Source organism: Mesorhizobium sp. FG116 (assembly GCF_057809835.1).
On record NZ_JBMDKS010000024.1, the window covers coordinates 1 to 82,539 of the forward strand.

73 protein-coding genes are annotated in these 82,539 nt (G+C 60.8%); 37 read left to right on the plus strand and 36 right to left on the minus strand.

Annotated elements, in window-relative coordinates; all coding sequences use genetic code 11:
* The first annotated feature begins 201 nt into the window (after positions 1 to 201).
* Positions 202 to 870: a tetratricopeptide repeat protein gene (locus tag ACODTY_RS17685; protein WP_488995522.1), complete on the plus strand. Its 669-nt coding sequence runs from the start codon at positions 202 to 204 to the stop codon at positions 868 to 870.
* 3 nt (positions 871 to 873) lie between these two features.
* The gene (der, locus tag ACODTY_RS17690; protein ID WP_488995523.1) at positions 874 to 2,307 is read left to right on the plus strand and encodes a ribosome biogenesis GTPase Der; all 1,434 of its coding nucleotides are present in this window, start codon (positions 874 to 876) and stop codon (positions 2,305 to 2,307) included.
* Positions 2,308 to 2,399: 92 nt separating this feature from the next.
* Here der and ACODTY_RS17695 read toward each other — a convergent pair whose 3' ends face one another.
* From ACODTY_RS17695 to ACODTY_RS17705, 3 genes are read right to left on the minus strand one after another with little or no spacing between them, the layout of a single operon-like run.
* Positions 2,400 to 4,775: an aldehyde dehydrogenase family protein gene (locus ACODTY_RS17695; RefSeq protein ID WP_488995524.1), complete on the minus strand. Its 2,376-nt coding sequence runs from the start codon at positions 4,773 to 4,775 to the stop codon at positions 2,400 to 2,402.
* A gap of 13 nt (positions 4,776 to 4,788) precedes the next feature.
* Positions 4,789 to 5,766 carry a deoxyribose-phosphate aldolase gene (gene deoC, locus ACODTY_RS17700; RefSeq protein WP_488995588.1) on the minus strand — a complete coding sequence of 326 codons (978 nt, stop codon included), beginning with the start codon at positions 5,764 to 5,766 and terminating at the stop codon, positions 4,789 to 4,791.
* 58 nt (positions 5,767 to 5,824) lie between these two features.
* Positions 5,825 to 7,252 carry an aldehyde dehydrogenase family protein gene (locus ACODTY_RS17705; protein ID WP_488995525.1) on the minus strand — a complete coding sequence of 476 codons (1,428 nt, stop codon included), beginning with the start codon at positions 7,250 to 7,252 and terminating at the stop codon, positions 5,825 to 5,827.
* Between the two features lie 265 nt (positions 7,253 to 7,517).
* On the opposite strand from ACODTY_RS17705, the gene ACODTY_RS17710 reads away from it, so the two are divergent.
* The 3 genes from ACODTY_RS17710 to ACODTY_RS17720 all read left to right on the plus strand — a co-directional run bounded on the left by ACODTY_RS17710 (position 7,518) and on the right by ACODTY_RS17720 (position 11,282).
* Entirely contained in the window at positions 7,518 to 8,666 is a 1,149-nt protein-coding gene (locus ACODTY_RS17710; RefSeq protein WP_488995526.1) for an amidohydrolase, read from the plus strand.
* 91 nt (positions 8,667 to 8,757) lie between these two features.
* The gene (locus tag ACODTY_RS17715; protein ID WP_488995589.1) at positions 8,758 to 9,546 is read left to right on the plus strand and encodes a dienelactone hydrolase family protein; all 789 of its coding nucleotides are present in this window, start codon (positions 8,758 to 8,760) and stop codon (positions 9,544 to 9,546) included.
* Positions 9,547 to 9,923: 377 nt separating this feature from the next.
* A complete protein-coding gene (locus ACODTY_RS17720) occupies positions 9,924 to 11,282 on the plus strand; it encodes a glutamine synthetase family protein (protein ID WP_488995527.1) in 1,359 nt (452 codons plus the stop codon).
* A 56-nt stretch (positions 11,283 to 11,338) separates the two neighbouring features.
* Here ACODTY_RS17720 and ACODTY_RS17725 read toward each other — a convergent pair whose 3' ends face one another.
* Positions 11,339 to 12,091 (minus strand): helix-turn-helix transcriptional regulator, encoded by a 753-nt coding sequence (locus tag ACODTY_RS17725; protein ID WP_488995528.1) that lies wholly within the window; start codon positions 12,089 to 12,091, stop codon positions 11,339 to 11,341.
* Positions 12,092 to 12,731: 640 nt separating this feature from the next.
* Here ACODTY_RS17725 and ACODTY_RS17730 point away from each other — a divergent pair.
* Both ACODTY_RS17730 and ACODTY_RS17735 read left to right on the plus strand, forming a co-directional pair.
* Positions 12,732 to 14,039 carry a polysaccharide biosynthesis/export family protein gene (locus ACODTY_RS17730; RefSeq protein ID WP_488995529.1) on the plus strand — a complete coding sequence of 436 codons (1,308 nt, stop codon included), beginning with the start codon at positions 12,732 to 12,734 and terminating at the stop codon, positions 14,037 to 14,039.
* Between the two features lie 99 nt (positions 14,040 to 14,138).
* Positions 14,139 to 15,638, plus strand: coding sequence for an O-antigen translocase (locus ACODTY_RS17735; RefSeq protein ID WP_488995590.1), 1,500 nt, complete (start codon positions 14,139 to 14,141; stop codon positions 15,636 to 15,638).
* A gap of 14 nt (positions 15,639 to 15,652) precedes the next feature.
* On the opposite strand, the gene ACODTY_RS17740 is transcribed toward ACODTY_RS17735, so the two are convergent.
* The 6 genes from ACODTY_RS17740 to ACODTY_RS17765 are packed head-to-tail and all read right to left on the minus strand — an operon-like array spanning position 15,653 to position 21,182.
* Positions 15,653 to 16,837 (minus strand): DegT/DnrJ/EryC1/StrS family aminotransferase, encoded by a 1,185-nt coding sequence (locus tag ACODTY_RS17740; protein WP_488995530.1) that lies wholly within the window; start codon positions 16,835 to 16,837, stop codon positions 15,653 to 15,655.
* Positions 16,834 to 17,808 (minus strand): NAD-dependent epimerase/dehydratase family protein, encoded by a 975-nt coding sequence (locus tag ACODTY_RS17745; protein WP_488995531.1) that lies wholly within the window; start codon positions 17,806 to 17,808, stop codon positions 16,834 to 16,836. Before ACODTY_RS17745 ends, ACODTY_RS17740 begins: the two co-directional genes overlap by 4 nt.
* A 3-nt stretch (positions 17,809 to 17,811) precedes the next feature.
* Entirely contained in the window at positions 17,812 to 18,522 is a 711-nt protein-coding gene (locus tag ACODTY_RS17750; RefSeq protein WP_488995532.1) for an acyltransferase, read from the minus strand.
* The gene (locus ACODTY_RS17755) at positions 18,512 to 19,645 is read right to left on the minus strand and encodes a DegT/DnrJ/EryC1/StrS family aminotransferase (RefSeq protein WP_488995533.1); all 1,134 of its coding nucleotides are present in this window, start codon (positions 19,643 to 19,645) and stop codon (positions 18,512 to 18,514) included. The genes ACODTY_RS17750 and ACODTY_RS17755 overlap by 11 nt, the downstream gene beginning before the upstream one ends.
* Positions 19,642 to 20,679: a Gfo/Idh/MocA family protein gene (locus ACODTY_RS17760; protein WP_488995534.1), complete on the minus strand. Its 1,038-nt coding sequence runs from the start codon at positions 20,677 to 20,679 to the stop codon at positions 19,642 to 19,644. Before ACODTY_RS17760 ends, ACODTY_RS17755 begins: the two co-directional genes overlap by 4 nt.
* Positions 20,676 to 21,182: an acyltransferase gene (locus tag ACODTY_RS17765; RefSeq protein WP_488995535.1), complete on the minus strand. Its 507-nt coding sequence runs from the start codon at positions 21,180 to 21,182 to the stop codon at positions 20,676 to 20,678. The genes ACODTY_RS17760 and ACODTY_RS17765 overlap by 4 nt, the downstream gene beginning before the upstream one ends.
* 293 nt (positions 21,183 to 21,475) lie before the next feature.
* Between ACODTY_RS17765 and ACODTY_RS17770 the strand changes: the two genes are divergently transcribed.
* A complete protein-coding gene (locus tag ACODTY_RS17770) occupies positions 21,476 to 22,657 on the plus strand; it encodes a glycosyltransferase family 4 protein (RefSeq protein WP_488995536.1) in 1,182 nt (393 codons plus the stop codon).
* 169 nt (positions 22,658 to 22,826) lie between these two features.
* Here the strand turns inward: ACODTY_RS17770 and ACODTY_RS17775 are convergent, their stop codons facing one another.
* Together ACODTY_RS17775 and ACODTY_RS17780 are read right to left on the minus strand one after the other, a co-directional pair.
* The gene (locus ACODTY_RS17775) at positions 22,827 to 23,840 is read right to left on the minus strand and encodes a glycosyltransferase family 2 protein (protein ID WP_488995537.1); all 1,014 of its coding nucleotides are present in this window, start codon (positions 23,838 to 23,840) and stop codon (positions 22,827 to 22,829) included.
* 156 nt (positions 23,841 to 23,996) lie between these two features.
* Positions 23,997 to 25,310 carry an O-antigen ligase family protein gene (locus ACODTY_RS17780; protein ID WP_488995538.1) on the minus strand — a complete coding sequence of 438 codons (1,314 nt, stop codon included), beginning with the start codon at positions 25,308 to 25,310 and terminating at the stop codon, positions 23,997 to 23,999.
* A gap of 270 nt (positions 25,311 to 25,580) precedes the next feature.
* Between ACODTY_RS17780 and ACODTY_RS17785 the strand changes: the two genes are divergently transcribed.
* Positions 25,581 to 26,564: a right-handed parallel beta-helix repeat-containing protein gene (locus tag ACODTY_RS17785; RefSeq protein WP_488995539.1), complete on the plus strand. Its 984-nt coding sequence runs from the start codon at positions 25,581 to 25,583 to the stop codon at positions 26,562 to 26,564.
* Here the strand turns inward: ACODTY_RS17785 and ACODTY_RS17790 are convergent.
* Positions 26,557 to 27,783: a GNAT family N-acetyltransferase gene (locus tag ACODTY_RS17790; RefSeq protein WP_488995540.1), complete on the minus strand. Its 1,227-nt coding sequence runs from the start codon at positions 27,781 to 27,783 to the stop codon at positions 26,557 to 26,559. The two genes, ACODTY_RS17785 and ACODTY_RS17790, sit on opposite strands and share 8 nt — an antisense overlap.
* Before the next feature lie 84 nt (positions 27,784 to 27,867).
* Positions 27,868 to 28,791 (minus strand): glycosyltransferase, encoded by a 924-nt coding sequence (locus ACODTY_RS17795; protein ID WP_488995591.1) that lies wholly within the window; start codon positions 28,789 to 28,791, stop codon positions 27,868 to 27,870.
* Between the two features lie 400 nt (positions 28,792 to 29,191).
* On the opposite strand from ACODTY_RS17795, the gene ACODTY_RS17800 reads away from it, so the two are divergent.
* Positions 29,192 to 30,433, plus strand: a complete 1,242-nt coding sequence (locus tag ACODTY_RS17800) for a hypothetical protein (protein ID WP_488995541.1) — start codon at positions 29,192 to 29,194, stop codon at positions 30,431 to 30,433.
* Position 30,434: 1 nt separating this feature from the next.
* Positions 30,435 to 31,238 (plus strand): WecB/TagA/CpsF family glycosyltransferase, encoded by an 804-nt coding sequence (locus tag ACODTY_RS17805; protein ID WP_488995542.1) that lies wholly within the window; start codon positions 30,435 to 30,437, stop codon positions 31,236 to 31,238.
* 38 nt (positions 31,239 to 31,276) lie between these two features.
* Here ACODTY_RS17805 and ACODTY_RS17810 read toward each other — a convergent pair whose 3' ends face one another.
* The 4 genes from ACODTY_RS17810 to ACODTY_RS17825 form a co-directional block, all read right to left on the minus strand.
* Positions 31,277 to 32,209, minus strand: a complete 933-nt coding sequence (locus tag ACODTY_RS17810) for an ExeA family protein (protein ID WP_488995543.1) — start codon at positions 32,207 to 32,209, stop codon at positions 31,277 to 31,279.
* Between the two features lie 14 nt (positions 32,210 to 32,223).
* Entirely contained in the window at positions 32,224 to 33,198 is a 975-nt protein-coding gene (locus ACODTY_RS17815) for a CpsD/CapB family tyrosine-protein kinase (protein ID WP_488995544.1), read from the minus strand.
* A 31-nt stretch (positions 33,199 to 33,229) separates the two neighbouring features.
* Positions 33,230 to 34,777 (minus strand): GumC family protein, encoded by a 1,548-nt coding sequence (locus tag ACODTY_RS17820; RefSeq protein ID WP_488995545.1) that lies wholly within the window; start codon positions 34,775 to 34,777, stop codon positions 33,230 to 33,232.
* A gap of 177 nt (positions 34,778 to 34,954) precedes the next feature.
* Entirely contained in the window at positions 34,955 to 35,344 is a 390-nt protein-coding gene (locus tag ACODTY_RS17825) for a hypothetical protein (RefSeq protein WP_488995546.1), read from the minus strand.
* A gap of 230 nt (positions 35,345 to 35,574) precedes the next feature.
* Between ACODTY_RS17825 and ACODTY_RS17830 the strand changes: the two genes are divergently transcribed.
* Positions 35,575 to 36,498: a glycosyltransferase family 2 protein gene (locus ACODTY_RS17830; protein ID WP_488995547.1), complete on the plus strand. Its 924-nt coding sequence runs from the start codon at positions 35,575 to 35,577 to the stop codon at positions 36,496 to 36,498.
* A 496-nt stretch (positions 36,499 to 36,994) separates the two neighbouring features.
* A complete protein-coding gene (locus ACODTY_RS17835) occupies positions 36,995 to 37,678 on the plus strand; it encodes a sugar transferase (protein WP_488995548.1) in 684 nt (227 codons plus the stop codon).
* Positions 37,679 to 37,785: 107 nt separating this feature from the next.
* On the opposite strand, the gene ACODTY_RS17840 is transcribed toward ACODTY_RS17835, so the two are convergent.
* A complete protein-coding gene (locus tag ACODTY_RS17840) occupies positions 37,786 to 38,592 on the minus strand; it encodes a LuxR C-terminal-related transcriptional regulator (protein WP_488995592.1) in 807 nt (268 codons plus the stop codon).
* Positions 38,593 to 39,511: 919 nt separating this feature from the next.
* Here ACODTY_RS17840 and ACODTY_RS17845 point away from each other — a divergent pair.
* Positions 39,512 to 40,237 carry a Crp/Fnr family transcriptional regulator gene (locus ACODTY_RS17845; RefSeq protein ID WP_488995549.1) on the plus strand — a complete coding sequence of 242 codons (726 nt, stop codon included), beginning with the start codon at positions 39,512 to 39,514 and terminating at the stop codon, positions 40,235 to 40,237.
* A 26-nt stretch (positions 40,238 to 40,263) separates the two neighbouring features.
* Here ACODTY_RS17845 and ACODTY_RS17850 read toward each other — a convergent pair whose 3' ends face one another.
* Positions 40,264 to 41,019, minus strand: coding sequence for an IclR family transcriptional regulator (locus ACODTY_RS17850; protein ID WP_488995550.1), 756 nt, complete (start codon positions 41,017 to 41,019; stop codon positions 40,264 to 40,266).
* Between the two features lie 486 nt (positions 41,020 to 41,505).
* Here ACODTY_RS17850 and ACODTY_RS17855 point away from each other — a divergent pair, with 486 nt between their 5' ends.
* The 5 genes from ACODTY_RS17855 (at position 41,506) to ACODTY_RS17875 (ending at position 45,746) form a co-directional block, all read left to right on the plus strand.
* On the plus strand, positions 41,506 to 41,886 hold the full coding sequence (locus ACODTY_RS17855; RefSeq protein ID WP_488995593.1) for a Rieske (2Fe-2S) protein: 381 nt from the start codon (positions 41,506 to 41,508) through the stop codon (positions 41,884 to 41,886).
* 74 nt (positions 41,887 to 41,960) lie between these two features.
* Positions 41,961 to 42,581, plus strand: coding sequence for a cupin domain-containing protein (locus ACODTY_RS17860; protein WP_488995551.1), 621 nt, complete (start codon positions 41,961 to 41,963; stop codon positions 42,579 to 42,581).
* 59 nt (positions 42,582 to 42,640) lie between these two features.
* Positions 42,641 to 43,354: a dienelactone hydrolase family protein gene (locus ACODTY_RS17865; protein WP_488995552.1), complete on the plus strand. Its 714-nt coding sequence runs from the start codon at positions 42,641 to 42,643 to the stop codon at positions 43,352 to 43,354.
* Positions 43,355 to 43,526: 172 nt separating this feature from the next.
* Positions 43,527 to 44,846: an MFS transporter gene (locus tag ACODTY_RS17870; protein ID WP_488995553.1), complete on the plus strand. Its 1,320-nt coding sequence runs from the start codon at positions 43,527 to 43,529 to the stop codon at positions 44,844 to 44,846.
* A gap of 15 nt (positions 44,847 to 44,861) precedes the next feature.
* Positions 44,862 to 45,746, plus strand: coding sequence for a fumarylacetoacetate hydrolase family protein (locus ACODTY_RS17875; protein ID WP_488995554.1), 885 nt, complete (start codon positions 44,862 to 44,864; stop codon positions 45,744 to 45,746).
* Between the two features lie 87 nt (positions 45,747 to 45,833).
* Here ACODTY_RS17875 and guaA read toward each other — a convergent pair whose 3' ends face one another.
* From guaA to ACODTY_RS17890, 3 genes are all read right to left on the minus strand, one after another.
* Positions 45,834 to 47,396: a glutamine-hydrolyzing GMP synthase gene (gene guaA, locus ACODTY_RS17880; protein WP_488995555.1), complete on the minus strand. Its 1,563-nt coding sequence runs from the start codon at positions 47,394 to 47,396 to the stop codon at positions 45,834 to 45,836.
* Positions 47,397 to 47,537: 141 nt separating this feature from the next.
* On the minus strand, positions 47,538 to 48,173 hold the full coding sequence (locus ACODTY_RS17885) for a 5'-methylthioadenosine/S-adenosylhomocysteine nucleosidase (RefSeq protein WP_488995556.1): 636 nt from the start codon (positions 48,171 to 48,173) through the stop codon (positions 47,538 to 47,540).
* 1 nt (position 48,174) lies between these two features.
* A complete protein-coding gene (locus ACODTY_RS17890) occupies positions 48,175 to 48,633 on the minus strand; it encodes a PaaI family thioesterase (RefSeq protein ID WP_488995557.1) in 459 nt (152 codons plus the stop codon).
* A 184-nt stretch (positions 48,634 to 48,817) separates the two neighbouring features.
* Between ACODTY_RS17890 and ACODTY_RS17895 the strand changes: the two genes are divergently transcribed.
* Positions 48,818 to 49,585 (plus strand): class II aldolase and adducin N-terminal domain-containing protein, encoded by a 768-nt coding sequence (locus ACODTY_RS17895; protein WP_488995558.1) that lies wholly within the window; start codon positions 48,818 to 48,820, stop codon positions 49,583 to 49,585.
* A 19-nt stretch (positions 49,586 to 49,604) separates the two neighbouring features.
* Here ACODTY_RS17895 and ACODTY_RS17900 read toward each other — a convergent pair whose 3' ends face one another.
* Positions 49,605 to 50,237 carry an HAD family hydrolase gene (locus tag ACODTY_RS17900; RefSeq protein WP_488995559.1) on the minus strand — a complete coding sequence of 211 codons (633 nt, stop codon included), beginning with the start codon at positions 50,235 to 50,237 and terminating at the stop codon, positions 49,605 to 49,607.
* Between the two features lie 266 nt (positions 50,238 to 50,503).
* Here ACODTY_RS17900 and ACODTY_RS17905 point away from each other — a divergent pair, with 266 nt between their 5' ends.
* Positions 50,504 to 50,791: a GIY-YIG nuclease family protein gene (locus ACODTY_RS17905; RefSeq protein WP_488995560.1), complete on the plus strand. Its 288-nt coding sequence runs from the start codon at positions 50,504 to 50,506 to the stop codon at positions 50,789 to 50,791.
* 787 nt (positions 50,792 to 51,578) lie between these two features.
* On the opposite strand, the gene ACODTY_RS17910 is transcribed toward ACODTY_RS17905, so the two are convergent.
* Positions 51,579 to 52,250 carry a hypothetical protein gene (locus tag ACODTY_RS17910; RefSeq protein ID WP_488995561.1) on the minus strand — a complete coding sequence of 224 codons (672 nt, stop codon included), beginning with the start codon at positions 52,248 to 52,250 and terminating at the stop codon, positions 51,579 to 51,581.
* Between the two features lie 9 nt (positions 52,251 to 52,259).
* Positions 52,260 to 52,922: a hypothetical protein gene (locus ACODTY_RS17915; protein ID WP_488995562.1), complete on the minus strand. Its 663-nt coding sequence runs from the start codon at positions 52,920 to 52,922 to the stop codon at positions 52,260 to 52,262.
* A gap of 282 nt (positions 52,923 to 53,204) precedes the next feature.
* On the opposite strand from ACODTY_RS17915, the gene ACODTY_RS17920 reads away from it, so the two are divergent.
* Positions 53,205 to 54,611 (plus strand): MATE family efflux transporter, encoded by a 1,407-nt coding sequence (locus ACODTY_RS17920; protein WP_488995563.1) that lies wholly within the window; start codon positions 53,205 to 53,207, stop codon positions 54,609 to 54,611.
* Here the strand turns inward: ACODTY_RS17920 and ACODTY_RS17925 are convergent.
* From ACODTY_RS17925 to speB, 6 genes are all read right to left on the minus strand, one after another.
* Positions 54,598 to 55,374, minus strand: coding sequence for a carbon-nitrogen hydrolase family protein (locus tag ACODTY_RS17925; protein ID WP_488995564.1), 777 nt, complete (start codon positions 55,372 to 55,374; stop codon positions 54,598 to 54,600). The two genes, ACODTY_RS17920 and ACODTY_RS17925, sit on opposite strands and share 14 nt — an antisense overlap.
* Complete coding sequence (locus ACODTY_RS17930; RefSeq protein ID WP_488995565.1) at positions 55,374 to 56,171, minus strand: ABC transporter permease; 798 nt, start codon at positions 56,169 to 56,171, stop codon at positions 55,374 to 55,376. Before ACODTY_RS17930 ends, ACODTY_RS17925 begins: the two co-directional genes overlap by 1 nt.
* Positions 56,168 to 57,022 carry an ABC transporter permease gene (locus ACODTY_RS17935; protein WP_488995566.1) on the minus strand — a complete coding sequence of 285 codons (855 nt, stop codon included), beginning with the start codon at positions 57,020 to 57,022 and terminating at the stop codon, positions 56,168 to 56,170. The genes ACODTY_RS17930 and ACODTY_RS17935 overlap by 4 nt, the downstream gene beginning before the upstream one ends.
* On the minus strand, positions 57,019 to 58,056 hold the full coding sequence (locus ACODTY_RS17940; protein WP_488995567.1) for an ABC transporter ATP-binding protein: 1,038 nt from the start codon (positions 58,054 to 58,056) through the stop codon (positions 57,019 to 57,021). Before ACODTY_RS17940 ends, ACODTY_RS17935 begins: the two co-directional genes overlap by 4 nt.
* Before the next feature lie 120 nt (positions 58,057 to 58,176).
* Positions 58,177 to 59,265, minus strand: a complete 1,089-nt coding sequence (locus ACODTY_RS17945; RefSeq protein WP_488995568.1) for an ABC transporter substrate-binding protein — start codon at positions 59,263 to 59,265, stop codon at positions 58,177 to 58,179.
* Between the two features lie 77 nt (positions 59,266 to 59,342).
* Positions 59,343 to 60,401, minus strand: coding sequence for an agmatinase (speB, locus tag ACODTY_RS17950; RefSeq protein ID WP_488995569.1), 1,059 nt, complete (start codon positions 60,399 to 60,401; stop codon positions 59,343 to 59,345).
* Between the two features lie 169 nt (positions 60,402 to 60,570).
* Here speB and gcvA point away from each other — a divergent pair, with 169 nt between their 5' ends.
* From gcvA to ACODTY_RS17990, 8 genes are all read left to right on the plus strand, one after another.
* On the plus strand, positions 60,571 to 61,539 hold the full coding sequence (gcvA, locus tag ACODTY_RS17955) for a transcriptional regulator GcvA (RefSeq protein WP_488995570.1): 969 nt from the start codon (positions 60,571 to 60,573) through the stop codon (positions 61,537 to 61,539).
* A 124-nt stretch (positions 61,540 to 61,663) separates the two neighbouring features.
* Positions 61,664 to 62,968, plus strand: coding sequence for a nicotinate phosphoribosyltransferase (gene pncB / locus ACODTY_RS17960; protein WP_488995571.1), 1,305 nt, complete (start codon positions 61,664 to 61,666; stop codon positions 62,966 to 62,968).
* Positions 62,969 to 63,026: 58 nt separating this feature from the next.
* Positions 63,027 to 64,418, plus strand: a complete 1,392-nt coding sequence (locus ACODTY_RS17965; protein ID WP_488995572.1) for a hypothetical protein — start codon at positions 63,027 to 63,029, stop codon at positions 64,416 to 64,418.
* Positions 64,419 to 64,571: 153 nt separating this feature from the next.
* Complete coding sequence (locus ACODTY_RS17970; protein WP_488995573.1) at positions 64,572 to 65,876, plus strand: ABC transporter substrate-binding protein; 1,305 nt, start codon at positions 64,572 to 64,574, stop codon at positions 65,874 to 65,876.
* 38 nt (positions 65,877 to 65,914) lie between these two features.
* Entirely contained in the window at positions 65,915 to 66,796 is an 882-nt protein-coding gene (locus ACODTY_RS17975) for a branched-chain amino acid ABC transporter permease (protein ID WP_488995574.1), read from the plus strand.
* The gene (locus ACODTY_RS17980) at positions 66,793 to 67,758 is read left to right on the plus strand and encodes a branched-chain amino acid ABC transporter permease (protein WP_488995575.1); all 966 of its coding nucleotides are present in this window, start codon (positions 66,793 to 66,795) and stop codon (positions 67,756 to 67,758) included. The genes ACODTY_RS17975 and ACODTY_RS17980 overlap by 4 nt, the downstream gene beginning before the upstream one ends.
* The gene (locus ACODTY_RS17985) at positions 67,755 to 68,483 is read left to right on the plus strand and encodes an ABC transporter ATP-binding protein (protein ID WP_488995576.1); all 729 of its coding nucleotides are present in this window, start codon (positions 67,755 to 67,757) and stop codon (positions 68,481 to 68,483) included. The genes ACODTY_RS17980 and ACODTY_RS17985 overlap by 4 nt, the downstream gene beginning before the upstream one ends.
* Positions 68,476 to 69,183, plus strand: coding sequence for an ABC transporter ATP-binding protein (locus ACODTY_RS17990; protein WP_488995577.1), 708 nt, complete (start codon positions 68,476 to 68,478; stop codon positions 69,181 to 69,183). The genes ACODTY_RS17985 and ACODTY_RS17990 overlap by 8 nt, the downstream gene beginning before the upstream one ends.
* Before the next feature lie 12 nt (positions 69,184 to 69,195).
* Here the strand turns inward: ACODTY_RS17990 and ACODTY_RS17995 are convergent, their stop codons facing one another.
* Together ACODTY_RS17995 and pncA are read right to left on the minus strand one after the other, a co-directional pair.
* Positions 69,196 to 70,521 (minus strand): sodium:proton antiporter, encoded by a 1,326-nt coding sequence (locus ACODTY_RS17995; protein WP_488995594.1) that lies wholly within the window; start codon positions 70,519 to 70,521, stop codon positions 69,196 to 69,198.
* 167 nt (positions 70,522 to 70,688) lie between these two features.
* Positions 70,689 to 71,288: a bifunctional nicotinamidase/pyrazinamidase gene (gene pncA, locus ACODTY_RS18000; protein WP_488995578.1), complete on the minus strand. Its 600-nt coding sequence runs from the start codon at positions 71,286 to 71,288 to the stop codon at positions 70,689 to 70,691.
* A gap of 214 nt (positions 71,289 to 71,502) precedes the next feature.
* Between pncA and ACODTY_RS18005 the strand changes: the two genes are divergently transcribed.
* From ACODTY_RS18005 to ACODTY_RS18030, 6 genes are read left to right on the plus strand one after another with little or no spacing between them, the layout of a single operon-like run.
* On the plus strand, positions 71,503 to 72,360 hold the full coding sequence (locus tag ACODTY_RS18005; protein WP_488995579.1) for an FAD binding domain-containing protein: 858 nt from the start codon (positions 71,503 to 71,505) through the stop codon (positions 72,358 to 72,360).
* Complete coding sequence (locus ACODTY_RS18010) at positions 72,357 to 75,116, plus strand: molybdopterin-dependent oxidoreductase (protein WP_488995580.1); 2,760 nt, start codon at positions 72,357 to 72,359, stop codon at positions 75,114 to 75,116. The genes ACODTY_RS18005 and ACODTY_RS18010 overlap by 4 nt, the downstream gene beginning before the upstream one ends.
* Complete coding sequence (locus tag ACODTY_RS18015) at positions 75,113 to 76,651, plus strand: 6-hydroxynicotinate reductase (RefSeq protein WP_488995581.1); 1,539 nt, start codon at positions 75,113 to 75,115, stop codon at positions 76,649 to 76,651. Before ACODTY_RS18010 ends, ACODTY_RS18015 begins: the two co-directional genes overlap by 4 nt.
* Positions 76,648 to 77,526 carry a UPF0280 family protein gene (locus tag ACODTY_RS18020; RefSeq protein WP_488995582.1) on the plus strand — a complete coding sequence of 293 codons (879 nt, stop codon included), beginning with the start codon at positions 76,648 to 76,650 and terminating at the stop codon, positions 77,524 to 77,526. The genes ACODTY_RS18015 and ACODTY_RS18020 overlap by 4 nt, the downstream gene beginning before the upstream one ends.
* The gene (locus tag ACODTY_RS18025) at positions 77,519 to 78,103 is read left to right on the plus strand and encodes an amino acid synthesis family protein (protein WP_488995583.1); all 585 of its coding nucleotides are present in this window, start codon (positions 77,519 to 77,521) and stop codon (positions 78,101 to 78,103) included. The genes ACODTY_RS18020 and ACODTY_RS18025 overlap by 8 nt, the downstream gene beginning before the upstream one ends.
* A gap of 2 nt (positions 78,104 to 78,105) precedes the next feature.
* Positions 78,106 to 78,561, plus strand: coding sequence for a MarR family winged helix-turn-helix transcriptional regulator (locus tag ACODTY_RS18030; RefSeq protein ID WP_488995584.1), 456 nt, complete (start codon positions 78,106 to 78,108; stop codon positions 78,559 to 78,561).
* Here ACODTY_RS18030 and ACODTY_RS18035 read toward each other — a convergent pair.
* Together ACODTY_RS18035 and galE are read right to left on the minus strand one after the other, a co-directional pair.
* Positions 78,558 to 79,808, minus strand: coding sequence for a D-amino acid dehydrogenase (locus tag ACODTY_RS18035; protein ID WP_488995585.1), 1,251 nt, complete (start codon positions 79,806 to 79,808; stop codon positions 78,558 to 78,560). The genes ACODTY_RS18030 and ACODTY_RS18035 overlap by 4 nt on opposite strands.
* A 103-nt stretch (positions 79,809 to 79,911) precedes the next feature.
* A complete protein-coding gene (galE, locus tag ACODTY_RS18040) occupies positions 79,912 to 80,907 on the minus strand; it encodes a UDP-glucose 4-epimerase GalE (protein WP_488995586.1) in 996 nt (331 codons plus the stop codon).
* A 237-nt stretch (positions 80,908 to 81,144) separates the two neighbouring features.
* Between galE and hemA the strand changes: the two genes are divergently transcribed.
* Positions 81,145 to 82,422, plus strand: coding sequence for a 5-aminolevulinate synthase (gene hemA, locus ACODTY_RS18045; protein WP_488995587.1), 1,278 nt, complete (start codon positions 81,145 to 81,147; stop codon positions 82,420 to 82,422).
* Positions 82,423 to 82,539 lie beyond the last annotated feature (117 nt).

Sequence of the window (82,539 nt, forward strand, 5' to 3'; positions counted from 1 at the left end):
TCAGATGAGGTCAGTTCTTTGACAATGGCCAGACGGCTTTAGCCGGGCGTGGCGACGAAGGAACTCGCCGGAATGCCAAGGCTCCGCCCTATTCCAAGTCTATGGTACGGCGAATTTAGGGGATCGCCCCTTCCATGCTGGCGAATTTCCGCTAAAACGCGGGCTCACAAGCCGCCCCGCGGCACAGAAACGGTTTGAGTGATGGCCGACGACGATACCTTTATCCGCGAAGTCAACGAAGAGATCCGCAAGGAACAGGCCAAGGCCATCTGGGACCGCTATGGCCCCATCCTGATCGGCCTGGCGCTGCTCGTCGTGCTCGCGACATCAGCCTATGTCGGCTACCGCTATTGGGATGAAAGCCGCGCCAACACCTCGGGCGATGCCTATTCGCAGGCGCTGCGCCTTGCCAACGAAGGCAAGGAAGACGATGCGCTGGCGGCACTCGCCGATATCGAAAAGAGCGGCTACGGCGCCTATCCGGTGCTGGCCCGCATGCGCTCGGCAACCGTCAAGGCCGACAAGGGCGACGTCGCTGCTGCGGTTTCCGAACTCGATGCGGTTGCCGCCGACGGCTCGATCCCACAAAGCCTGCGCGACATGGCGCGGTTGCGTGCAGCGCTGCTTCTGGTCGATACCGGCTCCTATGCCGATGTCTCCAGCCGCGTCGAAGCGCTGGCCGCTGACGGCAATGCGCTGCGCCATTCGGCGCGCGAGGCGCTCGGCCTTTCCGCATGGAAAGAAGGCAAGGCTGCGGACGCGCTGAAGCTGTTCGAACAGATCGTGGCCGATCAGGCTGCGCCGCAAAACGTGCGCCAGCGCGCCACCTTGATGTCCGAACTGATCCGCGGTTCGGGCGGCGCGTCGTGACGCATGACGTTCAAAGTCGCCATAATCGGTCGGCCTAACGTCGGCAAATCGACGCTTTTCAACCGCCTTGCCGGCCGCAAGCTGGCGCTAGTGGACGACACCCCCGGCGTCACCCGCGACCGCCGGGTTCACCCCGCCAAGCTCTACGATCTTACCTTCGACGTGATCGACACCGCCGGGTTCGAGGACGCGCCGGCCAGCACCTTGCCTGGGCGCATGCGCGCCCAGACCGAGATCGCCATCACCGAAGCCGACCTGATCTTCTTCCTGATCGACGCCAAGGCCGGCCTGATGCCGGACGACAAAACCTTTGCCGAAGTGGTGCGCAAATCCGGCAAGCCGGTTGTGCTGGTCGCCAACAAGGCCGAGGCGCGCGGCGCGCAAGGCGGCATGCTGGAAGGCTGGGAACTGGGGCTCGGCGAGCCGATCCCCGTCTCGGCCGAGCACGGCCAGGGCCTGCCCGACCTGCGCGATGCCGTTATCGAGGCGCTTGGCGAGGAACGCGCATTCGGCGAAGACGAGGAAGACGACGACGAAATCGCCGCCAGCGAAGTGCTGATCGGCGAAGACATCGCCGATCCGGACGCCGAAGACGTACCGGCCTATGACGAAACCAAGCCGTTGCGCATTGCAGTTGTCGGACGGCCCAACGCCGGCAAATCGACGCTCATCAACGCGCTGATCGGCGAGGAGCGGCTTTTGACCGGGCCGGAAGCCGGCATTACCCGAGATTCCATCTCGGTCGACTGGGATTGGCGCGGACGCCGGATGAAACTGTTCGACACCGCAGGCATGCGACGCAAGGCCAAGGTGCAGGAAAAGCTGGAAAAGCTGTCCGTCGCCGACGGGTTGCGGGCGATCCGCTTCGCGGAAGTCGTCGTCATCGTCTTCGATGCGACGATCCCGTTCGAGAAGCAGGATTTGCAGATCGCCGACCTCATCATCCGCGAGGGCCGCGCGCCGGTCATCGCCTTCAATAAATGGGACCTGATCGACCAACCGCAGCAGGTGTTGGCCGAACTGCGCGAAAAGACCGAACGGCTGTTGCCGCAGGCGCGCGGCATCCAAGCGGTGACGGTTTCGGCCGAGACCGGGCGCGGGCTCGACAAGCTGATGGACGCGGTCATCAAGACGCACAAGGTGTGGAACAGCCGCATTTCCACCGGCAAGCTCAACCGCTGGCTGGAAGGCATCCTCGCCCACCATCCGCCGCCCGCCGTCGCCGGACGCCGCCTCAAGGTCAAGTACGTAACGCAGGCCAAGACCCGTCCGCCGGGCTTCGTGGTGTCGTGCTCACGGCCGGACGCGATGCCGCAATCCTATGTGCGCTACCTGGTCAACAATCTGCGCGAGGCTTTCGACATTCCGGGCGTGCCGATCCGCATGGCGCTGCGCACCTCCGACAATCCGTTCGCTGGTCGCGCCAAGAAGCGCTGAGCGGTTGAGCGGATCATGGCGCGCGATCCGCTCAAGCATTGTTTCGCGCAATTCCGGACGGAAAACCGGTTCCCACTTTTCCTGGAATTGCTTTACTCCCCGTAAGGCACCCAGATGTTCTTGACCTGAACGGCGCGAGACAGGAACTCCCTGCCCTCGCCGAGGCGCGGATCGAGCCAGTCACGCTGCACCGTTTCCGCCCACACCTGCTTGAGATTGCCAGCCGAAGCCTTCTCAATGCGCGCGGCGGCTTCCTTCGGGCCGAAGTACCAGACGCCGTCAACCTCCTCGTGCTTGGCCAATTCAAGCGCGAGTGCATCCCGGTCGCCGGTAACGATGTTGACGACGCCATCCGGCACATCGGAGGTTTCGAGCACCTGATAGAAATCGGTCGCCGCCAACGCCAGCCGCGACGACGGCACCACCACGACACGGTTGCCGGTGGCAATCGCCGGTGCAAAGGTCGAGACGAAGCCGAGCAGGCCGAACTCTTCCGGACAGGCGATGCCGACAATGCCAAGCGGCTCATTCATGGCCAGCGCCACGCCCCGCAGCGGCGGCTTGTGCACCGTGCCTTCAAATTTGTCGGCCCACGCACCGTAAGAGAACAGCCGCGAAACGGAAGCCGCGACTTCCCTCGCCGCCTCCGGCTTGCGCTTGCCGGTCATGGCTATGAGGCGCTCAGTGAACTCTGTGCTGCGGGCTTCAAGGTTTTCCGCGATATAGTAGAGAATCTGGGCGCGGTTGTGCTCGCTGGCAGTGCCCCAACTGGTCGCCTTGCGGGCTGCTTCAACCGCGTTGCGGATGTCCTTGCGGTTGCCTTCGCCGACCTCACCGACCAGCGCACCGGAAGGCGACAGGATGGGCCGCGAATAGCCTCCATCCGGGCGGGCCTGCTTGCCGCCGACATAAAGTTTTGCCGTGCGGTCGATGAAGGAGGCATCGGTTGCTTCGTCGCCCGGCTGAGGTGCCGATTGCGCAACGATTGCCTTGGCCTTGGCAAGCCATTTCGGCTTGCAATAGGCGGCAAGCCCCTCGCGGCCGCCCTCACGGCCGAAGCCGGATTCCTTGTAGCCGCCGAAACCGACGCCGGCATCGAACATGTTGGTGCCGTTGACCCAGACCACGCCGCATTTCAGCTTCGGCGCGATGTCGAGCGCGAGCGACAACGTTTCGCTCCAGATGGTGGCGGCAAGGCCGTATTCGGTGTTGTTGGCAAGTTCGACCGCTTCGGCCGGCGTGCGGAACGTGCTGGCAACCATGACCGGGCCGAAAATCTCGACGCGCGAAACGGTCGAGGCCGGATGGACGCCGGTAAGCAGCGTAGGCGGATAGAAGCAGCCGGCGGCCGGTACCGCAGCCTTGGGTTGGTGCAATTCAGCGCCTTCCTTCACCCCCGTTTCGACCAGCGCCTTGATGCGCTGCAACTGCACCGGATGGACGATCGCGCCGATGTCGATCGCCTTGTCCAGCGGATCGCCGACGCGCAGGCTTTCCATGCGGGCGGTGAGTTTCGAAACAAATCGGTTGTGGACGCTTTCCTGCAGCAAAAGCCGCGACCCTGCGCAGCAGACCTGCCCTTGGTTGAACCAGATCGCATCGACGACGCCTTCAACCGCTGCATCGAGATCGGCGTCGTCGAAGACGATGAACGGCGACTTGCCGCCGAGTTCCAACGTCAGGCCCTTGCCAGAGCCCGCAGTCGCCTCGCGGATGATCCGGCCGACCTCGGTCGAACCGGTAAAGGCGATCTTGGCGATGCCGGGATGATTGACGATGGCCGCGCCAGTATCGCCCGCGCCGGTGACGATGTTGACGACGCCCTCCGGCAGGCCGGCCTTCTGGCACATCTCCGCAAACAACAGCGCGGTCAGCGATGTGTATTCAGCCGGCTTCAGCACCACCGTGTTGCCGAGCGCGATGGCCGGCGCGATCTTCCACGCCAGCATCAACAGCGGGAAGTTCCACGGAATTATCTGGCCGCAGACGCCGAGCGGCTCCTTGTCGGCAAGCTCCGTGTCCATCAACTGCGCCCAGCCGGCATGATGATAGAAATGGCGGGCAACGAGCGGAATGTCGATGTCGCGCGTTTCGCGGATCGGCTTGCCATTGTCGAGCGATTCGACCACCGCAAAAAGGCGGCTGTGGCGCTGGATCAGGCGGGCAAGCGCATAGAGGTAGCGGGCGCGCTGGTGGCCGGAAAGGGCTGCCCATGCCGGCTGCGCCTTGGCTGCTGCCTTGACGGCTGCATCCACATCGGCGGCATTGGCATCGGCGATGCGGGTCAGCACCTCGCCGCTGGCGGGCGCGGCAGTGTCGAAGCTTTGGCCGGATTTCGCCTTCTTCCACTGGCCGCCAATGAACAACTTGGTTTCACCGCCCAGTCCCTTGATCCAGGCGCGTGCTTCCTTGTCGCTCTCTGGCGCCGGGCCGTATTCCATGGTGTCGAGAATTTCTGCAATCGACATTTTTTCTTCCATCTCAAGCCATGGCGTGGTGGCTGAAAGCCGCATAGCGGCCGGTCACATGATGTTCGAGCTGGCGCTCGATGTCGGCCAGCAGCGAGGAGGCGCCGAAGCGAAACAGGTTCGGCTGCAGCCAGTCGTTGCCGAGTTCTTCCTTGACCAGGGCCAGATAGGCCAGCGCATCCTTGGCAGTCGAGATCCCGCCTGCCGGCTTGTAGCCGACGACGTGGCCTGTCATCTCGCGATACTCGCGAATGGCGCGCAGCATGGTGAGCGTCACCGGCAGCGTCGCATTGGTCGACTCCTTGCCGGTCGATGTCTTGATGAAATCGGAACCGGCCATCATCGCCACCCAGGAGGCGCGGGCGACATTGCGCAATGTCTGCAGGTCGCCTGTGGCGAGGATGGTCTTCATGTGGGCCTTGCCGCAAGCTTCCTTGCAAGCCCTCACCTCATCGTAGAGCGCCTGCCAGTTGGCGGTGAGCACATGCTCGCGGGTGATGACGATGTCGATTTCCGAAGCACCGTCGGCAACCGAAGCCTCGATCTCCTTCAACCGCGTGGGAAGCGGCGACAGGCCGGCTGGAAAGCCGGTGGAGACAGCGGCAACCGGTATGCCGGAACCGTCCAACGCTTCAACTGCGGTGCCGACGAAACGGTGGTAGACGCAGACAGCGCCGGTGGTGATGTTGCGGTCGCCAAGGCCCAACGCCTGTTTCAGGTCTTCGCGCAATGGCTGCCGCGCCTTGGCGCAAAGCCGCTGGACACGCCCGGCGGTGTCGTCGCCGTTAAGCGTGGTCAGATCGATGCATTGCAGCGCACGAACCAGCCACGCCGCCTGCCACTCCTTCTTGACCGTGCGGCGGCCCCCAAGAGAGGCGGTGCGGCGCTCGGCGGCCGACAGATTGACGCGCACGCTGTCAATTGGATCGAGCGACAGCGGCACCGCCGGATTGTAAGGATGCGGCTGGTTGGCGAAGGCTGACGGAACCATACCCGCATCCCCCCGCTTTTCGATATTCATTTTCAACTCCACTCCCAGTCCAGCGAGTTTATTCGCCGTAACCGATGATGCCCTTGACCTCGAGGAAGTCATGGATTGCCCAGTCGGCATATTCGCGCCCATTGCCGGACTGCTTGTAGCCGCCGAACGGCGCGAAAGTGTCCCAGTCAGGATAGTTCAGGTTGACCTGCCCGGCACGCAGGCGCGATGCGACGGCCCGCGCGTGCTTGATGTCCTTTGACTGCACATAGGCGGCAAGGCCGTAGACGGTGTCGTTGGCGATCTTCACCGCGTCGTCGTCGTCGTCATAGGAAATGACCGACAGCACCGGACCGAAGATTTCTTCCTTCTCGATGGTCATGCCTGGCTTGACGTGGCCGAACACGGTCGGGCGCACATAGTAGCCACGGTTGAGATGTTCGGGCCTGCCGGGACCGCCGGTGACCAGCGTCGCGCCGTCCTTGATGCCGGCTTCGATCAACCTCTGGATTTTGTCGTACTGCAACTGGCTGACGACGGGACCAAGCTGGCTATCCTCGGCGCGCGGATCGCCAACCTTGTGGGCTTCCGCCGCATCCTTTGCAATCGCAAGCGCCTCGTCGTGGCGAGCAGCCGGCACCAGCATGCGAGTTGGCGCATCGCAGGACTGGCCGCTATTGCCGAAGCAGCCTTCGACGCCCTTCTTGACCGCAGTTTCGAAGTCGGCGTCGGGCAGAATGATGTTGGCCGACTTGCCACCTAGCTCCTGAGCCACGCGCTTGACCGTATCGGCGGCGGTCTTGGCAACGATGATGCCGGCCCGGGTGGAGCCGGTGAAGGAAACCATATCGACGTCCGGATGCCCCGCCATAACCTGGCCGACATCGGGGCCGGTGCCGTTGACCATGTTGTAGACGCCTTTGGGCGTGCCTGCGGCTTCCATGATTTCGGAGAAGACGATGCCGCTGATCGGGGCGATCTCGGAGGGCTTCAATACCACCGTGCAACCGGCGGCGATGGCAGGTGCTACCTTGCAGACAATCTGGTTGAGCGGCCAGTTCCACGGCGTGATCAGTGCGCAGACGCCAATCGGCTCCTTCACAACCATTGTTGCGCCGCGCTTTTCGGAAAACTCGTAGTCTTCAAGCGCCTTGATGGTGGCTTCCATATGGGCGCGGCCAGCCCATGCCTGTGCCTCGCGCGCCCAGGTGATCGGCGCACCCATTTCGTAGCTGACGGCCTGGGCGATGTCCTCGTAGCGTTCGTTGTAGATTTCGAGGATGCGGTTGAGCAGCTTGAGACGGTCAGCCCTGCTGGTTTGCGAAAACGTCGGGAACGCCGCCTTTGCAGCCGCAACGGCCTTGTCCACGTCGGCCTTCGAGCCCACTGAAATCTTCGTATAGGCTTCCTCCGTGGAAGGGTCGATCACGTCCAGCGTTGCCGGAACGACCGGCGCAACCCATTTGCCATCGATGAAGAAATTCAAGTGGTTGTTCATCTGACCGCCTTGTCCTTGCTCGGAAACCGTTCGCCGCACGTTATCGGCAGAACCAGCGATACGCCACCGCGAACTTGCTCCCTGCCGGAACACGATCACGCGACCGGCATGGCTCGCGACGATTTCGAAACGTGACCAAGCAGGCGTCTTTGTCGCCCCGCGCTGCGGAACGCGGCCTTCGCGAAATTACTGCCAGTTACCCGGCTTCTTACGCATCGGCGCCACGCATGGTACCAAGGGCGGCGCTGCAGGCGGAGACGGAAAAGTGACCCTTACCAATCGAGACATCGTCGAGATCACGGCATGGCGGCGCAAGCTCCACCAGCATCCCGAAATCTCGAACGAAGAGCAAGCGACCGCCAGCGAGGTTGCCGGTTTCATCGGCGAGACAAAGCCGGACAGCATATTGACCAGACTGGGCGGACACGGCGTGGCAGCCGTCTACGAAAGCGGCAAGCCGGGACCAACGGTGATGTTCCGTTCGGAACTCGATGCGCTGCCGATCCAGGAAATTTCAGGGGTACCCCATGCCTCCCTGGTGCCGGGCAAATCGCATATGTGCGGACATGACGGGCATACGGCGATCCTTGGCGCGCTTGGCCGTCAATTTGGACGCCAAAAGCCGGCCCGGGGCCGCATAGTCCTGATGTTCCAGCCGGCGGAAGAAACCGGCAACGGTGCAGCCGGGGTTGTCGCCGACCCTCGCTTCAGCGAGGTCGCGCCGGATTTCGCCTTCTCACTGCACAATCTGCCCGGCGTGCCGTTCGGCGAGGTGCGGCTCAGGACTGGCGTGGTCAATTGCGCCTCCCGCGGCATGCGCATCGTGCTGGAGGGAAAGACAGCCCATTCGTCCATGCCGGAAACCGGCTTTTCGCCCATGTTGGCAATCAGCGAACTCATGCCGTCACTTCCAAAGCTTGGCGGCGGCACTTTCGCCGACGACGAATTCAGCATGGTAACGGTTACGCATGCCGCCATGGGCGAGGCCGTATTCGGCATCGCGCCCGGGTATGGCGAGGTCTGGGCTACACTTCGGACACGGCGCGACGACCGCATGGCGAGACTGTGCGCCGCCGCCGAAGCCCTGGCTGCGAAAATCGCCGAAAGCCACCGGCTGTCTGTACGCCACGACTATCACGAAATTTTCGTCGCCAGCGTGAACGCTTCGGATGCCGTAGCGCATTTGCAGCGCGCGCTTGATGAAGAAGGCATCCAGCACGCGGAAGACGGGCTGCCGATGCGCGCTTCGGAAGACTTCGGCGTGTTCGGACACAACGCCTCGTCGGCGATGTTCTTCCTTGGCGCCGGCGAGCAGCACCCCGCCCTGCACAATCCGGATTACGATTTTCCCGACGACCTGATCGCAATCGGGTCTAAAATTTTCATGCGTACGGCGCGAAACATCCTGGGATAGCTTCGCCAACAGTCCTGATGGGGTCGCTTTGGCCATGAAAGCCCGCCTTAGAACCTGGGGCCTTTTGCTGGCAGCTTGGCTTTGTGCGGGCATGGCGGGCACCACGGCCGCGAAGGCGGTCGAAATCGTTCACTTCGAGAGTGCCACCTATCCGCCGACGCCATATCAAACCAGGCAGGCACTTCAGCAAGGCAGGAAGCCGGAGCCTCTACCTGGCCTGCCCCTCATTGGCCGCCTGCAGAGACCCCATGGCGAAGGCCCGTTCCCTGCAGTCGTTCTTATGCATGGGTGCGGCGGCATCTGGCGCTGGAACGACGTCTGGTCGGACAGGCTGGCGGGTTGGGGATATGTCGTGCTGGACGTCGACAGTTTCAGGCCTCGCGGCAAAACTTCCATCTGCGAAAACGGCGGCTCGATCACCGGCGAAATGAGGGCGCTCGATGCCTATGGCGCTAAGACATTCCTGACGGGCTTGCCCTTTGTAGATCCCGCACGCATCGCGGTACTCGGCATGTCCCACGGTGGCTGGGCGGTGCTCAATGCAGCGCGCCGGGCAACCTTTTCGGATCTGGAATTGAAACCTTTTCAGGCGGCAATTGCTCTTTACCCGTGGTGCGACGATCCGACAGAAGTCGGGATGCCGCTGCTCATCCTGAGCAGCGAAGCGGACGATTGGTCACCGGTTGAGCGCTGCCGGACATTTGTCGCCGGAGCGGGCTCGTCCAGCGAAGTTGTTTTGAAAGTCTATCCCGGCGCTCATCACCTGTTCGACCTCAAGGGCATCGATGAACGACAGGACGGCCACGTCCTGCGCTACGACCAGCAGGCAGCGGACGATGCGATTGAACAAATTACGGCGTTCCTGGCCAAGCATCTTTGATGAGCGTCAAAACGGCCATCGTCGGGCAACAAATGCTGGCCAAGGCGCCTGAGCTTGGCTTTTCGCCAACTCGCCGGTAAGGTGTGACGAAGACGATGGCCCGCTCCATACGGGCCGCATGAAAGGCTGTTCAAGAAAAAGCCAAGCCGCATCGGCTTCCGCTTTTGCCTTTCAACCGGGTGAACGGGGTAGAAGAAACAAAATTCCGGGATCGAGACAAAACGATCGATCGAGCCCGCAGCGCGATGCGCTGCACGGGCGGGCATTGCCGTGGCTTGCGCGCGGCAAGGAACATCCCGGCGCCGAGCTTCCATATGAGGCGCAGCCAGCGCCAGCTACGATTTCGCACATATGTTCAACCAGACCGGAGGTAGCAATTGAGTGATACGATAGATGGCGTTTTGGACTGGCTTTCAAGCAGACCCGACATTCAGAGCCTGAGGGCCGCGGTCTGCGATCTCAACGGCATCATGCGCGGCAAGCGCATCCCTGTCGAACAGGCGCGCAAGGCACTCGAGGGCAAGCTGCGCATGCCCTACTCGATCAGCGGCGTCGATGTCTGGGGCGAAGACATCGAGGGCAACAAGCAGGTGTTCTCCACCGGCGACGCCGATGGCATCTGCCACTGGACCGGGCGCGGCATCCTGCCGATGGACTGGACCGCCTACCCCACCGCGCTCATCCCGCTATGGCTCAGCGATGAAACCGGCGCACCCTTTCTCGGCGACCCGCGACGTGCACTCGCCCGCATTCTCGACCGCTACAAGACGCTTGGCCTGACGCCGGTGGCGGCAACGGAACTTGAATTTTACCTGGTCGATCCGAAATCGGCGCGTCCGCGCGGCCCGGTATCGCCGGTCACGGGGCGGCGGCTCGATTCCGACGCCGCGCTTTCCATCGACGAGATCGACGATTTCGAAGCGTTCATGCACGACGTCTATGAAGCCTGCCGCCTGCAGGACATTCCGGTCGACACCGCGATTGCGGAAAACGGCGTCGGCCAGTTCGAGATCAACCTCAACCATGTCGCTGACGCCTTGCGGGCCGCCGACGATGCCGTGCTGTTCAAGCGCACCGTGAAAGGCATCGCGCGCAAGCATGGCTTCATCGCCTCGTTCATGGCCAAGCCCTACGGCAAGCGTGCCGGCAATGGCTTCCACGTCCATTTCAGCCTCATCGACGGCGATGGACGCAACGTGTTCGACGACGGCACCGAGCAAGGCTCGGAACTTATGCGCCATGCGGTTGCCGGCCTGCTCGCAGCGATGGCGGAAAGCACGCTGGTGTTTGCGCCGCACTTCAATTCCTACCGGCGGCTGCGGCCGAAATCCTATGCACCGACGGCGGTCGCGTGGGGGTACGAAAACCGCATGGTGGCGATCCGCATTCCGGGCGGACCGGCCGCTGCGCGACGTATCGAGCATCGCGTTTCGGGCGCTGACGCCAATCCCTATCTGGTGCTTGCCGCCATTCTTGGCGCAGCTCTGGTCGGCATAGAGCGACAGATGTCGCCAGGTGAGCCGATCGCCACCGATGCCTACGACCGCAGCGACCTTGCCAAGCTGCCGCCGGACTGGGCATCTGCGATCGCCAGCTTCGAACATGGCAAGCTTGTTGCCGAGATTTTCCCCGACGCGCTACGCGGCTCGCTGGTCGCCTGCAAGAAGCAGGAGCTCGAAACCTTCGCGCTCAGGGTGAACAATTTCGAATTCGAAACCTATCTGGAAGCCGTTTGACGGCAAGAAAAGGCCCCGGCACGAGTGCCGGGCCTCTATCCTTCCGATGTGGCCGTTCAGCCCTCGGTCGCGCTGTTACCGGTGATGCGGATGCGTCCGGCCTGGTGGTCGCGGTAGCGGGCCGCGGCCTCGGTGCGGTTATGGATGCCGAGCTTGCTGATGATGTTGTGAAGATGGATCTTGACCGTGTGCTCGGACAGATTGAACTCGGCGGCAATCGCCTTGTTCTGAAGCCCGCGCGAGACCATTTCCAGTATCTGCATTTCGCGTGGCGTAAGATCGGCGACGCGGTCCGCCCTGCCTGACCTTTGCACAGGCAGCTCGACGAAGGTCGATGTCGGTTGTGGTGCGGAGGCAATCTTCTGCGCGTAGGAATGCAGCATGCCGACGGGGAAGTATTCGCCGCCGCGCAGCATCAGCCGCACGACCGACAGCCACACGTCGAGCCTGAGGTTCATGGGCAAAACGCCACGAACCAGTTGCGATTCACAAATTTCAGGGAAGATCAGCGGCGAGTTCTGGCTGTCGGAATCGATCAGCGCGATCATCGCGTGCGGATGCCGCCGCGTCAGCTCCTCCGACAGGCGCTGTGCCGCCGGCAACAGCATCGGATCGATCAGGATCAACGCCACCGGGAAGGCAAAGGCCGCACATGCCGCCTCCACCCTATCCATCTGCTTGATGTCGAGCCACGGGAACTCGTGGTCGAGCGCATAGACCAAGCTGCCCGATATCGCACCGGGTGCCGTCACAAAAAGAACGGTCTTTCGCGATTCGAACGCCCCAACTGCGGCTCGCTTTCCATTCATGGCCGCTTCGCTTGTTGCTTCCATTGGCTCCGACTTCTTCCTGGATCGCCCAATCCAATCCACCCCTGCCAACCGCCCCATGCAGGCGCAACTGATGCGCCAGGCAAGTTCGGCCGATAACGACGATATTGCAGGAACTTAAACGCCGCGATGGGGCAATAGGGTTGAGGCTCAACCCAAACGTGGGATGTCCGGAGGGTCGGCAGGATCATCGGCCTCCTCCAAATGGACTAGCCGGCTCAATCGAGCGTTCTCAATCGTTTGGACAGCCTGCTCCGACCGGAGTGGCCCAATGCAAGCTGAGAGACCTTGAAACCGTGAAACGGCTACCCGGATGGCCTCAGCACCCGCAGCAACGCCCGGCGAGGTAAAGCATCTTTGCCAGTAACGCCCAAATTAAGGCTGGCTCGCCACGAAAGGCCGAAAATATCCTGTTTGGCGGAGCCTTGGATACGCCTCACACCAGAATGGATGAGCCATCCTCCCCGATCTAAACCTTAGCAAGGGAGATATAAATTGGCACATTGCCAAGGCCCGGAAACGGTTCGGGCGCATGCGGAATGCCGTCGCAAAATGCCTGAGCAGCGATGGCGCCCCGAACGGGGTTCCCGCCTTCGAACAAGCGAGCCTGGGGCGAGCAATGAATATCTTTCGCGTGACACCGACCGGCCGGTCATTTGGGGCAATGCTCGCCAGTGCGGTAGTGATGGCAAGCGCCTTTCTCCCGGCGCAAGGCAATGCCGGTGAACTGGTCGCGCAGACCAAGGTACGCATCACCGTATTGCAATGGATGCCGATAAAGGGCGCCTATGAGCAGTGGGCGGCACTCGGCGGCGACTATGTCGTCACGGAGGAAGGCACGCTGGAACTGCCGGTGATCGGGTCGGTCAAGATCGGCGACCTGGGACCGAACAAGCTGGCGGCGGAGATTGCCAAGCGCATCCAGGCCAAGACCGGGCTCGTCGACAAGCCGGACACGACAGTCTCGGTGGTCGAGTATCCGCCGGTCTATGTGGTGGGCGACGTCGCCAAGCCGGGCGAATACAAATTCCGCGAGGGCATGACGATTTTGCAGGCGCTGGCGCTGGGCGGCGGCGAGCGGCGCGGTACGCTTGGCGCAGGCAAGACCGAGGTTGGACTGGTCGGCGAACTGCGTGGGCTGGACGCCCAGATCTTGCGCAGCATGGCCAAGACCGCGCGGTTGCGCGCCGAGGCCGCAGGTGCCGAAACCATCGATTTTCCGGCCATCGCACCGGGAACGGAAAGCAATCTGGCGCAAGACATCTTCAACCAGGAGCAAACGATTTTCGGCACGCGCGCCAAGGAACTGGCCCGGCAGACGAAATCGCTGTCGGAATTGCAGGACCTGTTCACGGCGGAGATCGGCGCTCTCGAACAGAAGACCGCAACGGCAGATGAGGGCATCGCCGCAGCCGAACGGGACCTCAACGCGGTCAAAGGCCTGGTCAGCAAGGGATTTGCCGTCATGTCGCGGCAATCGGAGCTGGAGCGCGTCGTTGCAGGCTACAGGGGCGAGCGCCTCGACCAGGTAACCGCGATCATGCGTGCAAGGCAGAACCTTGCCGAAGCTAAGCGCAACATGGAAGGCATCGAAGACAGGCGCCAGACCGAGGTCGCCAGCGAGATACAGGCCGAGCAGGCCAATCTCGAACAACTCAGGTTGAAGCGGGACGTGTCGCAGAAAATGCTGTTGGACGCACTGTCTTCTTCAAGCGTCTCGGCAAGCGGCGAGCAAGCAGCCATCAGCTACTCCATCACCCGTACGCATGACGGCAAGGAAGTCTCCGTTCCAGCCGCCGAATCCACCGCCCTGCTACCTGGCGACGTGGTCAAAGTCAGTTCATCGCTGGCGCTGGCGCAAGGCGGCGAAGCTTCACCGGACGCTGCTTCCGCCGACCCGGCCCAGCCCGGAGAAGCCAGCCAGTGAAACCGGAAGGCAGATCGGCTGCGGCGCGACGGCCCCGGTGCGCGATGACGGTGCATCCACTGTCCGCCAAGCGGCACGGCGCGTGATGCCATGACCGAGATGGCGATGAACGAGCCGGTTTCGCCGAAATCGAACAGCTACACGCAGATCCTGAAATCGACGGCGATGATCGGCGGATCGTCGATCGTCAATATCGGTTTCGCCATCATCCGCAACAAGGCGATGGCGCTTTTGCTTGGACCTTCCGGCGTCGGCCTGATGGGTCTCTACAGTTCGATCATCGACCTAACCCAGACACTGGCAGGTCTTGGCATCTCGCCGAGCGGCGTGCGCCAGATTGCCGAGGCAACCGCAACGCAGGATGAAGAGCGGATCGCGCGAACCACCCTGATGCTGCGGCGGGTGTCCATCGTGCTCGGCCTGCTCGGCGCGGCCCTGCTTGGACTGCTGGCCCTGCCGGTGGCTCGTTTCACCTTTGGCGACGACACGCATGTTGTGGCGGTCGCGCTGCTCGGCATCGCCGTCTGCCTCCAGCTCATATCCGCCGCGCAGATGGCACTGGTGCAAGGCATGCGGCGCATCTCACATCTGGCCCAGATAACCATGCTAGGCGCGTTCTTCAGCACCGCCATCGGCATACCTATGGTCTATTTCTTCGGCGAAGCCGGCATCGTGCCGGCGTTCATCGCCATGGCGCTGGCGTCGCTGGCGACATCATGGTGGTACGCGAGACAAATCAAGATCAAGCCGATAAAGCTCTCGACGCGAGAGGTGAGCCAGGAAGCCGCAGCCCTGCTCAAGCTTGGCGTGGTCTTCATGGCAAGCGCCTTCCTGACCACGGGCGCTGCCTACGCAATCCGCCTCATCGTGCTCAAGCATGCCAGCTTCGAAGCTGCGGGGCTTTACCAAGCTGCTTGGGCGCTCGGCGGGCTTTACGCGGGCTTCATCCTGCAGGCCATGGGAACAGACTTCTTCCCGCGCCTGACCGCAGTTGCCAGCGACAACCGGGAGTGCAATCGCCTCGTCAACGAACAGGCGCAGATCAGCATTCTTCTGGCAGGCCCCGGACTGCTTGCAACGCTCACGGTAGCGCCGGTGGTAATGGCCATTTTCTATTCGCGGGAATTCCTGCCGGCAGTAGACCTGCTGCGCTGGATTTGCCTTGGCATGATGCTGCGCATCGTCGCCTGGCCAATGGGCTTTATTGTCCTGGCCAAGGGCGACCGCAAGGTTTTCTTCTGGACGGAAGTGGCGGCGACCACCATTCATGTCGGACTTGCCTGGCTGCTGGTGCCGCAGATCGGCTTGAAAGGCGCCGGCATTGCCTTCTTCGGCCTCTATGTCTGGCATAGCTGCCTTATCTACGTGATCGTGCGCCGCATGAGCGGGTTTCGCTGGTCAACCGAAAACCTCAGGCTCGGCGCAATTTTCCTGCCCGCGGCAGCCGTTGCGTTTGCCGCCTTGATGTTCTTGCCGTTCTGGCCAGCGACAGTGATCGGCGTCACCTTGACGGCCGTCACGGGGCTTTATTCGCTGAGGCTGTTGCTGAGGCTGTTCCCGGCAGAAAAGCTGCCGGGATTTGTCAGGCGCTGGACGTAGACGTTTTAGAGAACCTAAGCGGCGGCTGAGTTTGCTGCGCCAAGAACCTGCTCGAGGCCATCGGCAACGTGCGAAATTTCCGCCTCGGTCATCTGCGTGAAGAGCGGCAGGATGATCGACCCGCCCTGCGCGGCAACACTGTGCTGCAGGCTCGAACCCTGGCGATAAGCGCCCGGATGCTGATAGGCAGGCTCCAGATGGCTGTTCATGATGCCGCGCCGGGTGGAAATGCCCAGATCAAGCAACGCCTGCATCACGGCGCGCTGGTCGGCCCCACGCGGCAGCGTCACGCAGTAACTTTGCCAGTTGGTACGACCCCACTCAGGCTCCACCGGTATGCCAAGGCCGCGGATATGGCCAAGGCGCTCGGCATAATCCGCCGCGATCTCGCGGCGGCGTTCGACGATCCCCGGCAGCTTGCGCAACTGCTCGCGGCCGATGGCTGCCTGCACGTCGGTCATGCGGTAGTTGTAGCCGACCTCCGGATAGGTCTCGTAGATCACTGAATTCGATGAGTGACGCACGGTGTCCGCCACGCTCATCGAGTGCTGGCGCCAGAGCCGGAACTTGCGGTCATATTCGGGATTGGCAGTCGTCAGCATGCCGCCGTCGCCGGTGGTGACGACCTTGCGCGGATGGAAGGAAAAGCAGGCGATATCGCCATGCGGCTTGCCGATCTTTTCCCATTGCCCGTTCCACAGGATTTCCGAACCGATTGCGCAGGCCGCATCCTCGATGACGGGAATGCCGTGGCTCTTGCCAACCTTGACGATGGTGGCGAGATCGCAGGGCATGCCAAGCTGATGCACACACAGGATGGCCTTGGTGCGCGGCGTGATGGCCGGCTCGATCAGGCTCGCATCGATGTTGTAGCCGGAAGCCGAAATATCGACGAACACCGGCACGGCGCCGCAATAGACGATGGCGTTCGCCGTCGCGATGAAGGAGTGGCTGACGGTGATGACCTCGTCGCCCGGACCGGCGCCGACCGCCTTCAACGCCAGATGCAGCGCCGTGGTGCAGTTCGACACCGCAACGGCGTGCGGCGTGCCGACCGTTTCAGCGAACTCGCGCTCGAAGGCTGCGACTTCCGGACCTTGCGTGACCCAGCCGGAGAGGATGACACGGCGGGCAGCGTCGGCTTCTTCTTCGCCGAGAACCGGCTTGGCGACAGCGATCTGGGCGAGCGGCTTGTTCATTCTGCAGCGACCTGTGTTGCCTCGCGCTCCTGCCGCCACCAGGCGACGAGATCGCGCAATCCGTCATCGATCCTTGTCGTCGCCTCAAAGCCGAGCATGGTCTTGGCCTTGCTGGTGTCGGCCAGACGGCGGGTGACGCCGTTGACCGTGCGGGCCGGCATATGGACCGGAGCTGCTGTTGAGCCCATGACCGCGCTCAGGCGCTGCGCCAATTCAAGCAGGCTGATTTCGGTGCCGCTGGCAACGTTGAAGACTTCATCCGTGACATCCGACTTGGCAGCAAGGACGTTGACGCGGGCAATGTCGTGGACATGGACGAAATCCATGGTCTGCGAGCCGTCGCCGTAGATGAGCGGCGCTTCGCCGGCAGCGATGCGCTCCATCCAGCGGATCAGCACTTCGGTGTAAGCGCCATAGACGTCCATGCGCGGGCCGTAGACGTTGAAATAGCGCAAGGCGACGTAGCGCAAGCCATACATCTCGGCGAAAGACCGCAGCAGGCCTTCGTTGAAGGTTTTCGCGGCGCCATAGATGGTGCGGTTGTTGTAGGGGTGATGCGCTTCCGTGGTCGGGAAGCTCTCGGCCAAGCCAAGCACTGATGCCGACGATGCGGCGACCACCTTCGATACCTTGGCAGCGACGGCCGCCTCAAGCACGTTGAAGGTGCCACCGGCCAAAACGTCGAAGGCAAGCCGGGGTTCCTCGGCGCATTGGGTGATGCGGATCGCCGCCTGGTGGAAGACGACATCGACGCCCTGGAACAGGCGCGCCAAAAGATCGCGGTCCTGGATATCGCCATCAACGATGGTCAGCGGGAAATCCGCCATGGCCTGGCGCAGGTTCTCGCGCCGGCCGCGGACGAAATTATCGAGAATGATGATTTCGCGCGGGCGCTCCCGTGCCACGATGTCGGCGATGTGGGAACCGATCAGACCGGCTCCGCCTGTTATCAATACACGCTTGTTTTTCATCGCCTATTTCCCCTCTGCACTGCGCACGGCTTCCGATTCCGGACGCCAGCGCAGGAATTTCGCAGGCACGCCCGCCACGATGGCGAAGGGCGGCACGTCTTCTGTGACCACAGCGCCAGCGCCAATGATCGCGCCCTTGCCGATGGTGACACCCGGAAGAATGGTGGCGTTGGTGCCGATATCGACCCAATCGCCAATGCGCACCGGCCTGATTTCCAGATCGGTGCGGATGATCGGCACGTCTGCCGGAATGCCGTTGTGTTCCGAACCCAGCACCTTCGATCCGGGGCCGAAGCCGACGCATTCGCCGATCACCAGATCGCGTGCGTCGAGGAATACCTGCGGCCCGATCCAGGTGTTGTCGCCGATGATGCAGGTGCCGTCGAAACGGCCCTGCACGATGGCTTGCGAACCGATAAACACGCCTGCGCCGATGTCGAAGGTCTCGATATGCTTGAAACCGGCATTGACGCCGATCTGCAAGCCGGGTCCACAACGCAGCGCCAAGGCCCGCCAGATGGTGCGGCGCATGGTGGCATCGATGAAGCCGTCGCCTGCGGAAAAGCGCTGGTAAAGCTCGACCAGACCCTTGATGTCATAGGCCTCGCGCAGCGCATCGGCGAGGCCGGGCACGAATTCGAGCTCGGGCGCCAAGGTCTTGCGCCCGTGAACCGCCGCCACGACGCGGCTGGCCTGTTTCGATTTAGCCGACACGGAGGGCAGCCCTCGCCGGCTTGGCAGTGGTCGCCTCGGCAATCGCGTCGACGACCGTTGCAATCTGCTCGGACGTCAGTTCCGGATAGAGCGGAACCGACAGAACTTCAGATGCCAACTGCTCCGAAACCGGGAAATCGCCCTTGTGGTGTCCGAGGTCGGCATGGGCCTTCTGCAGATGCACCGGGATCGGATAGTGCAGGCCAGTGGCGATGCCGGCGGCATCCAGGCTCTGGCGCAGAGCCTCGCGGTCGTCGCAGCGAACGGCATAGATGTGATAGACGTGACGCCGGCCGGCCGCTTCGGTTGGAGCCGCCACCGCTTCGACGTTTTTCAGCAAGGTCGTGTAAAGGCGCGCATTGGTGCGGCGCGCCTCGGTCCACTTCTCCAGATGGCGCAGCTTGACACGCAGGATCGCGCCCTGGATGCCATCCATGCGATAGTTGAAGCCTTTCAGCGTGTGGTGGTAGCGCTGCTCCTGGCCCCAGTCGCGCAGCATGCGGATTTTCATGGCGGTCGCATCGTCGTTGGTGACAACCAGTCCGCCCTCGCCGCAAGCGCCGAGGTTCTTGCCGGGGTAGAAGCTGAAACAGCCGGAAATGCCTATGCTGCCGGCGCGCTTGCCGCCATATTCAGCGCCGTGGGCCTGGCAGGCATCCTCGATGACCGGGATGCCGTGGCGGGCGGCGATTTCCATGATCGGGGTCATGTCCGCCATCTGGCCATAGAGATGGACCGGCATGATCGCCTTGGTGCGGCTGGTGATTGCTGCTTCGAGCTTGGCCGGGTCCATCGTGTAGGTGGTCGGCTCAATATCGACGAACACCGGCTTGGCGCCCGTATAGCAAACGGCCGACACGCTGGCGACGAAAGTGAAAGGCACGGTGATGACCTCATCGCCGGGACCGATGCCAGCGGCGAGCAGAGCCAGATGCAAGGCGCTGGTGCCGGTATTCACCGCAATGGCATGGCGAGCATGGCTATAGGTGGCGAATTCCTTTTCAAACGCCGCCACTTCCTCGCCGAGCACATATTGGGTCGAGGCGAGGACGCGCAACGCGGCGGCATCAACCTCTTCCTTGATGCTTGCGTATTGCGCCTTGAGATCGAGAAAAGGGATCATGCCACCCGCCTAATCTTTTCCAGTTCGATGACCCGGCCGCGTTGTGCGAGCGACTGGGTTGCAGCTTCGAGGACGCGCACCACGCGCAGGCCCGCCCTGCCATCGGCGATCGGCGTGCTGCTCTGTTCGATGCACTGTGCGAATTCGCGCAATTCCGTGCTCAAGGCTTCCTTGACGTCGAGATGCGGAGCCCACATGTCGCCGCTGCGGTAGCCGACCAGCGCCTGGTAGACCTTTTCGCCATTTGCCTTCTTCTCGCCGTTGAGCGTGATGCCCTTGTCGTAGACCTTGATCTTTTCGCTGGGCTCGAGATCGTCATAGACGATCATCTTGTTGCTGCCGCCGACCAGCGTGCGGCGCACCTTGACCGGCGCCAGCCAGTTGACGTGGATGTGGGCGATCAGGTTGGTTTCGAAGAACAGGGTGAGATAGGCGATGTTTTCCGGCTCGCCGGGAACATGGCTGATGCCCGTCGCCGAAACCGCGACCGGCTTGTGCTGGATGACGTAATCCATGATCGAAAGGTCATGGACGGCAAGGTCCCAGATGACGCTGACATCGTGCTGGAACAGACCGAGATTCACGCGCACCGAGTCGTAGTAGTACATCTCGCCCAGGCCGTTATCGACCAGTTCGCGCATTTTGCGCACGGCACCTGTGTGGACGAAAGTGTGGTCGACCGCGAGCACCAGGCCACGACGTGCGGCCTCCTCGACAAGACGCTCGGCTTCTTCTGCAGACGATGCAATCGGCTTTTCAACGAAGACGTGCTTGCCGGCCATCAGCGCGGCCATGGCCAGCTTGAAATGGCTCGAGACGGGCGTTGCGATAGCGACGGCGGAGATGCTCGGATCGCTCAGGATTTCGTCATAATTGTCGGTGATCGCAACGGACGGATACCGCGCCTTGACGGGTGCGAGGCGTTCCTTGTTGAGATCGCATACGGCGACCAGCCGGACGCCCGGCACCTCGGCGAAATTGCGAACGAGGTTCGGCCCCCAATAGCCGTAACCGATGACAGCGACGCCGATCATCGTGCACCTCCTGCAACGCGCGCAACAGGCGGCGCATCCTTGACCCGTCCGGTCACGACTGCCGGCACGCCGGCGACAATTGCGTAGTCGGGGACATCGCGGGTAACGACGGCACCTGCTCCGACAAGCGCGCCCATTCCGATGGTGATGCCAGCGAGGATCGTCGCGTTCGAGCCGATCGACGCGCCAGCCCTGACCAGCGTCGGAACGACCGTCCAATCCGCCTCGGTCTGCAGGCCGCCATCGGCCGCGACTGCGCGCGGATGGATGTCGTTGGTGAACATGACGCCGTGACCGACGAAGACACCGTCTTCGATGGTGACGCCTTCGCAGACGAAACTGTGACTGGAGATCTTGCAGTTGCGGCCGATCACGGCGTTTTTCTGGATTTCGACAAAGGTGCCGACACGCGAACCGTCGCCAACCGTGCAGCCATAGAGATTGACGAGGTCGGGGTGATGGATGACCACTCCCTCGCCAAGAACAACACTTGCTGCGATCATGTCTCGGAGCCCTTCATTTTACTCTACGATGCACCGACGCACCCAACGGATTTTCGCCAATCAACGCTCTTGGATCGGTGCGGCATGCGATACTTGGATGCTGACAGAGCAATGCTTTTCGCGTTTCGAGTAAAGGAAACAAATCGCCGTAGCATCGTCTCCGAAAGGCGTACTGCAGTCGTCCCAAATTGCGGGTAGTTCTCGGGAAGCAACCTAACTAGGCTCAGAGTATCGGCCATAGACACCCCTGTCTGAGCCGATAGCAGGCAACGAAATGCAACAATGGTCGCGATATGAAGATCCTGGTCCTGGCGCATCGGCTTGAAGTCGGGGGCACCCAAGTCAATGCGATAGAACTAAGCGCTTACCTTCGGAACAGATATGGACATGAGATCAGCTATCTCGCCACTCCCGGACCGATGAATGCCCTGCTTGAGGAGAACGGCCTTCGTTTTCTCACTTTGCCAGATGCCAGCTCTCACCCATCGTATCGGCGCATTCGAGCGATCGACGAGGCAATAAATTCCGAGCATCCGGATGTCGTACATATCTGGGACTGGCCGCAATGGCTGGATGCTTTTCTAGGTGTCCATCTGTATCGACGCGTTCCTACGGTGGTAACGTGCATGTCGATGGTCGTCCCAAGCGTCCTGCCGCGGTGGAGCAAAACCACATTCGGCACACCGGACATCGTCGAGCAGGCGCAATCCATGGGGTACAGGGATAGTCATCTTTTGATGCCGCCTGTCGATACGGTGCTAAATGCCGCTGATCCGGCAGCTTCACGACAATTCCGAGACGAACATGGCGTTGCGGACAACGATATACTCATCGTCACGGTGAGCAGGCTGGTCGACTGGATGAAGGCAGAAAGTCTGCGCCTGACAATGGAAGCAATCCAAGCCCTCCGCCACGACGAGAGGTTGAAATTCGCGGTTATCGGCGACGGTAGCTCGCGTGGAGAACTCGAAGAGCTGGCAAACCGCATAAACAGTGAAATTGGCAGGAAGGCGATTTTTTTCACCGGCGCCATGCTGGACCCGCGTCCAGGATATGCCGCCGCGGATATCGTGGTCGGCATGGGTGGTTCGGGCCTGCGTGGGATGGCGTTCGCAAAGCCGGTAATCGTCGTAGGCGAACAAGGTTTCTCGGCACCCTTCACTCCACAAACCGAGCCATTCTTCTACCACTACGGAATCTATGGCCAAGGAACTGACAACCAAATATGCGAACCTATCGCTAAAAGCATCACGCGCCTTGTCGAAACGCCTGGGGAGATGCAACGTAACGGACAGGCTGGCAGAAACTTTATCGAGAAGCACTATTCGATAGAGGCGATTGGAGACATCCTGAATGACCTTCTGGTCAACGCAGCAAGCACTCCGTCTGGCTTTTCTGAAACTGTCCGCGATACCTTCAGGACTGCATTCCGAGCCACCTCGCGCAATCTGCATCAGTATCTATTTGCCAGATGAATCGGCGCGTGGGTCGCTTGTACCGAGGTCTACTTTCGGGAGGCATGACCCAGGACGCGTCTGACACCCCCGGTTCGCCCTGCAACTCGAAATACATAACCATGCTCCGCGCCGAAAGCGCGCCAGCAAGGCACTGCAAGAGTCGATCCTGGCTGCGGGCAATTCGGGCTCATGGCCGTCGGCCAACCTGCCCCTCTCGGTACAGCGGCACGGGCGAAGGCGATGCACGCTTCGTTCGCAGCCCACGCCAATAACTGAGCAACATTCTTTTCGCCTTGCCTGTCGCGATATCCAGCAGGAGAAATGCATTCACTGGCCGGTCGCTGATGCTTTTCCCGATAAAACCAAGGGCGCGCCTTGTTTTTCCCTGCCTCACCAACTCTATGGCGACATCCATGACCAGTATCGATCGCTGCTTCCTGTAGCTCGCAAGCAAGGCACGATTCTTCTTCATAATGCGCAGAACGCCTATCATCTGCTTCCTGCGGTTCGATGAAATACTGTCCGGAGACATGAAACCGACCACAACCGGTTCAATATCTTCATACATCTTTGTGCGTTGAACTAGGCGAATGGCAAAATCCCAATCTTCGTTGGCGCACGCGATGGGATCGAACCAAGCCGTGTCCGGAACATGGCTCCGCTTGAATAGCGCATTTTGCAAACTCAACCGGTTTTCCGTCAGAAGATGCCCAACCTGGTCCTCATCAAGCCTCAGGATGGTTTCCGGCGCCGGCGCGTAGGCGACCTTGCCATGGCCGAAATTGAAGTTTGCGTCGCGGCCATAGAGCAACTTGCCACCGGTCACCACGCCGACGTCGTCCGGCAACCGTTCCAGCAGCATCATTTGCCGCTCAAGTTTGTTTGGCAGCCAGAGGTCGTCGCTATCCTGAAAGGCAATAAACTCGCCAGTGGCCACGGCAAGGCCAGAGTTGCGGGCAGCAGCGGCGCCACCGTTCGTTGGCCGCCTGACATAGCGAATGCGAGGATCTCCGACACCGCGGACAAGCCCCTCGATATCCTCCGAAGAGGCATCGTCGACCACGATCAGTTCCAGATCGGTGTAAGACTGTCCGAGCACACTGTCGATCGCCGCACGCAAGCTACGAGATCGGTTGTACGTCGGCAAAATTACAGAAACCTGGGCAGTCGAGGCTTTGCCCATCGTGTTCCGGCGTTCCATCGATGACCTTCCAAGACAACAGTTCAAAGCTTGCGCTGCACTCAAGCGGAGCGGCAGATCGCCAGCTTCTTTGTGCGTTCAATTCAGACCGATACGAACGGGCTGACAAGGGGTAGCACCCTCACTCAAAGGGACAACAGGGAACGATTTCTCGTTTCAGATCGTCGTCCGCGCACGAACCCCTCTGTTATGCCTCTGAGCAGGACCGGCACGAGACAAGCGCCTCGAGGCGTTTTTCGTCTCCTGGTCTTTGACAGGCTCGGCTTCGAGCATCCAGATGCCGCTCGCCAGCAGGAACAGAAATAGCACATACGTCGCGTTCCAAAAATGTACGGTCCATCCAACGAGAAAAAAGCCGCACATCGCGATCACATAGGCAATCCTGTACTGGTCGAGCCGGCCATCCGATATTTTGAGGAACCCAATGGAGAAGAAGGGTATGATCAAGGTCAGCAACATCAAAATTGCTGCTGGTATTCCGTAGTAGACGGCGTGAATGAGCCAGAACATATCGATGCTGGGCGGCATCCAGACAGGCCGTTCCCATCTGTTCAAACCTACGCCGAAGAACGGATTGTCAAGCGCCGAGCGCGTTCCAAATATCCATATGAGAATGCGGTAATACGCCGACTCCCCGTCGAATGAAAACATGCTGAGGAACAGATTCGGCACCGATCGATTGGAAACCATCGAAAGGCTGATCCAGGCCGTGGCCAGCAAGCCGCACAGCAAGCGCCATCTATATACGTAGCCCGACAACAGCCAATTCCAGGACAAAAGCATGCCTTGAGCGATCAAGGCAGTGAGTGGACCGGCCGAAAGGCTGAAAAATGCGGTCGCGAAGACACTCCCCGGCCTCATCCAACGTTTGACCCCTTTTTCGCTATATCCAAGCACAAGAAACGACAGGCCGAACACGCTGCTAGCTACCACACCAAACAGGATCGGATGTTCGAATACGGCTTGGACACGCCTCAGACCTAGGCGCGCATCATTCTCTGCCGTAGTTGGAACCGGCAGCACAGCCGAGAATGCCTGCAAAAGGACATCACGGTGGGTGACCGCTTCCAGTATCGCAAACGGGAGCAGGGCGACAACGAGCCAGAACAATAGATGTACTGTGCGCCGGAAATCGTCAGCATTGCGAATGTAACATCTTGCGATGAAATAGGAGCCGGCAGTTTCGATGAACAATATGCCTGCCGGTTGGATGCTCCCGTCAAAGCCTTGGTTGACCATCAGACTGACCGAGGCCCAAAGACAGTAGAGTAGGAGAGTGATATCCGAAGCGCGAATTCGACCCGCCTTGCCTGAAATCCAGGCTACGAGACAAGGCACCACCATGATCAGCAGCACAGTGCGGTGCATTGAAAGGGCGAGCGGGCCCAGGTGCCAAGTCCAAGGTATAAAGAGCGAGATAAGTAGCAATCGTACCGGCCACGCCAATCGTTGGTGAGCGACGGGGCTCAATCGTGTTCCTCTTGATCTTGCGCGGCGCGGTGTTCGCGACTTTCCAGGTGCGCCGATTGCAGTCCTTTCCATCGTATGCTCCGACCTCGCCGCGTAGTCGCTCAACGCCAAACAGGTCGCCAACCCAAACGTCAGCCGAACCTACCACACGCCAATCTCCGCGTAAGTCAGCCTTCCGCCGACTATCTGCGCATATACCCTTGCCGGAATTGATCCGCGGCGAAGGCAGATACGCCCCGCTTCATCCCATCGGATTATTCGTGTGACTGATTGCTCAAATTGACCGTTGCCTGCAAAGCCCGGACGCTAACGAACTTTGCAGAAAGCTGTAACGGTATATCAAAAGCCTTGCCAAGCGACGTTCGTCCCTACGCCAATCAAAAATGGCCCAATCTGGTGCAGGTATTCTTCGCGCTCGTCCTGCCTTTCATGGTCCTCTGGACGACAACCACAACTGTTGCGGGCGAAGAACGCTACCCTGATAAATCCAACACAGGCGTACCGGCATCGACCGTCCTGACTCGCTATGAAGGCACTCTTCACATCACAACGGACAACCAGGTTGTCGAAGGGCTGGAGGTCATCGGAAATGTTGTGATCGAAGCGAGCAACGTTACGGTAAAGAACTCCAGGATTATCTCCGGAACGCCTTGGCACGCGGTAATGATCGTCGACAATGCTCCCGGCTTCACGTTGATGGACTGCGAGATCGACGGCCAAAGCACCACCGACAACGGTTTCTATGGGCACGGAACCATTCTGCGAAGCAATATTCACGGCGTAGAAAACGGCATGACCATATGGGGGCCGTCCGTCATAAAGGACAATTTCATTCATAGCCTGGCGGCGACTGATGAGGACCCTCATTTCGACGGCATACAGATCAACGGAGCGAATGACGTATCGATCATTCACAACACCGTAATCAACGAACACGAGCAGACTGCCGCAATCATCATGGGGAACACCTTCAGTGGGCTGTCAAATATCGTTGTCGACAACAATCTGCTGATCGGTGGCGGATATACGGTCTATGTCGACGGCAGAAAGGGTGGCGGGCCTGTCGATGACGCTTCAATTCGCATTACTGACAATCGGATTGGCGGTGGCCACTGGGGCAGCTTCGCGCTCTACGACCAGAAGCCTATCCTCTCGGGCAATGTATTGATCAAGCCGCCACTTCCGTCCGCGCAAGACAGCCCCATGCGTCCTCGAGCGGAAGCTGTCTCCCCCTACCTGAACGCGTTCAGGTGAGGTCGGTTCGGTCCGCCGACGACGCTCCCGCCTTCCTATTGCGCCACATCGACCTTAGCGAGCGTGTCCAACCCAGATGGCCGACGAGCCTGCGCCCTTGATCATTAAGCGCAGCCAGCGATGAATAGGCTGCCATCCTCAGCAAGGCGCCGGCCCTGGGCGCTATCAACAACAACTCCCGTTCACGCCGGGCACAGCGGCCGAAGGCGGACTTGTATTCTGCTTCGCCCTGACCAAAATCAAGCAGGGAGATCGCAGGATCGGCACACAAATCCTCAAGCATTCTCAGCATCGTGAAGCGACCGACCGATTGCTTTGAGAACTCCGGATCAAAACCGGGTGTTCCTATGTAGAAGGTGTTTCCGTAAGCCATTCCTGTCCAGAACGACACCGGTCGACCTTCCAGATACAGCACCCATGTGCGGGCCCAGCCTTTCTTCAGACCAAGGCTGATCAAGGCCATCTGAAGCGGCGAACCGGAAAAGGCGACGCCCAATCCTTGCTGGTAAGATCGAGATCCAACCATGCGCATCGCTTCACACATTTCATCCATCTGATGCCACTGGTCAAAACGGCGTAGCTCGATCTTACCTTCGTAGTGAGCACGCAACGCCTTGTCATGGCGGCGCAACGTATTGCGCGTTTTAGATGAGCGACCGGAAAGGAACTCATCAAACGAGCCTGGAATATCTGCGACCCAACGCCGTGAAGGTGGTGGGCTGAAGCCTCGCAGAAGCCTGAGCGTGGACGAGACACCCGCGGAATATCTGTCCGAAGCAACGTCAATGTTGCGCATAATGACAATGTCCGCCTCACCTTTCGAAAGCGCGCTTTGCAGATGAGCAAAGGCGACATCCTCATCGGCGCGGCCCCGACTTCCCAATATGCCGTCGAACGACACAATCAGAGCGAGCAGCTTGACATGACCGAGCACACTGTAACCCACCCGCAACGGCAGGCTTATCGGTTGAATTCGTGCGACGACGAGCAGGTCATGCCCGTCCTCCAACCGGATATGCGATACGTAAGGTCTTGCGCCAAGGTCAGCACTAGCGACCACCGCCGTGAAATAGTCGATGTCTGAATCGATGTCGGACACTTTGAAACTGCCCCAAAGTGGCCGCAACGCCTCGATGCCGGCAAGGCTCGTCACCTCCACGGCACGTGCCTCGACACCCTGATCAACACGGGAGTTCGGTAGAGGTATCGTGGCGAGCATAGGATCACATCCAAACCGTTGTGGGTCCGAGCGCTAGAGCTCTAGTGTCAGGACCTATCAATCTTGAGAGTCATGCCGATCTCTTCAGTTCTGATTCGTCATCGCCGGTGCTGCCGGCAGATTCCGGCCATTCGAACGAAACGCGGCAAGAAGGGCCGCTCTGTGCGCTGGGCTTCGCCAAACTCTCAACGTCTCGCCCATGATCATCGCGAGTCGAAACGTGGCAGTGGCTAGCTTGCCGTGCCTGCGGCGGTAGTCTTCAATACGATTGACCATCATCAGGCCCGACAGGAAGGGGCTGCTCTCATAGTCGCCGCCGAAGTGCACAGCCGTTGCCTGCGGCACATAATTGACGGACAAGCCCCGTTCACGAACACGGCGCAAATAATCCACTTCCTCGCTGTACAGGAAGAAGGACTCGTCCCAATCACCAGCGGCGAGACGGGCGCGCGCCGAAATCATCAGCGCCGCACCGGTCGCCCATTCGATGGACCCGCCGTCCCTGTAGAGGGCCGGATCGTGGACGATCTCGCCGAGGCCGCATCTGGCAGCGAGCGTGCCGCCAAGCAATGCCTCGCCCCACGCAGTAATCAACGAAGGTTCGCGTCGGATCGAAGGCGCGAGATGCCCGTCCTCCGAGAGCATTTGCGGCACGGTGATACCGATCGCCAGATCCGACAGTTCTTCGCACAATATGCGGGCGGAACCCGGCATAAGGCGGATGTCGGGGTTGAGCACCAGGACATCGCAATGCTTGCCAATGGTGGCGGTTGCGGCATTGATAGCGGCTGCATAGCCGGCGTTCCTGCCGGTTTCGATCACGCGCACGCCAACCGGATGGTTGCGCGCAATCTCGACCGAGCGGTCACGCGAATCGTTGTCCACCACAATGACATCGAGCTCATCGATGCCCGCGCAGCCGGCGGGAAGCGAGTCCAGCAAGCCAGGCAGCACCTCGGCGCTGTTGTAAGTGACGATAACCGCCGCCAGCGACAGTGGATCGCGGATGGCTTCACGCCTTGCCGTTCTTCGCAATTCGCCGGATGCCTGTTCCAAGTCCCGTCCAATCTCGCGCTGCTGCGCGCCCACGCAGGGATGCGCGCCAATTTCGTGCAAGACTATCGCCGATACGAAAGGCCAGTTGCAACGCGGCCCAGCGGCGTAGTGCGGCCTGCCTCTTCAGCCAGACAAGGCGTGCGCGTCGTAGAACCCCTAGTCCTATCGGCGTAACCCATCGTAAGCGCACCACGCCCGCGCATCGCCCAGTAAGCCTTTCAGGCCAATGGCAAAACCGGCCAGATTTTCTAGCATCAGGGAGAGTTGGGGCGTGCGCTCCCGACAGCAGCACATGATGCAAGTCCTTGCCCACACCGACAAGGCAGGCCGAACACGGACCAGGAGCGTTCCCTTGGGCATAGTACAACAGCCAGTGCCGATCGCCGCCGACCGAAGCGATATCTTCCCCCTCGACCGGTTGCGGGCGCTTGGCGCCGTTGCGCCGGCAACCCGCGCCCGTATGGACCAACTGGTCGAACTGGCCAAGAACGGGCTGCCGCGCATGTACCGCAAGGGATCGTTCGCGCACACCGTCAGGGGCGTGAATACAGCCAAGGGAAAGGCCGTTCGGGCGGAAGGCGATAGCCTGCGCTATGCGATCGATGTCGCGCTAGGCTTGTCGTTCACCAGCATCGAGGAGCAGCGCCGCATCCTGAAGGGCGTCACGGCGGCTGATCTCATCAGCACCACCGCCACGCGTGCGGAATTTTCCAGCGACCCCGGCGCCGTTGCACTCGCTGCCTGGACGTCGGCGGAAGCTGCCGGAATATATGCCGCGCCCCTCTTCAACCGCCTGACCGCTTGGCTGGAGTCGGGCGACCCGGTGAACACGGTCGATTGCGCCTGGGCGCTTCTCGCAGCGGTGGCGGCGCGTCATCTGGGCGACACCGCCCGATTGACCACCATGGCCCGCAACAGGCTGATCGAGGCACAGGGCCCGTTCGGCCTGTTTCCACATGGGCTGCCCGCCTCGTCCAACGGCCGCTGGCGGGCCCATGTCGGCTGCTTTGCCGACCAGGTCTATACGATCCAGGCGCTGGCCCGGCTTCATGTCGCCTCGCCGGATGAAGAAGCACTAGCAGCTGCCGAAGCATGTGCCGCCCGCATCTGCGCCCTGCAAGGTCCGGCAGGTCAATGGTGGTGGCACTATGACGTCCGCGACGGCAGCGTCGTCGAAGGCTATCCGGTCTACAGCGTCCACCAGCATGCGATGGCGCCGATGGCCCTTCTCGATCTCCGCGAAGCCGGCGGCACCGACCATCTGGCTGCGGTCGTCAAAGGCGTGCAGTGGCTGGACACACATCCCGAAATCGACACGCCGCTGGTCAGCGAAGAGCATGGCGTGATCTGGCGCAAAGTAGCCCGGCGCGAGCCGAAGAAGGCCGCCCGCGCCATTGCAGCCGTGACGACGGCGATCCGGCCCGGCCTGCACCTGCCCGGCCTCAATCTTCTCTTTCCCACCACCTATGTCGACTACGAATGCCGGCCCTATGAATTCGGCTGGCTGCTCTACGCCTGGCTGTGCGGCGGCACGGTCGCGGGCCTGAGCGGGCGTGATCCGAAACAGGCCGTTTCCAGAACCTGGGGAGCGTAGCATGCGCACGCAGCGGCAGCTTTTGTTCGGCGTCTACATGGATGCGATAAGCATGGAGGACGTGATCAACCGCTGCCGCACGGCGCTGGTGACACGCAACCGCCTGCTGCTTGGCGTTCTCAACGCGGCCAAGGTCGTCAACCTGCGCAAGGACTCGCTGTTGCGGAACTCGCTCATCGAGTGCGACATGCTGCTTGCCGACGGACAATCGGTGGTGTGGGCGAGCAAGATGCTTCGCCGCCCGCTGCCGGAACGCATCGCCGGCATCGACATATTCGAGCAATTGCTGACGCTGGCCCATCACGACGCCCGTTCGGTTTATCTTCTCGGCGCACGCCCGGACGTTCTGGCGCGCATGGAGGAAAAGATCGCTGAGCGCTTCCCCGGCCTGCGCATTGCCGGCAGCCATCACGGCTATTTCGAAGTTGCCGACAGCGAGGGCATTGCCGAAGACATCCGGCGGTCGGGCGCCGACATGCTGTTTTTGGGCATGACCTCCCCCAAGAAGGAAATCTTCCTCGGCACCTATGGCCGCTCGCTCAATGTGCCGATCCTGCACGGCGTCGGTGGCTCGTTCGACATCATGGCCGGCATCACCAAGCGCGCGCCCCGTGTCTGGCAACGCGCGGGCATGGAGTGGGCTTACCGGGTGGTGCAGGAGCCGCGCCGCCTGTGGTGGCGCTACTTCTCGACCAACGCCACCTTCCTCGTCCTGACCGCGCGCGAACTGATCGCTCCGGCGCGCGCCTTCAAGGCCGGCAAGGAAACACCGCCCGACCACATTTTCAGCGGCGTGCGGCGCTAACATTCAGGAAATCTCTACTGGAAGCTTTTCCGCCGCCGTCAGGCGATCGGCGTAGCCGCACCGCTTAGCGACTGGATTTTCCTGTCGGCGATGACCTGCCGGATAACGTCGGCATCGACGGTCTTCTCATCCTCGGCGAAGGCATAGACCAGCGCATAGTCGCAGATCTGGTTGATGACGCGCGGCAGGCCGTTGCTGGCCGCGGCGATCAACTCGCAGGCCCCGCGCGTGAAGATCTTGCGCTTGGCGCCGGCCACATAGAGGCGGTGCGCGATATAAGGGGCCACGGCTTCAGCCGGCATACCCGACAAGTGGAACTGCGCCGACACGCGCTGCGCAAACTGCAGCATTCGTGGCCTGGCAATGATTTCATTGAGCTCGGGCTGTCCAACCAGCACAATCTGCAGGATTTCGTCGTTCTCGTCGTTGAGGTTCGACAGGCAGCGCAGTTCCTCCAGCATCTTGGCCGAGAGGTTCTGGGCTTCGTCGAAAATCAGCACGGTATGACGGCCCTGGGCGCGCTCGCCTCTCAGAAACTCCTCAAGCTGGCTGAAGCGCTGGACATAGGACAAGCCGCGGCCGAGCGGCTGCCCCAGCGAATCCAGCACCCAGTGCAGAAGCTGCCCCCTGTCGCCGTGCGCGTTGGACACCAACCCGATGCGCAGGTCGGGTGCAGCGGCACTGAGCAGATGACGGATCAGCGTCGTCTTTCCAGCACCAATCTCGCCGGTGATGACGCTGATCGGCGCAAATGTCGCCAGCGCATATTCGAGCATCGAATAGGCCCGGCTGTGATTGGTCGACCAGAACAGGAAGCCCGGATCTGGAACGAGACTGAACGGCCGTCCGCTAATCCCGAAATGGTTCGAGTAAATCAGGAAGCTGCTCGAACCGCCGGCTGGCCGGGGCTGAGGTGCTTGCTGCTCCGACGCATCATCGTATTTGGGCGCGAACTGCTTTCGATTATGCAACACGGTCACTCCACTCAGTACCCGTACTTTTCAGGCGCGTAGCGACACTTGTTGAGCACGGTGCCGAGCAGGTTGGTCTTTTCGGAAAGCTCGCGTTCGCAAAGATCGACCTCCGAGACCGTGCTCTCCTCGGCCGCGACAACGAGGATGGCGCAATCTACATTGGGCAGGAATCCCATGACGTCGTCGTTGGCCAGCATCGGCGGCAGGTCGAAGATGACGATGTCGGCTGCAAGTTTCTGGCGTACCGACGATACGGCGCGCGCGGCCTCGGGGCTTTGCAGCAGTTCCGCGGCCATGCGCACGGGACGGTTGTTGGCGGCAACGGCAAGGTTTTCGCCATAGCGCGAAAACATGTTCTCGACCGCGATATTACCCTTCAGGAATTCCTCCATGGAAGGCGGCGACTTGACGCCCAGCACCTCGGCCACCTGCGGGCGGCGCAGGTCGAGATCCACCAGCGCCGTGCGGCAGTCCTTCTGGTTGGCAAGCGAAAAGGCCAGGTTCAGCCCGACGACGGTCTTGCCGCAGCGTGCCGTCGGCGACGTGATCATCAGGGACTTCCAGTCGTTCTCGCGCATCACATGCATGACCTTGGTGCGCAGGATGTCGAACGCGACATGGGCAGGATCGGTGCGGCCAACGGTGACCAGTCTGCCCTGCTCGATCCGCCAGGGGTCCGGCCTTCCGATTTGCAAGCCGTCCCAAACCGATTGCGGAGATGCGGCAGGCAAGAGCGCCGGGCGCGCCAGCGCTTCAACTGGCGCAGGAGCAGCAGGCATTGGATGCGCCTTGCCGTTGGTCTTGTGCTTTTTTGCCGGCTTCTTTTGCGGAGGCGCGGAAATCTGCTGGGGTACGGGCGCGAATGGAACGGCCACCCGCCTGTCTGCCTTCTGCTTCGCGGGCGCGGGCATCTGCTGCTCGGCCCTTGCCTTGACCAGCGCGGCCTGGATCAGCTCCATACCTTCAGCTTTTGTACCTTCCAGCACGGCCCTTTTACCTTCCTGCTTTCGTGTCACGTCAGAGAGCCCCATCGGCAGAAAGGCCGAGGGCCGTATTTTGAGGGACGGGAGCGACGATGCCGGAAGCCCCGGCACCAAGGAGCGCTGCAACGGCGATACTGCCGGTCAGAGCCATACCCAATCGCAACCGCCGGAATTTCGACCGCTTCTCCTCGGGGCTGAGAATATAGGGAATGGTGGCGAGCGGCTGGGTCTCCAGGAGTTCTGCGAGTTCGGTCGGACGACGCACGGTCTTATTGAGCAATTCAAGCATCACTATGAGGCCGAGGCCGCCGGCTATTCCCGCTAGGATGCTTGCGGCCACGATGCGAAGCTTATTTGGCTGGATCGGCTTTTCCGGCGCGACGGCGGGTTCCACAACCGAAAAACGGCCGCCCTTGGAGCGGGCCTCGATCTGCTCGCCTGTCGACGCCTGCGCCTGAAGGGCAGTCGCGGAATTATACTGTGCCTGAATGTTGTTTCGCGTGCGCTCGAGTGCACTGAGCTTGGTGTCGTTGCCCGGCGTGGCGGCAATGGTTTTCGTCAGCTTGGCAAGGTTGTCCGATATGGACGCCCTTTCCTCGGCAATGTAGCGCAGCCGCTCGTCGATATCCGAAAGTTGCAGGTCGAGTTCGGTCGGGCCTGCCTTCTTGTTTGCGCCGCCCGAATTGGTGATCTGCTCCTGAAGGGCTGCGATACGCTTGCGCAGCGTCACGATGTTCGGGCTGGTCTCCGAAAAGATGCTGAGCTGATCGGCCAGCGCCCTGTTCATGTCCTGCAGCATCTGCTGCTCAGGGCTTAGCGGCCCGGTAGTCGCCAACTGCCCGGTGTTCTGGAACATCTGGACGAGATTGTTTCGCCGGCTGCGCAAGCCTGCTTCTTCCCGTTCCAACTGGGAGAGCCTGTCCTGCAGGCCGCTTTGCTGGCTGCGCCGAAAATCCAGGCTGTCGGGAAGTGAATCCTTGTTGGCATTCTTGAACTGCAGGATTTCTGCCTCCAGTCCGCTCAACTCCTTGCCCAGCCTGTCGACCTCCTGGTCGAAGAACTTCATCGTTTCGCCAGCCCGGCCGGTGCGCAGGCTGAGGTTCTTGTCAACGACACGGTCGACCAGATCGTTGACCACTGCTGCGGCAAGCTTAGGGTCCTTGGCGTCGAAGGAAACGGCAAAGACAGTGGCGCCTTCGCCGCGCCCTTGAGTTTCCAGCTGGACCTGTTCGAAATGGAGCCTGTCGCGCATGTCGTCGGCAATATCGGTCGCCGACATCTTGGCGATATCGCTGCCATAGACATCGAGCCGCTTTGCCAGATCCTGCAGCTTGCCCTGGGTGGTGACTTCCTGCTGAATAACCTCGAACTGTTCCACGGCGCTGATCGGCACAGTGGAACGCGCCATCTCCGTGGGGATCTGTGGAGCCTCGACGAGGATCTTCGCGCTTGCGCGATAAAGCGGCGGTACCAGCAGTGCAACCGCTATGCCGCCGACCGTGCATGCCGCGATGATCGCCGCCACGTGTGGCAGTCGCCGCAACAGCAGCGATAGATAGAAACGGATATCGACATCACCCATGGCAGGCCCAACAACTGTAAGCCGGTACTGATTCCAGCCTGTGCATTTTCGAGTTTCAGCCTAGCCGGCGATAGATCGCTGATAGGTGCTAAGGGTGTCAGCAACGGCCAACAGGCCTAATCCTTTTGCGTGACAGCCTGTCACCTTGGGCTATACGAAAGGGTCTAGTTCGCAGGCTCAATAGCCACTTCCGGTGCGATGCATTGCGGCCGCCGGTCCCTGAATCGCGATGCCGTATTCGCGTGTGAAGAGCGCAATGTCCTCCAGCAATCCCTCGACAAATTCGGCCTGTGCCTGCAGCACGGCGATGCGTTCGGAATATCTGGACATCGAACTGGTCAGGCCGTCCACCTTGCCCGACAAGTGATCGGCCCCGTCGTCCTCGAGCGCCGCCATCGAGAAGGCAGCGTTTTCAGCAGCCTGTTCGCGTCTTGACCGAAGCCCGGACCGCTCGTGTTCGATCTCGGCGGCAAGCGTCGACAGCGTGTCGGCAAGACGCTGCATGCGTGCGGCGTCCCCGGCACTGTCCCGGTCAGCGCTGCGAATCCTGAATCCGAACAAGGCCATGATCTTCTCCGTTGTTGACGCGCCTCGCGCATCAGCTTGAAGACAATACTGGCCTATCCCGGCGGCTTTTCCATCTGGTCATTCGGCTGTCGCAGCGCCGGTTACATGTGATTTATCTTACTCCATAAAGCTTATGCGTAAGCTTGGCCGATGCTTGCTATCAAAAGTCTTCATGCGCGTGACGTTTGCCAAAGTTGCGCGATCGCGCCGACATGCCGACAGGAAATGCCATGGATTCGCCTCCTCGATTGAGCGTCGTCATCCCGCATCTCAACGAACCGGGTGACCTGCGCCGCTGCCTGCTTTCGCTCGTCGAACAACGTCGGGACGGGATCGACTTCGAAATCATCGTCGTGGACAACGGCTCCGCGCAACTGCCCACGCAAGCGTGCGCCGGCCTGCCAAATGTGCATCTGCACCGGGAGGCGACACCGGGACCTGGACCAGCGCGGAACTTCGGCGCAAGCGTGTCGCGCTCGGAGCTCATCGCTTTCATCGACGCCGACTGCGTCGCGTGCCCCGGTTGGGCGCGCTCCATCATCGAGCGCATGGAGCAACATCCCGAAACCGGCTTTCTGGGCGGCGATATCGGCATCTTGCCGGCCGATCCGGCAAGGCTGACGGGCGTCGAGGCCTATGAAAGCATCTACAGTTACCGCGCCCGCGACTATGTCGAGAAATACGGATTTGCCGCGACTGGCAACATGGCGGTGCGCGCATCGGTGTTTCGCGCCGTCGGGCCATTTGGCGGCATCGCCACCATGGAAGACACCGAGTGGGGGCAACGTGCAAGCGCAATGGGCTTCAAGATCGCCTATCTGTCGCAAGCCAAGGTGCTTACCAACTCGTGCAAGTCATTCGGGGAACTGGCAAGGCGGTGGGACAGGCATGTCGCGCACGAATTCCGCCATGTCGGCGGCAGCAGCAAGGCGATGGCGCGATGGCTCGCCACTGCCGCGGCACTGGCGGTATCGCCGCTGCCCGGAGCCATCTCAATCTTACGATCTAGCCGTATCAGCGGCCTGCGCGCCAGATGGCTGGCGCTGGTCTGCCTGACCCGCATCCGGCTCTACCGGGCCAGGCGCATGTTCGGTCTTGCGCTCAAAGACAACAGCGCCGCCGTTGTCGGAACCTGGAACAGGGAAAAGTCCTGACGGCTTTGCACCCGATGGGCAATTGCGCCTCATTCGGCCTACGCCTTGTGTCTAGCCTACACCAAAAGCCTCATCCTTTTTGATGTGTGCTGCATCGCAACAGCCTCCGTTCGCATAGGTTATTGAACCATCGGAGATACCACCTGCGCACTTTGAACAAGTGCAGTTGGCGAGAAGGTTGGTCATTCAGCTTCGTGAGAAAACAAAAACCCGCCGAAGATTCCCTTATCGGCTTAGAAAAAAGCTGAGATTTCCGACGTTACCCCTGCCGAATCACGGATTGCTCCAAAAGCATTTTGCAAGTGCCTGAAGACTACTTTCCGTATCTAGATCAAACTGTCTAAAGTCGATGAATTGCTGCCAAAAATCATAACTGGTTAAGCTTTTATTAATGTGAACTACTCTGTGACGGACTTGCTCCCTCCTGAAGACGTTCACTTGGGCTTGGCTTTGGCGTTCGGACGCTGGAAGCACGTATCATTGGGCGGGGCAGTCTATGCTGGAAGAATATTCCAGAACGCACATCCATGGCCTGCCGTTCGACTTGCCGGAAGGCAATCGAAAGCCATGGTCTCGGCAAATCTATTTCGGCTTCAAGCGTTGCTTCGATGTCGCGGCGACCGTAGCCGTGGCGCCCGTTGCGCTTGGCCTGGTCGGTTCCATGGCGCTTCTGGTCAAGCTTGACGGCGGCAAGGCGTTCTACGCCCAGCCCCGCGTCGGCCGCAACGGCAAGGCTTTCAAGCTGTGGAAGCTGCGCACCATGGTGCCCGACGCAGAGGCCAAGCTGGAGCAGTATCTGAAGGACAATCCGGCGGCTCGGATCGAATGGGACCTCAACCAGAAGCTCAGGCAGGACCCCCGCATTACCAGGGTCGGCCAGTTTCTGCGCAAGTACTCGCTGGATGAGCTGCCGCAGCTTTTCAACGTGTTCCTCGGGCAGATGTCGCTTGTCGGCCCGCGGCCGATGTGCCTCGACCAGCGCTCGCAATATCCGGGCACGGCCTATTTCGAGCTTCGGCCGGGCCTGACCGGCCTTTGGCAGGTCAGCGACCGCAACAATTGCACCTTCACGGAACGCGCCCTGCACGACACGCGCTACGCGCGCATCATGTCTTTTGGAACGGATATGCAGATCATCTTCCAGACCGTCGGCGTGGTGTTTCGCGGAACCGGTCTGTGATATCCGGGATTTTGGCGCCTCACAAACAACAGAGCAATAAAAACGGGCCGCCAATGCTAAGCATGGCGACCCGGCCTCGGTCAGAAATGAGGCTTAAGCTCTCTTGGTCACGAATGAATGACAGGCATGCGCGCGCCAGCATGGATGCTGTGCGAGGGCACAACGAAATCGCCCGGGAACAAATCGTTGATCTTGAAGGCAACTTCGGTCCTGTTGGTGGCCTTGAGCTTCTTCATGATGTTGCGGATATGAACCTTGACCGTGCTTTCGCGAAGGTTGAGTTCATAAGCGATGATCTTGTTGGCCTTGCCACGCCGCAGCGCTTCGACCACTTCGGTCTGCCGCGAGGTGAACATGCCGGCCATCGGACGTGCAGGCTCGGCGCCGGATTCCAACATCTGACGCATCGCCATCACGCTGCTTGCCGGGACGAACACGCCGCCGGCAAGCGCCAGCCCGATCGCCTCGATGCAAACCTGGATGTTTACCGACGACGGAATGTAGCCGCGCGCACCGCATTCCAATGCCTTGACGATTTGCGGCAGCTCGTCGCCGTCAGCAAGCACGATGACCGGTACGCCCTCGAGCTCAGCCGACAGGTTCCTGATTTCCTCGGCAACGGACGGCTCCGTGATCTTGCGGCTGCCGACATTGACAAGGATCGCGGAGGCCGACGGGTGGTGCAGCCTCTGCATCTTCCATTCTTCGATCGACGCAAAGGCAAGCACATTCATGCCCGACTTCTGGGCCGCCACGCTTTGCACGAAGCATTCACGGCCGAGCGCCCTGGAATCGATCATCACCACGAACTTTGCAGGCAGTGCCGACAAATCCGCAACGCTGTCGCCATCGTCAGGTCTGACAGACTGCTGCTGAAAGTCGAACTGGGTATGATTGACGTTCATTTCTCCCATAAGTGTCATGACACGTAGCTCCTTTCCCTACGGCACCAAGGCCGCAGGCCGCCTTCCCCACCGCTTCCCCGAACACCAGCCGCCCTTGGCATCTACCAATGGCGCCACCCTGTCCCACAGGGATCCCAACTCGGTTTCGCGGACTATTGCACCAGATTGGAATAGATAAAAAGATTGTACTAGTCATTAATTTAGGTTAACGAAGCTTTAAATTTATGATCTTTTTCCCCAATATCTCACGCCCAATCGGCTTAGTTGGTTAATTTGTAAACTTTACACATATTATTCTAATAAAATGCCAGCTAAATTACCAAGATCAATCATTCCCTGACTAACAACTTGAAACGTAGACGAATATTTCTGCCGCTCCGGCCACGACATAATCTCAAAAATGCAAGATTACGTCTTGTGCCGACCGCCTTGCCAGACCCGTCGAGCCCGCAGGAAATCGCGCTGACCTTGATTCCTGCCGCGAATCGCGAATCAGGCGAACGACGGTCTTCAAGTCTCCTTCCGAATATATCGGATTTTTAAAATTGCCTGCGCCGATCTTTCTTTTCCGAATAGTTTCGGGATTGGCAATTGCGCGCGCACCTACTGCAATTTTGGAAATAAAAGTCGAGTCGTTTCCTACACAAAACCCCTACACATTTCGATGTAGGGTACCTATTCAACGTGGTTCGAGGTAACCCGACGCCAGGCTCGCGTGTAATCCACCACGCAAAGAATTTTCGCCTGCAACCTTCGGCAATCGATCTACGAAGCTTACGCAAGACTTGCACGGATATTGAATAGCTTGAATTTCAACGCCAATTGCACATCAGGCACTAACTTAAATTAGTGCTTCATGCTTAATTAGGGTACTATAATCCAGATTGCAGCTAGTGATCACAACCAGAGATTGGAGCCTGCCTGCAACATGGTAGCTCGCACGGATGCCATATTCCGCAAGTTGGGGGCGTATACGACGCTTGGTCCCCAGGAGGCGGCTATGCTCGAAACGCTGCAAGGCGCGCGCACTTTCGTCGCTGCGGGCAAGGAACTCATCTACGAGGGGCAACAGCAGCACGCGGCCTATATCCTGCACGATGGATGGACCTGTGCCTATAAACGATTGCGTGATGGCGCGCGGCAGATCGTCGAAATCGAGATCCCCGGCGACTTCATCGGCCTGCGCAGCCTGTTGTTGCGAAATTCCGACCAGAGCGTCGTGGCGCTGACCAACGTCGAGGTCAGCAAGATCAATACCGACCGGCTTTGGGAAGCGTTTCGCCTCACGCCCCGACTTATCATGACGCTGCTATGGGCCGCGTCCCGCGACGAAGCGATGGTGACCGAGCACCTGGTCTGCGTCGGCAAGCGCGACGCCATGGCGCGCACCGCGCACTTCCTGCTCGAACTCGGCGCGCGCATGGAACTGATCGGCCTCGGCTCGTCCACCACCTACCGATGTCCGCTGTCGCAAAGCATCGTCGCCGACGCCGTCGGCATCACCGCCATACATCTCAACCGCGTGCTGCGGCACCTTCGCGAATCCGATCTCCTGCTTTTCCGCGACGGCGTGGTCACATTCCTCGATCGGGACCGGCTCGCCCAGCTCACCGATTTCGACTTCACCTACATGGACCACTACAAGCCGGGCTGAACCTCGTCCGCCCTGCGAGCTTTGCCCTACCCGCCAAGGCCCTGCGTGATCATCTGGGCGGTTGCCCGCACCTTTTCGCCGAGAAGCGGCATATCCTCCACCGGCACCTGCGAAGTAAAGCCAATCAGGCAAATGCCACGGCATACATCGTCGTTCGGCGAAAAAACCGGAGCGACGGCAACCGTGTTTCCGGCATAGTACTCGCCCACGCTGAGCGAATATCCGTTCTCGCGAACCTGCTCGATTTCCTCGAGGATCGTCTTGCGGTCGGTCCTGGTCAGGGCCGTGAACTTCGTCTGGCAGTGCGCCGCGATGTAGTCGTCGACATCGGCCGGGGTCATGGCCGCCATTGCCACGCGCGAGAGTGCGGGCGTTCCGGGGGCAAAATACTTGCCGATGTCGATCGTGACCTTGATTTCGCGCGGGCTGTCCGTCTTTGCGATGATGAGGAAGCTCTTGTTGGCCAATTGGGTGAAGGTCAGGCAGGTCAGGCCCGTTTCCTGCACCAGCGCCTCGATCGGTCTTTGTCCGATCATCAGGATATCGCGCCGCTGGGCTGCGGTGGCCCCCAGCACAATCAACGACGAGCCCAACGAGTAAGCCTTCGTCGTGGGGTCGTACTCGACCAGATTGGAGAACTCCAGGGTTCGCAGAATATAGCTGCAACTGCTTTTATGGACATCGATCGCCTTGGCGATCTTGGTAACCGTGCACTGCGTTGGGACCGAGTTCTCCTGCAGATACTGCAAAATTGCGGCCGCGCGCTCAACTGCGGGAACCAATGAAACGGGTCCCTTTGCGTCGGTCTTTTCACCAGACTGAGGTTTTCCGGTCTGCATTGCTTTTTGTCTTTCGATGATTTGCCTGCACTCGTGGACTTTCGGTGACGCCTAAGTCAAGCGGCGCACCAGCAGACGCTCCTGTGGGATTTACCGGATAGCAGCGTGAGAAACGTCGGCGGGTTCGCGATTCCCCGAGGTGCCGAGGCCGACTTCCGGCACGATGCCCGCTCGGGCCTGCCCTGCGTTCGGCATGCAGAGACCAGCACGCTATCGCGCAAACCACGCCCACTCCCGGCCGCTGCCTTGAGACCTTGGGTCCCGGCAGATCCAGCCGCTGCACACGAAAATCGAATCACCCGCTTGTGCACCAAAAAATTCCATGTTACGCATTGTTCAACATACAGATCATTGTTCAATATATAGAACAATTGAAATCTGTCAAGAAGAGCTCGTTTCGAGCCTGTCGGTTTTTGGGAGGACCGCGTGATGGAAACAGCCTCGTCATTCGATGAGCAGGATGGCTTCGTTGCCGTTACCCAGACCGATGAATTGGTCCCGGGAGAAATGAGGCGGTTCGTCGTTTCGGACCGCGCCCTGGTGCTGGCCAATATCAACGGCTCTTTTCACGCTTTCGAAGACCGCTGCCTGCACTGGGGCGTGAAGCTCTCGAACGGATGCCTTGAGGGCAACGCCGTTCGTTGCCGGGCGCATGGCTGGAAACACGACGTGGTGCGCGGTGAGATCGTCGCCTCGGAGCCTCCGGGCGATGAAGGCCGGCCGGTCCGCACCTTCAAGGTCAAGATCAGGGACAAAACGGTGTTCGTCGGCGGGAGCGTTGCTTCGCCGAAGGCAAACACCGCGAGGTAATTCGATGTCCGCCAATCACCGATGGGCATCCGAATAAGTAGACAAACATAGATTTTGGTGAGGAGAGAACTGCCATGGATATGGATATCGAAAAGAAGAAACCGGACCTCAGCAACTCAGAGGTGATGGACATCGACACTTACTTCAAAAGGTTGGTGCAGCCTGAAACACCGCCCGCAATCTGGCGCTGGGACGACATCGTCAAGGTGATGGACGGGATGGAAGCGGACCCCAAGCGCTATCCGAGCTATCGCCGCGCTGTATGTCTCGTAAACAATTCATGGGCCGGGGCGCCGGGCGCATCGCCTGCCTTGTTCGCGGGCTTCCAGCGCTTTCGTCCGGGCGAACATCTGCCGCCGCACAAGCACAATTCGGTCGCGCTTTACTACTGGGTGCAGGGCAAGGGCCGGGCGATCGTCAACGGCACCGAGATCGAATTCAAGGCCGGCGACGTGCTGACCTGCCCGGCCTGGAACGAACACCAGTTCTTCAATACCGGCGACGAAGACCTGATCATGCTCTCGATCCACGACCTGCCGATCCTTGCACAGATGCGCGCTCTGTTCTGGGAAGAGCCGATGGGCCAGGAAAACATCCAGCACATCGTCAAGTCAGAGGCAGCTTCGTGGAACGCGGACGAGCAGGAAGAAGACGTCGCCAACCTCAAGTCGATCCTTATCAAAACGGCTAATTGACGGCCGGTTCGCAACTTAGCCCACTGCCAGCATCCACCTTCTTCGCAAGGGAGATTATCTTGAGTTCCACGACGACCTCTTTGCAAGGTGGCTCTGCTGGCAGTTTCTTCAAGCGTGGCGCGGGCAGTTCATCTCCCGCAGTCATCATCCTGCCGGCAGTTGCCGGCCTGAATTCCTACATAGATCGCATGTCGGATGCGCTGGCCGAGCAGGGATATGCCAGTGTCGCGATGGACTATTACGCAAGATCCGGAGGCGTTCCGGATCTCAGTGACCGCGCGAAGATCATGGCTGCCGTCGCATCCCTGTCGGATCGCGACGTGTTGGCCGACGTCGCAGCCAATGTCGAGTTCCTGAAATCTCGCCCGGATATCGACGGCAAGCGGATCTCGGTGATGGGATTTTGCGTCGGCGGAAGTTTTGCAATCCTGGCGGCCTCGGAAATCGAGGGCCTTGCTTGTGCGGTCGGGTTCTATGGAACGATCCGGTACGGCCAGACAACCGACCGCAAGCCGGTATCACCGCTTGACGCAGCCCAGCACCTGAAATGCCCGTTGCTGGCTCACTATGGCGAGCAGGACCCGCTGATCCCGCAAAGCGACGTCGAAGCGTTGAGATCAACTCTCAAGTCGCACCCCGCGGAAATCTACAGCTATCCGGGCGCCGGTCATGCGTTCCACGAAGACTACCGCCCGGAAGTCTACCGGCCCATCGCCGCGCAGGAGGCATGGCGGCGGTCGCTGGCTTATCTGGACTGGTATCGAGCGAAGTAACGGGTGCGAGGCGTGTTGCCTCACAAAATTGCGCCCTGAAGCCATCAAGCGAGGAGGACAAGGACCGACGGGGATTTGACTGAGGGATTTGCCAAGCCACACGGCCAACGAAAACAAAATATTTCGGCCTTGGCGCAGCCAGGCGCCGAAGGTTTCCAAGGGAGGGGAACCAATGTCACGCATCGTCAATGTGGAAGACACCATCGACAATTTGAAGATTGGTCGATTTAACATCAGTCTGCTGTTCTGGCTGTTCATCGTGATGATGCTGGACGGATATGACATAACTGCCGCAGCTTTTTCCGGCCCGCATCTTGTTTCCGACTGGGGTATCGATCGCGCTGAACTCGGGCCAATGCTGGGCGCAAGCCTGTTTGGCATCCTGATCGGGTCGCTTGCCCTCGGCAATGTCGGCGACCGCTATGGGCGCAAGATCGGCACCATTATTTCCTGCATGATTTTCGGCGTTTTCACGCTTGCAGCCGCCTGGTCATCCTCGCTCGGCGAGCTTTCTATCCTGCGCTTCCTTGCCGGCATCGGCATTGGCGGTGTGTTTCCAAACGCCGTTGCACTGAGCGCCGAATACGCGCCGAAGCGTTTGCGCGCCACCATGGTCATCCTGATGTTCACCGGCAATACCTTTGGCGCCTCGCTGCCCGGCCTCGTATCCATGTGGCTGGTCCCGACGCACGGTTTCCAGATCCTGTTTTCACTCGGCGGGGCGGTCATGATCGCGGTCGCTGTCTGCCTCTGCTTCACGCTGCCCGAGTCCGTCAGGTACCTTGCGTTGCGCGGCAACAAGCAACGCACCGTCGAAATGCTGCAGCGGCTGGACCCTGCAATCGACATCAGTGAAAGCGACCAGTTCGTCACCCACGAAGCGGCAGGCAGCAAATTCCATCTCAGGCAGTTGTTCGAAGGAAAATTCGCGCTGGCTACACCCCTGTTGTGGCTGGTCTTCGCCATCAACCTGATGATCTTCTATTTCATCAACAGCTGGATGCCGACGCTCGTTTCCACCGTGGACGGCACGGCAACGCGCGGCGTTCTCGCTTTGACGATCTTCCAGCTTGGTGGCACATGCGGTGGCCTTGCGCTCAGCCGGCTGGTGGACAAGCAGGGCCTGAAGCCCATCACCATCATGTTCTGCATTGCAGTGCCGGTGGTCGCCTCGCTCGGCTATCTGGCAACGTCGTGGCCTAGCCTGATGCTCTTTGCAGCATTTCTCGGCGGCTTCTGCGTTCTTGGCCTGCAGTTTGGCCTGAACGCCACGCCCGGCATGCTTTACCCGACGTCGTGCCGCGCCAACGGTGCAGGCTTCGCCTTCGGCATCGGCCGTGTCGGCGCCGTGCTCGGCCCGGTCGTCGGCGGCATTCTCGTCGGCATGCAACTGCCGATCAGCGCGCTCTACGTCTATGCGGCTGTCCCGCTCATTATCGGAGCCGTGGCCTGCTTTGCGCTGACGAAAATCTTGAAGCCGGCAGCGGCGTAACAGGGGACTAGCAAAATGAAGCTCTGTCGTTTCAACGACAATCGTCTGGGTGTTGTCGATGGCCGGGAGGTCATCGACGTCACCGAGGCGCTGGATGTCATCCCGCGATCCGGTTATCCGCTGCCGGCGTTCGACCCGCTGATCGCAAATCTCGAAGCGGTAACGCAGCGGATCGGCGCGCTTCGCGGACAAGCGAAGCGGCTGCGGCTGGAGGATCTGCGCCTTCTCAGCCCGGTGGCGAATCCGGGCAAGGTCGTCGCGGCACCGGTCAACTACCGCAAGCACCTGGAAGAAGTGCTGGCCAACGCCGACCTGCACCACGACGTCAAGATCAACCACATCGAAAAGGCCGGCCTGTTCCTGAAGGCCCCCAGCTCGCTGGTCGGCGCGGGACAGGGCATCCAGTTGCGAAAGCTGGATCGCCGCAACGATCACGAGGTCGAGCTGGCGGTGGTGATCGGGCGTACCGCCGACCGCGTATCGCGCGCGCAGGCCCTGCAACATGTCGCGGGCTATTGCATCGGCCTCGACATTACGATCCGCGGACCGGAGGAGCGCAGTTTTAGGAAGTCGCCCGACAGCTACACCGTGCTCGGCCCCTGGCTCACGACTGCCGACGACGTTCAAGATCCGGGTCGTCTCGACCTGCAAATATCGGTCAACGGCGAGAGGCGGCAGAAGTCCAACACCGCCGACCTTATCCTCGGCGTGGCGGAACTGATCGAGTTCGCGTCGTCGTTCTACACGCTCCAGCCGGGTGACGTGATCCTGACCGGAACGCCCGAGGGCGTCAGCCCCATCAGGCCGGGCGATGTAATACTGGCCGAGATCAGCGATCTGGGCACGATGACCGTGCATGTCTCAGCGAAAGCCGAGGCGCTCGATCAAAAGGTTGCGTAGTCGGCTGTTGGCTCCGACAGGTAAGCGCAAACGCTAGAAAAGCGGAACCACCGGGTCGGCGGCAATAGTGCTATTGCCGCCGATTCACTATTCCCACTCAATCGTTCCGGGCGGCTTGGACGTAACGTCATAGACGACCCGGTTGATGCCCTTGACCTCGTTGATGATACGGGTCGCGGCGCGGCCGAGGAATTCCATGTCGTAGTGGTAGAAGTCGGCCGTCATGCCATCGACCGAAGTCACGGCGCGCAGTGCGCAGACGAACTCGTAGGTGCGCCCGTCGCCCATCACGCCCACCGTCTGCACCGGCAACAGCACAGCGAAGGCCTGCCAGATGGCGTCGTAGAGGCCGGCCTTGCGGATCTCGTCGAGATAGACCGCGTCGGCCTCGCGCAATATGTCGAGCTTCTCGCGCGTGATGCCGCCCGGGCAACGAATGGCAAGGCCCGGACCCGGGAAAGGATGGCGGCCGATGAAGCTTTCCGGCAGGCCCAGTTCCTTGCCGAGCAGGCGCACCTCGTCCTTGAACAATTCGCGCAGCGGCTCGACCAGTTGCATGTTCATGCGCGCAGGCAAGCCGCCGACATTGTGGTGCGACTTGATCGTCACCGACGGCCCGCCGGTGAAGGACACGCTTTCGATGACGTCCGGATAGAGCGTACCCTGGGCAAGAAAATCTGCGCCACCCAGCTTCTTCGCCTCTTCCTCGAACACTTCGATGAACAGGCGGCCGATGGTCTTGCGTTTCTTCTCCGGATCGCTCTCGCCCTCCAGCGCCGAGATGAAGCGCTCGGAAGCATCGACCAGGATCAGCGGCAGATTGTAGTGCTCGCGGAACATCGCCACCACGCTGGCGGCTTCGTTCTTGCGCATCAAACCATGGTCGACGAGGATGCAGGTGAGCTGGTCGCCGACGGCCTCATGGATGAGCAGCGCCGCCACGGAAGAGTCGACGCCGCCCGACAGCGCGCAGATCACCTTGCCCTTGCCGACCTGCTTGCGGATCGCCTCGACCGCGTGCTCGCGGTAGGCGGCCATGGTCCACTCGCCCTTCAGGCCAACGATGTTGTTGACGAAGTTGGCAAGCAGCCTCGCACCGTCCGGCGTGTGCACCACTTCGGGGTGGAACTGCACTGCATAGAAGTGCCGCTTCTCGTCGGCAATGGCCGCGAAGGGCGCGCCGTTCGACGTGCCCACCACCTTGAAGCTCGGCGGGATGGCGGTAACGCGGTCGCCGTGGCTCATCCAGACCTGGTGCCTGGTTCCCTTGGCCCAGACGCCGTCGAACAGGGCGCAGTCGTCTTCGATCTCGATGAAGGCGCGGCCGAACTCGCGCTCATGGCCGGCCTCGACCTTGCCGCCGAGTTGCGCGCACATCGTCTGCTCGCCATAGCAGATGCCGAGCACAGGAACGCCAGCGGCGAAGATCGCGTCGGGTGCGCGCGGGCTGCCGATATCGACGGTGGAGTGTGGACTGCCGGAGAGGATGACGCCCTTCGGCCGGATCCGCTTGAACGCCTCGTCCGCCGATTGGAACGGCACGATTTCGCAGTAAACGCCGGCCTCGCGCACGCGCCGGGCGATGAGCTGCGTCACCTGGCTGCCGAAGTCGATGATGAGGATGGTGTCGGAGTGATTGGTCGTCGTCATGGCGGGCGTTTAAAGAAGAACTTGAGTCGGCGCAATGGGTTAGTGGTTGAAGCTGACAATCCGATTCCGCCGCCTCATGCAATGAGTCACGCGCACCGCTCCCGTTCATCCATCGAGTCAAGTGCAGCCGCTAAGCCCGGCCTATGGAATCCGAAGCGAGCCCGCCTGAAGTGCGGTTTCCAGCGAGCCGATCGCGGCCGCCAGTTTGCCATCGATGACGTGAAGGTATTCGGTCCAGTCGTCGATATGCTTCAGCTCCGCCGCGCCGTCGGAGATGCCGCGCAGCGCGATCAGCGGCAGGCCGAACAACTGGCAGGCCCGCAGGCAGGCATAGGTTTCCATGTCCACCATGTCTTCGGCAATGGCGTCGTAAGCGCTGCCCGAGACGATCGACGCGCCGGTGGAAAGCGTCGCCTGCTTCACGCCGGGGACAAGATGCGGCAACGCCATTGTCACCGGCAGGCCGAGAAAGGGCGTCTCGCCCTTCGCAAATCCGAGCGGTGAAGCATCCATGTCGCGATAGGAAACCGACACCGCCTGATAGACTTCCGTCTGCTCAAGCGTCCGCGATCCGGCCGATCCGAGCGAGACGACAAGATCGGGCAGCGCGCCGGCAGCATCCAGCCGCGCCAGTTCGGCGCCCAGCTTCACGCCGGCTTCGACCGGCCCGACCCCTGTCATCAATGGCGTGAACAGCTTGCGCAACGCCGGGCCGTACTCGGCGTCGAGCGCCATGACGAACAGCACGCGCTTGCCGGCGATGGTGACCGTGGCCATCTCAGCCGGCGATGCCGTCGCGGCCGGCAACCGTCATCATCGTGCCAGTCATGGTGGCGATGAGCCTCGCCTCGCCGTCAGATCCAAAGGCATACGCCTGGCCGTCGGCAACGATGATCGTCCGGCCGGGCTTGGTCACCGAGCCGCGAAACAGGAAGCGATCGCCCTTGCCCGGAGCCAGCAGATTGACCTTGAACTCGATGGTCAGCACGCTGGCGTTTTCGGGCATCATGGAAAACGCTGCATAACCGCAGGCCGAATCGAGTGCGGTGGAAATAACCCCCGCATGCAGGAAGCCGTGCTGCTGGGTGAGCGTGGTGGAAAAGGGCATCTCGATCTCCACGATGCCGGGCGTCACCAGCGTCAATTCCGCGCCAATGGTGACCATGGCCTGCTGGCGCGCAAAGGAAGCCCTCACGCGCTCTTCATAATCGGGAGCCGGTACGATCTTCGCCGCCATCGTCAATCCCCTAGCCTGATCTGGGCCCTCGCCTGATCTGGGCCCTCGTCCAAAGTGGAAGCGCTTATTGCAGAGCAATCCACCCTGCACAATCGCATCGCCGCCGTTTTGCTCACTGGCCCAAGAATTTACAGTTGTTCCCGCAGCCGGTGCGCTGCATCCTCGGCCAACGGAGGACATCGCCATGAGCATCGCAAGGCTGCAGAAGGAAACCCTGACCAATCTTCCCTTCTATGAAGAGCGCGTCGATCTGGCCTGTGCGTTCCGCTGGACGGCGCGCCTCAACATGCATGAGGCGGTGGCCAACCACTTCTCGCTGGCGGTGAACGAGGATGGCACCCGCTTCCTGATGAACCCCAACCAGGCGCATTTTTCCCGCATCAAGGCGAGCGACCTTTTGTTGATCGACGCCAACGATCCCGAAACGCTCAAAGGTCCGAACGCACCCGATCCGACCGCATGGGGCCTGCACGGGGCCATCCATCGCAACGTCGCCCATGCGCGCTGCGTCATGCACGTCCATTCCATCCACGCCACGGTGCTTGCCTCATTGGCGGACTCGCGCCTTCCGCCCATCGACCAGAACTGCGCCACCTTCTTCAACCGCCATGTCGTTGACGAAAACTACGGCGGACTTGCCTTCGAGGAAGAGGGCGAGCGCTGCTCGGCCTTACTGGCCGACCCGAAGAACAAGGTGATGGTGATGGGCAATCACGGCGTGCTGGTGGTGGGCGACAGCGTCGCGGACGCCTTCAACCGCATGTTCTATTTCGAGCGCGCCGCCGAGACCTACATCAAGGCGTTGTGGACCGGGCAGCCGCTCCGGGTTCTTTCAGACGAGATCGCCGAAAAGACCGCGCGCGAACTGGACGACTATCCGGGACAGGCCGAACGTCACCTTGGCGAGCTCAAAGCCATTCTGGACGAACAAGAGCCGGTCTACCGCAACTGAGCGCGCGTTTCGGCCCCGATCAAAGGCCCAGCACCTGCCGCAACTCCTGAGGCGAGTTGACGTTGATCGCACCTGCCGGGCCGGCCATCGGCCGTTCCGGCCAGAACACCGTCTTCATGCCGGCCGCCAGGCCAGAGTTGACGCCTGTCCAACTGTCGTCGATCGCAACCGCATCCGCAGGATCGACACCGGCAAGATACGCCGCGCGCAGGAACGGCTCGGCATGGGGCTTTCCCTCGCGCACATCATTGCGGCTGACAGACTTCATGCCGGCATAGGACAGGCCGACGGCCCGCAAATTGACATCGACCACGATGCGGTCCGAATTCGACACCACCGCCTGGTGAACGCCCCTCGCCTTCAGTTCGCGAAAGATCTCGAGCGCGCCCGGCCGCGGTACAAGCTTCTCGACCAGCGGCAGGTAATGCCCGTACTTGCGCGCTATCCATTCGTCATAGGGAACACGCAGGCCATATTGCTCGCGAAACATCTGGTAGACGACGCTGGCGGCGATGCCGACCACCTGCTCGGCCAGATCGGCGGGCGGCACGATGCCCTCTTCCTCAAGGGCTTTGCGCAATGCGATTTCGTGCAACGGCTCGCTGTCGACCAGCGTGCCGTCCATGTCCCAGAAAACCGCCTTCGGCGTCATGCAAGGCTTCCTTTGCCCCGAACTTCGTCATGTTGTTCATAAACGGTGCAGCGCAAGAGATAAACCGGCAACTGGCACGGGCGTGGCATCCTGGGCGAAGCCGCCCCCACTTCGTCATCCCGGAATTCGCTTTCGAGCGCAGCCGAGAAAGGAATGTCCGGACCCGTTCCGTGACACCGCGGCAGCGCTTCAATCGCCCAAGCCAAAGCTGGCTTGGGGTGCCGAAACATGACACTGTGGGGCGGTCCTGCCTGTTGCCAAGAGCCATGTCCGGCTACGTTTACATTCTCGCATCGAAGAAAGACGGTACTCTCTACACCGGCGTTACTGCCGATCTTGGACGGCGCGCGCACGAACACAAGCAGCACATCTCTTCCGGCTTTACCGACCGATATGGAGCAATCCGGCTTGTCTGGTATCAGGAGTACCAGGATATCGGCGAAGCCATAGTCTTCGAAAAGCGCATCAAGCGGTGGCGCCGTGCATGGAAAGTCCGGTTGATCGAGGAGATGAACCCCGACTGGCGAGAATTATACGGCGGCATGGGCTGGTAGTGCAGCGTGTGTGGCACGTTTTGCGCATCCGGTTTCATCGTCACGGAATGGATCCCGGACAGCATCGCCATCGCTTCGCTCGGCTCGCTTCCGGGATGACGCGGTAGGTGGGTTTCGCCTCGACGGATGCAAGGCTGGCTAGTCGGGCGTGATCCCGAATCATGTTGAGGCGTATTCCCATCCACTTCGTCATCCCGGAATTCGCTTTCGAGCGAAGCGAGGAAGGAATGTCCGGGATCCATTCCGTGACAGTGCGGCAGTGCGAAAGCACTTCAGAATGTGGATTGTAGACGCCCCCTCTTCATGCCAACCCATTGTTCCCGCTCAGTTCCCGAAAAATCTTCCACCTCACTTATCCCCGCCCTTCCCACTTCCCGCATACTCTGCCCCATCGCTCTTGCGGGAACCGGCTGCGCACCGGGCAACGGTTAGGGCGGCGGTGACCTCCCCCCATTGGTTCGGCGCCAATGGACCCGAGGGCATCCGACAGGCCGGCGTCCTGCGGCGGGCTTTCCATGACAAAGGAAAGAGAACCCGTGGCGGCAGGAGGCGCATTTCGCCTGATCGTCGCGACAGGGTGAGACCCATCGGACGATCTTGGGACCGGTCGACTGGATGACAGACACCGGACGGGCGGCCGCAAGGCCGCATACTTTATCTAAACGAGCGACCGAACGGCCGCCCGTCCTCCCGACCTGCGCTACACAAGCAAAGGTCAGTTCTTTGACAATGGCCAGACGGCAAAAGCCGGGCGTGGCGATGAATAAGTGTGTCTACGGCAGGTGCGTCAGTAAAGCTTGCAGCGCGTCTTCGACGTGACTTGGTAGGTCATCGTGTCCTCGCTCCTGCTCGCATAGTGGCGCGAGGTTTCGGGACTGCTGGAGGACGCTTTGCCCTTTAGCGAAAAGGACTTCAGCGTGCACTTTTTCCCGGAGATGACCACGACGACGCTTTGGTCGTTGGTCACCACATAGCTCGTAGGACTGTCGGTCGCGATGTTCAGCGTGTAGGTGCCGCGCTGGGTGACCTTGCCGGACAGTTTCAAGACGCCGCCCGAATAGCTGCCGGTGCCCTTGATGGTGGTCTTGAAAGAACCGCGCTGCGACTCGTCCTTGATCTTGCAGTTGAAGTTCTCGTTCTGGGTGCCATCCACCTTGTAGGCAAAACTTGGGGTCTGCAGCGCCCCGTCGATCTTGCACATCTTGGTCTGGAAGGTCGTCGTCGTGATCAGCGAGCCGCCCTCGAAGACCTGAAACCCGATCGACGAATTGTCATATTTGTTCTTTGTCCTCGACGCGCCGACATTCGGATTGCCGGACGTATAGTTGTCATAGACGACGGACAGGTTCTCGATCATCAGCCAGCTGAAATTCGCCGGTTCCGCGACAGACGGCGACGAAGCGAGGCCAAGCAGCATGGCCGAAAAACATGCTGCGCCAAAAGACTTCCGGTTCGACATCTCTTCCCCTTACTGGCAGCGCAGGACGCCGTTGACATTGGCGCATTGGGAGCCGGTCGGAATGGTCTCCTTGCCTTTGCCAGCCTTCTTCGCCTTACGCACGAGGTCGTCGTTATGGCGTTGCAACTGCTGGACAAGGTCGTTGTCGCCAATGGTTTGGGCCGCAACGATCGCCGCGTGATAGGACTTGCTGGCGGCACGCACATCGCCCTTGGTTTCCGCCTTGACCGCCGCCTGAAGATGGCCGTGGGCAACAGCTATCGACCAGTTCTTGTCGTTTTGCGTCGCCTCATCCCAGTTCTGGGCTTTGCGGGCACTTTCGGCCGCCAGCTTGAACGCAGTCGCCGCGCGGCTGAAATTGCCCTTCTGCATGTTCAGGAAGCCGCTCCTGTTCATCATGCGGCTCGCATTGCCGGCGTCTTTGGTGTCGAGGGAAGCCTGACCGACATTGTCTGTCGGCGTAAGCTGTCCGGCCAGCGCACCGACGATGCCGAGAATGCCCGCAGCCGCACCAATCGCGGCAGCCGTGTTGTTCGACGAATTGCTTCGGGAGACGGACGTTTCGGGAATGCAGGCCCAGGCATTCGAGGCCAACTGCTTGCCCGGTCCGCAAATGCTGTCGGCCGCTGCCGGAGCCGACCAAGCGGCAACAAGAGAAATCGCAAGCGCCATGCCGGCGCCTCTCACCGCTTGCCTTTTCAAAATATCCCCCCGCAATAGAACAGGCCAGACATATTGCTGGACCGCAGTATAAGACTGACTGAGCCGACGACAAGATAGCTGCCGGCGAGTGCGCCGGTAGGGCGCTTGGCTCAATCGCTCGTCCGTTGCAGGCCTTGCCAAAATGTCGCGGGTCAGCCACAAGCGACGCTCCACGCCGCAAGAATGAAATTCCGCGGTCTTGACTACGGCTTCCGGCTTCATGCCGACGTGCCGCCCGAAAGTTGGATACCAATGTCTGCGATCGAAGCCAGTGCGAGAGCACCGGAAAATCTCTGGCGTGACGAGATCAAGGCGACACTCGCGCTGTCGTGGCCGATGGTGCTTACCAACCTCGCCCAGACGGCGATGACCGTTACCGACGTCATGATCCTCGGGCGCGTCAGTGCCGGCACGCTGGCCGCCGGCGCGCTCGGCAGCAACCTCTATTTTGCGCCGATGGTGTTCGGCCTTGGCCTTATGCTGGCGACCGTGCCGATGATGGCTCATTCGGTCGGCCGCAACCGCCATTCCGTGCGCGAGTTGCGTCGCACCGTGCGCCAGGGCTTGTGGGCCGCCGTGCTGATCAGCCTGCCGATCTGGCTTCTATTGTGGAACGGCGAGACCATCCTGCTTGCCATGGGCCAGGAGCCGGCGCTGGCAGCAGAGGCCGGAGCCTACCTGCGGGCCCTGCAATGGGGCCTGCTGCCGTTCTACTTCTACATCGTGCTGCGCTCCTTCATCACCACGCTTGAACGGCCGGGATGGGCAACGGTCGTTGCGTTCGTGGCGGTCGGCGTCAACCTGCTCGGCAACTGGGCGCTGGTGTTCGGCCATCTCGGCTCACCGGCGCTGGGCATCGTCGGCTCGGGCATCGCCACCAGCATTGCCAGCCTGATGATGTTCGTCGGCATGTTCCTGGTCGTGTCGCTGGATCGCCGTTTCAAGCGCTACCGCCTGTTCGGCCGCTTCTGGCGAGCCGACTGGCCCCGCTTCCGGCAGTTGATGCGTCTCGGCATCCCCATTGCCGCGATGATGGCGTTCGAGACGACGCTATTCAACGCGGCGGCCTTTTTGATGGGCATCATCGGGGCGGCGTCGCTCGCGGCCTATGCGATCGTCATCCAGCTCTGCTCGATCAGCTTCATGGTGCCGCTTGGCGTCAACCAGGCCGCCACCGTTCGCGTGGGCATAGCTTACGGCGCAGGCGATGCAGCCGGCGTCAGCCGTGCCGGCTGGGCCGCCTATGGTGTTGGCGTCGGCTTCATGGGGCTGTCGGCGCTGGTCATGATTACTGTACCGCACCTGCTCATCGGCCTCTTCATCGATGTCCACAACATCGCCAATGCCGAAGTGGTCGCTATCGCTGCGACATTCCTGATCTTCGCGGCGCTGTTCCAGATCGTAGACGGCGCACAGGCCGTCGGTGCCGGCATGTTGCGCGGCCTGCACGATACGGGCGTGCCGATGGTCATCGCCGCAATCGGATACTGGGGCGTCGGCATGCCGCTCGGCGCGCTTTTGGCATTCCACTACGAGATGGCCGGCGTGGGTATCTGGATCGGCCTTTCAGCCGGGCTTGCCGTGGTCGCAGTGCTTCTTCTCTGGCGGTGGATGAAGCGCGACCTGCTCGCGCCGGTGCCGAGATTCAGCCCAACCTGAGATCGGCCAGATACGGGTTCTGCTCAGCTGTTTGCCGGAACGCCGAAGGGTCGAGGTCGGCGATCAGGAGTTCCTCGCTCCTATCCCCGGCGGCGGCGAGAAGCGTGCCGTCGGGCGCGGCCACGCCGGAAAGGCCGGCATAGGCGAAGCGATCGTCGGCGCCGCAATGATTGACGTAGGCGACAAACACCTGGTTCTCGAAGGCACGTACCGGGATCATCTTGCGGGCGATGAAATCGGCATGATCGCTTGCCGGCAAGGCTGTCGGAACCAACACGGCCTGCGCACCTGCCTGGGCAAGCCTGCGCACATTTTCTGGAAACTCGACATCATAGCAGATCAGCATGCCGAACCTGATGCCGGCATGTTCGATGATATGCGCTGAAGGCGTCTCGGCGGCAAAAAGACCCCGCTCATAGGGACCGTAGAGATGCGATTTGCGGTAGACGACCGGCGGCTTGTCGCCGTCCACGAAAAGCGCGCTGTTGTAGACAGTCTCGCCATCCCTCTCGGCAAAGCCGGCAAGTATGGCAACGCCGGTTGCGCGCGAGACTGCGGCAAGGTGCCTCCAACTCGCGCCGTCCGGAGCCTCTGCCAATGCCGCCATGGCCGGGCCAGCGCCGTAGCCCGGCAGGGCAAGCTCGGGCGCGACGAAAAAGTTAGCGCCTTGCGCAGCGGCCTTGCGGACAGCCGCCTCGATACTGCTGAGATTGGCGGTGACGTCGCCAGCCTTCGCCTGCATCTGGTAAATCGCCAGCCGCATCAGTTGCCATCCGATCCCATGGCGCCAAGCAAGCGCCTGATGTCGCCAAAGCGGGCGATGGAGCCGAAAACCAGGGCTGCTACCGCAACGAAGAATACCGAAACCGAGGCCATAGTCGGCGTGTAGCCGTAACGCAAGGCGTTGAAAATCTTGATCGGCAGCGTCTCGGTGGTGAAGCCGATGGTCATGTAGGCAACGATGTACTCATTGAGCGAAAGCACGAAAGCGAAGGCGTAGCCCGAAACCAGATAAGGCAGGATGAGCGGCAGGACCACGGTCTTCAACACCGTGCGATCATCCGCGCCCATTGTTGCGGCTGCCTCGACAAGCGAACGGTCGATGGAGGCAAACCCGAGCGACAGGGTCACCAGCGGCAGCGTCACGAAGAAAATGGCATGGCTGATGATTGCCGTGAAGAACTGGCCGAAGAGGCCGACGGTTGCCCAGAAGGTGAGAAAGCCGAGTGCAGTGATGACTGGCGGCAAGATGAACGGAGCGAGGCCGAGAACCTGGAATATGTTGGCCCAGGGCGCAATCCGCCGCCACAGGAACCAAGCCAGAGGCAGCGCGATTGCAACCGCGATTGCCGCAGAACAGACGGCAAGCGTGACCGAATGGATCAGCGCCAGACGCCATTCCGGATCGGTAAAAATCTGACCGTACCACGACAGCGAAAAGCCGCGCGGCGGGAAGGTCAGTTCCTGCTTTTCATTGATCGAGACGCCGGCGACCACGATGAGCGGGGCGGCCAGAAACAGCGCTACAAGCGTGAAATAGAGGCGGCGCAAGGCGATCACAGCGCATTCTCCTTGCGACCGACGAGAAGCGTCATACCAACCAGCGCCAGCGAGATCAGCACCAGGAACACCGCCATCGCTGCAGCAAACGGCATGTTCGACTGGTAGATGGCTTGGTCGGTGATCAGCACCGAAAGCGTCCAGTGCTGCGGGCGACCAAGTATCTGCGGCAACAGGTAGGAGCCGAGCGCAAAGACGAAGACCATGATCAGCGTTGCCACTATGGTGTTGCGCAAGGCCGGCGTTACGACATTGAAGAAGGCGCGCAGCGGCGATGCGCCAAGTGTGCGCGCAGCTTCCAGCAAGGTCGGGTCAAGACGGACAAGCGCCGGATAGAGCACTAGGATGGTGTAGGGCAGCGCCTGGTAGACCATGCCCGTCAAAACCGCCCAGAAACTGGGCAGCAGCGCGACCGGTTCCTCCATCAGACCCAACGTGACGAACAGATTGGTGATGCCGGCCGTGCGTGAAAACAGCGTCGACCATGCAAAACCGATGATGACTTCGGACAGCGAGAGAACCGACAGCAGGCCTACCAGCCACAACGTCTGCACGCGCCTCGAACATCTGGTCAGAAGGTAGGTGAATGGAAACGCGATGGCCACGCAACAGATCGCGACCATGACTGCCAGCATCAGGGAAAAGCCCAGCACCGATCCGAAGAAGACAGACAGGAAGCGGGCGTAGTTGTCGATGACGAAATCGGGGGTGTAGAAGCCGGCGGGATCGCGTTTGAAGAAGCTGACAACGATCATCGTGGAAAACGGCACGACGAAGAACACCACCAGCATCAGGCCGGGAAAGAAAAGCGGCGTGTAGTCGGTTATCGTCTTGGGGGCTTCGCGCCTCATTGCTTCAGCACCACGCAACTTTCAGGCGGCAGGACGACCCCGACGCTCTGGCCGACGCTGACGTTGGGCCGCTCGCGCGGCGTCGCAACGGCGATAATGGTTGTGCCGCCCGCATCGACAAAGGTCTCGATGGTGCCGCCGAGGTCCCGCACAAAACTGACGGTACCGACAAGCGCGCCCTCTCGGGGCGCCGTAATACTGACGTCCTCGGGACGAATGGAAAGCGAAGCCTTGTTCATGCCGGCGGGTAGCGCAAGACCAGGAACGGCAGTGCCAAGCACGGTAGCGCGACCGGCGCTATCGGCTTCGATCGGCAATAGATTGGTGATGCCAATGAAGTCGGCAACGAAAGCATCAGCCGGCTTGCGATAGATCTCGATCGGCGGCGCGGCCTGCAGGATCTTGCCCTTGCCCATGACCACGACAAGATCGGCCATGGTCATCGCCTCGCGCTGGTCGTGGGTGACGACGATTGTCGTGATGCCAAGCCGCTGCTGCAACTGGCGCAGTTCCACCTGCATGTCCTCGCGCAACTTGGCGTCGAGCGCCGAAAGCGGCTCATCAAGCAGGAACAGCTTGGGCGAAAGGGCGAGCGCGCGCGCAATGGCCACGCGTTGGCGCTGGCCGCCGGACAGCTTTGCGACCGGCCTGTCGGCAAAGCCAGGCAGATGGATCAGCGCCAGCAATTCCTCGACCCGTTTGCGCTGCTCTTCCTTGGCCCGGCCGCGAATGCGAAGGGCGTAGGCGATGTTTTCGCCGACGGACAAGTGTGGGAAGAGCGCCAAAGACTGGAACACCATGCCGAGATTGCGCTTGTGCGTCGGCAAAGAGGTGATGTTCTCGCCATCGAGAATGATGGCGCCACCAGTTGGCTCCTCAAGCCCGGCGATCATCCTCAGCAACGTCGTCTTACCGCAACCCGACGGGCCAAGCAGGCAGACGAAGGTGCCGTGGGGAACCGATAGGCTGACATTATCTACAGCGGCAAAATCACCAAAATTCTTGGTAATGTCGTTGATGGCAAGACCGGACATGGGACCCTGTTCAATACGTTACCGTGAAGGATGTGAAATGCACCAGTCTCCCCGAAAACGGGGAGACTGTACCGACAGGCCTGATCAACTATTCCTGTCGCGCGCAGCTAAACTAGCCGCTCAGCCGACGATCAGCTCGGTCCACTTCTGGTTGATCCAGTCCGACTTCGATGTGTAGAGATCGTAGCGCGGGATGATCGGTTCGATCTCCGACGACACGGCCGCGAATTCCTCCGGCTTGAGGTCAAGAACTTCTCTCTTGAGAGTTGGAGCCGTGCCGACCTTGCGCGACATCAGACCCTGGATCGCAGGCTGGCTCATATAGTCGATGAAAGCATGTGCCTCTTCCACCTTGGTCGACGCGCGCGACAGAACCCAGTTGCCGGAGTCCTGAATACCTCCCTCTTTCGGGAAGGTCGAGCGGACATGGAAGCCGTCAGCGGCAGCAAGGCCGGTCACGTCATGGTAATACTGGCCCATCGGAATTTCGCCCGATTTCAGCGCCTGCTCGAACTGAGCCTCGTCGCGATACCACAGACGCACATTCGGCTTCACTTCCGCGAGCTTTGCGAAGGCTTTTTCCAATCCCTCATCGGTGTCCAGCGCATTGGTGCCGCCCATGAAAGTCTTTGCCGTTACTTCGAGCAGGAAAGAGTTGGAGGCCAGCGCGAGCAGGCCGAGCTTGTCCTTGTTCGCCGGATCCCAAAGCGCATCCCATGAGGTTGGCGCGTCCTTGTAAGTATCGGTGTTGGTGACCAGAGTGATGTACCATGCCACTGCGCCAATGCCGGCAACGCGGCCATCCGGGTATTTGTTGACGAAGCGGTCGAGCAAGTCGCCATAGTGCTTGAATTTCGACGTATCGAGCGGCTGCCACAATTCCGTCGACTGGCCCTTCAATGTAGACGTCTGCGACATCATCGAAAGATCGGCTGGCGCCTGCCCCGCCTTGGCTGCCTGTTCAAGTTGCACCAACCATGCTTCGCCGGTCGGCTCAGCCACGGATTCAACGGCAATCCCTGTCGCCTTCGTGAACTCAGGGAAGATGTGTTCATCGAACGACTTCTTGAAGTAACCGCCGTAAACGCCGACTTTCAGAGACTTGTCCTGTGCGCGCAGCACAGCCGGCATTGCGAGCATGCCCGCTGCCGCAATGCCCGCGCCAAGCACGGTGCGGCGGCTGAATTTGTTGTTTGCGAAGTCAGTCATCGTTGTCTCCCTTGTTCCGGCTTGGCCGGGTTCCCTTGTTATACGAATTCTATGCCTTTTCGTTCACGCTGTCTTTTTCAGCGGTGGCCCTTCACAGCCGGACTGAACACCATCAGGCTCAGTATCTCGAACAGCACCTGAGCACCCGCATGCGCCGTGTTCGTGGTCGCATCGTATTGCGGCGCCACTTCGACGACATCGCCGCCGACAAGGTTTACTCCCTTCAAGCCACGCAGGATTTCCAGAACCTCGCGCGTGGTGAGCCCACCCACTTCCGGAGTGCCTGTTCCCGGAGCAAACGCCGGGTCGAGACTATCAACGTCGAAGGAAAGATAGGTCGGACCGTCTCCGACAATCTTCCTCGCCCGCTCGATAATCGCCGGGATGCCAAGGCCGGTGACTTCCTCCGCATGGATGACTGTCATGCCGGATTCGTAGGTGAATTCCCAAAGATATTCCGATGAACCACGTATGCCGATCTGAATGGTGCGGGTCGGATCCAACACGCCGTCCAGCACTGCATTGCGGAACGGGCCGCCATGATGGAACTTGGTGAGATCGTAGGCGCCTCCGGTATCGCAATGGGCATCGATGTGGATCATGCCTACGGGGCGGTTCTTGCCCACAGCCTTCAGGATCGGGTGGCTGATCGAATGGTCGCCGCCAACCGATAGTGGGATCACGCCGGCGTCGACAATCTGGTTGAGACGGTTCTCGATGTCTTCATGGCTGAGTTCGAGGCGGTAACGGCTGCGGAACGGCACATCGCCGATATCGGCAACCTTGAGTTCGTAGGTCGGTGCGCAGTCGAGCACGTGGTTGTAGGGGCCGATGCGTTCGATGGAACGCAGCGCGCGCGGGCCGAAGCGCGAGCCCGTGCGGTTGGTCACGCCCAAATCCATCGGCACGCCGATCATCGCCACCTGCAGGTCGCCGAAATCGGGAGTTTCAACAGAAATTTCGCGATGCGGCGCGGCGAGGAACGTGGGCATTCCGGCGTAAGGCGCAACGCGCGTGCCGCTCTTTGAAAATATCTTGTCGGCGACGCGGCGGAACTTCGGATCGAACAATTCGCCGCCGTGAGCCTCGCCATACTTGGCGCGCAGCGCATCCAGCTTGGTCTGGTTGAAGCCCATCTTCGCATCTCCTCCCTGAGATACGGCATGCACGAACCCGCGCAGAAGGCATTGGCAGCCCTCGATGCCGTGTTGTCCGATGATCGGCGCGGATTGTCCGGGAGGACGAATGGAAAATCAATTGATATTGTTATAGGTGATATTGTGAGAAAAACTAACAAGCGAATAAATGGCCAAACGGTTGCCGCCACTTAATCCGCTGCGTGCTTTCGAGGCGACGGCGCGTCATGCCTCGCTGACCAAGGCGGCGGGTGAACTGAACGTGACGCATGGGGCGATCAGCCACCAGATCAGGGCGCTCGAGCAATCGCTCGGCGTCAAGATGTTCGAGCGCAGCGGACAACGCCTCAAGCTTACTCCGCATGGAGCGGAGCTTTTGCCGGCGGTGTCGAACGCATTCGATGGTATCGCCGCGGCGACGCAACGCCTGACGCGCCCAGCCAGCACCGGAACGCTGTCGCTTTCCTGCGTGCCGGCCCTGCTTTCGCTATGGGTCATCCCGCGTCTCGGCAGCTTCACCGCACAATATCCAGACGTTCGCCTGAAGCTGACCGGCTCCAATGACGAACAGGACATCCGTTCGCCCGATATCGACCTTTGCCTGCATTATGGCGATGGCGGGTGGAGCGATTGCTGGCTGCGCAAATGGTCGGGACTTGAGCTGTTTCCGGTTGTCAGTCCAACATTGATCAACACGCGCTCGCTACGCACCATTCGCGACCTTGCCAACCACGTCATACTGCATGGCGATGATGGCCGCGAGTGGCACACCTGGTTCGCCGCCGCCGACGCACTCGACCTGGAACGCGGACGGCGGCAATATTTCAGCGACGCCCATCTTTCCATCGGCGCCGCCTTACACGGACATGGCGTGGCGCTCGGCGACACGGTGACGGCAAGCGACCTTCTGGCGCGAGGGCAACTGGTTGCGCCTTTCGGGCTATCAGTCCCGGCAGTCGACGATTTTTATGTCATCTGCCGCAACGAAATGCGCTCCGCTCCGATCGTGCAGGTCTTCATCGACTGGCTGTTTGCCGAAAAGGGAGAGGCCGACGACCGCCCAACCGGTTCGATTGCCTCCCGCATCGGCATGCGCCGCAAACGGCAAGCCCCGAAAGGCGGCCACGAAATGCCCTAAGTCGTTGCGGTTGCAGGGCGTTCTTTTTATCGTGCCAAGGCGAAAGCGGGCAGCGCTTTGAAAAAATCGATGCTATGAGGCATGGTGCGGACATGGTTCCGAGCAGCGAAGGCAACCTTGACTCATGGCCAAGACTGACATTGCGCGGCGCGTCTACAACCACACCTGGAAGCTCGATCCGATCGTGCGCAGCTTGCTCGACACGGATTTCTACAAGCTTTTGATGCTGCAGATGATCTGGGGCATGTACCCCAAGGTCGACGCCACCTTCTCGCTCATCAACCGGACGACTTCGGTTCGACTGGCCGACGAACTCGATGAAGGCGAATTGCGCGAACAACTCGACCATGCGCGCACCTTGCGTTTCAGCAAGAAGGAAATGATCTGGCTGGGCGGTAACACCTTCTACGGCCGAAAGCAGATTTTCGAGCCGGAGTTCCTTGCCTGGCTGGAAGATTTCCAGCTTCCTGAATACCACTTGTCAAAACGGGACGGCCAATACGAACTGACCTTTCCCGGTCCTTGGATGTACACCACGCTTTGGGAGATCCCGGCGCTGGCCATCATCAACGAACTGCGTTCACGCTCTGCCATGAAGGAGTTCGGGCCGTTTGCGCTCGACGTTCTCTATGCGCGCGCCAAGTCCAAGATGTGGGCGAAGACCGAGCAGCTCAAGAAGCTGCCGGGCATCAATATTTCGGATTTCGGTACCAGGCGGCGTCATTCCTTCCTGTGGCAACGCTGGTGCGTCGAAGCGCTGAAAGAAGGCATCCGTGATTCCTTTACCGGCACATCGAACGTGCTGCTCGCCATGGACAACGACCTCGAGGCTGTCGGTACCAACGCGCACGAATTGCCCATGGTTCTGGCCGCGCTCTCCAACAGCGAGGCGGAACTCAAGGAAGCACCCTACAAGGTGCTGCAGGATTGGCAGCGCTACTATGGCGGCAACCTGCTTATCGTATTGCCGGATGCGTTCGGGACAGCCGCCTTCCTGCGCGACGCGCCGGACTGGGTGGCCGACTGGACCGGCTTCCGGCCCGATAGCGCGCCCCCAATCGAAGGCGGCGAAAAGATCATCTCGTGGTGGCGCGAGAAGGGGAAGGATCCCCGCAACAAGATCCTGATCTTTTCCGACGGATTGGAGGTCGAGACCATCGTCGAGGCTTATCGGCATTTCAACGGCAAGGTGCGCATGGCCTTCGGCTGGGGAACAAACCTCACCAACGATTTCGAGGATTGCGCGCCTGTGCCGACAGATCGGCTGAACGCGATCTCGCTGGTGTGCAAGGTGACGGAAGCCAACGGGCGGCCCGCGGTGAAACTGTCCGACAATCCGGAGAAAGCCACCGGCGACAAGACCGAGATAGCGCGTTACCTGCGCATTTTCGGCGAGAAGGATCGAGTCAAGCAACTGGTGAAGGTTTGAGGCAGCGGTGCGCAATCCGGCTGCGGTGATTTGTGGCTTGCGGGCTTGGCCGTCAACGTTGCTCGCAACCCTTCTGCTTCTGTCCGTTGCGTCGGCACCCACTTCTGCTTTCGCCCATGCATCCGATCGCGGCCATGTGTTGCTCTTGCCAACCGGCTACTATGTCGTAGGCGGGGCATTCGCGGTCGGGGCATCGTTTCTGGTCTTGGCTCTATTGCCGCCGGACATGCTGGAACGACTTTGGCGCAAGCGCCTGACGTTGTTTCACTGGCCGGAAAAGCTGCGTCCCCTCGTCAGCCTACTTTCTTTCTTCGCACTTGCGGTTCTCGTCGCTGCTGGTCTGTTCGGCAGCCGCGATCCGCTGTCCAACCCATTGCCGCTCACCATCTGGACGTTGTTGTGGATTGGATTGACGCTGCTGCACGGCTTGTTCGGCAACCTGTGGTCATGGCTGAACCCTTGGTACGGCCCGCATATGCTGGTCATGCGACTAACTGGCGGCCCGCTAGCAAGAATTCGGATTTCATCAAAACTCGGCTGTTGGCCGGCAGTCATCTTGCTTTTCGCCTTCGCCTGGTTCGAGCTTGTCGATCCGGCACCGGATGATCCCGCACGACTGGCTTTTGCAGTCGGCTTCTACTGGCTCGCAACTTTCGTCGCCATGCTGGTGTTCGGCTACGATGAATGGAGCCGCCGCGGGGAATTCTTGTCGGTTTTCTTCGCTATTGTCGCACGCTTCGCCCCGCTGGAGCGAAGTGCTGACAATCACTTGAGACTCTGCCTGCCCGGTGCACGACTTCTGGATGCGGAAACATTGCACCCAAGCGGCACCGCTTTCATCTTGCTGGCGCTGTCGTCGGTATCCTTCGACGGTCTGTCGAAGACGTTTTTCTGGCTCGACCTCAACGGCATAAATCCGTTGGAATTTCCCGGCCGCACCGCCCTGATTGGCATCAGCACCGTAGGCCTTTTGCTCAGCTTCTTCGTACTCGCCGCGATATTCCTGATCGCCGTTGGCGCGGGGCAAAAGATGTCGCGAGATGCGTCACCTATCATGTCAACTGCCGGACTATTGGTCTGGTCGATCGTTCCGATTGCCCTTGCCTATCACATTGCCCACTACCTGACTTCGCTTCTTGTAGACGGCCAATATGCCATCGCCGCTCTGTCAGACCCGTTCGGGCGAGGTTGGAACCTGTTCGGCACCGCGGCCATGCAGATCGAGGCCGGAATCGTTGCGGGCGCGCAATCGGCGTGGGTCCTATGGAATGTACAGGCCGGCGCGATTATCGCGGGCCACCTATTGGCGGTTCTGGTTGCGCACGGACTTGCGTTTCGACTGCACCCCGAACCGGCAAAGGCTGCGATCAGCCAGTTTCCTCTTACCTTGCTCATGATCGGCTACACGATTTTCGGACTTTCGCTGCTGGCGACGCCTACCGCCGGATAGGTTGGGTGAACACGCAAAAAGCTTCGCGCAATGGTTTCTTGCCATGGTCCGGCTTTGATGGTTTAGCTTCTGGCCATATGTTTTTGACCGGTTGCAACAAATGCAGTTTCGCATTTCACTCAATGGCCACAGCTGAAAACAGGGATTGATGCCATGACTGATCGGCAGGGATTTTTCGATCTTAGCAAGACAGGCATTTCACGCCGGACCGCGCTCAAAGGTCTTGTTGCTACAGGTACCGGTCTCGTCGCTCCCGGATTTGTCCGCTACTCTCAGGCGCAAAGCTCAGCGCCGATCAAGATCGGCTTCCAATGCCACCGCACCGGTATCGGCGCCGCCTATGGCCGCTGGTATGAAAAAACCACCAATGCGGCGATCAAGCTGATCAATGACGCCGGCGGCATCAATGGACGCCAGGTTGAAGTCGTCATCGAAGACGACGGCACAGATGCCGGCCGTGGTGCCGAGGTGGTCGGCAAGTTCGCCAACCAACACAAGACCGACATTGTCTATGGGACGCTGTTTTCCAACGTGGTGATCGGCTCTGCACCAACCGCGGGCGAGCTCAAGATCCCCTACTATGTGGTGAGCGAAGGCTATCACGTCGCCTCCGGCAAGCTGAACCGCTATTGCCTGCAACCAGGCATAACCGATGTGCGCGCCCAGGTGACGTCCGTTGCACCGTGGATCGCGGCCAATGCAGGCAAAAAGGTCACCATGGTGTTCCCGGACTATGCCTTCGGCTACGACCACCGCGACTACCTGCCGCCGGCGCTCAAGAACGCCGGTGCCGAAGTCATCGCCCAGATCGCCATTCCGCCGACGGAAAGCTCTTTCACCAAATATTTTCCGCAGATCCCAGCCGAAACCGACGTCATCTATCACGTCATGGTTGGACCGGCCGTGCTCACCTTCGTCAAGGAACTTGGTGAGTTCTATGGCTCGAACGGGCCCAAGCTGTTCGGCTTCATCGATTCGCTCGAAGCCGTGGACGTCAACAGCCCCGGCCTCGAATATCTCGACGGCAGCCATTTCTGGGAAGGCGCGCCGCGCTATTCCCAGACCGACGACAGCGACGCGATGAAAGCCTATCGCGCAGCCGTTGGCATCGACGACAATGGCGCTTCGACAAGCGACGCCAAGGACGTCTCCACCGCTGCCCACATGTTCGGTTGCTGGGAAACGCTCTACGTCATCAAGAAGGCGATGGAAGACAGCGGCTACAAGGGGCCGGAAGACCGCGCCAAGCTGATCGAGGCAACCGAGGCGATGACCGAATTCGCCGAAGGGCCTGAGCATCCGCAAGGCAAGAAGGTCTTCAACGGCAAGATCCATCAGGTCTTCGGCAGCCAGAACATTTCCAAGCTCGAAGGCGGCAAGCTTACCGTGGTTCACAAGACGTCGATTGAAGACGGGCAATACGAACCCGAGGCCGACTACACGACGCAGGCTCTGTGATCGGAAAGTGACAGGGTTCGATCGGGCAGCCTGACTGAATGGCCTTTGGACCTCACCTGCTGCTGGCGGTTCTGGAAGGGCTGGTCACCTCAGCCGTGCTCGCCCTGACTGCGCTTGGTCTCTCGCTGGTGTTTGGTGTCATGCGCGTCGTCAACGTCGCGCATGGCGAATTGTTCATGCTGGGGGCCGTGCTGGCGTGGGCGATTGCCACCAGCATCGGCGGTAGCCCGGCGGTCGGGTTCATGGCGGCGCTCGTAGTGGCGCCGCTGATCGTTGGCGCGGTTGCGCTGGCGGCCGAGCGACTGGTGTTGCGCAAGGTGAACTACGATCCGGAAGCCACGATAGTGGCAACTATCGGCCTGCTCTACATCATTCAGCAACTGGCGCTGACCTTCTACGGCGCTGACGCACGGCCAGTGCCGCCGCCGTTCAATGTGCGCATCTCGCTGCCCTGGTTTGGCTATTCCGGCTACAAGCTTTCCATCATCGCGGCCTCCGCGCTGCTGCTTGTCGTATCGTGGCTGGTCATGACGAAGACAAAGGCAGGGCTGATCATGCGCGCTACGCAGTATGATCGTGAAACCGCACAGGCTTTCGGTATTCCGGTCGATCGTGTCTATGCCGGCGTGTTCGCGCTCGGCGCCATGCTGGCCGCCGTCGCTGCGGTGCTGATCGTGCCGATCAGCCAGGCACACTACCTGATGGGACAGGACCCCCTGCTCTTGTCCTTCATAGTCGTGATTATCGGTGGCCTCGGCTCGCTCCGCGGCACCGTCGTGGCGGCAGTTCTGATCGGCGTTTCTGATGGCGTCATCTCGATGTTCTTTTCGCCAACGCTGGCCAAGATGATCGCCACCCTGCTCGTCGCCATGGTGTTGGTGTTTCGCCCGCAAGGACTGTTCGGCAGGGCAGTCCGATGACGGAAGGTTCGTCACCGGTCCGAGCTTACGTGCTGCATCTGGCCGTCATCGCCATCCTGGTCGTCCTCAATTTCATCCTGCCTGCATATCATCACGGGCTGTTGGCGCGCATTCTCGTGCTGGCAACATTCGCCATGGGCTACAATCTCTTGTTCGGCTATGTCGGGCTGCTCAGCCTCGGCCACGCCATGTTCTTTGCCGCCGGCCTCTATGGCGCGGGCCTCGGAGTTCACCATTTCTATCTGTCGGTTCCCGTCGCCTTCATTGCCGCGCTTGCTTGCGGGGCGGTGCTTTCCCTCGTTATCGGGCTATTGGCGCTTCGCACCTCAGGCGTAGCCTTCATGATCGTCACCATGATGTTTGCCCAGGTGCTCGCCCTGGCCATCCTCTATTTCGCCCCGCTGACCGGCGGCGATCAGGGGCTCGTATTGCAGCAACAGGAACGGGTGGTTCATCTCGGCGATACCGTGCTGGACCTTACAAATCCCACGACGCGCTACATGGTTGCACTCACACTGTTTTCGATTGTGCTTCTGTTGACACTAGGTGTCGTGAGGTCGCGCTTCGGTCGCGTTCTGATCGCCATTCGTGAGAACGAAGAACGTACCCGCATGTTAGGCTACGATACGTTCGCCAACAAACTAGCGGCGGTCGTGGTTTCCGGCGTCATCTGTGCCGCCGCGGGTAGCGCCTATGCGCTGTTGTTCGGCTATGTCGGCGCCAATTTCGCCTCGGTACAGTATTCCATCCTGCCGTTGCTGTGGGTGCTACTGGGGGGAGCGGCGACGACGCTCGGGCCGCTGATCGGCACGCTCTTCATGTACTATGTCGTCGATATCACAAGCGGCTATACGTCTGCCTATCTCCTGATCGTTGGCATTGCGCTGATCCTGCTCGTGCTGTTCTTCCCGAAGGGCATTCTAGGCACGCTCAGGCAACGCTGGGTGCGGTGGCTGCCATGATGCCGCTGATGACAACGAAAGGCCTGTCGCGTCATTTCGGCGGTCTGCGCGCCGTGGACGATGTCGACTTCGCCCTGATGCCGGGAGAGATCAGGGCCGTGATCGGCCCGAACGGCGCCGGCAAGACCACCTTCGTCAGCCTTGTGTGCGGCCGCATCGAACCGACGGCCGGCATGATCGTGTTCGACGGCTCCGACATCACCAACCTGCCTGCACACAAGCGGGTGCGCCTGGGCATTGCCTACACCTTCCAGATCACCAGCATTTTCGCAAACCTCAGCGCTTATGAAAATGTTGCCCTGCCCGTGCAGCGCACGCTAACCGACGGCCGCTCGAAGGGGCAGGTTCATGCCGATGTGACGGAGGCCCTTGAGCGCGTCGGGCTGGCCAATCGCGCCCATATACCCGCCGGTCAACTTGCCTATGGCCACCAGCGCCTGCTCGAGGTGGCGATGGGGCTGGCGCTGAAACCCCGCCTTCTGGTGCTGGATGAACCGACACAAGGATTGGCGGACAGCGAGATCGAGAACTTCACCGGGCTTGTCCGCGAGATTGCCCGCGATGCTACAGTGCTCATCATCGAGCACAACATGCCTGTGGTGATGGAACTGGCCGACCGCATAACGGTGTTCGAAGCCGGTCGGATCCTGGCTGAGGGAACACCGGAAGCTATCCGCGCCAACGCCGCCGTCCAACGCGCCTATCTGGGAGGCGGCGATGACTGACGCCTTGACCATCTCCGGGCTCGACTGCTTCTACGACGAAGTCCAGGTGCTGCATGGTCTCGAATTCAGCTTACGCCAGGGCGAAGTCCTGTGCCTGCTTGGCCGCAACGGCGCCGGCAAGACGACGACACTGAAAGCTATCATGGGCCTGGTGCCGGCCCGCCAAGGCTCGATAAAGCTCGACGGCATGGAAATGACCGGCCTGCCGGCACATGAAGTGCCGAAAGCCGGCATTGCCTACGTGCCGCAAGGCCGCCGCCTGTTCGCTGAAATGACCGTGGCGGAAAATCTGGAGATCGGGCTCAACACACGCCACAAAGGCCGGGCCACGCGCGAGACCGTACTGGAGATGTTTCCTTTGCTCCGCGAGAGGCTGAAACAGCGCTCGGGCACCTTGTCCGGCGGCGAACAGCAGATGCTGGCCATGGCGCGGGCGCTGTGCGTGGAGCCAAAGGTGCTGCTGCTCGACGAACCCACCGAAGGCCTGATGCCCTCAATGATCCAGAAGATTCGCGAGGCCGTTTCGCAGCTGCGCCAACGGGGTGTTTCGACGATACTGGTCGAGCAGCGGGTCGACGCGGTCCTGTCCGTCGCCGACCGGGTCTCGTTCATCGAAAATGGGCGCAACCGCGAAACGGTCGATATCGAGCAATTGCGGGCCAACCCCTCAGCGGTGAAGCGCTATGTCGGGGTTGGCTGAGTTACATCGTTCTCAGCCAAAGAAGATTACGCTCGACACGATAAAGACCGGGATCAACACCAGTCCGGACCAAAGCATGTAGCCGAAGAAGCTTGGCATCTTGACGCCATTGTCCTTGGCAATGGCGTAGACCATGAAATTGGGCGCATTGCCGATATAGGTGTTGGCCCCCATGAAGACGGCACCCGCGGATATGGCCGCCAGCGTCGAGGCATATTCGTTCATCAGATGCTGCGGGTCACCGCCGGCCATCTCGAAGAACACAAGATAGGTCGGTGCATTGTCGAGGAACGACGACAACACGCCAGTCAGCCAGAAATAAGCAAGATCGTTCGGTTCGCCCGATTGCAGTGTCACCAGCGATACGAGCGGACCCAACGCTCCACCGAGACCCGCCCGCAGGATGGCGACCACCGGCACGATGCAGATGAAGATGCCGGCGAACAGCTTGGCGACCTCGGCAATCGGACCCCAATTGAAGCCATTTGCCGCGCGGTATTCCTTACGCGACACGGCGAGCGAGACGAAGGCGAGCGCCAGGATGATGACATCGCGAACGAGGTTCTGCAATTCGACCGTGACGCCTTGAATGGTGAAGGCAATGCCGGGCTGCCACGAAGCCGACATCAGGATTGCGGCGATGACGCCTGCCAGCAGCGGCAGATTTGGCAATCCGCGGATGCGTACCTTGGAATCCGGTGTTGGGTCCTTGATCTTCGGCTCGCCCTGTTCACGCCTGTGAAGGATTACGTCGAGGACGACAAATGCCGCCAGCACCAGCCCGCCAACGAATAGTGTGTCGGGCAGGATATGCACTGTGGTCCAGAAGAAATCGACGCCGCGAAGGAAACCGACGAACAGGGGCGGATCGCCAAGCGGCGTCAACGAACCGCCGATATTGGAAACCAGAAAAATGAAGAACACGACGACATGAGCGTTGAACGGCCGGTTGTCGTTGGCGCGGATGATCGGCCGGATCATGACCATCGATGCTCCCGTTGTGCCGATCACGGAAGCGAGGATGGCGCCGATGAGCAGGAGACCTGCATTGACCAGCGGCGTGCCATGTATGTTGCCGGCAACCAGAATGCCGCCCGAAATGGTGAACAGAGCAAAAAGCAGGATAATGAACGACATGTATTCCAGAAGCACCGCGTGCAGAACGGCTTCGGTCGCAGTCGGCATGCCGTAGCCGGCGACCAGCGGTACAACGACAAGGGCCGACCAGAACGCGGCGATCTTGCCGTAGTGATGTTCCCACACGTGCGGAAACAGAAGCGGCCCAGTGGCGATAGACAACAAAAGCCCGGCAAACGGCAACGCCCACCAGAGCGACATTTCACTGCCCGGCAAGCCATGTGCTTCAGCGCCAAGGGCGGGTGTTGCAGCAACTCCCGCCAGCGCGAGAACAGCCGCAAGAATTTTAAGAATACGCACCTCTACCCCGCCCATTTCTCAATCTGCGGCTGCCGCGCAATCGTCGCAGCAACGATTTCCCACCGCACCTAGGCCAGCTTGACGCCCGCCTCGCGCATACGCTTGACCATCGCCTCGACGGACCCGTTCAGGTTGATGCCTCGACAGGCATCCAGTCGCACGGACGTTTCGAGCCCCTGCCTCACCGCATCCAGCGCGGAATACGCGACGCAAAAATCGGTGGCAAGACCGACCAGAGTGATCGCGCCAATGCCACGTTCCTTCAGATAGCCTGCCAATCCGGTCGGGGTCTTGTGGTCATTTTCGAAGAAGGCCGAGTAGCTGTCGATTGCGGCGCGAAAGCCCTTGCGCACGACCAGTTCGGCCTTGGTCCAGGCAAGGCCGGAATGAAAGTCCGCGCCGAGGCTGCCCTGAATGCAGTGATCGGGCCACAGCGTCTGCTCGCCATATGGCATGGTGATCGCTTCGAACGGCTTGCTGCCCTGATGGCTGGAAGCAAAGCTCGAGTGGCCTGCGGGATGCCAGTCCTGGGTCAGTACGACATGCTCGGTGTTCCGGATCATGTCGTTGACCAATGGTACGATCTCGTCGCCGCCGGTGACCGCCAGCGCGCCGCCGGGACAGAAATCGTTCTGCAGGTCGATGACGACGAGTGCTTCGCCAGCCATGAAGCCTCCTTGTGAACCGATTGCACAGCGCCCTTGCGGGCCGCAGTAACTTGACCAGATGCGCGCCTGCGTCAACCTCAAAGCAACATCCCAAAAGCCGCTTTGACAATCCAAGGTGGCTTGATATCATTTGCATACGAATGAATTTGACCGGCGCCGAAAGCCGGCTGGGCCAAGGGAAAGGCCCCTGCCGCGCGGCAAAGGAAGGCAAGGCGTGATCCGTTACGCGAAACCCACCACGGTCGCCGAGGCGCTATCGCTGCTCGGAGAAGATAGCTGGCGCATCCTGGCCGGAGGCACCGACTTCTACCCCGCACAAGGAACCAAGCCGTTGCGTGAGAATATTCTCGACATCAACGGGTTGGCAGAACTTCGCGGCATTGCCGAGACCGGTTCCCATTGGACGATAGGCGCGCGCACGAGTTGGACGCAGGTTGCAAGCGCTCCGTTGCCGGCATGTTTCGAAGCGTTGAGGCAAGCAGCGCGCGAGGTGGGTTCACGCCAGATCCAGAACGTTGCAACGGTGGCCGGCAATCTCTGCAATGCCTCGCCCGCTGCCGACGGCGTGCCGGCGCTGCTCATTCTCAACGCGGATGTCGAATTGAGTTCTACGCAAGGAAACCGCCATCTGCCGCTTGGCGATTTCATTCTGGGCAACAGGCGTACCGCCTTGCGGTCGGACGAAATCGTCACCGCCATCCGCATTCCGAAATCGGCTGCAGTCGGGCGGTCCGCATTCCATAAACTCGGCGCACGCCGCTATCTCGTCATCTCGATTGCGATGGCGGCAGTTAGGCTGGTCATCACGGACGGCATCGTTAGCGACGCGGCTGTCGCGGTCGGGGCCTGTGCGGCAACTGCGAAACGGCTTCATGGCGTCGAAACGGCGATCATCGGACGCAAGGCGGACCGGTCGATTGTTGACGCGATCATGTCCGCACAAATCGAGGAATTGACACCCATCGACGACGTGCGCGGCACGGCAGGCTACCGGCAGGATGCGGCCCGCGAGATCGTGGCGCGCGCAGCGCTCGCGATCGTCGACGAAAGCCTCGACAAGGCGGCGGCATGAACCCCCGCCTGCCGTTCACCGCGCTCGAGGTCAACGGCTCGTCCGTGTCTTTGCCGGTTTCGCCGGTGCGGCGGCTAAGCTCGGTGCTGCGCGACGACCTGCACCTGACCGGCGTCAAGGTTGGCTGCGACGCCGGCGATTGCGGTGCCTGCACTGTACTTGTCGACGGCGAGCCTGTCTGCGCCTGCCTGATGCCGGTTGCCTCGGCCACGGGCACGAAGATCACGACCGTCGAAGGCTTGGGCAACGGCCGTCTGTCGGCGCTGCAAGCTTCGTTCCTCGAACACGGCGCAGCGCAATGCGGTATCTGCACCCCCGCATTGCTTGTGGCTGCCTCGGCCTTGCTGGAGCGGAACGCAAAACCCGATGAGGCCGCCGTACAAGACGCGCTGGGCGGCATTTTGTGCCGCTGTACCGGCTACCGAAAGATCATCACCGCCGTGATGGCGGCGTCACGCAAACACCCAGCAACCGACATCGATTTCCGCCTGCCCGAAGCCGGCTGCGCCATCGGCGCATCCCCGGTCAGACTGGACGGAATTGCCAAGGTAACCGGCGAAGAAAAATATGGGGCGGATTCCTTTCCGGAAGATGCGCTGGCTGTGCTGGCGGTTCGCTCGCCGCACTATCATGCAAAATTTTCGATAGGCGACCTTGAAGCCTGGAAGAAAATAAACCCAGGCATAGTTGCCGTTTTCACTGCAGCCGATATCCCCGGCATCAACCGCTTCGGCGTCATCCCGCCCTTTGCCGACCAGCCGGCATTGGCGGAACAGGAGGTGCGTTTCCGTGGCGAAGCCGTAGCGGTGATCGCTGGCGAACGCGACGCCATCGCCAACCTCGACCTCGCCTCGTTTCCGGTTAGCTGGGCCGAACTGCCGCACGTCTTGCAACCCGGCCAAGCATGCGCGGAAGGCGCGCAACTCGTCCATGAAAGCAGGGCCGGCAACATTCTGACCAAGGGTTTCGTCGAGCAAGGCGACCCGGAGGCAGCGCTTTCCAGCGCTGCAATCATCGTCTCCGGTGAAATCGAGACATCTTATGTAGAGCACGCCTACATCGAACCGGAAGGCGGCTATGCCTATCTGGATGGCGAGACGCTGGTCATCGTCGCCTGCACGCAAGCGCCTTACATGGATCGCGACGATACCGCCAAGGTGCTGGCGCTAGCACCCGAGAATGTCCGCATCGTGCCGACCGCGACCGGCGGCGGCTTCGGCTCGAAGCTCGACGTTTCGCTGCAACCGCTGATCGGCCTCGTTGCGCTGAAGACCGGGCGTCCGGCGGCGATGGCCTATAGCCGCAACGAATCCATGATGTCGACCACCAAGCGGCATCCCGCTTTCATGAAGGCATCGATCGGCACCGATGCAGATGGCCACGTCTGTGGCATGATATTCGACGGCGACTTCAACACCGGCGCCTATGCAAGCTGGGGGCCAACTGTCGCCAACCGGGTTCCAGTCCATGCTTCCGGACCCTATGCGACGCCCAACTATCACGCCGCCGGCCGCGCCATTCATACGAACGGGCCAATCTCAGGCGCATTCCGTGGTTTCGGCGTACCGCAAGCGGCGATCATGCAAGAAACACTTTATGACGAGCTTGCCGACAAGCTTGGCAAGGACCGTCTGGATTTCCGCCTGCAAAACTGCCTGCGCAAGGGCAATGTCACCGTCACCGGCCAGAAGATGGATGCCAGCGTCGGCATTGCAGATTGCCTCGAGGCGCTGAAGCCGCACTGGAGCCGCGCCCTTGCCGACGCGACCGCCTTCAATGCGCGCAACGAAACCGTGAACCGCGGCGTCGGCGTTGCATCCTGCTGGTACGGTTGCGGCAACACCTCGCTGCCCAATCCATCGACAATCAAGGTCGCGATTTCGCAGGACGGCCATGTCGTCCTGCATCAGGGGGCAGTTGATATCGGGCAAGGCTCGAACACCGTCATCACCCAGATTTGCGCCGACGCCCTCGGCTTGCCTCTGGCGATGTTTCGCCTCAAAAGCGCCGATACCGCAATCTCGCCAGATGCCGGCAAGACGTCGGCTTCGCGACAGACTTTCGTCACCGGCAAGGCTGCCGAGAAAGCCGGGCGGGCGCTGCGCGACCAGATCCTGCGCTTCGCCAATGTCTCCACAAACGCGACACTGACCCTCGATGGGAACGTAGTGGTGGTTCACGAAGGCGAAGCGGTGCGGCGCATCGATCTGACAAACCTTGCCGCTAACGCCGAAGGCTATGTTTTTGAGGCAATGGAAAGCTACGATCCGCCCACCACGCCCCTCGATGCCAAGGGGCAAGGCAAGCCCTATGCCGTCTACGGTTATGGCGCGCAGATCGCCGAACTGGAAGTCGACCTCAAGCTCGGCACGGTCAAGCTGGTGAAGATCACGGCGGCACATGATGTCGGCAGGGCGATCAACCCCGTCATGGTCGAAGGGCAGATCGAAGGCGGCATCGCGCAGGGCATCGGCATGGCGCTGATGGAAGAATATATTCCGGGTCGCACCGAGAATTTGCACGACTACCTGATCCCGACCATTGGCGACGTGCCGCCGATTGAATCGATCCTTGTCGAAGTTCCAGACAGCGAAGGTCCATTCGGTGCCAAAGGGTTGGGCGAACACGTGCTGATCCCGACGGCTCCCGCGATCCTCAACGCCATTCGTCACGCCACCGGCGTGCTGGTCACCAAGGTGCCGGCTACGCCGTCTCGCATCATGGCAGCGATCCGGGCAAGCGAGGCAAGCCAATGAGCGAGCTTTCGGAACGTTTCGAAACGCATGAGAGCGGCGACAAGCAGCTTGCCGAAAAGATCCGCTGCGATGCGTGTCCGGTCATGTGCTACATCGCGGACGGTCGCACAGGCGCCTGCGACCGGTACGGCAATATCGGCGGGCGCATCGTACGCATGGATCCGCTCACCATCCTCGACCATGCGGCGGAAACAGGCGGCAGCGTCGTGCCCTTCGTTGCCAAAGGCGACAACTGGAACGGCGAACTGGTCAATGCCGGCCGCCGATTCGTCACAGCGATAGGCGCTGGCACCACTTATCCCGACTATAAACCTGCACCGTTCATCGTCAGCCAGGAAGTCGAAGGCGTGGACCTCGTCACCGTGGTGACCGAGGGCATTTTCTCCTACTGCGGCGTCAAGGTGAAGATCGACACTGACCGTCACCTTGGTCCGGAAACGGCGACAGTACGAGCGCAGGGCGAAGCAATCGGTCACGTCACGACCGGCGAATACGGCTCGCAAATGCTGTCGCTTGGCGGCGTTCATCATCTTACCGGTGGCTCGAAACCGGAAGGACGCGCTACCTGCGACGCCATGCTGAACCTGTGCAACAAGAAGCCGGTGGAACTTGCCATAGACGGCGGCGCAAACGTGATTGTGCAGGCCGGCAAGCCGCCGATCATAGACGGCAAGCTCGAGCAGCGCATGCGTGTTGGCTGCGGCTCGGCCACAATCGGCATGTTCGCCACACAATGGCGAGGCCTGGTCGATGAGGTGGTGGTGGTCGACGATCACATCACCGGCGTCGTTTCCGAACATCAGGCCGGCAAGGTTTTGGATTGGCAGGATACCGGCATCAAGATCGTGGGGCGACGCTCGACCCCGGGGCGCTATTTCAAGGTCTCGGAACCCGGCCTCGGCTGGGGCGGAACGACGATCTCCGACCCGTTATCGATCCTTGGCGAATGGAACCCAAAAAAGGGCGCGAGGCCGGGCCTCTCCATGCTGATGGTTTCTACAACCGGCGAACAGTTTGCCTATTACGAACTGGACGACGACCTGAAGCCGGTCGAAAGGCCGTTTCCCGACAGGCTCGCCAAGTCGGTGCGGCTGATTGAGGAAAACTGCGAACCGGCGCTGTGCACCGTGCTTTTCGTCGGCGGTGCGGGTGGCTCGCTACGAGCCGGCGTTACGGAAAACCCGGTCAATCTGACGCGCTCTGTCCATCGGCTGCAGACTTACGTGACTGTCGGTGGAGCACCCGTCTATATCTGGCCGGGCGGTGGCATTACCTTGATGGTGGACGTCATGCGCGTCCCTGATGACGCGTTTGGCTATGTGCCGACGCCTGCGCTGGTAGCGCCAATCGAATTCACCATGCGGCGCGACGCCTATATCCAGCTTGGCGGGCATGAAAAGGAAATCCGCTCGGTCGCGGATATTGTCGCGCATGGCGGAGAGTATCTCAACCCGCGCCAATCATCGGCGGCTTCGACCCAAAATCCATGGCCGCCATTGGCACAGTTGCGATCAAGCGGAAGCACCTTGCGATGATCGGCCCGCAAGCAAAATGGCTGCCGGACGGCAAGCGGCTGCATCTCAACCACGGGCCGATCGACCTGATCATCGAAGCCTTTGGCGAAGACGCAGAGCGGCGAGCCGCCTATCGTCAGGCGGTAACGCGTTTCCAGACCATCCTGCCGGAACTGGTCGAGGAACTGAGCGAGCTGCGCCGCCCTGCTTCCAAGATTCAGCGCCGCTTCACGGGGCCGACCGCGCGCCGCATGGAAGACGCGGTTGCCCCACTCTCGCACGACTTCATTACGCCTATGGCAGCCGTGGCCGGCTCAGTGGCCGACGAGATGCTGGCGGCGCTTACAGCTGGGCGCAAATTGACAAAAGCCTACGTCAACAATGGCGGCGACAGCGCACTTTACCTCACCGAAGGACACTCGTTGACACTTGCCATTGCCGGTACCGGGCATGGCTTTGCAGACCGCGTCGTCATTCAAGCCGAAGATAGTGTGGGCGGGGTTGCCACCAGCGGCTGGCGCGGACGCTCGTTTTCACTCGGAATAGCCGATGCCGTGACTGTCTTGGCGCGGTCAGGGGCCGAAGCGGATGCTGCCGCGACCTTGATCGCCAACGTGGTCAATCTTCCGGGCCATCCGGCCATCGCGCGCACCCCAGCCAGTAGCCTTGCACCCGACAGCGATCTTGGCGATCGGCTGGTGACGACCGACGTCGGACACCTCACCGCGCTGGAAGTCGAGGCCGCGCTGTCATCCGGCCTGGCCATTGCCGAAGACTTTCGCCGGCGCGGCCTGATTGATGCGGCCGCCCTTTTCCTGGCTGGGCAAGTCCGCCTGTGCGGCGCGCCCACGCTCCTCCGTCCATACCATCACCCCAAGGAACTCGTTGATGCCTGAATTTCCCATCCGCAAGATTGCCGTGCTGACGGAAGAGATCTTCCACGAAGGCGGTCCCACCGCCAAGGAACCGCGCCGGCGGGCCGCGGCGCTGGCTGTGGTGCAGAACCCGTTTGCGGGGCGCTACGTCGAAGAACTCCAGCCGGCGATGGAAGATTTGAAGCCGCTCGGCCTGCTACTGACCGACAGGCTGATCGCGGCGCTGGACGGCGACATCAGGTCGATCGACGGCTACGGCAAGGGCGCAATCGTCGGCAGCGCCGGCGAAATCGAACATGGCGCGCTGTGGCATGTTCCGGGCGGCTATGCCATGCGCGCGCGGCTGGGCGAAGCCAAGGCCATCGTCCCGTCAGCCATGAAAGTCGGCGCGTTCGGTTCGCGTCTCGACATACCGCTTGGGCACATCAACGCCGCCTATGTGCGCAGCCATTTCGATGCGTTCGAGGTCGGCATATCCGACGGACCGCGACCGGATGAAATCCTGTTTTGCCTGGCGATGAGTTGCGGCGGGCGCATCCATGACCGGATGGGCGGACTTGCCGTCAAGGACATCAAGGTTTGGGACGGGCAGCGGTGAGAATGACCAACACCGGTCCGGTACTGGTCGAGGCGGACGATCCCGTTCCCGACGACTACCACCTGCAGGACCAGATCGGCTTCATCCTGCGCAAGGCGAACCAGCGCCATCTTGCCATCTTTGCCGCGCGCATCGGCGACCTGACCCCGCCGCAGTTTGCGGCGCTGGCGAAGCTGCACGAAGTGGGCGAGACCTCGCAGAACCAACTCGGTACGCTGATCGCCATGGACGCGGCGACCGTTAAAGGCGTCATCGACCGGCTGAAAGCGCGTGGTCTCGTCGACTACGGCAAACACGAGGCCGACAAGCGCCTTTTGATGGTCAAGCTGACCGCAGACGGCTTTGCCATGATCGAGCGCCTGATCCCGCTCGCCGCCCAGATCACGCAGGAGACACTTGCTCCCCTGACCGCACGCGAGATCGGCACCTTGATGCGCCTGCTCGGTAAGATCGCCTAACGCGCGTACACCAGCCCTTTGGGATCGATCTCGGGTTTGCGGCCGGCAACAAGGTCGGCAAGGAACCGCCCCGAACCGCAGGCCATGGTCCATCCGACATGGCCGTGGCCGGTGTCGAGATAGAGATTTTCATACCGTGCCTTGCCGATGACCGGCACCGAATTCGGCATCATCGGCCGCAAGCCCGCCCAAAGCTCTGCCTTCTTCTCGTCGAAGGCACCGGGGAACAGCTCGTGCGCGGTCTTGAACATGGGCGCGAAGTCCTTTGGCTTGAAGGTACGGTCGAAGCCGGTGAACTCCGCCGTGCAGGAGAGCCGCAAGCGGTTGCCGAGGCGGGAATAGCCGACGAGCCTGTCCTCGTCCGCACCGCCCATCGTCGGGCCCTTGGTTTCGTCTTCGAGCGGGATGGTCGCCGCATAACCCTTCACCGGATAGACCGGCAGGTCGACGCCATAGCGGCGACCGAGAAGTCCGCTCTCGGGGCCCATGGCGACGACGACTACATCGGCGCCGAGCATGCCCGCCGACGTCTTCACCGAACGCACCTTGCCGGCCTCGATGTCGAGGCCTTCGACGGTGGTGTTGAACTGGAATTTCACACCAAGCTTTTCGGTCGAATAGGCCGCCAGCTTGCCGACGAACTGGCGGGAGTCGCCGGTCTGGTCGATCGGCGAATAGATGCCGCCTGCAATCAGCTCCTTTGCGGCAGCAAGTCCTGGTTCGATCTCGGGCAGTCGGTCGCGGCCAACGATTTCGATGGGTAGTCCGTTTTCGGCCAGGAAGCGATAGTTTCCGAGGCTTGCGTCGAGACTTTGCTGCGAGCGAAAGAAGTAGAAGATGCCTTTCTTGCGCTCGTCATAGGAAATGCCCGTCTCCTGCGACAACGCGTTGATGCAATCGCGCGAATAGAGTGCGAGGCGCAGCTTCGGCAGCGTGTTGGCCCGTAGCCGCGCCGGGGTGCATTGGGTCAGGAAGCGCAGGCTCCAGAGATAAAGATAAGGATCGCTGAGAAGCCTGACCCTGATGCCGAGATCGTGATTGAACATGCCGCGCACGAAGGTCTTGAGCGCGGCTGGCGATGCCCACGCAGTCGCATCGCCCGGCGAAACCAGACCGGCATTACAGTAGCTGGTGCCCATGGCAGCGGTCGGGTGACGCTCGACGACGGTAACGTCATGACCGTCGCGGGCAAGATAGTACGCCGCAGCCGTGCCTACGACGCCTGCACCCAAGACAAGTATTTTCATAGCAGCCCCTGTGCGCCGACGCTGGCCTCGTCCGCGCAGCGATTGGCCCTCTTAGCGCGTCCTTGCCCGTGTTTCGAGCGCCAATGGCGATACGGTGGATATGTCAGCCGCGCGAAGAATTCTTGCCGCTCAGGATGCGCTCCCACGCCAGCGCATCGTGGACGATTCCGTCGAGGTCGTCATGCTGTGGAGCCCAGCCAAGCTGCTTTCGCGCCAAGCCGGAATTTGCAACGACGGAGGCGGCGTCGCCTGTTCGACGCCCTACGAGCCTGAAATCGAAGTCGCGGCCGACGGCCGTGCGTACACTGTCGATGACCTGCAAGACGGAGTAGCCATGACCATACCCGCAATTCGCGACGAGATTTTCCCCTCCGGCACGATGCCTTTGCAGAGCTAGCCGGTGAGCGGCCACGAGGTCGCTAACATGTATGTAATCACGGACGCAGGTGCCGTCGGGCGTGGCGTAGTCGCTACCGAACACCTGCATAAAGGGCCGCTTGCCAAGTGCTGTCTCGCAAGCAACCTTGATCAGGTGCGTGGCGCCGGACGTCGATTGACCGGTGCGACCCTTGGGATCGGCACCGGCGACGTTGAAGTAGCGCAGCGCCGTGTAGCGGAATCCATGAGCGACGGCAGCATCGCGCAGCATCCACTCGCTCATCAATTTCGAACGACCGTAAGGCGTTTCAGGTGTGAGGCGGTCGTCTTCTTTGACCGGCCTATTCCTGATACCGCCGTAAACAGCTGCCGTTGAAGAGAAGATGAAATTCCCGACGCCGGCGTGGACAGCCGTTTCGATGAGCGCCCGTGTCTTGCAGGTGTTGTTCTCGTAGTAGGCCAGTGGCTCCGAAATCGAGTCCGGTACTACCGCCGACCCGGCAAAGTGAATGATCGCATCGACCTTATGTTCGCGGACAAGACCGCCGACGAGTTCCTTGTCGGCAATGTCGCCAACCACCAGACGGGCTTCCGGGGCCACCGCCCATTCAAAGCCGGTCGAAAGACGGTCAATGACCACGACCTGTTCGCCCGCGTCCAGCAATTCCCAGACCATGTGGCTGCCGATATAGCCTGCGCCGCCCGTCACCAAGACTGCCATCTGACCTGTTCTTCCCGCTTTGTTGCGTGCCGGCATCGATCCGCCGGCCACGATGGCGACAATCCGTTAAAAAGCCATAGTGAAAAAGCTGTCCACGACCGGGAACGTTTTTGTTTCACCGCGATCCAACATTCGAGAACTCATGATTTTGACGGGCGTGGCATTATGACCGACCGCGTTCGATGGACGCCGCATTAGCCAGCAACTAATATTCCTCGCGAAAATCGGGATGCTGAAATGAACTATCAAAGGTTCTTCGAAGAAGCCATCGACCAGCTTCACGCCGAGCGCCGCTACCGCGTCTTTGCCGATCTCGAGCGCATGGTTGGCAAGTTCCCGCGTGCGTTGTGGCGGGCCGGCGGCCGCACCCAGGAAATCACCGTGTGGTGCTCGAACGACTACCTCGGCATGGGCCAACACCCCGACGTGGTGCAAGCCTTCCAGGACGCCGGCGGCCGCATGGGCTCGGGCGCGGGCGGCACCCGCAACATCTCCGGCACCAGCAATCCTCTGGTCGAGCTTGAGCGCGAACTTGCCGACCTGCACGGCAAGGAGGCCGGGCTGGTGTTCACGTCTGGCTTCGTTTCCAACGAGGCAGCGATTTCGACCATCGCGCGGCTTTTGCCCAACTGCCTGATCCTGTCGGACGAACTCAACCATGCGTCGATGATCGAAGGCGTGCGCCGCTCCGGCGCGGAAAAGAAGGTTTTTCGCCACAACGACGTGGCGCATCTGGAAAGCCTGCTCCAAGCCGCGGGCCGCGAACGCGCCAAGTTCATCGTTTTCGAAAGCGTCTATTCGATGGACGGCGACATCGCTCCGATCAAGGAGATCGTCGAGCTCGCCGAAAAATACAACGCCATGACCTATATCGACGAGGTCCACGCCGTCGGCATGTACGGGCCGCGCGGCGGCGGCATCACCGAGCGCGAGGGCTTGGCCCATCGCATCGACGTCATCGAAGGCACGCTCGCCAAGGCGTTCGGCACGCTCGGCGGCTATATCACAGGCACCAGCGCGGTGATCGATGCCGTGCGCTCCTATGCGCCGGGTTTCATCTTCACCACGGCGCTGCCGCCGGCGATCGCCGCGGCCGCGACGACCTCGATCCGCCATTTGAAGGCCTCGCAGGCCGAACGCGACGCGCAGCAGCGCCAGGCCGCGCACACCAAGCACATATTGTCCGCCGCCGGCCTGCCCGTGATGCCTTCGGTGACACATATCGTGCCGATCCTCGTCGGCGACCCGGAACTGTGCAAGATGGCCAGCGACCGGCTGCTTGGCGTTCACGGCCTCTATATCCAGCCGATCAACTATCCGACCGTGCCGCGCGGCACCGAGCGCTTGCGCATCACGCCCACGCCGTTCCACTCGGACCAGCTCATCATGGAACTGCAGACCGCGCTCATCGAGACGTGGGACGCACTCGGCATTCCCTACAGCACGTCCGGACGACCGGCGGTTGCCGAGAGCGAACGTGTCGTGCCGCTCTTGGTGCCGAAGTCCGGCGGTTGAGCCACCGGCTCGCTTCCGGGATGACACGGTACGTGGGCATCTTCGCGGCGTGATCGGTTCCGTTCCCTTCGTCATCCTCGGGCAAGCCTGAGCGCAGCGAAAGGCGCGACCCGGGGA

What these genes read in the sequence shown, in the direction of transcription:
- ACODTY_RS17685 (WP_488995522.1), top strand. Translation starts at nt 202, where the DNA reads ATGGCCGACGACGATACCTTTATCCGCGAAGTCAACGAAGAGATCCGC.
- der (WP_488995523.1), top strand. Translation starts at nt 874, where the DNA reads ATGACGTTCAAAGTCGCCATAATCGGTCGGCCTAACGTCGGCAAATCG.
- ACODTY_RS17695 (WP_488995524.1), bottom strand. Translation starts at nt 4,775, where the DNA reads ATGTCGATTGCAGAAATTCTCGACACCATGGAATACGGCCCGGCGCCA.
- deoC (WP_488995588.1), bottom strand. Translation starts at nt 5,766, where the DNA reads ATGGTTCCGTCAGCCTTCGCCAACCAGCCGCATCCTTACAATCCGGCG.
- ACODTY_RS17705 (WP_488995525.1), bottom strand. Translation starts at nt 7,252, where the DNA reads ATGAACAACCACTTGAATTTCTTCATCGATGGCAAATGGGTTGCGCCG.
- ACODTY_RS17715 (WP_488995589.1), top strand. Translation starts at nt 8,758, where the DNA reads ATGGCGGGCACCACGGCCGCGAAGGCGGTCGAAATCGTTCACTTCGAG.
- ACODTY_RS17725 (WP_488995528.1), bottom strand. Translation starts at nt 12,091, where the DNA reads ATGAATGGAAAGCGAGCCGCAGTTGGGGCGTTCGAATCGCGAAAGACC.
- ACODTY_RS17730 (WP_488995529.1), top strand. Translation starts at nt 12,732, where the DNA reads ATGAATATCTTTCGCGTGACACCGACCGGCCGGTCATTTGGGGCAATG.
- ACODTY_RS17735 (WP_488995590.1), top strand. Translation starts at nt 14,139, where the DNA reads ATGGCGATGAACGAGCCGGTTTCGCCGAAATCGAACAGCTACACGCAG.
- ACODTY_RS17740 (WP_488995530.1), bottom strand. Translation starts at nt 16,837, where the DNA reads ATGAACAAGCCGCTCGCCCAGATCGCTGTCGCCAAGCCGGTTCTCGGC.
- ACODTY_RS17745 (WP_488995531.1), bottom strand. Translation starts at nt 17,808, where the DNA reads ATGAAAAACAAGCGTGTATTGATAACAGGCGGAGCCGGTCTGATCGGT.
- ACODTY_RS17755 (WP_488995533.1), bottom strand. Translation starts at nt 19,645, where the DNA reads ATGATCCCTTTTCTCGATCTCAAGGCGCAATACGCAAGCATCAAGGAA.
- ACODTY_RS17760 (WP_488995534.1), bottom strand. Translation starts at nt 20,679, where the DNA reads ATGATCGGCGTCGCTGTCATCGGTTACGGCTATTGGGGGCCGAACCTC.
- ACODTY_RS17765 (WP_488995535.1), bottom strand. Translation starts at nt 21,182, where the DNA reads ATGATCGCAGCAAGTGTTGTTCTTGGCGAGGGAGTGGTCATCCATCAC.
- ACODTY_RS17770 (WP_488995536.1), top strand. Translation starts at nt 21,476, where the DNA reads ATGAAGATCCTGGTCCTGGCGCATCGGCTTGAAGTCGGGGGCACCCAA.
- ACODTY_RS17775 (WP_488995537.1), bottom strand. Translation starts at nt 23,840, where the DNA reads ATGGAACGCCGGAACACGATGGGCAAAGCCTCGACTGCCCAGGTTTCT.
- ACODTY_RS17790 (WP_488995540.1), bottom strand. Translation starts at nt 27,783, where the DNA reads ATGCTCGCCACGATACCTCTACCGAACTCCCGTGTTGATCAGGGTGTC.
- ACODTY_RS17805 (WP_488995542.1), top strand. Translation starts at nt 30,435, where the DNA reads ATGCGCACGCAGCGGCAGCTTTTGTTCGGCGTCTACATGGATGCGATA.
- ACODTY_RS17820 (WP_488995545.1), bottom strand. Translation starts at nt 34,777, where the DNA reads ATGGGTGATGTCGATATCCGTTTCTATCTATCGCTGCTGTTGCGGCGA.
- ACODTY_RS17825 (WP_488995546.1), bottom strand. Translation starts at nt 35,344, where the DNA reads ATGGCCTTGTTCGGATTCAGGATTCGCAGCGCTGACCGGGACAGTGCC.
- ACODTY_RS17830 (WP_488995547.1), top strand. Translation starts at nt 35,575, where the DNA reads ATGGATTCGCCTCCTCGATTGAGCGTCGTCATCCCGCATCTCAACGAA.
- ACODTY_RS17835 (WP_488995548.1), top strand. Translation starts at nt 36,995, where the DNA reads ATGCTGGAAGAATATTCCAGAACGCACATCCATGGCCTGCCGTTCGAC.
- ACODTY_RS17840 (WP_488995592.1), bottom strand. Translation starts at nt 38,592, where the DNA reads ATGGGAGAAATGAACGTCAATCATACCCAGTTCGACTTTCAGCAGCAG.
- ACODTY_RS17845 (WP_488995549.1), top strand. Translation starts at nt 39,512, where the DNA reads ATGGTAGCTCGCACGGATGCCATATTCCGCAAGTTGGGGGCGTATACG.
- ACODTY_RS17855 (WP_488995593.1), top strand. Translation starts at nt 41,506, where the DNA reads ATGGAAACAGCCTCGTCATTCGATGAGCAGGATGGCTTCGTTGCCGTT.
- ACODTY_RS17860 (WP_488995551.1), top strand. Translation starts at nt 41,961, where the DNA reads ATGGATATGGATATCGAAAAGAAGAAACCGGACCTCAGCAACTCAGAG.
- ACODTY_RS17870 (WP_488995553.1), top strand. Translation starts at nt 43,527, where the DNA reads ATGTCACGCATCGTCAATGTGGAAGACACCATCGACAATTTGAAGATT.
- ACODTY_RS17875 (WP_488995554.1), top strand. Translation starts at nt 44,862, where the DNA reads ATGAAGCTCTGTCGTTTCAACGACAATCGTCTGGGTGTTGTCGATGGC.
- guaA (WP_488995555.1), bottom strand. Translation starts at nt 47,396, where the DNA reads ATGACGACGACCAATCACTCCGACACCATCCTCATCATCGACTTCGGC.
- ACODTY_RS17885 (WP_488995556.1), bottom strand. Translation starts at nt 48,173, where the DNA reads ATGGCCACGGTCACCATCGCCGGCAAGCGCGTGCTGTTCGTCATGGCG.
- ACODTY_RS17890 (WP_488995557.1), bottom strand. Translation starts at nt 48,633, where the DNA reads ATGGCGGCGAAGATCGTACCGGCTCCCGATTATGAAGAGCGCGTGAGG.
- ACODTY_RS17895 (WP_488995558.1), top strand. Translation starts at nt 48,818, where the DNA reads ATGAGCATCGCAAGGCTGCAGAAGGAAACCCTGACCAATCTTCCCTTC.
- ACODTY_RS17900 (WP_488995559.1), bottom strand. Translation starts at nt 50,237, where the DNA reads ATGACGCCGAAGGCGGTTTTCTGGGACATGGACGGCACGCTGGTCGAC.
- ACODTY_RS17905 (WP_488995560.1), top strand. Translation starts at nt 50,504, where the DNA reads ATGTCCGGCTACGTTTACATTCTCGCATCGAAGAAAGACGGTACTCTC.
- ACODTY_RS17910 (WP_488995561.1), bottom strand. Translation starts at nt 52,250, where the DNA reads ATGTCGAACCGGAAGTCTTTTGGCGCAGCATGTTTTTCGGCCATGCTG.
- ACODTY_RS17915 (WP_488995562.1), bottom strand. Translation starts at nt 52,922, where the DNA reads ATGGCGCTTGCGATTTCTCTTGTTGCCGCTTGGTCGGCTCCGGCAGCG.
- ACODTY_RS17920 (WP_488995563.1), top strand. Translation starts at nt 53,205, where the DNA reads ATGTCTGCGATCGAAGCCAGTGCGAGAGCACCGGAAAATCTCTGGCGT.
- ACODTY_RS17925 (WP_488995564.1), bottom strand. Translation starts at nt 55,374, where the DNA reads ATGCGGCTGGCGATTTACCAGATGCAGGCGAAGGCTGGCGACGTCACC.
- ACODTY_RS17935 (WP_488995566.1), bottom strand. Translation starts at nt 57,022, where the DNA reads ATGAGGCGCGAAGCCCCCAAGACGATAACCGACTACACGCCGCTTTTC.
- ACODTY_RS17940 (WP_488995567.1), bottom strand. Translation starts at nt 58,056, where the DNA reads ATGTCCGGTCTTGCCATCAACGACATTACCAAGAATTTTGGTGATTTT.
- ACODTY_RS17945 (WP_488995568.1), bottom strand. Translation starts at nt 59,265, where the DNA reads ATGACTGACTTCGCAAACAACAAATTCAGCCGCCGCACCGTGCTTGGC.
- speB (WP_488995569.1), bottom strand. Translation starts at nt 60,401, where the DNA reads ATGGGCTTCAACCAGACCAAGCTGGATGCGCTGCGCGCCAAGTATGGC.
- gcvA (WP_488995570.1), top strand. Translation starts at nt 60,571, where the DNA reads ATGGCCAAACGGTTGCCGCCACTTAATCCGCTGCGTGCTTTCGAGGCG.
- pncB (WP_488995571.1), top strand. Translation starts at nt 61,664, where the DNA reads ATGGCCAAGACTGACATTGCGCGGCGCGTCTACAACCACACCTGGAAG.
- ACODTY_RS17970 (WP_488995573.1), top strand. Translation starts at nt 64,572, where the DNA reads ATGACTGATCGGCAGGGATTTTTCGATCTTAGCAAGACAGGCATTTCA.
- ACODTY_RS17975 (WP_488995574.1), top strand. Translation starts at nt 65,915, where the DNA reads ATGGCCTTTGGACCTCACCTGCTGCTGGCGGTTCTGGAAGGGCTGGTC.
- ACODTY_RS17980 (WP_488995575.1), top strand. Translation starts at nt 66,793, where the DNA reads ATGACGGAAGGTTCGTCACCGGTCCGAGCTTACGTGCTGCATCTGGCC.
- ACODTY_RS17985 (WP_488995576.1), top strand. Translation starts at nt 67,755, where the DNA reads ATGATGCCGCTGATGACAACGAAAGGCCTGTCGCGTCATTTCGGCGGT.
- ACODTY_RS17990 (WP_488995577.1), top strand. Translation starts at nt 68,476, where the DNA reads ATGACTGACGCCTTGACCATCTCCGGGCTCGACTGCTTCTACGACGAA.
- ACODTY_RS17995 (WP_488995594.1), bottom strand. Translation starts at nt 70,521, where the DNA reads ATGTCGCTCTGGTGGGCGTTGCCGTTTGCCGGGCTTTTGTTGTCTATC.
- pncA (WP_488995578.1), bottom strand. Translation starts at nt 71,288, where the DNA reads ATGGCTGGCGAAGCACTCGTCGTCATCGACCTGCAGAACGATTTCTGT.
- ACODTY_RS18010 (WP_488995580.1), top strand. Translation starts at nt 72,357, where the DNA reads ATGAACCCCCGCCTGCCGTTCACCGCGCTCGAGGTCAACGGCTCGTCC.
- ACODTY_RS18015 (WP_488995581.1), top strand. Translation starts at nt 75,113, where the DNA reads ATGAGCGAGCTTTCGGAACGTTTCGAAACGCATGAGAGCGGCGACAAG.
- ACODTY_RS18020 (WP_488995582.1), top strand. Translation starts at nt 76,648, where the DNA reads ATGATCGGCCCGCAAGCAAAATGGCTGCCGGACGGCAAGCGGCTGCAT.
- ACODTY_RS18025 (WP_488995583.1), top strand. Translation starts at nt 77,519, where the DNA reads ATGCCTGAATTTCCCATCCGCAAGATTGCCGTGCTGACGGAAGAGATC.
- ACODTY_RS18030 (WP_488995584.1), top strand. Translation starts at nt 78,106, where the DNA reads ATGACCAACACCGGTCCGGTACTGGTCGAGGCGGACGATCCCGTTCCC.
- ACODTY_RS18035 (WP_488995585.1), bottom strand. Translation starts at nt 79,808, where the DNA reads ATGAAAATACTTGTCTTGGGTGCAGGCGTCGTAGGCACGGCTGCGGCG.
- galE (WP_488995586.1), bottom strand. Translation starts at nt 80,907, where the DNA reads ATGGCAGTCTTGGTGACGGGCGGCGCAGGCTATATCGGCAGCCACATG.
- hemA (WP_488995587.1), top strand. Translation starts at nt 81,145, where the DNA reads ATGAACTATCAAAGGTTCTTCGAAGAAGCCATCGACCAGCTTCACGCC.